The organism is uncultured Roseibium sp., from assembly GCF_947494555.1.
Classification (GTDB): Bacteria; Pseudomonadota; Alphaproteobacteria; order Rhizobiales; family Stappiaceae; genus Roseibium.
The window spans coordinates 567775-683117 of sequence record NZ_CANLVF010000004.1; the positions used below are offsets into that span (position 1 = coordinate 567775).

Below are 115343 nucleotides of genomic sequence, written 5' to 3' on the forward strand. Positions count from 1 at the left end.
AGGTTACGTTCGATGATCGTAATCGTCTGGTCGAATTTTCAGGGTTCGACCCTGAATATCTTGACCAAGCTGGACCATTGCTAAAGTAAAACTCGCGTTTGCGGAGTCTTAGTTTCAGATAGGCCAAATTCATTTGTAAGAAGTCCGAAAGAAAAACGCTCTTAATAAGCCGCTATTCTTTTGCGCTCGTTCGTAATCATTGTTGGCCTTAGCATCGGTCTTAATACAAGAAAATACGTTCGCATCTCTCCAATTTTGGTCGCGTCGGCACGGAAAAGACACCAACGACTAACCTCGATCAGGATGTGCCTGCAAGGCTCCATGTAGGATCACAAAACCGGTTGGCTTCTAGGTCAATTTCTTGAAACACGTTTTAATCCTTCAAAAAAGACAGGAAAGCGGCGTGAATTTCCACAAACGCGCTCGCGATGCTGTCCCCGAAAATAACTATCTCAAAACGGCCAAGCTGCGTTCAATTGGGTCGAACCTGATTCCGGTTATCTGCCTGATGAGACTTGCGCAATTAGGCTTTGAACAATCCGGCCATATGCTTGCAAAAGGAGCGCTCAGGCCATGGAGACAAAAACGAATAAAGATGGACCCAAACCAGATTCCTCAGATCTTGAGAGGCGGGTTCTTGCGCATGAGAGAATTCTCCAATCCGTCATTGCGTATATGTCCCGCTCTGAGCCCCGGTTTGTTGAGCACCTCAAGGCACGTTTCGTCGATACCATGTCGATGGCGCGCCGGGAACAGGATTACAGAGGCGTTGATGACTATGCTGAAGAATTCATACACGCGGCTATGCAACAGGGAGACATTTGCACGGGCCTTAAACTAAAGAATATGAAACCGGAAAAAGCGTCTAAGCCTTCATTGGCAAAACTGGCGCCTGAAACCATGCAAGTGCCTCCCGAGAATATTGGACCGGAACGTGTTCGGGTCCATGAAAGAAACGGAATTTGGGAGGTCCGTGTAGATGGCGCTTTTCTCGGCAACTATCATAAATCGGAACATGCCCGGGCGGCCGCCGCGGTGGCCAGATTCACGCTCAAATGAGCAAAAACTTTCCTTCTCAAGCCCGTTTGGGATGTTTCGCCAAGTCAGGACTAAGTTACCTCCGTATCAGTTTGGGTTGTCGCTTTGATTTCGAATTTCCGAAATCGACACCGATGATTGCGATGCTCAACGTTGATGCAACACGTTATTGCGACCTCGAGCAACTGGATTATTTGACGACAACTCCTTGCGTGCCGATCGAGAGCTATCTGGACGCTTTCGGGAATTGGTGTTCCAGGCTGACAGCACCTGCCGGCGCTTTTACAATGGCGACGCATGGCATCTTTTTTGACACCGGCAAGACGGACCCGGCTTTTCCTGCCGCCTATCAGCATGCCGTCCAGGATTTACCAGCTGAATCCCTCGTGTATCTGGTGGGGAGCCGCTATTGCGATACTGATGTGCTTTCAGAGGAAGCCTGGCGTTTGTTCGGAGAAACAAAGACAGGCTGGGCCAGGGTTCAAGCGATCTGTGACTATGTGCATCAGCAGGTGACCTTCGGCTATGAGCATGCACGAGCAACCCGAACGGCGTCCGAAACCCTGACCGAAGGGCGGGGTGTTTGCCGTGACTTCACCCACCTTGCGATCAGCTTCTGTCGATGCATGAACATACCGGCCCGCTATTGCACGGGATATCTGAGCGATATCGGCGAGTCGGAACCGCATCCCCCGTGTGATTTCGCAGCCTGGATGGAAGTCTTCCTGGCAAACCGATGGTGGATCTTCGATCCGTGCAACAACCAACGCCGCATCGGAAGGTTTCTGATTGGCCACGGTCGGGATGCTGCCGATGTCCCGCATACACAGACTTTTGGCGAAAATACTTTAAGAAGTTTTGAAGTTTGGAGCGAGATTTCTAGCTGAAACTAACTTAGATCAGCTCACAACCTGCCGAGATCATCTAAATTCTTTGAAACAGTTTCACCTCCGAATGAATTCATCGAAAAAACCTATTGTGGATCTTGATTGAAGCACAATCAACGGAGAACGGTGGACGATACCATGAACACCCGATCGACCAAATCGACAGTGAAGTTCTTCCACCCGTTCACTTTAAGGGAACAATCAGAAGTGCTGCCTGCCGGAGACTATGAAATCGTTGTCGAAGAAGAACTTCTCAGGGACACGAGTTTCGTCGGATACCGAAAGACGGCAACGTATCTGATCGTCGCCGGCAACGGCAGGACTGAGATGCGCCAGATCTCCGGAAAGGACTTGGAAACGATGCTCAACCGCGACAAAGCCGCCAACGATGACAAATAAAACAGCAAGGCTGTGCCTGCTCCACCGGAGGACTTGAAATGAACATTCCCGAATGGCTGAAACCTGTCACTCTTGGAATCGTGATTGGCGCAGTTGCCGTGAGCACGTTGGGATTTTCCTGGGGTGGCTGGTTAACAGGTGGAAACGCGACACAGATGGCGAACAGGCTGTCACAAGACAAAGTAATTGCAGCGCTCGTGCCGGTTTGCGTCAACCTATCCCGCACCGACGCAGAACGCGCCACGAAGCTGGCGAAGATTCGTAAAACCTCTGCATACCAGCGAAGGAATGCGCTCATGGAAACTGGATGGGCGACGGTTCCTGGTTCGGATAGCTCCGACCGAGATTTGGCGCAAGCCTGCCTGGCCGCACTTGAACTCGACAAATCGTGACCAGGAGCTTGGGACGCTGTGGCACGTCAGCGAACTGGGCCAACGATCACAACGTCCCGTGACAGTGGGTCAGAACTGAGCTTGCTTCTCACCGATGCGGGGCAATTCACGCAAGTTTCGGGTTGAGGCATTTGCGAACCGGGTAGCCGGGCGAACCTGCTTTGCAGTTGTGCCGAGTTCGCCAAGGCTCTCCAGCCATGACAAGAATGCGCCCGGTTCCCTGGCGGGCCAGATGTGATCTGCGTATGGGATTCTATGACCTGAAATGTTTGTCACGCTGGCGGCGGATTCGCTCGGAATTGTCCAAACCTTTCCAGATTTTCCGCCCCATGCCACATGAACCGGAACGGATAAATTCGCCAAGTCCTGCACTGTTACGGAAGCGAAGCGATGCTTTGAATTCAGGAGAGGGATCAGGGTGTGTGCGTTTTCTACGCAGATCCTGCGCAATTCGGGTGGCAGTTTCTTGAAGGTCCCCGGCCCGCTAACCGCATCAATGAATGCGCTCAGAACTCCAAACCCGTTTCCTGAAGAGGCCGCCGCGGTTACAGGCGAAAACGTCTCGCGCATACTGGTCTGATGCGCCTCAATTGAGGAGCTGTCGCTGACGAGACTTGTCGAACTTGGTTCATAGGCAACGACGCGCGAGACAAGGTCCGGCCTGTCGACGGTCAGACGCAAGGCGACATTTGCGCCATACGACCAGCCGATAATGAAGACCGGGCCGCACTCAAGGCTTTCGATGATTGCAGCAAGATCTTCCGCGTGGGTTGCCTCTCCGAACTCTGCAGAATTTGCGGGCCAGTCTGTCGGTCCGAACCAACGCAGGGTCGGGGCGATGCACCGGTAATGCTGCGCGAGATGCGGAACATGAGGCGTCCAGATCCGATGATCGCAGGCCGCACCATGAACGAACAAAATGGGGGCACCTTCCCCGAGATCCAAACATGGAAACATGCCGGTGTGTGTGTGAACAACCATGAGGTCCGCTCCTGAAAGGGTGTTAAATTGAAAGCCGAGCGTCGGGGCCGGCCAGGCTGCGATCCTGGGGCTCGTTCTGTTTCAAGAGCCTCGCATTTCCGACTGTTTGCCATGCGATGGGCAGCGGCACGCCCTTGAGCCGGGAGGTATTCGCATCGACGCGAAAATTCGCTCCGCGCAACGCGGTGGCAGCGCGACGATCGAGCTGGCAGCCTCCCAGCAGAAATGACCAGGGCCGGCTTACAATTTTCTGAAGTCTTGCAATCCAGGGCGTTGGAGCGCTGACATGTTCGCAAAACAGAACTTTGCCACCGGGCCGGAGCACACGTCGCACTTCACGAAGAACCGCATCAACGTCCTGAACCGTGCAAAGCGTGTAAGTCAGGACCACCGTGTCGACGGATCCATCCTCAAGCGGGATGTCCTCTCCGAAAACCTGAAGGAATTCGCAGGCGATGTCTGAGCGGCCGGCCACTTTTCGCGCCATGGCGAGGCTGCTCCCGCAGGGGTCCAGGCCGATGATCCTGGTAACCTGGGCTGCATCGTAGAGCGGTAGGTTCAGGCCCGTTCCAACGCCAAGATCAAGCACCACGCCTTTCGCCTTGGGTACGATGCGTCTGCGTTGTTCTTCAAACATTTGCCCGCCGCAACCGCAATCGACAATCCTGGGGAGAATATGCTTACTGTAAAAAGACACGGTCTGGTTTCCTTCGTTGATTTGACGGGGAAACCATGTCCGGGTTTGACGTTTTGCACTTGGCGGGCTTCTGGAGAAACGATGAAGAAACGCTGGATATTGAGGGTGCCAAGGCGACCCGTTCGGTTCACCCGGCGCACGCCTGACCGGAACCCGTACGAGGCACGGACACCGTGATCTATAAATTTTCAGATTGCATTCTGGATCTCGGCCGCCGCACGCTTTCCCGCGATGGGGGACAACAGCATATCGAACCGCAGGTCTTCGATCTGCTGGCATTTCTTGTCCAGTCATCGGGACGAACCATCACCAAGGAAGACCTTGTGACGGCCATATGGGGCGGCCGCGCAATTTCCGATGATGCCATTACCAGCCGCATCAAATCCGCAAGAAAAGCCATTGGGGACGACGGCCGCGCGCAGCGTCTTATCCGCACGCTTCCAAGGGTCGGCTATCGTTTTGACGGTTCTGTTGAGGCCATCGCGCGGGCCGAAACCCCTGAACAGGCTACAATTTCGGCAACGTCCTAGGCCGGCCTTCAACGGGATGATCCGCAAACCGGACGTCTGGCACCAACAGATGAAACAGCGGCTCCCGAAATAGGGTTCGTTACCGATCGCAAGGGCCGGTCCATCGGCTACGCCGCTCACGGCCAGGGGCCGCTTGTGATCCTTCCGCCGTTTTGGGTCACAGCCTCCGACCTGTGGCACAACCACCCGGAGATCCAGGAGTTTTACGTCACGCTTGGAAAAGGCGTGCGCATACTTCGTTACGATCGTCCGGGGTCGGGCCTTAGTCGGGACGTGACGCCAAACGAGACGCTGGAAGACGAGGTTGCGCTGCTTGAAGACATGGTCGCCGCGTTCAGTTCGGAGCCGGTCATGCTCTTCGCCATTTCCGCTGCCGGTGCCGTTTCAATCCGGTATGCCGTCCGTTATCCGGAAAAGGTCGGGCGCATCTGTTTTTATGGTGCCTATGGCTCCGGCAAGGATCTCGCGCCGCCGGAGTCCCAGACCATGCTTCTGGGGTTGATCCGTCAGCACTGGGGCGTGGGGTCCCGGGCACTTGCGGATATCTTTGTTCCCTCGGCGGACGCCGACGCAAGGCGACGTTTTGCGGAGCAACAGCGCGCCGCGGCCGACCCGGAGCAGGCTGCTTCAATGCTTCAACTGAGTTGGACAGTTGACGCCAGGGCGGATGCAGACAAGCTTCGTGTTCCGACGCTTGTCCTGCATCGTCAGGATGACCGTGCTGTGCCGGTCGAACATGGGCAATGGTTGGCGCGTACAATTCCAGGCGCTCGGTTGCAAATACTGCCCGGTGATGCACATGCGCCCTGGTTCGGGCCATTGGATATTGCAACCAAAGCCAATGCATTCTTTAGCGAATAGCCTTCAAACCGGTCCGCCTCTCTTTCGCAGAATCCCGATTGTCAAAAGCTGTGACCGGCTGCCAAGGTGCGCGCTGCCGCCGTTGCGCCCCATGCGCGAGAACCCTATGCTCCGGGCGCCATGACAAGACAAGATTCAGATCCGCCAGCGCTCTATTTTGCGCCCGATACGTGCGCGCTTGCCTCGTTGATTGCCTGCTACGATGCCGGCGTTGAGCCGGAGGTGATCCATGTCGATTTTTTGTCGGCTCAGCAAAAGTCCGATGCGTATCTGTCTCTCAATCCGAAAGCGCGCGTGCCGGCCTTGCAAGTTGGCGGAACCGTTCTGACGGAGACCCCTGCGATCCTTGCTTACCTGTCGCAGGCGCATCCCGATGCCGGTCTCGCGCCTTCTGACCCGGTCGGGTTCGCGCAAGTGCAATCCTTCAATGCGTATCTTTGCTCGACATTGCATGTTGCACATGCCCATCGAATGCGAGGATACCGCTGGGTCGATGGCGAAGAGCATGAAGAAGCCATGCGCCGCAAGGTGCCGGAAGCGATGACCGACTGCTACGACTATATTGAACTGCATGTTTTCGAAGGGCCGTTCGTATTCGGTGAAACCTATACGATCTGTGACCCGTATCTGTTTACGATCGCTCAGTGGATGAAGTCGGATGGTGTTGATCCGGACCGGTTCCCCAAACTCTCTGCACATCAGGAACTGATGGTGAAACGGCCCAATGTTGAGCGGGCGCTCACGGTCGAACGCGGATTTATGGCTTCGCAGTCATGATTGAACCGCAAAATTGCTGCCGGAAATGGCCGGTCTCAGTGCAACGCAGACACACACCAAGCTTCAATCAAGCGGCAGATTTCAGCCTGAATATCGCTAATCGACAGACTGCGGTTTGCTACATCTCTTGCTGGGATTGAACATCTCGAACAGGTCCAACCGACATTACGCTTTTGAGTGTGCAATCCGATTCACTTGGGCAGAGTGATCAATGACCCAGAGGCACGTTAAAAAGGGTCGCGCTGCCAGCCAGTCTCAACTCAGCTTCGCGCTCTACCTATGCATCCAGGCAAGAGATCGCGTTGAAAAGCCAAATGTAAGCAAATTGTTGCGGTGACACGCTTAGTGACAGGATTGCGCGCGCAATTCGGACATAGAGCGGTTTTCAGTTTACCCCCGAAATCAGCCAATTGAAACGATATTGGGTTGTCTTGCCATTACGCAGCGGTGAGCCAGCCTTTGGATTTGAGCGTTTCAAATGCGATGGCAACCTGCCTCTCGGTGAATACCTTCTTGCGCTCATTCCATCCGTAAACTCTAGCGAGCACCTTCTCCGAAGTGTCGGCACCCTCTCGGGTCGCCACCCAATGGACCGTCGCAAGTAATTCCAGCCCGTAAGGTGTTTCGAAACCATCCACAAGATCAGCAACCTTGTTGAAGTTGACGTGAGTCGCCTCCTCATGCGCCAACGCTGACTCTGCCTCTAGGATCGCACCGGGCACGATGGTCAGTTCCTTATCCGGCTGATCACCACCGTCCTGGTAACCCGCAACGAAATGGCCCTCTACCTTGTTGAGAACATGCGAGAGGTTTGTAGCATAGGGACCGTAGTGATGCTTAGTGTATTTGAGTTTCAGCGGCTGCCCTGCCTCCTGCATGAAATACATTAGCTTCTGAACCTCGATGAGGGTCACGAACGGGTCCATCAGCCCTTGCAAATAGCGATTCATAAGCACGACAAGCGCAGCGCGGCCCGGTGTCATGTTTGGTACGTCACGGGATTTGACCACCTCAGGCGCGCCCTTGGGCTCGTAGATCAATACGTCGAGTTCGGGCAGGTCGCGTAACGCAGCTTCGATGCGCGGATGAACGTCGTTCCAGTCCAACCCGCCAAGGCCTGCACCGAGCGGCGGAATGGCGACGGACTTGATTCCACGCTCGTTGATTTCCCGTGCCAACGCAGCCAGCCCGCTATCAATGTCTGCTATTCGGCTCTTGCCTTTCCAATGCCTCTTCGTAGGGAAGTTGATGATGTAGCGGGGGTTAGTAAAGGTGCCCGTATCATAAACGAACATCTTGCCCGGCTGCACCTCACCCTCCTCGCAGGCGAGCGCATATGCGCGGAAGTTTGCCGGAAACGCTTTCTTAAACTGGAGCGCGATACCGCGGCCCATGACTCCGACGCAATTCACCGTATTGACGATTGCCTCAGCATCCGCCTTCAAGATGTCGCCCGTTCTAATTTCTATTTGTGCCATGGTTATTCGCTCTTAGTAATACCACGCTGGCAGTACGTTGACCGTTGGACGATGCGCAGCACCTGCGATGGCCTGTCCGGCCTGCAGACCTGTCGCCTGATTGTAGGCACCAATCTGTTCGATGAGGTGCCTAGGAAAATCGCGATCGAGCAGGAACTCTGCCTGCTTTTGCTCCTTGGTCGGAGAACCGGACCATCGGTTTGTTTGCACTGCGTTCCAGTTGATCTCGCTGAGTTGACCGAGATCGCACCGATCTTCGAAATAGTAGGAGCCTGCGTTAGACAGCGTAAATGCCCAACGCCGCTGGTTCGCGTGCGCCCAAGTGACGACTGCGTTCAGGTCAGCAACCAGATGCACGATCGGGTCCTGTCCGCCTTGATAGGCGAGTTCCGGGTTTCGCCGATAAATCAGGTAGAGCATTACTGAGCGGGGGCAGAAATAGAACGGAACGCACTGACCGACATAAAGCCCTGGATGGCTGTCGAGCGTCAACTCGTTCATCCGTCTCGCTTTAATGTTGTTCATGCCGATGACCGTTCCCTTGGGCGGATGCTGCGCCATAATTGCGTCGGAAAACAAGAAACCGTCCGCTGCAATCGCCGCCAGCTTGTCGACGTGGACGATATGATAGATTTTAGGTTTGGCAGGTGCAGGCATCATCAGGCGGGTTCGTCCGAATCAATTAGCTCATCAATATCCACCAAAACGTCAGCGTTGGTCAAATGGCTTACCCAACCAGCCTAGAAAGCCTCAGACCAATCCTTTGCCAAATTACGCACATTGAGTTGGCCCTTAATCTTAGTTCACATCTCCGATGTCTGCTTTCAGTTAATAATATTTGATAGCAGACATTCCGCTCTCGGCCCCCAATTCGGACATTCGTGGAAATCGCGGCATCGGGCAATTTGAGCTCAAAAGAGTCATGCGCCACAGTAAGTACTAGCGACAGATTTGCGCCTGAACATCGCCATTCGACAGACTGTGGTTTGCTTCATCTTTTTACCGGGATCGAACCCCTCGAACAGGTCCAACCGGCTTTGTGCTTTTGAGTGTGCAGTCCGGTTCACGTGAGCAGTGCGACTACTGGCCCATAGGCACGTTGAACAGGGTCGCGCCTTCCTGATCCACGTTCTTTGTGGTGTGTTCACGCAGCAGTCGGCATGCGGCTTCCATGTCGCCGTCAATCGCAAGGTTTTTCAGCTGCACGTGTTCTTCCGCGCTCTTCAAAAGCCAGTCGCGGTGATTTTTGTGAGCGATCGAATAGGCCATGAGCCGGTAGCGCCTGGTCAGATCATAAAGATTGGCAACCGTGTCCATCAGGCGCGGCGAGTTGCAGTTGCTGATCAGTGTCTTGTGAAACTGGAAATTCCGCTCGTCCCATTCGATGACAAATCCCTTGGGGTCATCGATCATGTCTTCTTCTACTTCGCTGAGCATGTGATGTGCGGCCACGACATTGGCACGCCACTCCGGCGTGGAGTTTGCCGCCGACCATTGCAGGCCCAAACATTCCAGCTCGGCGCGAAGGCGTGTCGCATCGCTCAGATCCTCGAAGGAGGAGTCCAGGACGCGGTATCCCTTGTTGCCTTCGGATGAAACGTACCCTTCGCCGGCCAGCAGAGCCAAGGCTTCACGAATGGAGGGATGGGATACCTTGTGTTCGCGTTTCAGTGCTTCGATATTCAGCCGCGCGCCCGGCAACAGGGTTCCGAGCGCGATATCCCGGCGTAATTTGGCCGCCAGTTCATTGACGACTGAGCTTGAAGAGCGCGTTTTCAAAACCATTGTCCCGTAAAGACCACCTGCTTCAAAGCCTACGAGTATGATCGCAGATTGCTGACGCCACCATCAACGGCAATTGTCTGTCCGCTGATAAAGCTCGCCTGATCTGACACCAGAAGGGTTGCGACTTGCGCAACTTCTTCCACTTCTGCCACCCGTCCGGCGGGCGTTTCCTTGCACCAGTATCCGCGCGATCTCGGATCGGGGTTCATTCCAGCATTGACCGCACCTGATGCCAGCACATTCACCCTGATTTTGTATTGAGATAACTCAACCGCCATCGCCCTTGCCAGCGCGCCCAGGGCAGCTTTCGACATCGCATAGGCGCCGCGATCCGGTATGCCGATTTGTCCATGGATGGACGAAATGAAGACAATCCTGCCGCCGTCTTCCAGCATCAGATTGACGACTTCCTGGGCTATGTTGAAAGCGCCAAACAGGTTGACCTTCAAATGATCTTCGATATCTTGATTTTCCAGGTTCAGAAAGGCGCAAGGGGAAAGATATCCTGCTGAAAAGATTAGCGCTTGGGGCGTGCCCGTTTTTTTCAATCCTTCGCTGATGGCAGTGGAAATGGACTCTGGTCTTGTCAGATCCACGTACTGATAAGCACAGCTTTGATCTGCAGGTTCTTTAAGATCCAAGACGAGAACGCGGTTGTTCTCCTTCAGCAGTCTGTCGACAATTGCCGATCCGATACCACCGGCACCGCCGACCACATAAATCGTCTTGGCAGCAGTTTTTTCGCCCATTTCCGAAATCCGATCCATCAACGATCCCAATTTTCACTTTTCAGACAAATCATATTATGATTTATTAAATTGTCATATATAATCGAGAGCAAAAAATCATGCTGAAAAAGTTGAAATCTGCAGTGCTCGCATTTGCGGCCTGCGCAGTGCTCGCCACGCCGGCGCTCGCGCAAGAGATTAAATTCTTCACAATCGGCACGGGAGGAACGGCCTTCACCTACTATCCGGTCGGGGGAGTGATCGCGAATGCCATTTCCAAGCCGCCCGGATCCCGTGAATGCGGCGAGGGTGGCAGCTGCGGCGTTGATGGCCTGATCGCTTCCGCCGTGTCTTCACGCGGTTCGGTCGACAACGTCAATGCCATCACCTCCGGTCTGCGCAATTCCGGTTTCGCCCAATCCGATGTTGCCTACTGGGCCTACACCGGCACAGGCACGATGGAAGGCCAGGATCCGGCAACCGATTTGCGCACGATCGCTGCCCTCTTCGAAGAGCACATCCATCTGGTGACTTTGGAAGACAGCGGGATCAACTCCGTTGCAGACCTGAAAGGCAAACGCGTTTCGGTCGATGAGCCCGGCTCAGGCACATATGTCGACGCGGGTCTGATCCTGGAAGCCAACGGATTGTCGCTGTCCGACATTCAGGAAGAAAACCTGAAAGGCGCTGCGGCAACAGAGGCCTTGCGGAACGGCAAGGTCGACGCTCTCTTCATCGTCGCGGGATATCCGACCGGCGCTCTGGTCGAACTGGCGTCCGCTGCGGACATGAAACTCGTGCCGATTGACGGAGACGGTGCAAAGGCACTTACCGACAAGTACGGTTTCTTCGCTGCCTCCGATATTCCGGCCGAGACCTATGAAGGTGTGGACGGCGTGACAACCGTTGCCGTTGGTGCACAGTGGTACACATCCGCGAAGGAAGATGACGACCTGATCTACGAGATCACCAAGGCATTGTGGAACAAGGAAAGCCGCAAGCTGCTTGATGTCGGTCATGCCAAAGGCAAGACGATCACACCGGATACGGCGTTGAACGGTATCGGCGTTCCACTCCATCCAGGTGCTGAGCGGTTCTACAAAGAAGCCGGCCCGATCAAATAACAGACTTGAGCTATCAAAATGGCCCGGATGTCATGGTGCTTCCAAGACGTCCGGGCCAATGCGTGAGGGGACAAAGGGCGCATGGCGGATCATTCCAGGGCGGAGCTGACGGAAGCTCAGCTGCTTGAGCTAGAACGAAAATACGATTCTGAAAGCGCCTTTCGCCCGATGGGCAAGAAGATGGGCTTCATTGTCGCGTCCATTCTGGTTGCGATGTCTGTCTACCACTTCTCGGTCGCGGGTTTCCTGCTTGTTCGCGAACTTCTTCAGTTTGGAATTCACCTTGCCTTTGTGCTTGGGCTGACGTTCCTCCTCTTTTCGTGGCGGAAGGATCTCTCGGTCACGTCGCCGCCCAAAGGCTGGATGTATTTTGACGGGGTCAACATCCTCGATATCGTGCTGGCAACACTTGCTGTCGCCGCCGCCCTCTATCTGCCCTTGCTGCCGCCAGCCGAAGCTGCTGCAAGAGCCGGTAACCCCAGTCTGACCGACACGTTCATGGGATCGGTCGTGCTGCTCTTTACGTTGGAAGCCGCGCGCCGTTCGATCGGATACACGCTGCCGCTGATTGCGGGCATTTTCGTGCTCTACGCCCTGTTCGGTCAATCGGCCCCGGGGCTTTTGCGCCATGGCGGCGTGCCGTGGGCCGGTTTCATCGACGGGATTTACGGCACGCAGGGCATCTATGGCATCGCAATCGGGGCCATGGCGAAATATGTCTTCCTGTTCATCCTGTTTGGCGTCCTGGCCTCCCGCATCGGTCTTGGCCAGCTGTTCATCGATCTGGCGACCATCGCCGCCGGGCGCTACTCCGGCGGCCCGGCGAAAGTCGCGATCTGCGCCTCCGCGTTCATGGGGTCCATTTCCGGTTCTTCGATTGCCAATACTGTCACAACAGGCGCCCTCACCATTCCGGCCATGAAGAAAGTGGGATATCCGCCCCATTTTGCCGGTGCCACTGAGGCGACGTCCTCCACCGGCGGGCAAATCACGCCGCCCGTCATGGGCGCGGCAGCCTTTATCATGGTCGACTTTCTCGGGATCCCCCTGCGCGACGTTCTGGCCGCGGCCCTGTTCCCGGCCTTCCTGCATTATTTCGGTATTTTCGTCATGGTTCACCTGGAGGCGAAGAAGCTGGGCCTGCGCGGTCTGTCCGCCGAGGAAATGCCGAAGCTGGCCGCGGTCCTGCGCGTCAACTGGCTGGCGGCTGCACCGCTTATCATTCTTGTCTACATGATCCTGTCAGGCCGAACGCCGGACTATGCCGCCGTTTATGCGATCATTGCCTGCGTCGTTGTCGGCTTCATCAAGCCGCGAGAGCGCATGACATTGCACGGTCTATGGGACGCCCTTGCCGCCGGTGCCCGCAGCACCATTGCCATCGGTTCGGCGGCAGCCTGCGTCGGTATCATCGTCGGTGTCATCACGCTGACGGGAACAGGCTTTCGGGTGGGGGCCATCGTCATTCAAACGGCGAATGATTTTGCGGCGGTCGTTTCCAGCCTGTGGCCATTCAGCTTTTTCGATCTGCAGCAATGGGCCCTGTTTTTCTCGCTGGTGCTCGTTGCGCTCGCCTGTATCGTCATGGGGGCAGGTGTGCCGACAACGGCGACCTATATCATTCTGGTCTCGGTAACCGCCGGAGCGTTCCAGATCCTGAATGTCGAACCGCTGGTCGCACACTTCTTCGTATTTTACTACGGCGTTCTGGCAGACATCACACCCCCGGTCGCGCTTGCAGCCTATGCTGCCGCGGGGATAGCCGGTTCGAACCCCTTCAAGACCGGAAATACCGCCTTCCGCCTGGGCATCGCAAAGGCGCTGGTTCCGTTTGTCTTTGTCTATTCACCTGCCTTGCTGCTTGTTGCGGACGGATTTACCTGGTGGGCATTCACATACACCCTGGCTGGAGCAATGCTGGGTATTGCGTCGCTCGGCATTGCATTTTCCGGGTTTCTCTTTGTGCCACTCCATCAGATCGAGCGGTGGTATGTAGCCGCTGTTGCGCTTCTTTTCATTGCGCCAGGCGTCATCACCCTATCCATCGGGCTCGCGTTGCTTTTGCCGATCCTGCTGCTTCAACTGCATCGCTTGAAACAGGCGTGAGGTCTTGTTTTGTCGGCCGTAGGGCACCGTTTGCAGTCAAGTCCGTACAGGAACATAAGTCCGGTTCACCGTTAAGGTTCCCGGCACCTGTGTTGCAAGCAGCTTAAAAACAAACGAGCCCGGAGCGCTGTCCGGGCATCAGGTTGATTTGCCGGCGGTTCTTGGAAGAACGAGGCAAAAAAACCTTTCTGACCAACCCGTGAGCGGACGATCCTGCCGATGCATCAAGGCAGTTCCATGCGCGCGAGAAGGCCAAGATGATCTGAACCCATGTAAGGACGCGTTTCGACCGACCCTACTGTGCCTTTGGGGACAAGAATATTGTCCAAAGGCAACGGCAACAGCCAACGCCCGAACTTGAACGAATTACGTGTCTGCCCCAGGATCTCGTTTCCCGCGGTTCTGCTTATTTTCCGAACACTCTCGCCCCAGGGCACCATGTTGAAGTCACCAGCGATAATGACCGGGCCATCCAGCTTGCTGATCCGATTGGAAACCTGCGCGCTCTGCTGAAACTGGCGGTAAGGAAATGGCCATTCCAGGTGAAGCGAAACGATCCAGATCTGGCGACTGTCCGGCAGAATTGCCTTGACGCCGGCAAGTCCCTCCTCTGGCAGGCAGAACTCGGTGTCAGAAACTGTCGGCAATGATGTAAGGATGGCGACATCCTGTCTGGGCCTGAACTGACACGACAGGAAGAAGGGATAGTGATCGAACAGCTTCGCCATGAAGCGTCGATTGTGTTCCGATACTTCTTGAAGGGTCACAACCTGAGCAGAGGACAGGATAATGTCATCCGCCAGGTCGTAACGCGGCCAAGCCTTCGAAAGCAGGTTCTTTTGATAAAGCGTCAGGCAATGACTGCCGCAGGAAACTTCCGCGCGAAAGTAACCTGACATGAAAGACGCAATCGCGGCGGCCGCTATGATCAGAGATACGATCGCTGTGCGTCGGAAGGTAAGTGCCCAAAGAACAATTGCAGTCGGGATAAGCAACCCGGCCAAAAGCGGACGGATCACCGCCAGAGAATCGCCCGGTGGGAACACGCGTCCCGTGAAGCCAAGCAAAACTGTTACCGCGATGACTGTTGCCCAAGTCCGCGCGGCATATCTGACAGTTTTCTTGCCAACCATTCCATACCTGCAGTTTCCACCCGACTTCGGCTCTTACCCTAGATGTGTTTGTCGGCAACAAAAACCCGCTACATTCACCACGAGAATCCTGTCGGGCACTTGCCTGATCAATAACCATTGATGGCTGTCGGCTTCATCCCCTCAGACAGGCAATGCGAAAGTGCGCCTTGAAGGCATGCTGTGTGGCGCGTCGAACCGAAAACCAGGTCAATCATTCTAACGTGGGCATCGGGGAGGCAGGCCATACGCTCCTCTGTAGGACGCAGAGGAGTTTGGTGACAATGGACGCTGGACATTGATCCGGCTGGATTAGGCAGGGTCAGCGGTTAACAACGCCGAGATGCTTAACCGCGCATTCGCGAGCGGAAAATTTCTTCCTCTAGTATCTCGATTGCCAAATCAGCTTCCCGGGATGCCTGTTCAAGAGCGGCATGAAGATCACGCGACACTTCTTCGTCACGGGGACACACACCGGCGACGTCGCCATCGACTCCTGGACGAAGTGTCCAGGTGACGCCGGATATCGCCAACGTTGCCGAGCACCAATCGTCCGACATCAAGGCGTGAAGTTGTTTGCTTGTTATTTCAATTGGCGTGCCATCAGGAGGCATACCGATGATAACCTGCCCCTGATACCACCAAGGTGCCTCTGGGTCGTCAAAGGCGTTTCTGACCATTCGCGGATCGCGGGTTATAATGCGTTGCGGTGTGGTCCGGCGATGAAGACGGGAACGCAAACGGTCAATCAATCCATTTGCTGAAATGGAGTCAGCGCCTTTCGTTCCAGCGTTACGTGTCCCGCCAAGAAAGGTAACCGCGGAATTACTTGTAAGGGCTTCCGCCAAAACCGACTTCACGGTTTCAGGGACACCTGCTTCGCGCGAGGGGAAACCGCTCCACCCGATCAAAAAGCCTCCGGGTTGCCAGGATCCGAGTTGCCAGATTTCGCTGCGTGGATGAGAGCCGATAAGTAACCTTCTCTCATTCATGGCACAATCCGGTCCAGCTGGGTGAAAATGGTCCCTTCGGCCCAGTCATAAACAACTTCTCCGACGCGCTCACCGCCATAATAACCGCCGATACCGCCGACAATACAGCCCGCTACACCACCCGCTGCGGTGCCCAAACCGGGTTGTATGGCTGTTCCGCCGGCAGCGCCGAGGTATCCGACACTCTTGCAACCGGCTGCTGCCAATGCCCAAGCCGTGACCTTTGCTGTCGCGGTGCGCAGCGGATTGCTCGATTGAACCACGTGAACCACATCTATCGCGGCACCGAGAACGACCAGTGCGCGGCCTGCGTATCGGAAATATTTTGCGCCTTTGTAGATTATCTGACCGGCTTTCCCGACGGTGGTGTGATCCGCGATGCCAAACTTGGCGTGTGTGCCCTTTTGGTTCCAGTGATAGTCGACGGTACCTGTAGTCTTGTTAAAGCCGTAGTCGAGACGCAGCGTCTTGTTGCCCTTCATGTTTTGAATGAAGAGCGTCGAGGTTGACTTGCCTTTGAAATTTCGAGGGAAAAACTCGATCGCCAGATTCCCGCTGCCGGGAACCGGAATGCGCACGACGCTTGGCAAACCTGCGCCCAGGGGGATTGCGCCCGACATTGGTACTTCAACGGCATCTATTGCATCGAGGACACTGTCGCCAACCGGCGCCAGCCAACTCAACGGAATTGGAGGATGTTCGACGCAGATCCGGGACGCAGGCTCCATGGCGGCCCAGGCGTTTTGGTCCAGGATGCCGTTGGGATTCGGCAGCGCATTTGCGGTTTCCCAATCATAGACGGCGTCAGCAAAGACATCGAGCGAGGGGGACGTTCCTCCCAGCCCAAGGACAGTCAGCACCGCACCAAGCCTCTGCCCCCAAGGCGGAGAGGTATTGCGAGCAAAAAAGGGATTTAGGCTCCGCGCATCATCATAATCAACAGACATACCGCGGCTCCCAAGCTTACAATACCGTTACTGTTCAATACGTTATGTGAATACTGACGAGTAATTCCAAATATAGAGAGCAATCTGAAACAACCAGTGAAAAGGCGAACGGGTCCCGCCGATACAGAAAACATGACTGTCAGCATTTGAACAGGCACGGCTGTTCTTCCGAGCGACAGATCGCACCCGATTTTTTCTAACGGTAAAGTTGTGATCGTCAAGTACCTTGCTCCACAGACCACGATGCCAGGTGCAAAGGGCTCGAACCCGGCCGGTAATACAAGCGGGACAAAAGAAAGCTTCGGCTCTCAACTCGATCGGCCGGTTGATTTTGTGCCTGTGAACTCGCGACTGATTGAAGGCCGTGATCTGCGCTCAAGTCTTTCAACAAAGACAAAATGCAGACCTGCTCCTCAACCTAAGGAGAATTCTCTGCGAGCTTGTCATCAGCGGTGCCTCAACGCGCCGTGATACCTTCTTTCAACGTCGCTAAGACCCTTTGGGCAGAGCCGTTTCCGCCAAAGCCAGCCACATGCGGACACCAACAGGAAAGAGGTTATTGTTGAATACAAATTGATCGCCGTGAAGCCCGGCTCTCCCGCCGACCTCGCCTGCGCCAAGCCAAATGTAAGCGCCACCCCCAACCGCATTAAGAAGATAGGAGAAATCCTCGCATCCCAGGGAAGGGGGCTCATCCGTGATCACAAGCTCATTTGACAGGAAACTGTCGGCAGCACGTTTCACGATGGCAGCGCCTTCGAAAGAATTGACCACAGCGGGATATCCCTTGCGGTAGTCCAGTTTGTATCCGATCCCGCTTGCCTGCGCGATTCCTTCGGCGATCCGCATGATCTGCGCTTCAACATGATCAGACAGTGCCGGATCGAAGTAACGCGCCGTGCCTTGGACCTCCATATCCGCTGGAACGATATTGTTGATCCGTCCACCGTGAAGCTGTGTGAAGGAAAGAACCAAGGCTGTCCGGGGATTGACCGTGCGGCTGACAATGCGTTGTGCGGACGTGACAAACTCGGCCGCTGCCACCAGCGGATCGTCTCCAAGCTCCGGCATAGCCGCGTGCGCGCCCGTCCCCTTGAATGTGAGAGTAAAATCATCAACGCCCGCCATGATTGGCCCTTCGGTGACAATCACAGCACCTTCTTTCACACCGGGCCAACTGTGTTGAGAGAAGACGCTTTCAGCCGGAAAGCGATCAAGCAATCCATCTGCCACCATCTTTTTCCCACCGCCGTGAACTTCTTCGGCAGGCTGGAACACGAAATAGACCGTTCCATCAAAATTCGGGTTTTCGCTTAGAAGCTTTGCAGCTCCGAGCAGCATCGCAGTGTGGGCGTCGTGGCCACAAGCGTGCATCGCGCCATCGACATGAGAGCTGTGGGGAAGGCCTGTGGCTTCGGTCACTGGAAGTGCGTCCAACTCGGCACGGAACATGATGCACCGGTCACTGTTGCCTGCAGTCAAGACGCCGACAACGGCGGTCTCTGACACGTCGCGATGCACATGGAGACCGAAACTCTCGAGCTTTCCTGCGACGAAGTCGGCAGTTTCCGTTTCCCGGAATCCCAGCTCAGGATTGCGATGGATGTGTTGCTGCCATTCGATGACATCCGGCAAGACAGCATCTACAAAATCATTCGGGGTCATCCCGCCACCTCTCTCGATATCGGAACAGGCGAAGCGCTCCATTCCGTTTCGAAAGGTGAGGTAATGCGGACCCGGGGAGCAGGTCTTGTACGAAGTTGCTCTAAGCTGCGCGGACTGCCTGGTAGTTCCCGGGCGTGAAGCCGTAGGCACGCAAGAAATGACGCGTCAGATGGCTTTGGTCCGTAAAACCTGCGGCGGTAGAAGCCATTGCCAGCGGTTCACCGGCATCGATCAGGTTTTTGGCGTGGCGCAACCGGCAGTCCAGAAGAAAGGCGTGCGGCGAGATACCTTTGGCGCGGGTGAAGGACCTCACCAGATGCCATTGAGACCATCCAACCTGTGCTGCTACCCCCGCCAAAGAGATACCGTCCACGGCATGCGCACGCAGTATCTCCTCGATCATCCCAATGCGTTTGGCGTCCTGACGATCGTAGCATTCAGTCGGCCTGGTCTCTGAATGACGGTCCACCAGATCAAAAAGGATATCCGGCCACAAAAGCTGTGTGCTGCTCGGGTTTGACCTCGTTTCAGCTGCAATGTGGAAGTCAGCAATCCGTGACGCAAGTTCAGGATCATGAACGACAGAGTGGCGGAAACGCGGGGGGATGGCCGAATGTGCCACGCTCATGAAATGGTCTTCGCGCGGATAGATCACGCGATAAGCCCACCCCAGTTCTGTTGCCGCTTCTCCGTCGTGTTGCGATTGAGGATTTACCAGGATTATATCGCCCGCTCTGGCGGTGTGAACTTCTCCTCGGCAGAAGAACGCTTCCGCGCCATCGGTAACCACGCCAACAACATAACCGACATGGCTGTGACGGCGGTATTTGTGCTTCCGAAATCGGGCCGCGAAAAGTTCCAGGTCGGAGATTTCGGGATCAGTCCAAAAGCATTTGTTGGGACGGCCTTGCTTTATACCTTGTTCCTTTATGGTGAGGGGTTCGCGGTCGGTCACTGTCCAGTTTCTCTGCCAAGCTGATTTTTCACTGCATCGTGGCATCGGTCAACATTGGCTTACGCGGGCAGCCAGCTGCGCCGGTCACCAGTGGCAGACGCTTGTCGGCTATGCCCCCAAACCGCTCTGGCCGGTTCAGGCAATCACCCGGCTATCGTCAGTTGCCAGAGTGCGTCCGGCGAAGATACCTGCGCCGCACACAAGCCAAGAACACAAAAGCCCGGGACGCTGCCCGGGCTCTAGGTTGTCTTAGCGAAACAAGCCTTATGCGCTTTGCTTGTTGGCAGCGCGTTCGGCACGTTTGCGCTCGTGCGGGTCGAGGACCGCCTTGCGCAGACGGATCGAGGACGGAGTGACCTCGACGAGCTCGTCGTCGGAGATATAGGAGAGCGCTGCTTCCAGCGTCAGTTTCATCGGCGTTGTCAGCTTGACGGCGTCGTCCTTGCCGGCAGACCGGATGTTGGTGAGCTGCTTACCCTTGAGGACATTGACCTCAAGGTCGTTGCCGCGGGTATGTTCGCCGACGATCATGCCCGGATAAACCTTGGTGCCCGGGTCGATCATCATCGGGCCGCGATCTTCCAGGTTGAACAGCGCATAGGCAACGGCCTCGCCGGTTCCGTTGGACAGAAGAACGCCGGTGTGGCGGCCCTGGATCGGGCCCTTGTAAGGCTCGTAGCCGTGGAAGATGCGGTTGAAAATGGCTGTACCGCGCGTGTCGGACAGAAGCTCGGCCTGATAGCCGATCAGACCGCGGGTCGGTGCATTGAACACCAGCCGGGTGCGACCGCCTCCGGACGGTTTCATTTCAAGCAGATCGGCCTTGCGTTCCTGCAGTTTCTGGACCACGACGCCGGAGTGTTCGTCATCAACGTCGATGATGACTTCCTCGATCGGTTCCTGACGATTGCCGGCTTCGTCGAACTGATAAACCACGCGCGGTCTGCCGACGCCGAGCTCAAATCCTTCGCGGCGCATATTTTCGATCAGGATGGCCAGCAGCAATTCACCGCGCCCGGAAACGATAAAGGCGTCCGGCTCGTCCGTGTCTTCCACCTTCAGGGCAACGTTGCCCTCGGCTTCCTTCATCAGGCGTTCGCGGATGACGCGCGACTGGACCTTCGAGCCTTCGGTGCCGGCCAGCGGGCTGTCGTTGACGCGGAACGTCATTGAGAGTGTCGGCGGGTCGATCGGCTGTGCCTGAAGCGGATCGGTTACTGCGGGCGCACACAATGTGTCGGCGACCGTTGCCTTGGCCATGCCGGCGATCGCGACAATGTCGCCCGCCTCGCCCTGTTCGATCGGCTGACGTTCCAGGCCGCGGAAGGCAAGGATCTTGGAAACGCGCCCTGATTCCACCTGACTGCCGTCACGTGCCAGTGCCCTGATCGGCATGTTCGGAACGGCGGTGCCGGAAACGATACGGCCCGTGAGGATACGTCCGAGGAAGGGATCGGATTCAATCGTGGTGGCGAGCATGCGGAATTCGCCCGGGTCCGCTTCAGGCGGCGCAACCTTGTCCAGCACCATGTCAAATAGCGGATCCATGTTGTCCTGGGGCCCGTCGGTCTCCTGGGCCATCCATTCCTGTTTCGCGGAGCCGTAGAGAACCGGGAAGTCCAGCTGTTCCTCGTTGGCGTCCAGCGCAGCGAACAGATCGAACACTTCGTCCAGGACTTCGTCCGCACGCTGCTCGGGCTTGTCGATCTTGTTGATGGCGACAATCGGTTTCAGGCCGAGTTTCAGGGCCTTGCCGAGCACGAATTTCGTTTGCGGCATCGGACCCTCGGCTGCGTCGACCAGAAGGATGACGCCATCGACCATGTGCAGGATACGCTCGACCTCACCGCCGAAATCGGCGTGACCCGGTGTGTCGACGATGTTGATGCGCGTGTCCTTCCAGACGAGGGAGGTTACCTTCGCCAGGATTGTGATGCCGCGTTCGCGTTCGATGTCATTGGAATCCATCATCCGCTCTTCCGTGCGCTGGTTGTCGCGGAATGCGCCGGATTGTTTCAGCAGGACGTCGATGAGCGTTGTTTTACCATGGTCAACGTGCGCGATGATTGCGATATTGCGAAGATTCATGCGTGGCTCCAAAAGACAGAACGGGCCCGATTGGGACCCGCTTCCTGTCTGGAATTGTAAAATAAGGGATCGGCGCACTCGCCGAATTTGGCGCCTTTATACGTGGACTGCGGCAATTGTGCAATGCGGGGGCGTGCGGATCTGTCTCGCAAGGCCCGGGCGTCGACTTTCGGTCCATTGACATGTCCGCTTTCAAACCCTAATTCGTAAGGGAACCTTACTAAAAGGCCGCTCATGAACATTGCCTATCCGAATGTCAGCGTAACAATGCTGGTCGTCGATCTTGCGCGCCTGCTGCGAAGACGATTTGAAGCAGCGCTGACCGACGTGGAAACCGGGCTCACCGTCGGTGAAGCACGCACGCTGTTTTATGTCTGGCGCAACCCTGGCCACCGCCAGGCCATGCTCGCGGATATCATGTTCGTCGAACCCATGACGCTCGTCGGGTATCTGGACTCGCTGGAAGGGGCTGGGCTGATCAAAAGATGTCCGGATCCGAAGGACAAGCGTGCGAAGCTGGTTGAACTGACGCCGGAAGCCGATCCGCTCCTGGAACGTATCGGCACGGCTCTGCAGAGCGTTCGGGCCAAGGCGCTCGAAGATATTCCCGAAAAAGACCGGACCGTTCTGGAAACGCTGCTTCAGAACATGAAGGACAATCTGATCTCCGAGGAAGGTGCCGGCAAACGCAAATGACCTCCGATAACGGCATCATGAGCGCGCGGCGCACGTCGCTGCTTGGCGCGGGACTGGTCGCCATCGGACCTATTTCGATGGCGCTCTATACCCCTGCCATGCCGACGCTCGTCGAGGTGTTTGGAACGACGGATGCCGCTGTCAAGCTGACGCTGACCGCCTACTTTGCCGGATTTGCCGTCGCGCAGCTCATCTGCGGTCCTTTTTCCGATGCCTTCGGCCGCAAGCCGGTCACCCTGGCATTCTTGAGCCTCTACCTGCTTTCGAGCATTCTCGCGACCTTTGCGCCGACCGTGGAATTTATGGTCGTGGCCAGGACGCTTCAGGGCATTGGAGCGGCGGTCGGAATTTCCGTCTCCCGCGCTATCGTGCGCGACCAATTCACCGGTCAGGCATCTGCACACATCATGAATGCGATTGCGATGATGCTTGCCTTGGGGCCGGCTATATCGCCGACAATCGGCGGGTTCGTTCTGGAGCTCTTCGGCTGGCGTGAAGTGTTCTGGTGCATGGTCATCTATGGGCTTGTACTGATGATTGCGGTTGCCTGTTTCCAGGTGGAAACCAATCCGAACCCGGGCGGACATCACCTCAATCCGGGACGGCTTGTTGCCAACTACCTGACGCTGCTGAAGGATCCGCGCTTTCTCGCGCCGAGTGTTCTGATCGGCTGCGGACTTGGCGGGCTCTACGCGCTTGCAACCGTGCTGCCTTTTGTCCTGATTTACGAGGTGGGGCTGACACCGTCGCAATTCGGTCTCGCCATGATCATTCAGTCGGGCTCGTTTATCGTTGGAACTATTGTCACGGGGCGGCTGCTCAAAATCTTTGAAGCGCGCAAACTGGTCCCGGTCGGTATGGCTTTGTGGATCGTGTCGTCGTCCCTCATGTGCATCTTGACACTGACTCAGGTGCCATCAGTCACAACTGTCATGGGACCTGTTGCGCTGTTCGTCTTTGGCCTTGCCTTTGTGCTGCCGGCAAGTTTCACAGACTCCATGGCTCCCTTTCCCCAAATTGCAGGGGCGGCCTCGGCCATGACCGGCTTCATGCAATTCGGGGGCGGTATTGCCGGGAGCCTGATTGTCGCAGCGCTGGGCGATCCGCTTATCGGGCTGGCCACGGTGCTGCCCATGATGCCGATCATCGGCACGCTTATCTACCTGGTTCTCAAGAGCAGGGCGGCTCGGCCGGCCGCTGCCGAATAGGCCACCGTTTTCGATCTCCAACCCGGCGCTCAGCGCTTGACCCCGTGCAAGTGAACGGGCATCTGTCGGTGACGACGAGAAAGGGATCACCGAATGGCGAAAGCCGCTGCCTATACCCTGCCGACAAGCCGTGCTCACGTCATGGGTATCTTGAATGTGACGCCAGATTCGTTTTCCGATGGGGGCCGGCACAATGAAGCCGAAGCTGCCCTGGCACATGCAAAGGCAATGATCGCGCAAAGGGCCGATATTCTCGATATCGGCGCCGAAAGCACGCGGCCGGGCTCGGCGCAGATTGCCCTGGAGGATGAATGGACGCGGCTCGCGCCAATACTGGAACCCGTCTGCGATCTCGGAATTCCTGTCTCCATCGACACCTACAAGGCGGAAATCGCCCGGCGGGCCTGCCAGGCAGGTGCCGTAATCGTCAACGACGTGTGGGGTCTGCAGCGCGATCCGGATATGGCAGAGACGGTTGCCGAAGCCGGTGTTCACGTTGTGATGATGCACAACCGGGAGAAGGCCGACGCCAGCATCGATATTCTCAGCGATATCGACCGCTTCTTTGAAAAATCGCTCCGGCTTGCAGAGTCCGCTGGAATTGCAAAGGAAAAGCAGGTTCTTGACCCCGGCTTCGGCTTCGGAAAGACCGTAGACCAGAATTTCGTCATCTTGAACAGGTTCGAGCAGCTCAAGAAACAGGGATTTCCAATCCTGGCCGGCGCTTCCCGCAAGCGCATGATCGGTGCGGTGCTGAATGTGGAGACCGATGGCCGTCTCTACGGCTCACTTGCCGTTCATATGACGGCGCTGCTCAAGGGCGCGGACATCGTGCGGGCGCATGATGTCGGTCCACATGCCGATTGCGTGCGTATGCTGGAAGCAACTTCTCTGGAACGGACCCCCGCCTGACATGACACTTTCTCACCAGACACCCGACGCTCCGACCCGTTGCGCGCTCGGGCTCGGCTCAAATCTGGGCGATCCGAAAGCCAATCTCGACAAGGCCGTTCGGCTATTGGAACAGACTGACGGCATTACCCTGGTCGCCAGGTCGTCTGACTACCGGACACCGCCGTGGGGTCCGGTGCCGCAAGGCGACTACATCAATATTTGCGTGGTCATCGACACCATGCTCAGCCCGCGAGACCTTCTGAAGCGATGTCTCGATGTCGAAATCGAACTCGGCCGCGTGAGAGATGTTCGTTGGGGACCGCGCGTCATTGATGTCGATGTTCTTATCTACGGCGTTCGCGAAATCCGTGAGGAGACGCTTGAGATTCCGCATCCCCGCATGGGGGATCGAGCTTTCGTTTTGATCCCTCTGGCCGAGATCTGGCCGGACGCTCCGTTGGGTGACGGCCGGACTGCCGCTGATGCGCTCAAGACCTGTCCGGATCAGGAAGGCGTCGTGAAGCTTGAACCCGTGGGCTAGGTTGGTGAGCGATAAAGCGGCTTCAGCGCGCTAAACCGACAAAACTTTCCATATGAAATCTGGCGGTGTCCGGGTGCGGCTTGTGGCTGCTGCCGAATGGGCAGGCATGGCGGGCGAGGCAACCGGACCAACACTTCATATCGCTGCCGGTTTCAAGGTGCGCCTTGCAGGCCGGGACGTTGTATCCGGTCTCAACCGAGATCGCATTGACCGGACAGGCGCTCAGGCAGGGTTTGTCGAGGCAGGTTTCGCACGGACCAGCTGTGGTGTTTTGGTCGAGGCCCGCGATCGGCTGTGAAGACAGAAATGCGGCCCGAAAGCCGGTCCAGGGTCCGAAATCCTGATGGGCCAGTACGCCGAGCGGACTTTGAGAGAATCCGCCGCATTTCAGCGCCCATTGCTGGAAGGGATAATAAGGAGGCCCTTCGAAGGGAAACAGCGGTGCACAGCCGTGGCTGGCCGCGATCCGGGAAAGTTCGCGCTTGGTGTACCGGTCCAACGGATGGGGATTGCCGTCCGAGAATTCATCGCTGTTGCTGAACGCGGGCCATAAAGAAGGGCCGGTGCTGCCGATCAACAGGAGCACCTTGGTCGTCTTCCCTGCTCCGAGATCGGGCAGGTTGTCCGCGGTGTCCGGTTCAAAGGCGCCCAATGCCAAAAAACCGGCGGCTGAAAGATCTTCCCTCAGTGTCATTGCCGCCGATCCCGTTATGTGGTTGAGCTTCAGCCTATCCGGTCACGCTTGGCAAGCGTGCGCAGGCGGAGCGCATTCAGCTTGATGAAGCCTGCAGCGTCTTTCTGATCGTAAGCGCCCTGGTCGTCCTCAAACGTCACCAGTTCCTCGGAGTAAAGCGAATAGGGCGACGAGCGGCCAACCAGAATGACGTTCCCCTTATAGAGTTTCAGACGAACGGAGCCGGTGACGTGCTCCTGGCTCTTGTCGATCAGGGCCTGCAGCATTTCGCGCTCGGGAGAGAACCAGAAGCCGTTATAGATCAGCTCCGCGTAGCGAGGCATCAGCTCGTCCTTGAGGTGCGCAGCACCGCGATCAAGCGTGAGCGACTCCATGGCCCGGTGAGCGGTCAACAGGATTGTGCCTCCCGGGGTCTCGTAAATGCCGCGGCTCTTCATGCCGACGAACCGGTTTTCGACCATGTCGAGGCGGCCGATGCCATTGTCACGGCCATAGTCGTTCAGCTTCGCAAAGAGCGTCGCCGCCGACATTTTTTCGCCGTTGATGGAAACCGCGTCACCTTTTTCAAAGCCTATTTCGATTTCTGTGACAACGTCCGGAGCCTCGGTCGGGTCGACAGTCCGCTGGAAGACGTAGTTGGGTGCTTCCTCCGCCGGATCTTCGAGTACTTTGCCTTCCGAAGAAGAGTGCAGCATGTTCGCGTCTACGGAGAACGGGGCTTCGCCGCGCTTGTCTTTGGGAACCGGGATCTGATGCTTTTCGGCAAAATCGAGAAGATCGGTCCGGGACTTGAAGGACCAGTCGCGCCAGGGCGCGATTACCTTGATGTCCGGGTTGAGGGCGTAAGCGGACAATTCGAACCGAACCTGATCGTTGCCCTTGCCCGTTGCGCCATGCGCGACCGCGTCGGCCCCGGTTTCTTCGGCAATTTCGATGAGACGCTTGGAGATCAGCGGGCGCGCGATGGATGTGCCCAGCAGATAGACACCCTCATAGACCGTGTTGGCGCGGAACATCGGGAACACGAAATCGCTGATGAACTCCTCGCGCAGGTCATCGACATAGATTTCCTTGATGCCGAGCATCTCGGCTTTCTTGCGCGCCGGCTCCAGCTCTTCACCCTGGCCGAGATCGGCGGTGAAGGTGACGACTTCGCAGTCGAATTCGGTCTGCAACCATTTCAAAATGATGGAAGTGTCGAGGCCGCCGGAATAGGCCAGCACGACTTTTTTGATGTCACCATGCGCCATCTTGGGGAAAGTCCAGTTCGAAGTTTTCGGCGGATTGACCGCGCTGTTGAAAATTTGCGGCAATTTAGCCGGTTCGCGACGCGGCGCAAGCCCTTCTGTTCGGCCAATTGGTCGCTGAACCTGTTGCTTTCGCGCGACAGGTGGTGATCAGCCTGCGAAGACTTGCCACTTGCAATTGACCCCCCACCGGTCGAGGGTGATAACAAGAAGAATACAGGCGGACTGGTCCTGTGCCGGCCTGGGAGGCGAAATGGATCTGATCGATTTCAAACTCGACTACTACGACTACGCGACCTTTCTGATCCTGCTTCTGGTCGTCATCGCTTTCTTTTACGCCATGGTCACACTCGGCGGGTTGCCCGGGAAACTTGCCGAGAAGCGCAAGCATCCGCATGCCGAATCCGTCAAGCTCGGTGGCTGGATCGGGCTCTTCACGGTGTTTCCCTGGATCCACGCGCTCATCTGGGCCTATCACGACAGCCTGACCATCGACATTCGCAGGTTGCCAAAGGATATGCGCGACAAGCTTGACGAAGATCACGATGGCGAGGAAGCGACGCAGCCGGGTGCGATCCAGACGACAGTGTCGGAAATCGAAGCTGCAGACGTGCCGCCACAGGCTCCCAAAACCGGACCTGCCTCATGACGATTGCGCTTCTGATTCTGGCGTTTTACGCCCTCTTCATGTGGCTGGTTTTCTACAAGTTCAGGCTCTTGAAATTCAATATTGCCTGGGGCGTCGTCAGCTTCTGGGTGGGTTTTCATGTCCTGTTCCTGCTGATTGTCTTTTTGCGGTTCTACACCCCCTACACAATCGACGGTCACGTGATCCGGCAGACGATCCAGATTGCACCGCGGCTGCCGCATCCGACTCTCCTCCAGGAAGTCTATGTCTCGCAAAACCAGAAGGTGAAAAAGGGCGACAGGCTCTATCAGTTCGATCCGACGCTCTATGCGGCGCAGCTGGCAGAAGCGGAGGCAAATCTCGCCGATGCGCAGCAGAACGCCCTCATTCTGGACGAGAATGTCGTGCTTGCGCAGGATTCGCTCAATCAGGCGCGCGCGAACGAGCAATTCGCCAACGAACAGGTCAACCGCTACTCCAATCTGGTGCCGCGCGGCGGGGCCAAGCAGGAAACGCTGGACCAGTGGAACGCGCAACTCGCCGGTGCGGAAGCGCAGGTCGCAGAGGCCGAGGCTAACGTGAAGAAGGCGCAACTGGCCGTCGATGCCAAGATCGATGGCGTCAATGCGCAGGTTGCCGCCGCGCAGGCCCAGGTGGAGCAGGCGCAGTATTATCTAGACCAGACCGTCATTTATGCGCCCGCAGACGGTGTGATCATCAGCCAGCAGGCGCGGCCGGGACTGGTCGTCGGCGGGTTTCGGGTCGGGTCGATTGCAGCCTTTGTCGCTGATGAAGATCCTTATTTCCTGGCGACGTTCTATCAGGAACATCTGAAATTCGTTGAGCCGGGTCAGCCTGTCGAAGTGGCACTCGATATCTATCCGGGCCAGATCTTCACCGGCAAGGTGCGCGCGATCTGGGACGGAACCGGGCAGGGCCAGATCATTCCGCGTGGGCGCGTTCCGGAGTTTCTTTTCATGAGCCCGCAAGGACGCTTTGCCGTTGAAATCGTTCTGGACGACGATCCGGCCCTGAAGCGCTACCCGGCCGGCGCCCATGGAGCGGCAGCGATCTATACCGGTGCCGGGGGCAACTGGGTTGCCGTCCTTCGGCGTGTGAACATGCGCCTTTATTCCTGGGTCAACTTCATCATTCCGTTTGATGTTTAATGTAGGCGGGGCGGGCATGCGGCGAACATCGGCACCTGGATTTGGACTGGCTCTTTGCGGCGCGCTTCTTCTGGGTGGCTGCATGGTCGGCCCCGATTTCGAACGGCCCGAAGCGCCTCGTTTGGACAGTTGGAGTTCGGGTGCCAACCTCCCGGTCGACAGCCGGACGGGATTTACCACTCGTAGCGCGAATTCTGTTCCCTGGTGGCACGTCTTCGGGGACGAGACGCTCAACAGCCTGATCGCCCAGGCCTACCGGCAGAACGTGGAACTGCAGGCAGCAGGCGTGCGGGTCTATCAGGCGCGCGCGCAGCTCGGTATCGCCCGTGGCGAGCTGTTTCCGCAGGTGCAGGAAATCAATGGCGGGTCGAAGAGCATCCGCTTCAGCGCGGAAGATCCCTTCATCCGGGATCTGGAGCGGGTCGGCCTGGTCAACGATCACATTACCCGGGTGTCCGCCGGGTTCGACGCCGGATGGGAAATCGATGTCTGGGGCAAGATCCGCCGGGACGTGCAATCGGCCGATGCCAATCTGAAGGCCAATATTGCTTCTTATGACGATGCCCTTGTCACCCTCACGGGCGATATTGCCGCGACTTATGTAACGGTCCGCGAACTTCAGCAGCTGGTTGCCGCGGCCCGGAAGAATGCCACACTTCAAAGAAAGTCGCTTGATCTCACCAAGCTGCGGCTGGAAAACGGAGCCGCCACCAAACTCGATGTGGACGAGGCCACCGTTCTTTACAACAACACGCTTGCCAGCATTCCCGGCTACGAAGCGGAACTGGCGCAGGCCTATAACGCGCTCAGCCTGCTGTTGAGCGAGCCGCCCGGCAAAATGAAATCGCGGTTGGGATCGAGGGCGCGCTATCCACGTGTTCCGGCGGAAGTCGCCATTGGCGTTCCCGCCGACCTTCTGCGCAGACGCCCGGATATTCGCTATGCGGAATATGTGGCCGCGGCGCAGTCGGCTCAGATCGGCGTTGCCAAGGCGGACCTTTATCCGGCGTTTTCGATATCCGGTGCGATTGGCGTCAGCGCGGACAACTTTTCTAATCTCTTCGGCAACGGGACGATGACCGGGTTTTTCAATCCGGCGTTTTCGTGGAATTTCCTGAACTACGGACGCATCCAGAACAATGTCCGCGTTCAGGACGCAAAATTCCAGGAAACTCTGCTGAACTACAAGAATACGGTGCTGACTGCCTATTCGGAGGTTGAAAACGCGCTCACAGCGTTTCTGCGCTCCAAGCAGGAGGCCGTTTATCTGCGCCGAAGTGTGGTTGCCGCGCGCAGTTCCGTCTCCGAGGTTGAGGCCCAGTATGAGGATGGCACGGCATCCTACAACCGGGTCGTCGACGCCCAGAAAAGCCTGTTGGTTGCCGAGGAGCGGCTTATTGCGGCGCAAGCAAATGTGCTCACCAACCTGATTGCTGTCTACAAGGGGCTCGGCGGGGGCTGGGTGCCGGAAAATGTCGACGGGCTGATCTCTGAAGAAACACGCCAGCAGATGGCGGAACGGACCCGCTGGGGCAAGCTTTTGGAAAAGCCGGTTGACGATGCCGGGTGACTAAGGCTTGGAACAACGTCCGGCTGCCCTTTTCTTTCAATCCTCATCCTGAGGAGGGTTGCAAACCCCACTCGAAGGATGGGTTACAAGTTCAGAGCGAGCGGCCCATCCTAATCTGTTTGCATTTTCGTATTGTTGTCTTGGGAGGGCTTATGGGCCCTCCTCAGGATGAGGTGGTGGTTTGGTAGGACATGTGTTTGCTGGCTTCGCCGCTAAGCCGCCAACCGTGGATTTTGTCATCCCGGACAGAGCGCATCGGAGATCCGGGAACCAGTACACCGCAGCCGCTATGACCTGTTTCTGCGGCCTGTGACTACTGGATCCCTGCCTTCGCAGGGATGACAAAAGGGGATGTGCGCAGTATCTCATACGAAGTTCATCTCGATGATTTCTGAAGGACTGGGCGGGGATTGATTGCCGGACGATGCGAGCCAGTCAGCTTGTCAGGCTGGACCTGAGTGAGCGTGCAAGTTCAGACAGTTTCTTGGTTTCCGTTTGAATGATTGGTGTCGGGATTGCTGCAATTTCAAGGTTTAGCGCAAAGTCTCTCCAGGCATTGAGCGTGTTTGCAAAATCCGGTGCGGACTTGCAGGCAGCCTCCTGTTCCTCAGTTCGTCCGGAAAAGCGGTGATGCGTAATGTACATGTCTATCGGGATCAGCAGATCCGCATCTGCTTCGTCAGTTGGGTTGTCCGGCTTTTCGTCTAATGACGACAGGAAACTTGCAGACAGGTAGTGTGAGTGTACGTGAAGTTCACCGTGTTCATCCCGCGACATGTTTTCCAACAGGGTAATGCGTGAAAGATTCCGCCAAGCGTGAAAACTTGTGCCACCAAAGAGCGTCAAGGTCAGACCCTCTCGGGAAAGTTCCAGACAGCTTTCTTGTGGCATGCCGCGCAGAAGACGGAAACAAATCCAATAAATGGCTGCGCCGATTGCCAAGTAAAACAGGAAGCCGAACTGGATATTGTCAAAAATGGCAAGAAGCAGAAAGCCTAGCAAAAAATACACAGCTGTTGGCAAACCCAGCGCCAAAAATCGCTGCTTTATGGGATCAGGTTTGAGGATGAGTGTTTCGGGAGTAAATTGAGAATCCATGCCGGTCCGGTCTTATTGGCGAGTTGCGAAGGCTGATTAACATGCAAAAGTGCGGGTTACCATCGCACATTGCGCCGGTGGTTAAGCTGGTCCGCGGTTGGGGGCAGTCTATTGGGGATCGCGTGGTCTTTTCAGGTCAATCAGCAGTCGTGTGTTCTCCTCATCTTGAGGAGGGTTGTAAGCCCGTCTCGAAGGACGCGTGGCAATTTCCAACATTGTAGCCCATCCTTCGAGACAGCACTGCGTGCCTCCTCAGGATGAGGTGGTGGGTGTTGCGGGACATGAGTTTGTTGGCTTCGCCACCAAGCCGCCGAATGTCAATTTTGCCGTCCCGGACGCAGCGCAGCGAAGATCCGGGATCCGGTACGCCGCCGCCGCTATGACCTGTTTCTGTGGCTTGCAATTACTGGATCCCCGCCTGTGCAGGGATGACAAGGGGGAGGTGCGCAGTCTCTCAATCGAATTGTTATCTCGTTTCTTTCTGAGGGAATGATCGCCGGACGATGCGCTGTCATTGGCCGGGGCTCAGGCCAGCTTTTGGATTTGACGATCGAGGATGCAGGGTGATTTCATCGTGTGGCAGCATTTAGCTGCCCTTTTCTTTCCCTCCTCCTCAGGATGAGGTGATAGGTGTCGCGGGACATGAGTTTGTTGGCTTCGCCGCTAAGCCGCCAACCGTGGATTTTGTCATCCCGGACGCAGCGAAGCGCAGATCCGGGAACCAGTACGCCGCAGCCGCTATGACCTGTTTCTGCGGCCTGTAATTACTGGATCCCTGCCTGCGCAGGGATGACAAGGGGGCAGTGTCTGCGAAGCAAAGGTGTTCGGATATTTCCGTTGGCCGTCTGTGGCAGCTGCCTGACCGACAGGAAATCGCGATTGGTCAGGAGTGCCGGGGGCTATTCTGATGCCGATGCAACACCGTATCTCGCCAGAAAAAGATCGACGCTTTCCTCGATGATTGTGCCGACTTCCTCGCGGCCAGGGACGCGGGCGGCGTAGATGTTGGGAAAGAATGCGCGGGACTTGATCAGGCCGAGGAACTGTTCTGCGGCGACCGACGGGTCGCCTGCCTTCAGCTTGCCTTCGCTAGTGGCGCGCTCGATGAATTCGGCAAAAACGACCAGCTTGGTCATACGCGCGTTCATGTCGGCGGCCAGTTCCGGGTCGCGAATGGTTTCGCTCATGATCATGCGCGCGAGGCTCATGAAACAGGGGTTGATCATCAGCTCGCCTTCTGCCCAACCCAGCCGGACGAGTGCGTCCCGAATGGGCAGTTCGGCGTCATACGGGAGTTCGAGTGCCGAGTTGATCTGGTCCGCAAGGCACTGGTTTATCGCCCGGAAAAGAACGTCCTTGCTTTCGAAGTGATTGTAGACTGTCCGCTTGGAAACCTGCGCGCGCTCGGAGATGCGGTCCATGCTCGCGCCAGCATAGCCTTTCTCCTGAAATTCCGCGATTGCAGCTTCTACTATCTGCTTTCTCTTCTGATCGGATACGGACATTTTCTGCTCAATTCGGCCCCTGTTGCATGTTGCGTTTCTTTTGCGTCCCCCAGTTCTTTTTTCCCAAAAAATACGCCCTATGTAAACTATGGCGTTTACAGACGCGGAAGTCGGTATTACACTGCACAGTGTAGTTTACACCCTTTAGCCAGTTAAGGCCAGCCAAGGGAGACGCCCTTCATGTCAATAACACTCAAAATCAACGGGGAAACGCGCACGCTTGATGCCGACCCCGAAAGCCCGCTGCTATGGGCCCTGCGCGACGAACTCGGAATGACGGGAACGAAGTTCGGTTGTGGCATAGCCTCCTGCGGCGCCTGTACGGTCCATTGGGACGGTGTCCCGATCCGATCCTGCCAGACATTCGTCGGAGACCTCGAAGGTGCTGAAATCACCACGATCGAAGGTGTCGACGGCAAGGCGGCAACAGCTGTTCAGGCCGCCTGGAACGAATTGGATGTGCCGCAATGCGGTTATTGCCAGTCCGGACAGATCATGGCGGCGACGGCTCTGCTCAGCGAAACGCCAAAACCGACTGACGAAGATATCGACGCAGCCATGGACGGAAACGTTTGCCGGTGTGCAACTTACGCCCGTATCCGCAAGGCAATCCACCTTGCTGCCGACAAGATGGAGGGTTGATCATGTTGCATCTGCTGCAAAAGCCGCTTGAGGCGGCCAAACCGACCCGCCGTACCTTCCTGAAGATATCCGCGGGTACCGTCGGCGGGCTTGTGCTCGCGATGAACCTGCCGCGCGGCGCAGAAGCTGCCGCAGGCGACGGCGAGCTGATCCAGCCGTTCGTGCATATCCGCCCCGACAATACGGTTGTGGTGCTGTCAAAGCATCTGGACAAGGGACAGGGGACGGCAACGGGTCTCACGACGCTGGTTGCCGATGAACTCGACGCGTCCTGGGAGCAGGTATCTGCCGAACACGCCCCATCCAACCCGCAGGTTTATGCCAATACCCTGTTCGGTGTTCAGGGTACCGGTGGCTCCACTGCCATGGCCAACTCCTTCATGCAGTACCGGCAGGCCGGCGCTGCCGCGAAGGCGATGATCGTTGCCGCGGCCGCTCAGGAATGGGGCGTACCGGCGGAAGAGATCACGGTCTCGAACGGCGTTGTCAGCCACTCATCCGGTCAATCGGCAACTCTTGGCGACCTGGCCGGCCTCGCCGCTCAGCAGGATGTTCCGGCAGAACCGACGCTGAAAACGCCCGATCAGTGGGTCTATATCGGCAAGTCGTTCCCCCGTGTTGACGTCAAGAACAAGACCGTCGGTGCACCCGGCACCTACACGATGGATTTCCAGAGAGACGATCTCCTGGTTGCCGTCGTTGCCCGCTCACCGCGTTTCGGCGGCAAGCTGAAATCCTTCGATGCCGCAGAAGCAATGAAGGTGCCTGGTGTCGTCAACGTGCTGCAGATCCCGAACGGTGTCGCGGTCGTCGCCGCCTCCACCTGGCCGGCGATCAAGGCGCGGGATCTTCTTGAAATCGAATGGGACGACAGCGAAGCGGAAACCCGGTCCAGCGATGCCATGATGGCCGAGCTCAAAGACATGACCGGCAAACCGGGCGTTAAGGTTCGCGAAGACGGCGATGTCGACGCGGCGCTTGAAGCCTCCGATCGTGTCATCGAGGCCGATTTCGAGTTTCCGTTCCTGGCCCATGGTGCCATGGAACCGCTCGATGCGGCTCTGCTCTACGATGGCGAAACGGCTGAGCTCTGGCTCGGTTCGCAGATCCAGACGATCGATCACAACGTCGCTGCGACGATCCTCGAGGTTCCCTTCGAGAAGGTCAAGATCAACACGATGTGGGCCGGCGGATCCTTCGGCAGGCGGGCACAAGCGGACAGTCATCCGGTCGCTGAAGTTGCTTTCCTGGCGAAGGCGATGCTGGCGGCGGGGATGGATCCTGCGCCGATAAAGATCGTGTGGACCCGCGAAGACGACATGGCCGGCGGTTACTACCGTCCGATGTCGGCGCACAAGATCAAGGTTGGTCTTGATGCCGACAACAGTGTCACCGCGTTCAAGTACAACATTGCGGCCAAGTCGATCGTCAAGGGCACGCCTTTTGAAGCCATGCTTATGAAGGACGGTGTCGATCACAACATGACGGAAGGCGCCCACGACACGACATATGCGTTCCCGCTCATGAACATGGACCAGTCCTTCCAGGAAACGAAGGTACCGGTTCTGTGGTGGCGTTCGGTGGGACACACCCACACGGCGTATGTGATGGAGACCATGGTCGACCGCATCGCCAAGGAAGCCGGCAAGGATCCGGTCGCCTATCGTCTTGAGATGATCAAGGACGACCCGAGAAAGGTCGAGGTGCTGAAACTGGCGGCTGAAAAGGCCGGCTGGGACACGCCAGCACCTGAAGGACGGCATCGCGGTGTTGCCGTACACAAGTCCTTCGGTTCCTACGTTGCAGAGGTTGCGGAAATCTCCTTCCGCGACGATGGCACTGTGAAGGTCGAGAAAGTGGTTGCTGCCGTCGATTGCGGCACACCGATCAACCCGGACAACATCCGGGCCCAGGTCGAAGGCGGCATCGGGTACGGTCTCGGTGCAATCCTGCGCAACCAGGTGACACTTGCAGATGGTGTCGTTGAAGAGACCAACTTCGATACCTACGAGCCGATCCGCATATCGGACATGCCGGAAATCGAGGTCCATATCGTTGCTTCGAACGAAGCACCGACAGGTATCGGCGAGCCTGGTACACCTCCGATCGGTCCGGCAGTCGCCAATGCCATCGCGGCAGCGAAAGACGATTGGGTCACCAACCTGCCGCTAACCAAGGCAGGTCTTGTCTGATCGGCCCGGATCTGAAAACGAAAGGCCGCCTCCGGGCGGCCTTTTTTCTGGTGCGAACCGTGCTCATGGTGTTCGCACTATTGTCGCGTCGACACAGTCGGAGATTACTCCTGAACCCGGTACCCTTCCGGAACATAGAAGGTAAAATCCCGATCCTCGACCGCAAGATGACATTCGTGGCAATAGGTCATGAGCTGCGGATTGTCGCCTGTTGTATCACCCACGATGGAGCCATCCGGGATCACCATGAAATAGCGCCAGTCGGCGGTCTCCGGACTTGTTCCTTCGGCGAGCTTTTCCATTCCGAACATGGCACCCGGGAAGATGCGGCCGTCTCCCGTCACCGTAATGCTGTCCTTAGCAAGCACGGATCCGACCGGTAATTTCTCGCCTGCCTTCAGGATCGCGTAATTGACTGCAATCGCGTTGGCATAGTTGTTGACGTAGCGCTGGCCGTGAGTGGCCGAAACATAAGGCGCGTCATTGAACAGCTTCCAGGACTGATATCCCTCGATCTCCGGCAGATCCGCGATGGCGTAAAGGTCGCCCATTCTGCTCTTGAGATCGTCGTAGATCTTCCGGGCGTCTTCCTTGCTGAGGTCCGCTGGATCTTCAATCGCAATGTGACTGTCGAACGATTGGGTCTGTGCAAAGGCGTCCACGAGAACGCCTGAAAGGATAAGCAGGACAATGAGTATCAAAATCTGTTTGCTCATAATGCACTGTCTCCCAAAGTTACGCTTTGGCGAGCCCCTCCCCAGAAACGTGTCCATTCCTTAAAATAATACAACCCCTGCCTCTTTCCATGACGAACTGTTTCAGCTTCACCCGGTTGTGTGCAGGCTTGATCGCCGCGCCCGGGAAAGCCGGCGTTTTCACAGTCAATTTCCGTGACGCCAGCGGGCAAATGCAAAAATCATTCGATTGAAACTGCAAAGCGCAAAAAAGTGAGGTCAGGAAGCGGCTATTGCCTCGCGGTCCTTCTTGCGCATGCGCTCGGACGCCGACTTGAGCTGGCCGCAAGCGGCAAAAATGTCTCGTCCGCGGGGCGTGCGGATGGGCGAGGCATATCCGGCGCGATTGACGATGTCGGCAAATTCCTCAATCCGTTCCCAGTCGGAGCACTCATATTGCGATCCCGGCCAGGGATTGAACGGGATCAGGTTGATCTTGGCGGGAATGCCCTTGAGCAGACGCACAAGATCCAGCGCATCCTGATTGCTGTCGTTCACGTCCTTCAGCATCACATATTCGAATGTAATCCGTTTGGCGTTGGAAAGGCCCGGATACTGACGGCATGCGGCAAGAAGCGCCTCTGTGTTCCATTTCTTGTTGATCGGAACCAGCACGTCCCGCAGATCGTCACGGACCGCATGCAGCGAGATTGCGAGCATGCAACCGATTTCGTCACCTGTGCGGAATATTTCGGGCACGACACCCGATGTCGACAGGGTTATGCGTCGCTTGGAAAGCGAGAGGCCGTCTCCATCGGAGGCGATCAGAAGTGCTTTTTTGACATTCTCGAAGTTGTAGAGCGGCTCTCCCATGCCCATCATCACGATGTTGGAGACAAGGCGCCCTTCGGACGGAACGATCGCGCCTTGGGGGGTCGCGGCGTCGGGAAAATCGCCCAGCCTGTCACGTGCCATGAGAATCTGGGACAGAATTTCTTCGGCTGTGAGGTTCCGCACCAGCTTTTGCGTGCCGGTGTGGCAGAAGGTGCAGGTCAGTGTGCACCCGACCTGCGAAGATACACAGAGTGTTCCTCGGCCTTCCTCGGGAATGTAGACCGTTTCGACTTCAACGGGACGACCGGCTCCGCGCGGCGGAAAGCGGAACAGCCATTTTCGCGTGCCGTCGACCGAAATCTGTTCGGACACGATTTCCGGCCGGGCGATTGTGAAGGCTTCATCGAGCTTTGCGCGCAGATCCTTGGCGATATTGGTCATCTGCGAGAAATCTGAAACGCCGCGCACATAGAGCCAGTGCCAGAGCTGCGAGGCACGCATACGCCACTGTTTCTCGGGAACACCGATCGTTCCGAGCGCTTCGCCCAGTTCCTGGCGGGAAAATCCGACCAGCGTCGGCTTGTCATCTGCGGAAAGGGATGCAGCCGCAGCGGCTGTAACTGTTGGCGCGTTGGGATTGTCCCGCGCGATGTCGAGTGTTGTCGCCATGTCGTGATCCGTCTCGTGTCCGGCTCTCGTCAACGTGTCGATATCTGGTGACACGGCTGCCGGATCGCCCACCGCGGCAGGCTTAAACTCAAGCGGTTCCAAAACCACAGATTGGCTGAAAAATCAAGCTATGGCGCGCATTGGAGGCATGCCTGTGCAGCATGGGACGGACATACGACAAGACACCCGGCCAGGAAATACCTGGCCGGGCAATTCAGTCCGCTTAACAAAACCCGTTAGCGGCAGGCCTGCAGAGCCGTGTCGATGGCAGCCGTGACGCCGGACAGCGAGAACTTGTAGGTCGTCCGGGTGCCGCGGCTGGATTCGCCATTGACCGTCATTTCCCGGCCGGCCTTCATGGCGGCAACCAGTTGTGCCTCGGTCGCCGCGTTTTCGACCCACGCTCCGTCATTGTTCGTGAAAAGCGCAAAGTCCTTGCCGTCCACGTTGACCGATACGGAAGACTTGTCCTTGAACGGATACCCGACCTGAAGGCTCGGTTCGGACGAGACGTTTTCAGCAGGCCGGGACGTCACGAAAAAGAACACGTCCCCATGATTCCGGTCTCCCGGCAACATTGTCGTGGGTTTCGTCAGAGCATAGCAGACCTTGCCGCCACCGCTCGGGGAAGTATACGCCGCCCAATCCTTGTGCTGCTTCAGAAGCGTCGGGGTTTGTGCGAAAGCTGCTGCACTCGAAACGGCTAGACCTGCGAGGGCCAGTACCAGCGATTTTGCTTTCATCATCTCCACACCATTTGGCTATGAGTTTTCGTCAAATTTGATGCAATTGCCGTCTGTCTTATAAACCTTGCTTTAATGATAACTTAAAGCGGGTTACGAAAGGGTTGAAGCCTTGACGAGGCAATTCCGGGTTTCTGACGTTTCTGCTGATTAATCTTTTTTGTGTTCCTGTATTGGCTCTTGCGGTTAATCGCGGCGACAGTGTGGCAGAAAGTCTTGAACCCTCTTTCGAAATGTTTCGAACCTGCTAAAGAATAGGGTCGGACAGGGAGTAAGACGGCTTTTGGTGCAGGCGCAGTATTTTTCAGATCTGATCGTCAGGGTCGCGGTTGACCGCGACAAGGCTGCATTTGTTGAATTGTTTGATCATTTTGCTCCACGGCTGAAGGGGTACTTGATGAAACAGGGTGCCGATGCAGCCATTGCGGAGGAAATCGCGCAGGATGTCATGGTGACGCTCTGGCGCAAGGCAGACCTTTTCGATCCCAAAAAGTCCTCGGCAAGCACATGGCTCTTCCGAGTCGCCCGCAACCGGCGTATCGACCGCCTGCGGCGACAAAAGACCGCAGAGCTGGATCCGGAAGAACCGGCCCTGCAGCCGTCGGCTCTGCCCGACGTCTCGGAGGAAATGGATGCGCGGCTTCGCGAGGAACGCGTGCGTGTTGCGCTTGCCAAGCTTCCCGACGAACAGATGGAAGTGGTCCGGCTGGCTTTCTTTCTGGGGCAGTCTCACAGTGAAATCTCCGAGGCTACCGGACTGCCGCTTGGAACCGTGAAATCCCGGATCCGCCTTGCCTTTGGCCGGCTTCGCCAGTTGATCGAAGCTGACGAGGCGGTCGACGTCGACTAGCCAAGGCTACGATCTGGCCGATTTCCGCACGAGGGCTATGTCTCCAGTCCGCGCGGTGATGCCCGAAAAAAAAGTTTTCGACACCGGATTGACCTCAACTTAGGTTGAGGCCGTACAAGGCGCGACGTTGAATTTCACCAACGTCGAACCGTGGAGACAAACACGCATGACAGCAACGTTCGAACGGCCCGAAGACGCCCGCTGGAGCGATATTCTCTGGGGAGCGCACGCGCCGGTATCTGCTGTATTGGCAGGCGGCATCATCCTGCACGCGATCAATATCAACATCTCGGCGACGATGCTGCCGTCCATCGTTTCGGAAATCGGTGGCCAGGGACTTTACGCCTGGAACGCAACCCTGTTTACGCTGGCGGCCATTTTGAGCGCTGCCGTCACGGGCAAGATCCTGAACAGGCTGGGTGCGAAGATTTCTTTTGCTGTCTCAGGCTTGGTCTTTGCGCTTGGCAGCCTGATCACCGCAGCCGCGCCGGACATGCCGATAATGCTCGTCGGCAGATCCGTTCAGGGTACGGGCGGCGGAATGATGTTTACGCTGTGCTATGCGATGATTGTGTTCGCCTATCCGGAAAGGCTCTGGTCGCGTGCGGTGGCCCTGTTGTCGGGCACATGGGGCATTGCAATGCTGTTCGGGCCGGCGGTCGGCGGGGTTTTTGCCGAATACGACATCTGGCGGGGGGGATTTGCCTCACTCATTCCCGTGACTGCGGTTTATACGCTGATTGCCTGGAGACTCCTGCCTGCCGCCGGTGACGCGTTGCCACCGGCAGCACCGATTGCCATTGTCCAGCTATTGCTGCTTGCGGGCGCTGTTCTTGCGGTCTCCATCGGTTCGCTGTCGGCATCTCCGTTGGGTGCAGGCAGCGGTGTGGTTGTGTCCGTCATCTTCATTCTGATTCTGATGCACCGGGAAAATACAGCACGGCTGCGCCTGTTTCCCAAAGGCGCAATGCTGCCCGGATCGACGCTCTTCCTGTCTTTCGCGGTGATGTCTCTCCTGATCTTTTGCGTCAATGCGGAGTTTTTCATGCCGTTTTATCTGCAGCGGCTCCACGGACTGTCGCCGCTGCTTGCGGGCTATATTGCGGCCCTGGTGTCTATCGGCTGGTCCTCGGCCGAGGTCTACTCGGCGCAATTCACGGGGCGTGTCATGCACCGGGTTGTTCTCGCGGGTCCGTTCGTCATGCTCGCTGGGACCCTTGTTCTGGCGATAACAACGCCGATGTATGGAGCTGCGGGGCCACTGCTTTCGACTGTTCTGTCGCTGGCACTCATTCTGCTCGGAGCCGGCATCGGTCTGAGCTGGCCTCATCTCAACACGTTTGCCCTGCAATTCACCGACATGTCGGAAAAGGAAAACGCGGCATCCGCTCTTTCCACAATCCAGATGTTTGCCGTCTCATTCGGAACGGCGGTCGCAGGCCTCGTTGCCAATATGACCGGTTTCAACACGATCAACGACCCTGAAGCCACCGCGAATTCTTCGGTCTGGTTGTTCGCAACCTTCGCTGCGATGGCCGTCATGGCGATTTTCACAAGCCGGTTGCTTGTCAACGTGCTGAAAAAGACTGCGCCCTGATCGGAGCAGTCTCGTCATTTCAAAGGTATATGTGCCGGCTCGGGAGGTGCGGACTGCAGCTGTCAGGTGCCCGGAACCTTCCGCCCCGTGCGCATGACAGGGCCGCCACTGACATGTTTTGCCGGCTCTGTTTTCGGGGCGCCTGCGGTGATCGACCGGTCTGCATACCGGCCAATGGCGCGGTGCCTGTCATACATGACGATTGCACCGGCCATGGCCACGTTGATGCAGAATTTTGTGGGGATCTTGACCACATGATCGCACCGTTCCAGCATCTGCGGTGACAACGAACCACGCTCCGGTCCGAGCACATATGCGGCCTGAAGCGGGTGGCCGAAACTCGGCAGGTCAATCGAGTCGTCCGTCAGTTCGATGCCGACCAGCTGGCAGCCGCGTGGGAGATCCATGGTATCAACGCTGTCCCAGGTAAAGACCGGCAGGTGGCCCGGGCTTTTTGACGTATCGGAGGGCGGTGCCTTGCGGATTTTATGATCCGCATCGACGGTAAAGAAAAAACTCGCTCCGAAAGCGTGTGCCGAGCGCATGAGCGTCCCGAGATTCATACGTTTCGAAAGACCTTCCGCTCCGACTGCAAAATATCCACGCATTGTCAATTCCGTTATGTTGTACCGGCCGCGTCATACCCCAAACCTTCCGGTATTTGAACCTGCCGGTCTTGTTTGCATTTGAGCGGGACTTATCCGGAAAGCGTATATGTGGGACCAGGGAGACTTGATATCGTGTGCCTGTTTCCGGTGTGGCCGACCACGCGGGGCTTCCGTTTTTAGCGCAAGTATGAGGTTCCTTTGAAAGCCTGTCTTTGCAAGTCCTTCGGGCCGCCGTCAGATCTGGTGATCGAGCATATCGAAGAGCCGACTGCCGGCCCGGGTGAAGCGGTCGTCCGGGTTGAAGCCTGCGCGCTCAATTTTTTCGACACGCTGATCATTCAGGGAAAATATCAGTTCAAGCCCGATTTTCCGTTTTCGCCGAGCGCTGAATTTGCAGGGGTCGTTGAAACGGTCGGAACCGGTGTCGGCGACGTGGCTGTCGGTGACAGGGTCATGGGCTACATGAAATGGGGGGCAGCGCGCCAGAAAGTTCTGAGCCGTTCGGAAGATCTTGTCAGGATCCCGGACGGGGTTTCTTTCGATGTGGCGGCCGGGCTGGCGGTCACCTATGGGACGACTTTACATGCCTATCAGGACCGGGCGGCTCTGAGGGCGGGTGAAACTGTTGCGGTTCTGGGAGCATCCGGAGGCGTCGGGCAGGCCGCGGTCGAGATTGCCTCGATCATGGGAGCTAAGGTGATCGCCTGCGCATCCTCTGAGGACAAACTCGAGTTTGCCCGTTCGCTAGGGGCCGAGCTGACGATCGATTATTCGAAGGAAGCTCTCAAGCAACGGCTCAAGGAACTGACCGGTGGCACGGGAGTGGATGTCGTTTACGATCCAGTCGGCGGAGATCACAGTGAGCAGGCGCTGCGTGCCACGAGCTGGGAAGGACGCTTTCTGGTGATCGGTTTTGCCGCCGGTGACATCCCGAAGATCCCCCTTAATATCGTCATGCTCAAAGGATGCGATGTTTTGGGTGTCTTCTGGGGAGCTGCGGTCGAGCGCGATCCGGCCGGTCACCGGCGGAACATGGCGCAGCTTCTCAACTGGGTGGAAGAAGGCAAGCTGAAACCGCATATTCACGCGGTCTATCCGCTTGAAGAAATCGCAGTGGCACTGGAGGAAATCGCCGCGCGCAAGGTGCGGGGGAAAGTGATCCTTCGGCCTTGAAAACCCGCGGTGCAGCCGGGTCAAACCTAAGCTGGTGACAAAATGACACAGTCAAACGAAGACGTTGCCGACAGCCGGCATTCTGACCTGGCGTCGGGTGCGGCCTGGATGCGGGGCGAGATCATGCCGATCACGCAAGCGTCGATCCCGGTGAATGACTGGGGGTTGATCCACTCTGACATCACCTATGACGTGGTTCCTGTCTGGGAAGGGGCGTTCTTCAGGCTAAAGCACTATCTGAGCCGTTTTTTTCGTTCCATGAACACGCTGCACCTCGATCCCGGGGTGACTGAGAGTGATGTCGAATCGGTACTTCATGAACTCGTTTCGGCAACCGGGCTGAGACGAGCCTATGTTGCTATGGTGACGAGCCGAGGGGTCAATATGGTTCCGGGATCGCGCGATCCGCGGGATTGCCGGAACCACTTCTTTGCGTGGTGCGTTCCCTACATTCATGTCATCCGGCCTGATCTTGCGAGGTCCGGTGCGTCGATCCACGTTGCAAGGACCGTCACGCGCATACCTGAGGCGAGTGTCGACCCCAGGGTGAAGAACTACCATTGGGGCGATTTCACGAAGGGCCTCTTTGAAGCGAAAGATGCCGGTGCGGAGACAGTCATGCTGCTCGACAGCGATGGCAACGTGACAGAGGGCCCGGGTTTCAATGTTTTTGCCGTGAAGGACAATCGCCTCATTACACCCGATGCCGGTGTGCTTGAGGGCATCAGCCGTCAAACGGTTCTTGAGATCGGCCGCGAGCTTGGTTTGACAACCGACATCAGGTCACTGCCGCTCGAAGAGTTGTTTCAAAGCGACGAAGTTCTGATCACGACCTCCGGTGGAGGCGTTGCGCCGATCACGAAAGTCGACGACCGGGTCTTTTCCAACGGGGCGCCCGGTGAAGTCACGATGTCGATTCAAAAACGGTATTTTGAATGGGCAACCATGCCGGAACACCGGATTGAAATCGACTACGATTTGTAAGTGGCCGCGGTGATCACGCTTCGAAAACGGCAACCACAGGCGCATGATCGGAGGGTTTCTCCCATCCGCGCGCTTCACGCAGGACCGTTGTGCTCTTGACGCAAGGCGCTAACGGCTCGGAAACCCAGACATGGTCCAGACGGCGGCCTTTGTCGGCCTTCGACCAGTCTTTCGCGCGGTAGCTCCACCACGTATACAGTTTTTCGTCCATCGGCGTGAATTGGCGCATGGCGTCGAGCCAGCCTCCGCTTTCGCGAAGGTTTTCGAACAGTTCAGTCTCGACCGGCGTGTGTGAAACGACTTTCAATAGCTGTTTGTGTGACCAGACATCGTGTTCATAAGGAGCAACGTTGAGGTCACCGACCAGGACAGCCGGACGTTCTGTTTCCGAACCCTTCAGCCAATCCTGCATCTCCTTCAAAAAGTCGAGCTTGTGACCGAATTTTGGGTTCACCTCGCGATCCGGCTCGTCGCCTCCTGCGGGAACGTAGAAGTTATGTATGCGTATGCTGGACCCGTTGAAAGGGATGTCGACGGCCACATGACGGCTGTCGCCGACGTTGCAGAAGTCGCGTTTTTCAACGTTGGTCAGGGGCAAGCGGGACAAGGTCGCGACACCGTGATAGCCCTTTTGTCCGTTGACGGCGATCTGATCGTATCCTGCCTTGCGGAAGGCATTTTCCGGGAAATTCGCGTCCGGGCATTTGGTCTCCTGCAAGCAGATGACGTCCGGAGAAATCTCGTCTATGAGTTGCTCGACGATCGGCATGCGCAGACGCACGGAATTGATGTTCCAGGTTACAAGCTTCAGCCGATTGTTCATTTATGCCTTGCCGGAAAAATTGCAGTCCGGACAGTCATATAGATTCGACTGTCAAGCGCAACACGTTTCAATTGCGTCACCGCTGCGCAAACGCGTGCACTGTCTTGGAAGGGCGAGGGACACCGTTCTGGTGATTGCTGATCCGCTGCTTGCCTGATCGCGCATAAGTGAAGTTTGTACAAATAGACGAAATGACAATTTGACATTTTTGTTATTTGAGTCCATTTTGCATTTGCGAGATGATGCGCTCCTGAGGTTGTGGTGGATCACGCCTCCAAAAACACACCAAGATAAATTCAAAAACAGAATAGATTTTGAAAAGTAAAACTCTGCACCAAGAAATTGGTTCGGAGTTTCTTGTGTTGACGTAAAAACTCAAATTAATCCTTTGTTATCAATGTGTTGCAAAAATACGACGCGCTAACGCAATCTGATTTTCGGTGATCGTTTGGACTTGAGATGCGGAATGAAAAGTGGTTGTTCAGAGTTAAGCAAGTGCGGTAGGCGACTCGGCTCTTGACGTGCGGGGGCATCGACGTGAACTTTTGTTTCTCGCTCGGGATGCGTCACATTTGCTTATTTGCTTGCGACTGAAATAACTTGGAGATTACTATGAAACTTAAAGGCTTGATGCTCGGCGTGGCAGCTGCTGCTACCGCTACCACCGCTCAGGCAGCCGATCTTCCGGTTGCTCCGGAGCCGGTTGACTACGTTCGCGTCTGTGACGCTTACGGCTCTCGCTTCTACTACATCCCGGGCACAGAAACCTGCCTGCGCGTTGGTGGCCGTCTGCGTACGCAGTTCATCGTCAACAACGTTCTGGACGATGGCCCCTGGGGCAACCGTGATCAGGATGGCTACTCCTGGCTGACACGCGGCTACGCTTACCTCGATGCGCGTACGGCAACCGAATTCGGCACCCTGCGTGCTTATGTTGCTCTGCGCATGGACATCACCAACGGTGAATCTGGCCAGAAGCTTGATGCCGGTTACATCCAGTGGGGCGGCCTGACAGCTGGTTACCTCGGATCTAACTTCAACATCTACACCGGTCAGGCATTTGTCGGTGTTGTCACTCGTGACTGGTCCGATGTAACCACGAACCAGATCGCTTACACCGCTGCTTTCGGCAACGGCTTCTCCGCAACTCTTGCTCTTGAAGACCGTTCCGACCGTGAAGTCGGCGCATATGGCGGCACACGTGCTCCTGACGTCGTTGCTGCTCTCGGCCTGTCCCAGGGCTGGGGTTCTGCACAGCTCTCCGGTGCTCTGCACCAGGTCTACCCGGACGTTGCCAACAACAACGCTACCGGCGGTGAAGACAACTACGGTTGGGCAATCGGCGCTGGTGTGAACGTCAACCTGCCGTTCGCCAACTCCGGTTCGAACCTCTACTTCCAGGGCTTCTACGCTGACGGCGCTCTGTCCTACATCGGTAACGGCATCACCGACGTAGCAGGTGTGTCCGACTACACCGGCGACGACACCAACAGCGGTTTCTCCGTATCTGCTGGTGTGTACATCCAGGCTACTCCGACCATCGGTCTGGCAGCTGACGGATCCTACGCACAGGTTGACATGGACCAGAATGCAGCCATCGGTGATGTTGACCGCTGGGCAATCGACGGTTCGGTACAGTGGGAGCCGGTCTCCGGCTTCGTCATGGGTGCTGACGTTGGTTACGCCAACACCAATGTTGACGGTATCAACGGTAACTCCGGCACCGATACCGACGAACTCCTCTTCGGTGTTCGTATGCAGCGCACTTTCTAACCGAAAGGTTAGTTAGCTGACTGAGAAGTAATGACCTCCACTCAGTCAAGCGGCCCGGCAGGCTCCAATCTGCCGGGCCTCCCCTTTTTTGGGGCAAGGCAATCTCCAGAGTCTCTTGTCAAACGAAGCGAGGCCGGACGCTAGGCCTGCACGCTGTTTTCTAGCAATTTTCTGAGCGGAGCGTATGAGCGGTCAATCTGCTCTTTTTCTTCGGTCTTTGTCCTGATCTGGTCGAATGACATCCTGATGAACTCGCACAGGTCATCGAAGTCGACACTTCCCAAGGCCAGCCTGTCCCGGAAGGGTTCCAGCACGCTCCCGATCGCTTGATTGCAAATGCGAACGATGTTTCTCTTCTTGTTCTTGTCGATGCCCTCCACAATCTGGAGGATCTCTTCGCCGTGCGGCATCTGCAACATCATTTCGCATGGCTTTGCGCTCAGGTGCCGGAATGCGACGTCCAGGCGTGCGCCCAGATCGTCCAGTTCCGAACATTCCTTGGATATGAGTCTCGCTGATTTACGCACGTGGTGCTCAACGGCGTCATAGATTAACTGCTCTTTACAATCATAGGCGTTGTAGAGAGTTTGCCGCGCCACCCCCGCGGCTGTTGCGATTTCGCTCATCGTCGTCTTTTTCACACCGTAGTGAGAGAAAAGTTGAAGAGCGGTCTCAACAATCTTTATTTCTCGTTCGTTCATAAATGCCCCTGGACTTTTTCGTCTCTTATGGCGTTTGTAGAATCCCGTACGATTTTAGTCTACATGAATGATAGTTAACTATCGTCGTTATTACCAAGGTCGCAAGAATTTCAACAACTTGAACTGTGCGCCGCCTGATAGGAAATGTGTACTACTAGGTGTAAGTCTATTGGGTGCACGCTCAGAATCGTCCGACACTTCAGAAGGACAGGCAAAACGAAACCGGTACTTGATCAAGAGTTACGTGCGAATCAGAAGGTCTTGCGGCGACCGACATTCGGAGAGACTGTAAGGTGGTGAGCTGAGAGGCTCTGTTCGGCGCAACGGTGCCAAGCAATCATCTTGGGTAAGAATTGAAGTTCACTTTTGCGTAAAAAGCGATTGGTCGTCCACGATCCGTTAGGGAATTGCGACCATTTTGAACATTGGCAGAAAGTGTTTGTTAACCTGTCGAGGACGCACCGTGCTTAAGCAGTTCAAGTCGTTTTGTACCGTTGCCGGACTGATCATTCTGAGCGCCTGCTCCGCGTATGATTTTCCGGACCCGACACCGGAGGACTACGCCGTTCACGGTATCGACATCTCCAGGTGGCAAGGCGATATCGACTGGAACGAGGTCAAACGGTCTGGCGTCGCGTTTGCGTGGATCAAGGCGACGGAGGGCGGCGATCACGTCGATCCGAGATTTGCGCAAAACTGGATAGCGGCACGCAAGGCAGGTGTGCCGCGCGGGGCGTATCATTTCTATTATTTCTGCCGCCCGGTCGAGGAGCAGATCTCCTGGGTCAAGGAAGTGGTTCCGCAGGATCCGGAAGCTATTCCGCTGGTATTGGATATGGAGTGGAATGCCCATTCCAAGACCTGCCAGCTTCGGCCTGAACGGTCGCAGATCGTGCGCGACATGAAAATATTCCTCGACGAAATGGAAAAGCACTACGGCAAACGACCGGTCATCTACTCTTCGGTGGATTTTCACCGGGACCGGCTGGTCGGCGCCCTGAAAGGTGAGCAATTCTGGCTTCGATCGGTGGCGACGCACCCCAAGAACATCTATGATCAGCGGGACGACTGGGTGTTCTGGCAGTATACGGCGGAAGGACGCATTCCCGGGATCAAGGGCGACGTCGATCGCAACGCATTTTTCGGAACACGGTCGCAATACCGCAGCTGGCTGAACGGTAATCTGAGGCGTTAACGCGGATCCTCTGGCCGAGGCCGCAGCGCAAGCCTGTAGCCTTGTTCCGCGAACAGACCTACTGAATCTTGATCTGGTGTGCGACGTCCTTGCCGTTGCTCACGGTGACCTGTTTGAAGCCGATCAGCTTGCAAAAATCGAGAAAATTCAATTCGTGCGGATGATTTGAGCGGGCGAAGAGTTCGGTTGACCTTGCAAGCGAAGTCAGAGACGCCAGCAGCGCCCGCATTCGGTACAGCGTGTCATACTGCCCATCGCCAGTGGCGACGATAATCAGCTTTTCAAGTTCTCCGCCTTTTGCAAACAGATGATACCCGGCGGAATGGTTTTGTTTGGTATGCTGACTTGCCAGGCCGATCACGAAGGCTGCGCGCGACCTCTTCCTGGCGTCGCGTGAAACGGGGAGCTCCGAAATGTAGACTTCCCTTGTCTGGGGTTCGGGATAGTAATAGCCGGCGTGCGCGTCGAACGCTCTTGCCGCCGGCAAAGACGCCAATAGCATGGCGGTGGACACCGCGAGTGCGAATGCAAGCTTTTGAAAATACGCCATTTTGAGCTCCCCCCGCTTTGTCACTCGCTCATAGTGAAGCCGATAGAGACGTGCAAGGGCAAGGAGAAACTGATCCCGCTGCCACGAAGAACGCTTACTTCGGATGGAAGCGCTATATTTTCGCCATCTTGTCTACCCACATCTAAAGCGTGTGTGGGCTTGGCGCCCGGATACCTTGAAGATCCGGGCACAGGTTATTCGGAGATAAAATATGATAATCCGCTTGCCGCTGGCGCTGGCCGCCGTGGCTATGATGGCGATTCCGGCCGCTGCTCAATCCGGCCCCGCAATCGCTTATACGACAGCAAACCTGAATATGCGCGCTGGTCCGGGAACGAACTATCCCGTGATTACGACGGTGCCACAGGGTGGTGGCGTTACGGTGTTTGGATGTACGGCGAATTTTTCGTGGTGCGATGCTGCATTTGCCAACGTAAAGGGCTGGGTGTCTGGAAAATACCTGAGCTACGGCGTTCAGGGGAACTATTACGGCCGTCCGCTTCCGAGTGCCGGTGTCTATATCGGCGTACCGCGCTACCAAAACAACTATCCGATCTACAGGCGCCCGCCACCGGTTGTCCGGCCGGTACAGCCAATCTACCCCCGCTATCCTCGCCGCTATTGACGGCGCAGACTTAGCTTCCTGGTTTTGGAGCCGCCAAAACCAGCGACCAGAACACCTTATGCTTGGCATTGGGCGAATATGCCGTGGCGATGCCAAGCCGGGTGGCGTCACCCGTCAAAAGCACTTCATTGTGTTTAGGGGATTCCCGCCAGCCGGAAAAAGCTTCAGCAAATGTCCGGTACCCTGCACTCACATTTTCCGCTGCCGCGGTCTTGGGTTCGCCGATCGCTGACATGCGTGTTGCCAATTGCTGGTCGGGTGCAAGTGAGGCCTGTACGCTGCCCGCCTTTGCCATCGCATCTGCCTGCGATTTTGCAATGCCGGTGAGCTGCGCGTCGGGTGTAACAGCGGAAAGGCCGTTGTTGATCCGGTACTGTGAGATCATCTGGGCGGCTGTTGTCGCATCGACCTCACCGTCAACCCGTGCAAGATCCTTGTAGAAGGGCGGTGTTTGAAAGCGTTCGCTCTGGCAAGCGACAATGAAAAGCACCGCCATTGCGGCAAGCGCGTGTTTTGCGGCTTTAAAACCAGACTGGGTAGCGATCGACAGGGGAACTACTCCAAAGCGCGTGATTCGAATTTGATCCTTCGGTAATGCGGTCACATCGAAGCAGAATTGGGGCAGACGTAAACTGATCTGTGGTCAACGAAATTGGCCAGTCCCCTATCGGGACTGGCCAGGCTGCACAAGACGTCGGGCTCGTTGGACCGCGCCTTTCGGGGAGCTCTTTGCTAGCGCTTTCCGGCGTCGAGAACGTCCTCAAGCGTGCGCAAACCGGTTGTGGGTGCGGAGACCAGAACCGACATGTTTCCAGGCGCGTGCTGGTTCTTCCACATCTTCGTATGGGCCTTGGGGATCTGGTCCCAGGGAAAGACTTCGGACATGTAAGGGTCGATACGGCGCTCGATCATCAGCTTGTTGGCGGACGCAGCCTGTTTCAGGTGGGCGAAGTGCGAGCCCTGAAGACGCTTCTGGTGCATCCACATGTAGCGGACGTCGAACGTGCAATTGAACCCGGATGTTCCTGCGCAGATCACCACCATGCCGCCCTTCTTGCAGACAAAGGTCGAGATCGGGAACGTCGCCTCACCGGGATGTTCAAAGACGATATCGACGTTGTTGCCCTTGCCGGTGAACTCCCAGATCGCCTTGCCGAACTTGCGGGCTTCCTTGAACCATTCGCCGTATTCCGGTGAACCGACCTTCGGCAGCTGCCCCCAGCAATTGAAATCCTTGCGGTTGATGACGCCTTTCGCGCCAAGTTCCAGAACAAACTGCCGCTTGTCTTCGTCGGAGATGACGCCGATTGCGTTCGCGCCGGCCGCCGTGATCAGCTGGATCGCGTAGGAGCCGAGACCGCCCGAGGCACCCCAGACCAACACGTTCTGTCCGGGCTTGAGTTCGTGAGGATGGTGGCCGAATAACATCCGGTAGGCTGTTGCGAGCGTGAGCGTATAACAGGCGCTTTCTTCCCAGGTAAGGTGTTTCGGCCGCGGCATAAGCTGCTGCGCCTGCGCACGGGTGAACTGGGCGAAGGAGCCGTCCGGTGTTTCGTAGCCCCAGATACGCTGGGTGTTGGAGAACATCGGGTCGCCGCCGTTGCACTCCTCGTCGTCGCCGTCGTCCTGATTGCAGTGGATGACGACCTCGTCGCCCACCTTCCAGCGCTTGACCTTGTCTCCGACCGCCCAGACGATCCCGGAAGCGTCCGAGCCGGCAATATGGTACGGCGCGCCATGGCCGTCGAAAGGACTGATCGGTTCCCCGAGGCCGGCCCAGATGCCGTTGTAGTTGACCCCGGCTGCCATCACCAGGACCAGAACCTCATGGCTATCGAGTTCCCAGGTCGGTACGACCTCCAACTGCATTGCATCTTCAGGAGCTCCGTGACGCTCACGGCGGATCGCCCACGCGTACATGTTTTTCGGGACATGACCGAGTGGTGGGATTTCACCGATTTCATAAAGATCTTTCACCGGAGCATCCTCACGCGTTCGGTTGTCATTGGCTTCGGCTGTAGCTGTCATTCATCCCCTCCCAGGGCTTAAGGAGTGCGCGCTTAACTTCGCAACTGCACAAGGCTCGAACGTCTCGAAACCCTGTTTCACGCAACTATTGTTCAAAAACGAGCTTCGATCTATACGACTATTGCTTAACTTGCGTTTTAATGCCAAGCATATTTTGCATTGCACAGAAGGATTTCGCATGCGCGTAATCTCAGGCACACTATTGCCGGACCGGGAGATCCGGCTGTTTCTGGACCTGCGAATACGAATAAGGCAGGCAGAATAAGGTCTTAGGAGGAGTATCGGTATGAGCCATGCAGGTGAGAAGCAAACGGAACGGGATCGGGCCTGGATTTTCCGCACCTATGCAGGACATTCCACAGCCGCGGAATCAAACAAGCTTTACCGTGGAAATCTCGCCAAAGGGCAGACCGGACTGTCCGTCGCCTTCGATCTGCCGACCCAGACCGGATACGATCCGGATGACATGCTTTCGCGCGGCGAAGTTGGCAAGGTGGGCGTTCCGGTTACCCATCTGGGAGACATGCACACGCTTTTCAACGAGATCCCCCTGGAACGCATGAACACGTCGATGACGATCAATGCGACGGCGCCATGGCTTCTCTCGCTTTACATTGCAGCCGCCGATGAACAGGGCGCCGACCGTAAACTTCTCTCCGGAACGACCCAGAACGACATCATCAAGGAATACCTGTCCCGAGGGACCTACGTGTTCCCTCCGGCGCCGTCCCTGAAACTGACAACGGATGTCATCGCCTGGACCTATTCCAACATGCCCAAGTGGAATCCGATGAACGTCTGCTCCTACCATTTGCAGGAAGCGGGTGCGACACCAGTCCAGGAACTATCCTTCGCACTGGCAACGGCGGTCGCGATCCTGGACTCGATGAAAGCAAGCGGTGCCATCCCGGAAGAGGACTTTCCGAAGGCCGTCGGCCGGATTTCTTTTTTCGTCAACGCCGGCATGCGTTTCGTCACCGAAATGTGCAAGATGCGCGCGTTCACCGAGCTTTGGGACGAAATCTGCCGGGAGCGCTACGGTGTCGAGGACGAGCGCTACCGGCGCTTCCGGTACGGTGTTCAGGTCAATTCTCTCGGCTTGACGGAGCAGCAGCCGGAAAACAATGTCTACCGGATACTTGTTGAAATGCTCGCCGTGGTGTTGTCGAAAAACGCGCGTGCGCGGGCGGTTCAGCTCCCGGCCTGGAACGAAGCTCTCGGTTTGCCGCGCCCTTTCGATCAGCAATGGTCCCTCAGGATGCAGCAGATCATGGCATACGAGACAGATCTTCTCGAATATGCCGACATCTTCGACGGTTCCGCGGAAATCACGAAAAAAGTCGATGCCCTCAAGGCTGAGGCACGGGAAGAACTGGCCCGGATCGATGCCATGGGTGGCGCTGTGGCGGCGGTCGATTCCAGTTACATGAAACGTCAGCTTGTCGAAGCCAACTCAGCGCGCCTTGCCGCGATTGAGGCAGGCGACCAGGTTGTCGTCGGCGTCAACAAGTGGACGGACAGTGAACCGTCTCCGCTCGCGACAGGAGAGGATGGCGCGATCCTGACCGTGCCGGAGCACGTGGAAGAAGAGGCGATCGAAAAGGTCAAGGCCTGGCGCGAAACGCGTGATGATGCGGCGGTGGCGGCAGCGCTGTCGGATCTCAAGGCAGCCGCTCAGGAAGGCCGCAATGTGATGGAGCCATCGATCGCCGCTGCAAAGGCCGGTGTCACCACTGGCGAATGGGGGCGAACCCTTCGGGACGTGTTCGGGGAATACAGGGCACCCACTGGTGTCGGGCAAGCAGTCCGCGACGATGCCGGTGACCTTGCGACGGTGCGCAATCATGTCGACGCCGTCTCGGAGAAACTTGGCCGCCGGCTGAAGTTTCTTGTCGGGAAGCCAGGCCTGGACGGTCACTCAAACGGCGCGGAGCAGATTGCCGTGCGCGCGCGCGATTGTGGCATGGAGGTCGTTTACGAGGGCATCCGGTTAACGCCGGCTCAGATCGTCAATGCGGCGGTTGAGGAAGACGTTCACGTGATCGGCCTGTCGATCCTTTCGGGCTCTCATCTCGCACTTGTCCGCGACGTCATGGACCGCTTGCGTGCATCCGGTTCGGATGACATTCCGGTCGTCGTTGGCGGCATTATTCCCGACGAGGATGCAGCGCAACTGAAGGCAATGGGTGTTGCCGCGGTCTATACGCCCAAGGATTTCCAGCTGACCGATATCATGGCGGATGTCGTCAAGATCGTCGGAAATGCAGGAGAAAAAGCCGCCTGAGGTTCGACACCCGAAACAGTTGAAGCGCTATTCTCGCAGATGAGACAATGGGTTAACCTTACGTAAAGAATTGTTAACGCTTTGTTGAGACACTGTTCCAATTCCGCCAGAAGGCGGAGTTCTCTGACGGCCAGGAGGCCACAATGGCGACGACGATCGACAGGCCGCAATCGGCCCAGGTCGTGGCGCATGCGACAGAGTATCCTGCGGACAGGGACGGCGATGGGACCGGCTATGACCGCAGAGGCAAGCGTAACAGTGCGCAGCGACACGAAACCGACACCGGCAGCTCCTCAGACGGACCTGCGGTTCTAATAGATGCCCACCAGAGCGACGATCACACCCTGGACGGCGTGGCTGCCTACCGCGCTGCAGCCTTGCAGGCAATGGAACCTGGCATCGATCACGGTCCGGTTCATCCGATGCGGAGTTCGCTGGAGGGCATTGCTCCCTCTGACATCCGTCATGCCTATGAAGATCATGCAGAGGCTGACAAGCCGCACGCGGTGAACGTAGCGACCTGACTGCCGGCCGGTTGAAGTTCAGGCTGCGGTCGGCGAAACCGTCTCCACGCGAGGGTTGAGACCTTCCGATTTTAAGGCTTTCGGGTTCCTGGCCCGCTTACCTCGTTTTGCCTAAGGCCTGCGGTAGCGATTTCGCTTGAAGTGCCTGACAAAACCCACCATATCCGCTCAAATACGTATTCTTACGTATCGCGCTTTCTGGCACACAAAAGTGCGATGCGAGTGGGTTAAGGGCACGACGGATCTTGATAGAGACAATACTTTCATTGGCGGCGGAGAATCTGCTGTCGCCGATCATCCTCTTCTTTGCGCTTGGGCTCGGGGCTGCACTCGTGCGATCGGACCTGTCGGTTCCGGAGGCGGCGGCCAAAGCGATTTCGATCTATCTGCTCTTTGCCATCGGTTTCAAAGGAGGGGTCAGCGTCAGCGCGCATGGTGTCGATTCGACACTGTTGCTCGCTCTGATGGCGGGTTTGATCCTGTCCTTTGCTATTCCGTTCACCGCCTTCGGGCTCTTGCGGGTCATGACGCGGCTCAGTGCCGTCGACGCTGCAGCGGTGGCTGGTCACTATGGTTCGATATCGATCGTGACATTCGTGGCCGCAACATCCGTGTTGCAAAGTCAGGGCATCGCCAGCGAAGGCTATCTTGTTGCCGTGGCCGCCGCCATGGAAGCGCCTGCCATCCTGTCGGCCCTGTGGCTCGCTGCACGGTTTTCCACCGCCGATGCAAATGCCGAGCGCGCAAAGGGAAGCAAGGGGCTTGTCAGGGAAATTCTTCTCAATGGTTCGATCGTGCTCCTGGTCGGCTCCTTCTTCATCGGGTTTCTGTCCGGTCCGAAGGGGCTTACGGAAATTGAAAGTTTCATAGTCTCTCCGTTCAAGGGCGTTCTTTGCCTCTTCCTGCTCGACATGGGGCTGGTCGCGGGGCGCGGACTGCGCAGCAGTGCGGGTCTGCTGCGTCCGGGACTGATCCTGTTCGGTGTCCTGATGCCGGTCATCGGAGCTGTTGCGGGTTTGGTTGCCGGAAGTTTGATTGACCTTTCGGTCGGCGGAACGATGCTGCTCATGACGCTGAGCGCGTCCGCCTCCTACATCGCGGTTCCGGCGGCAATGCGCGTTGCGCTGCCCGAGGCCAATCCGTCAATCTATCTGACCATGTCGCTGGGGGTTACGTTCCCCTTCAACCTCACAATCGGAATTCCGCTTTACTTGAGCATCGCCCAGGCAACGGGAGGATAAGTCTATGGAGATGAAAGACGCTAAACGGGTGGAGATCATCATCGAAGCCCCGATGGAAAACCGGCTCACCGATGCCTTGGATGAGGCAGGCGTAACCGGCTACACCATTCTCCCGGTCATGGGAGGCAGCGGACGCTCGGGGCGGTGGAGCCGTGAAGGGCAGGTCTCGCGCGCCGGCGGCATGGTTGCGATCATCTGCATCATCCGGCCCGAGCGCCTTGATGAGTTGCTGGAAGCGGCATTCGCCGTCGTTGAACGGCACATTGGCGTCGTGACTGTTTCGGACTGTTCGGTGTTGCGCGCAGAACGATTTTAGGCGCGGGCAGACCGCGTTCTCCCGCAGACGGCGCGTCGGCTAACCCCGTTGGCCGATTTGCAATCGTCCGGGCAGGTGATTAAGAAGCTCCTCATGAGGCTGCGCGCGTCTTGGGTTGCCAAGGAGGACTTTCGTTGACATTTCCTGCCCCTCTTCTGGAAGGCTATGGCCGGTATCTGAACAAGGGTTTCGTGCGTTACAAGGAAACCCATGAGCGTCTCGCGGTTTACGGTCAAAAGCCGGATGTCCTGGTAATTTCATGTTGCGACAGCCGGGTCACGCCGGAAGGGATCTTTCATGCCGGGCCGGGTGAACTGTTCGTGGTTCGCAATGTTGCCAATCTCGTGCCGCCTTACGAGGACAGCCAGGGGCAGCACGGTACCAGCGCCGCCATCGAATTCGCGGTGAACGGGTTGAAGGTAAAACACATTGTTGTCATGGGGCACGGCCAGTGCGGCGGTGTGAAAGCGTTTCGCGAGAACGCGAATGATCCCATGGCAACAGGGGAATTCATCGGACGGTGGATCAAGCTGCTGGAGCCGGCCGCGATCGCCATGGCGTGCATGCCGGTGGACAAGTCGGACGACCCGCAGCTTGCCATGGAGTATGCCGGTATCCGGCAGTCACTGAAAAACCTGATGACCTTTCCCTTCATCGTGAGGGCGGTCCAAGGCGAGGCGCTCACGCTGCATGGCGCCTGGTTTGATATCGGGTCTGGCGAATTGCGGCTGATGGATCCGGAGAACGAGCGCTTCGAACAGGCCTTGCCCGGCGATCTGAAGGCCGGTGCCTGAGGCGCGAGCAGGACCAATCCCATGTCATATGACCCCGCTCTTTTTCAACGCATGGCAAAATACAACGCGTGGATGACCGAAAAGGCCTATGCGGCGGCAGGCAAGATGAGCGATGCCGAGCGCAAGGCAGATCGGGGCGCGTTCTTCAAATCCGTTCACTCAACGCTCAATCACATTCTCTTTGCCGACCGGGTCTGGATGAGCCGGTTTTCCGAGGTGCCCTACGCGACCAACGGCATGGGCGTTGATATCTATGATGTGTTTTCCGAATTGCGGTCGGCGCATCTGGAGATGAGCCGGGACATCAGTGTCTTCACTAATCAGCTCTCACCGGACTGGCTTGCCCAGACCATGACCTGGACCAGAAGCACTGATGGCGTTTCCCGCCAGCGTCCCCGCTGGCTGCTTGTGCTGCACATGTTCAACCACCAGACTCATCATCGCGGACAGCTTTCGACGCTCCTGATGCAAAAGGGAATCGATATCGGTGTGACGGACCTGCCGTTCATGCCCGATCTGATCGATGATTTCGGCGGCTGAAGCCTGTCTTTTCCAGTGCATCGAAGCGTGTACATTCGGCTCATACCGATCTAACGGGTCTGGAGTGGATCAAATCCTTTGCGGCGCGCCACAAGAACCAAGCCGCCTGAATTCCGCGACACGTGCCCTCAACCGGACCTTCTGGCCTTAGACACCGCATAAGCGTTGCTACGAAGCGGAAACACGAGATCATCTGGTGCACCGACCATTTGAGGAAGATGCGCCGGATCGAAGACACGGGAGAGGCTGTCTTCGCTCTTGTCCAATTTGTCGATACGGATTGTCCCAAGAGAGATCTCCTGATTTTCACCCGTCCATGGGGCCGTGGGGTCGCTGAGTTCATCTGCCACATTCGCAATGACCAGTTTTAGCGTCCAGCTAGCCGGCCTGGCTTCCAGGGTGGTCTGCAAGGCATGTCCGAGAAAGTCATCGGGAAGCTCGGCCATCTCGTTCTCCGTAAGACCGACGCGACCAGCCGCCGGCTCAAGGAGAACGCGAGCAGCGACCGGGTCGTCAGCAACCGAAAACCGGTAGGCATGCGCCGAGTGAAATCGCTCTGTCGAATAACAACGGCATGGAGATGTGGACTTGAGGTATTCCTGATGCGGGAGCGTATTCGGATTGGCGATATTGAAGGCTTTCACCTTCTCCGGATTGGGAGCACCTGTTTTGGGATCAGGTACGCGCGCCGCGAGAAAGTCGACGAATTGCTGCGCAGAGCTGGCGAAAAAAACCGGCGCTGAAATCAGGGCAAGTGTCCAGAGATCCGGACCCGAGCCGATTGTCAGTCCGATGCCGCGCACCGTCGGGCTTTTGTCGCTTATGCCAGGCTTGCCGCCGCCAATGGAGAATCGGGCAACAACAGGCTGTTCAGCGTGCAGCAGGGGAATATTTGCTGCAGGTTCCGCAGGGGCCGGCAGAAAGCGCCCTGCGACCGCAAATCCCTTGGCATGGGACGCACGGCAACCTTTGTGGCGCCCGAATGTGGTGTTGAGTGCATCAATCAGTTGGGCGGCCTCGGTCATGACAGGGTTCCTTCAATTCAAGATTTCTGATTGGGTGAGGGCGGCACGAGGTGATGTGTCCTGGGGCTCAGTCTTTTTCCGAGAGCCGCTTGCCGGCGCCAATCGCGTAAATCAGCGACCGGGCTTCCAGCATCCTGTCTTCCGAGGGCTCAAAGCCTTCGCTTAAGATGGTCGGGTCATAGTTGATTCCATCGCACCGGCCATCTGTTTCGGCCATTGCGGACGTCACGACAAATTTGGCCGCAGTGATTTGAGTATGCTCGCCCCGCCAGAGGCTCGCAGGATTGTTCACGGGATCTTCCGGATTGGCCAGTGTGATCACCATGTTCCAGGCGACTTCGCCCTTCAGGAGATTTTTCTGAATGTTTTCGAGGAAGAAATCCTGTTGTGGCTCAAGTTCAAGCCCATGTTGTCCTGCAGGAACGAAGGAAAACCTCACCGCCGATTTCTTTCCCGATGCATCGACGAGATAAAAGGCATTGATGCTGTTGTAGGTCGCACCCTCGTAGGGGCGCAGAGACTTGTCGAGCGCTGCGTGATATGCCGTGTGGGCTTTCAGCTCAGGGCTCTTTGCCGCGAACTTCGCCACAGCCTCCTTGCCAATCGCCTTGGCGCGCATCAGTTCGGTAAAGGCCTCGGGGGTCGATACCGGGAAAAAATGCTCCGTGTTCATGTTGATGATGTGAAGGTCGCCACCGGGTGTCGTGATTTCCATCGCCAGTCCGTAGTGACCGAATTTGTTATCCGGGGCCGCGTTGTTCCCACCCTTGTGCGAGAGCCGTCCAACCACTTTCGAGCGCGCCGTAAATAACGGACTGACAGAATAGTCCCTGATGTCCGACGCTGCAGGGACGAAATCACCTTCGATACAATAGCCCTTGGTATGATTTCGACGCTTTCCCTTCGTAGTGCCGAAAACTTCCTCGAATGCGGTGAACGCTTTTTCGGCATTTTCAAGGGGGCTTTCGGCGGAGGACGGTAGTGCTGCCAGAGATGCGGCGGCGACCAGCAAAGCTTGCTTCAACATTGAGAGTTCCTCCACATATAATTAGAATGCATAATATTCGTGCACTAACATTATGTGGAAGGACAATCAAGTGCTATATGCACGTGACCCCGTGGATCCCGGCCGACGAAGGAATCAAAACTTGGAAGATTTACCGGCACCGGCGTCGCAAGACGTCACCCTGGAAGCTCAACTGTGTTTTGCTCTCTATTCGGCATCCAACACGATTGACCAGTACTACCGTCCCTTGTTGGAAGCTCATGATCTCACCTACGCCCAGTACATCGTTCTGATGGCGCTGGCGGAAAAGGACAACGTGTCGATTACCAGTCTGGCAAACCGTCTTGGTCTGTCGAAAGCGACCATGACGCCCCTGCTCCGACGTCTTGAGGGGCGAGATTTGCTTCGGCGCGAGATGGTAGAGGGCGACGAGCGGCAAAAATTCATCCAGATCACTTTGGCGGGAAGGGCGCTTTTTGAGAAAAGCTGCGGTGTAACGGAGAAGGTTTTTGAAAAATCAAAGTTGACGCCCGAACAAGCAAACACATTGGTTGCCTTGTGCAAACGCATTACACAGGACTGACTATTGCTGAAGCGGGAAAGATGGTCTCCGGCTTCTTGTGCTCCTAAGAACGGTCAGTTCGCCGGCGCTGGCCAGTCGACCGCCGTTTCTTGGTCTGACGCACTGGTCGAGCCAATACTGCCATTTTTGGTCCGGTTCGCCGAACCGGCGTGTTTCAAGGAAGCTCGAAGTCGCCAGCCGAATAGACCGAGCCGTCAGCGAATTCATAGCGTTCAACCTGGTTTCCGAGATCATTGATGGTGACCTGACCGGTTCCGTTGTCCCAGGTCAGCAGCAAGTCTGTTCCGTTGACGATCGAAGCGTCGATCTCTGCAGGCGTAAGGTCGTCGAAGACAAGGTTGTCGGCACCTTCAGCGAGTAGTTCCTCGACATAAGTCCGGCCATTGTCGGAGGAAATCCGGTAGGTGTCATTACCTTCACCGCCAAATAGCAGCTGCTCGCCAACCGTGGATGCACCGGGGTCGAGCACATCGTCACCTGCTTTGCCGAAAAGAATGTCGGTCCCATCGCGGCCGAAAAGCTGATCGTCGCCACCACTTCCGCGCAGATCGTCATTGCCGCCGCCGCCATCCAGGCGATAGTCGACCGTCGCATCGTTTCCATATACGCGATCGTTCTTTTCGGCACCGACGAACGCCTCGAAGCCGTACCAGGACAGGCCAACCGTGTTGAATTTCGAACCGTCCTCAATCAATAGCGTGTCGAAACCCGCACCGCCGATGTCGCGCGGTTTGTGATCGTCCCAAAAAACCTTTCCGCTGGCATAGTAGATCGTATCGTCGCCTTCCTGGCCGAAGAGCTGGTCATAGCCCCAGATGCCGCCTCGCACCAGGTCGTTGCCAGCGCCACCTGTCAGGATATCGTGACCGGTTCCTCCAAGAAGTGTGTCATCACCGTCGCTGCCGGTTAGAACGTCGTTGCCGTACCGGCCTTCCAGTATGTAGTTGACCGAGGGGTCGTCCCCGATCGCCTTGTCGTCCCCGCCGCCACCCCAAAAGTGTTCAATACCGAACTGAGACAGGCTGTCGGTTTGGAAGCTGGAATCGAGCGAGATGATAAGCCTGTCGTATCCTGATCCGCCAAGGTCGACCGGAACGCCGTTCTGGAAGAAGATGTCACCGCTCTCGCCGAGAATCGTGTCGTCGCCTGGTCCGCCCAGCATAAGATCCGCGCCGGTCCGTCCGCTCAGGAAATCATCGCCCTCACCGCCGATCAGGATGTCGTCTCCGCCATAGCCACCCAAGTGGTTGTCGGCTGAGTTGCCTAAAATTACATCGTCTCCATTGCCGCCGTAAGCTCGCTCGATAACGGTGCCCCGGGCGATCGTCAGATTGCCCTTGCCACCGGCAAAATCCGATGTGGCCTCTTCATTGAGATCGATGCGCTGGTCGCCCTCATAGCCGAGAAAGCGAATAAGATCGTTGCCTTGAGAATCATAGATGGTCGCCGTTGCCTCCGGGCTAATTTCGACAAACCCCTGTTCGTTGTAGTCACCGTATATGTTGGCACCAAAGATGGTGTATTCGAGGTAGGTGTCATCAGGTGCGCCATAGAGGTTCTGCGCAGCCAATATGTCTGCGATCATCGGTGTAACCGGGTAGGCGAAACTGGCATCTATTGATGTGTTGTCCGTCTGGCTGAAGGCGGACATGACAGAGGATTGCCAGGAGTCGTTGGCGTAGTGATTGTCTTGTCCATAGGCCGCTGCATCGCCGTAGTTTCCTGCATGTCCAAGTCCGAGTGCCTGTCCGATCTGCTGCAGAAAGGTGAAATAGCCGAAGCCAGGGATCTCCGTGCCATGCGTTTCCAGAAAGGACTGCGGAATGTTGATTTCGGACGACAGAATTTTTCCGCCGTTGACCTCGGATGTGGTCGAAACATCGTTGCTTTCATTGCTGAAAGTGATTTGAGCGCCGCCTGAAACGAACGCAAAATCCAGATCGGCAACATTCGACCATTCTGTAAGCGCCCGTTGAGCCAGCGCCTGTCCATCTTCAGTCAGGCCGGAGATGTCAACGGTCAGCAGATTGCTATTTTCCGTGTCGAACGCGCGCCGCGTATCGCCTTTGAACTCCCAGTAGTCGTCAGTCAGCTGCGCCGCAATCTGGTCAAGGGTGAAAGTCGGTAGCGACATAGCACCGTCACTTTGCTGAATGACCGGCTGGTGCAGCTGGTCGAAGGCTGATCCAGTTTCGGAATTCCGGTCAGGCCCATTTGAGAGTGTTGACATGGTGCGGGTGGTCCTGTGGTCGCGCGACGCTCATTCGTGCGAAGACTGAGCCAATATCAGTGCGATGATAGATTTCGTGCCGCGGAAGGAGCGTCGATTATCTGCATGTTTATTTATTTTCTATTTTTTTTCATAATCAAGCGGAAGTTTTCAAAACCGCCAAATAATGTTTTCGTTGCAATAAATCTCTAAAATAGAAGTAATTTTGAATCTTGCTGTGCGATTCTATTTGTTTACTGTTTTTCCTTTGTAACCACTTTCAAATGCTCGCTGCTACCGAAGCCATATGTCAATTCCAACTTATGACCGGGTCTTTCAGTTCGGCGCGGTCAACAATCACACCAAGACCGGGTGCATCCGGCGTCAAGACACCACCATTTTCAATCGGTGCATCGAATTCCGCCATCTGGCGTGTCACCATCGCTCGGCAATCAAGAATACAGCGCAGATTCTTTTCCGGTACCGTTTGCCCAAGATGCGCAATTGCCGCGAAGGCGATTGCTGACCCGACAGTGTCCTGCACGCTGATCGTCATCCCCGCCGCCCGCGCCATGTCCCTGTGGCGCCGACCGGGGGTCAGGCCACCTGCCTTCGTGATTTTCAATCCGATACCATCGCAGAGATCCAACGAGACCGCTTGAATGATATCTGCGTCGGTCTGCGCGAGTTCATCAAGGATGATCGGAACCCGGCACCGCGAACGAAGCGACTGCGTTTCACGCCAGCTCGCGCAGGGAGCTTCCAACACAAAATCCAGTCCCACCGGCAAAAGATGAAGCATCCGCAAGGCGGATTCGGGTGTCAGGCCGCCATTGGCATCGACGAGAAAGAATTCGCCCGGCTGCCTGTCCGCAAGAGCGGCTTCGATCCGGGCGGCATCCAGTGGGGGCCCGCCGTCGACATCGGCCGCACCGATCTTTATCGAGTGCCCCACAAACCCTTTGGACCGATGTTCGGCGACATGCTCCCGCATGTCTTCCGGCAACGCGGCCGGAATTGACGATATCACGGGCATGCGCCGCGCCGTGGATCCTCCCAGCAGCATCCAGCACGGCATTCCCGTTGCCTTTCCCAGAATATCCCAGGCAGCGACATCGAGTGCGGCCTTGGCATGTGCATGGCCCGCCAACGCGCCGTCCATCACATCGTAAAGACGATCGACCTGGCGGCAGTCGCGTCCAATCAGATGCGGGGCGATTTCGGTTATGCCGGCGCGCGCTCCCAAGGCGTGTGCCGCAATGTAAGTCGAGCCGAATGGGGTCGTCTCTCCCCAGCCTTCCAGCCCGCAATCGGTTTCCATCCGGACGATGGTCGCATCAAAGACCTCATATTCCCGGCCAGCAGACAAACGATAGGTGCCGCCCGAATAAGGGAGATCGGCCTGAAACACATCGATGCGTTTGATCTTCATCGCTCATCCCAACTGGCGCGAAACGGTTTTGTTCCGGGTGCTTTCAAATCTTACGCGGGGATCTTCTGGAGGTGCGGATAGCTTTGGACGAAGCGTCCGAACTTGTGAGCACCGCAGGTCACGGCCTGGTATCGGGCGGGACTGTCTTGGGATATGCACGACGGCAACGGTGCGAACTCGGCGTCATAGTCCGCGTCTATGAAGAACGGAATAGAGTATCTCTCGCGTCCGCTCGTGTTGACCACCCGGTGCAGGTTGGCAAGATATCTGTCGTTGGTCAGCCGCTGCAACAGATCGCCGATATTGATGACGAATGTTCCGGGGATCGGTGTGCCTTCAACCCATTGTCCGTCGCGGTTCATCACCTGAAGTCCGCCGACGTCGTCCTGAGCCAGTATGGTGAGGCTGCCGTAATCCGTGTGGGCTCCGATGCCGATTATGCTCTCGTCAACGATCCCTGTCTGGGGTGGATAGTGCAGCAGACGCTGAATACTGATCGGCCGCCGCATCTTTGCCTCGAAGAAATCCGGTGCAAGGTCGAGACTGCGCGCAATGCCGGACAAGATGACCATCGACAGGCGCTTCATTTCCTCATGATAGAGATACACCGCGTCGCGAAAACCTGGCGCCAGGGCTTCATCGGGCCATGGATTGGCTCCGAAGAAAGGGCAATCGGGTTCCGATTCCGGCCCGATATCAAAACACTCCTTGAGGTCTTTCGTCTTTTCAGGGTCGGTGTTTTCGCCAAAGGGTTCGATATAGCCCCGCAGTGTCTGACCTGACCTGGAGACGTGCAGCTTCTTCTTTTCGGTTTCGGGTAGGTTGAAAAACGCCTTGGTCTTCAAGAACGCATTCTCAACCACTGCCTCAGCGATGCCGTGATTCTTGACATACATGAAGCCCGCGTTTGCAAGGGCCCAGCCAATCTCACCGGCCACCTTGTTGGGATCGCTGCCATCCAAGAGCGGCGCAATGTCAACGACCGGGATCTTGTCGAAGGACTGACGCTTGGCGCGCAATGCGTCATCAAGCATTGCTATTTCTGATGTCGACATTCCGCTTCCCGCCTGTTTCCGGTTCATTCCTGCCTTCATTACTCCGTTTTCCGGAGCGGCTGGCAATGACAAAAAAATTTTTGATGACTTAAAAAAAATAAGCCAAACTTCTGGAAACTCACTTGAGTTTTCGAACATCTGAAAAGAGTGGAGTGAGTTGAATTTGCCCCAGCGACCATATGAACTCCCCCCGTTAAATGCACTCGTGAGTTTCGAGGCTGCGGCACGCCATGTCAGTTTCAAATCGGCGGCAACAGAATTGAATGTCACGCCGGCAGCCGTCAGCCATCAGGTGAAAGCACTTGAGCGGGAATTGAACTGTATGTTGTTTCGCCGTCACCATCGCGGCGTTGAGCTGACTGAAACCGGCGCCTATCTGTTCGTTTCCCTGCAGCGCGGCTTTGAAGAGATCAGTGGTGCGTTGGATCAGCTAAGGGCGCAGACGGCGAAAACATCGGTCACGGTCCGGGCAACCACGGCAATGAGCGCGCTCTGGCTGACGCCCAGGCTCGCGCAATTCTGGAAATCGCATCCGCGCATTTCCGTTTCTCAGATCGTCAGCGACACGGGCATCGACACGACCGACTGCGATATCAGCATTCACTACGGCGAAATGTCCGGGGAAACGGGTGTTTGCCGTTCGCTCTTCCATGACCGGATTTCCGCGTTGGGAAGTCCGCGCTTTGCCAGGCAAAACAAAATTGACAGCATCGAAGATCTGGCAGGTCTGCCTTTGATCCATCTGGATTCCGCCGGTACAGACTGGACCGACTGGCAGGACTGGTTTTCAGCGCTTGGATTTCACGGTTCCCTGCGGAATTCGCATCGGGTCAACAACTACGTGATAGCGCTTCAGGCCGCTCAGGACGACATGGGAGCCGTGCTGGGCTGGGATGGGCTGACCCACTCGTTTGTGGAAAGCGGTAGACTGGTGAAGCTTTTGCCCGATGCGGTGCCGTCGCCAAGGGACTACTTTGTCAAACTGCACCCTCGGGCATCGGAACAGGCCAAGCTGGTATTCGACTGGCTTGCCGGCGCATCCACGTCCGGGAACCGGAAAATGCGCGACCACCGGTTCTCATAGGCCGTTGATTGGGTGCCTTGACAAAGAGGTTTTCAATGCGCGGAAGCCAACCGCTTCCGCGCATAAAGAGGCTCATTCGATACAGTCCGTCAGGCGGCCGCCACATTGCGCAGGAATGTCTCGACTTCCTGCTTCAGCTCGTCGGTGCGCGACGACAGCAACTCGGATGCATCCAGTACCGATTGAGAAGACTCCGACGTTTCGTTCACGGTGCCCGACAGGTCGGACATTCTGGAAGACACGAATGTCGTGCCTTCGGCTGCCTTCTGCGCGTTTTGTGAAATCTCACCCGTCGCGGATCCCTGTTCACCGACGGCCGAAGCGATCGTGCTGGTGTAGGAATTCACTTCTTCCATGATCGTCGTGATCTCCGCGATCGCGCTGACCGACTCCTTCGTTGCATCCTGAATGGCCGTGATCTGGGCTCCGATTTCTTCGGTGGCCTTTGAGGTCTGGGTCGCAAGCTCCTTGACTTCAGCAGCCACAACCGCAAAGCCTTTACCGGCTTCGCCCGCTCTTGCGGCCTCAATCGTCGCATTGAGGGCAAGCAGGTTGGTCTGCTCAGCGATTGCCTGAATCAGCGTGACGACCTCTCCGATTTTCGACGCAGACGAGGCAAGGCCCTCGACTTTCTCGTTGGTGACGCGTGTCCCTTCCGTCGCGCGGCTGACAACTTCGGTTGTCTGAGCGACCTGACGGGAGATTTCACCAATGGATGCGGACAGTTCCTCAGCGGCGCTGGCGACCGTCTGAACGCTGGACGTCGCATCATCGGCCGAGTTGAGGGTTTCAACCGCACTGGAGGCGCTTTGACCTGACAAGTCGGACAGGCGGCCGGCGGTGCTGCCCAGGCTCTGGACAGTGTCATCGACCGAATTCAGCACATTCGATACGTTGCTGCGGAAGGTTTCAATGAGTGACTGAACAGCGTTTTGTCTGTCGACAGTCGCCGTTTCCGTGTCGCGTTGCTGCTCCGCAAGGGTCAGTCTTTCAACCGCCCTGCTTTTCAGGGCATTCACGGCCTGAGCCAGTGTGCCGATCTGATCGGAGCGGTCCTTGAATGGTACTTCTCCCTCAAGGTTGTCCTTTGCGACCTGCGCGGTGATCTCGGCAAGTTCGGTGACAGGACGCAGCTGGCGGCGGATGGCGAAAATCAGCAACAGGACCGAAACGACGACGACAGGGAGCGCCAGCATTGCGTATCCGCTCATCAGCTCCCATACATTCGCCTGAACCGCGGCTTTTTCGACGCCTGCATAGAGTATGCCTGTGATTTCGCCCGTGTTGGAGAAGATCGGCTGGTAGACGGTGAAGTAGTCCTTGCCAAGGATCGTTGCCTGACCGTGAAATGTCTTTCCGCTGGTTACGACCGGATAAACCGCACCGTTCTTGCCGAGCGGTGTTCCAACAGCGCGTTTTCCGTCACCCTTGATGATGTTCGTGGTCTTGCGCCAGAAGTCCTTGTTCTCCGGGTCCCACTGGAAAACAGTCGCGGTTTCCCCGGTCATCCGCCCGATTGAGTCGATCATGGTATGATCGTCGTTGAATTCCGGGAATTCTGAAAGCTGGATCCGCGTCACGTTGCCGGAGTTCGTCCAGACTACGCTTGCACCCTCAACGCGATCCTGAAAGATCGTTGCGGCTACCCTCAGATTCACATCCTGCTTCTTGATGGCAGCCGTCTGGGCCTGGCCCAGGGCGACCTGATAGAGGATGAAGCCGACGACGACCATGGAGACCGTCAGCACGCCACCTGACACTATTGCCAGTGTGGACGTCACGCTCAAGCGAGCAAAAAGATTATTCATGAAGTACCCCTATTGCCTCTCGTAGGGGTTTTTGCTGATTCGTGTAAATTTTGAACAAACTGCTTCTACTAAAAAGTGTGTTTTCGCGATTTACACGTTTTGGATCAGTTGTCTGATTTTCCGACTGGAATTCGTCCTGCGTTTATTATCAAGTTCCGTTGCGGTGCGTGTCTCATACCAAGCTCAAGAAATATGGACCTATCTGATGGCGCTGTTCCGGTTTGCCGGCAAGGCGCTTTGTGCAGGACGGCCTGGTTGGCCGTTCAAACAAGGCAACGCCGTCCGGAGAGCCGGAAAAGGCCACCAAAGGCCATGTTTGAAGGCTGTTCTGCCGCGTCGCAGGTTTTGGACGATAAACCATATCGCCCTGCAACCTGCTTCTTGCCGAACAGCCTTCAAACCCGGTCAGATCGGTTCTTATTTCTTGAGCTTGGTATAAGTCCTCTTCCTCGAACCTAGACAATGAACAAAAGTGCGCTGCCGGACACGACAAGCGCTGCCCCGACCCATGCCCCGGCTGCCGGGACTTCCTTTGTGCGCCACCACATCATCGGCAACATCACTGCCGGGGTCGTTGCAGACAGTGTCGCCACAATACCGACTTCACCACCGGACAAGGCGAAAAGGATTAATGTCATGCCAATCCCCATGCCGAGCAGACCGGAAATCGCGATGATGCCAACGACCTGATAGCTAAAATGTCCTGCAGGTTTGACCCAGCTAACGGGTAGTCTTGTCAACAGGACAAGGCAGAATGCCGCCACTCCGACGCGAATGCTCGACGCGGCGACAGGATCAGCGCCAGTTTCCATCACCGGACGTGCGATCAGGGAGCCGATCGATTGCGAAAGTGCCGCGGCCAATCCGAGGAGCACACCGATCCAAAGTGGTCCCTTGATGCTCTCCCACTTGTGCAACTGGGATTTGCGCTTGCCGAAACGAATGGCAAGCAACACGCCCAGAAAGATCAGCAGGATGCCGACTGTCTGAAGGCCGGTCAGGTCTTCATCCAGGATGATCCATCCCAAAATGGCGGACATGGGGGCATTCAGTGAAAAGAGCATCGCGGTCCGGCGCGGACCCATCCGGTTCAGCGTCAGAAAGAGGGCGGTGTCTCCCATGAAGATGCCAATGACGCCTGAAAGGATCAAAGGGGACACATGCGCGCTGCCAATTGTGTCCCAGCCGCTGGCAAAAACCACCCAGGCGCAGAGCATGATCGTGACCATGACCATGCGCGTGCAGTTGAAGGCGATTGCACCGAGGTGCTGTGCGGGAGCGGCCGACAGGAGGCCGGTCAAAGCCCAGAGCGTGGCAGCTGCAAGCGCAGCGGCTTCATAGACGTACACGCCCTAGGTCCGCGGCAACTTGCCGGTGATCTCCGGTGGGATACCCGTCCAGGCCGCTTCGAAAAATGCGTCTTCCAGGATACACATCTGACGGAAAAGGCTGGCGAGCGTTTGCTGCTTCTCCGGGGAGAGGGCCGGGCCGATTTCGTCCAATTCGGAGCGGATCCAGTTCACAAAGGCTTCGAAGCCAGGAACAGCGTGAAGATCGATCCATTCTGTGAGGTAGAATTTCTCCGAACGGGGTTTTTCAGCCTCGCGTCTGCCCCATGTGAGATAGCACCATTCCGCACAGAGCAGGCAGGTCAGACCTTCGGCATAGGAGCCTTCACCTGAGGTCTTCAACAGGAGATCCGCGAACGCCCTGGTGACCGGTCCCTGTGCCGCCTGTTCGTACACGTCTGCAGACACGCCAAGTGCATCGAAAGAACGCAGGAAATAGTCGTTTTCTTCCGACGTCAGCAGCGCCAGAAAGGCTGACAGCCGTGACTTCGACCGCATGCTGGGCGCCTTGGCAACAAGATACCCCAGCGTAGAGGCCAGATCCGTGATGAAGGTGTAGTCTTCGATCAGGTATCGGGCATAGGCGTCATCCGGCATGGAGCCGTCGCCGATGGCGTGGGTGAAGGCATGACCTGTCGCGCTGGACCAATAGGGCTCAGCACTTGCTGCCAACCAGTCGGTGAAGGACGTTTCCGGCGAAGACGTCAGGAAGTCCTGATAGGACCCTTTGAATGGCGAGGGCATAGCGGAGCCATGCTTTCTTGGAGAGGAAGAGAAGGTGCGGACGCCGGACGGCGCCCGCTGAAAGGGATCACGCGGCGGCTTTTTTCGGAGTGATCAGGCCGCGGTTCACGAGGACTTCGGCAATCTGGATGGTGTTCAGTGCCGCGCCCTTGCGCAGGTTGTCGGAGACGACCCAGATGTTCAGGCCATTGTCGACGGTCGCGTCTTCGCGGATGCGCGAGATATAGGTCGCGTCTTCGCCGGCAGCTTCGTACGGTGTCATGTATCCGCCGTCTTCATGCTTGTCGATGACAAGGCAACCCGGCGCTTCGCGCAGGATGCTGCGCGCATCGTCTGCGGTGATTTCGTTTTCAAACTCGATGTTGACGCTTTCGGAGTGACCGATGAATACGGGAACGCGCACGGCCGTGCAGGTGACCTTGATGCTCGGGTCGAGCATTTTCTTGGTTTCCGCCAGCACCTTCCATTCCTCCTTGGTGTAACCGTCTTCCATGAAGACATCACAGTGGGGAATGACGTTGAAGGCGATCCGCTTCGGATATTTGTTCGGCTCGATCGGGTCGTTGACAAAGACGGCGCGGGTCTGGTTGAACAGCTCTTCCATCGCCTCTTTGCCGGTTCCGGACACAGCCTGGTAGGTCGACACGACGATGCGCTTGATTTTGGCGTGCTCGTGAAGCGGCTTCAGTGCCACGACCAGTTGCGCCGTTGAGCAGTTCGGATTGGCAATGATGTTCTTCTTGGTAAAGCCGGTGATGGCATCTGCATTCACTTCCGGAACGATCAGCGGCACTTCCGCGTCGTAGCGCCACGCCGAGGAATTGTCGATCACGACGCAACCCTTGGCGGCGATCCGGGGCGCCCATTCCTTGGAAACGGTGCCGCCTGCGGACATCAGGCAGATGTCTGTATCGGAGAAGTCGAAATGCTCCATCGCCTGAACCTTCAGCGTCTTGTCGCCGAAGGATACTTCCGTACCCTGGGAACGGCGGGAGGCGAGTGCGATGACGTCATCGGCCGGAAAGCCGCGTTCGTCCAGAATGTCCAGCAGTTCACGGCCGACATTGCCCGTGGCGCCTGCAATTGCGATCTTGAAACCCATTTTCGGTCTGGTCCTTGTCCGTCTCCCCGCTTCACCGGCTGCCCGGAAGAAGGCTTGCCGGCTCTGGGCGCCTCCCATCCCCGGGGAGGCGGGATGAGCGGCACCGTCAAGCGGTGGTCTTGGTTGTCTTTGTAGTGCGTTTGAAAGCGATTACGGCAGCCGAACGGGTCTCGCCGCGCAGAAATGTTGCGCTGGCAAGAGCCTTGGACATCATATCCAGAATGTCGGCGCTGAGCCGGTTCATCGGGTGCTCGCAATCGTCAAAACTTGAGACGGCGGTGTTTTTGCCCGGAATTCCTTGGAAGTCAACAAGGAATGCGGTGAAAATCTGATTTGGTGCATCTGCCGCCAAACGCTGGCTTCGCTCTGCAATCATGTTTCACGGTTGAAGAGCCGTCCGGGTGCCTTGCCGCGGGTGTCGATGCCGGCCAGCGTCATCATGTGCCAGGCCAACGCAAGGTTCGAACTGACAACCGGTTTGTTCAGCGCACGTTCACATGCCTCGATAACGGGAAATGTGCGCAAGTTGGTACAGGAGGCGAAGACGGCATCCACTTTCGGATCGTCGCCAATCGCGCAGATTGCCTCTTGTACGGATCGCGCTTCGATACGTGCAACCACAGCCTCCTCGGACTGGCCGAATGAACCGATCTTTGCCGTATCAAGTCCTTCCTGCCTTAGCAATCCGCACACGGCCTCAGTGACGTCGGCGATATAGGGTGAGACAACGCCGATCCGTTTGGCTCCAAATGCCTTCAAAGCGGCAACGACAGCAACGGCCGGGTTTGTCACGGATGCGCCCGGATGAGCTTTCCGGATTGCGGCTTCCACAGCCCCGGACCCGATCACTGTCGAGGCGGATGTGCAGGCATATCCGATAACGTCCAGTGGGCGATGACCGGGCAAAAGTGCCGCTGCGCCCGTCAGGTTTTCCTTCATTCGCATCAGGGTTTCTTCTGTGACTTCCGGATCGCTGGCAATTCGGGAATGGTAGAGAACCACCCCGTCCTGATCGAAGAGCGGGCGGAATTCCTTTTCGATCGTTTCGTCGGCCTGCAAGACGATCAGACCCAGAGCGGCCTTTTCTCCCAGACCCGTGTCACAGTCGAAATCCAGCCGCACGTCACTCTCCTTCAATCCGCGATCACAGGAATTTCTGCCGAAGCGGGCGTGCTCAAGAACTCGGGTGCACCGGCTCGAATGACAATATTTTCCTCGTGCACCATCATCTTGCCATCGCGAAGGCCAATGCCCGGTTCCAGCGTAAGAACCATGTCCTCCCGCAATTCCGTATTGTCAAACGCAGTGATCGACGGCGTCTCAGTCAGCTGCATTCCGAGCCCGTGCCCCAGGCGCCCGACGTTGCCGGGATCCTGAGCGAGGACATCCGTCATTGCCTTGAAAAGATCCGCGCAGGTCTTCCCGGGACGCGCGATTGCGGTGGCGGCAGCGACGGCCTGAACCAGTTTTTCATGCGCTGTTCGAACATCGTCGGTGGCATGGCCGATTGCGAAGTTCCGGTCGAAGTCGCAGAAATACCCATCCTTGGTCGCGCCGGTATCGAGCATCAAGACGTCACCGTCCGCCAGGGGACGGTCGGTTGGAGGTGAAATGACGTCGTAATATCCTCCCGGACCGGCCCCGCCCACCAGATAGGGTACATCGTCGGCTCCCTGCTGCAGGAGCTCGATTTTGAACTTTCGAAAAGCTTCCTTGAGCGGTTGCCCTTCATGAAACAGGTTGGCGGCGTTGGCGAATGCGGCCGAACCGATCTTGCAGATCCGGCGCAGGAGATCGATCTCCTTGTCTGATTTGACCATGCGCAGTTGCATCATCAGCGGGGATGCATCTGCAAATGACTTTTCGGCAAGTTTGGACTTCAACTTTTCAAAGTCCTGCATCGGCATGCGCAGCGAACTTTCCCGTCCCATCGGCATGCCGATGCGCTGGTAAGTTTTAAGACTGCTCACCAGAACCGAAATGCCTTCGTCAACAGGATGAGGTGCTGAAAACGTCCGGATGTCGTCAATCCAGGTGGAAGCCATCAAAGGGGCCCCGATCTCGGGGATGATTGCAATCGGCTTTCCGTCTTGCGGAACAATCAGGAACCATGGCCGGGTCGGGCTTTGCCAGAACAGGGTCCTGAAGCCGGTGAAATAACGCATTTCAGGCTCAGTCGTGAAAAAGAGCGCGTCAAGACCCTCTTTTCGCATCGCCTGCTGCGCGCGATCCAGCCGTCGTTCATATTCGCTTTCTGGAAAGTCCGGTTCAGCCATCTTCCGGTCCTTCCGAGAGATAGCAGAGCACCCTGGAGTTCGGTGTCAGGCCGAGCTCTTCAACATGACCGCGTGCGTGATGGACGGCGCAGAGACCGGCGGCGCCAGACGGGGTCGTCTTCAGACCGTTGCCGTCAAGCCAGGCGACAGTCTCCACCGCTTCGGCGTCTGTGACCGTCGCGAACAAGTTCGCCTCCAGCGCGAGGTAGCGCAACGCCAGATGAGAGGGTTCCTTGCAATCCAACCGGCCCATGTTTGAAACAGGACCCGGTGCCAGGACCGGCTTGCCCGCGGATATGCTCGCCAGCAAGGCAGGAGCTGCTTCCGGTTCGACAACAACGATCGTCACGCCCTCGCCCCAGCTTGTGCGTGCGCTCGACGCACAGGCAGCAGCAAGCCCTCCGACGCCGGCCTGGAGAAAGACGTGGGTTGGTGGTTCGGGGATCTGGCGCGCGATTTCTTCGCCCATTTTCAGATACCCTTCCATGACATCGCGTCCCGGTTGCGTCATGCCGGTCCATGTACTGTCGGAAAGCAAGTGCCAACCGTTTTCGGATGCGTGGCGCTCGGCTTCCGCCATGCTCTCTTCATAAATCTCGCCAGCACGGACGACCCTTGCACCCTTGTCCTTCAGTCGTGCCGCAAAGGCCTCGGGAACGCTCTGGGCGACAAAGACAACGGCATTGGCGCCGAATATGCGGGCGCCTTCGGCAAGCGACAGACCGTGGTTGCCGGCGCTGGCGCAAACGAATGTGACGCCCTTAAGCGCGGTCGCCGGATCGGTCGCTTTGCCGGAGCGGATCCTGGCAAACGCCTGTTTGGCAATCGCGTAGGCAGCGCCAAGCGCCTTGAAACTGCCAAGGCCAAGCCGCTCGCGTTCATCCTTGATAAAGAGTGCGCCTATGCCGAGCTCATCCGCGAGTTCGGGGCGGTTCAGAAGTGGAGAGGTTTGAAGGCCGGTGACCTCGGCAAAGAACCCGGATTGCGGTCCAAGCGATTGCGAGATGTCTCCGGAAGCGAACTCAGGTCGATCTTCAAGGCCTGTTCCGAGCCATTCATTTTTGATTGTTTTCATAGCGTCCCCTTCACCGTCTCACGCCGCAGATCAACAGGTTGGAACAAGGAACACAAGGGCGGTTTTACAAATGCCGCATCTGCGCAAAAGGAGTTCGCGCAGGGCCTTCTTCAGGCGGGTGCCTTGGCCCGTGGTTCAGGACGCAGCGTCAGGAGTGCGAGGACAAAGGCGATCAAGGCACAAGCTGCCACGGCACCGACCAGCGGCAGCGCTGTCCGGTCGAAAAAAGGGCTGCAAATGAGGATCATCAGCCCGCCTGCAACCATTTGCAATGTGCCGCCGAGGGAGGACGCCATGCCGGCATGTTCTCCATGCTCTTCAAGCGCCATCACCATGGTTGGAGCGATCACAAGGCCGAGGCACGAGTTGCCAAGAAAAAACAGTGCCATCAGGACCGGCAAGTCGTCAAACCCGAGCCAGACCAGTCCGAAGAGTGATGACGTGGCCAGCGCAAACCCGCAAACGGCCCAGAAGGCGACGCGGCCCATGCCGTATTTCTGGCCGAGACCGGCAGCAAATTGGGAGGCTGCGAAAAAGCCCACGGCATTGATTGCAAACACCAGCGAGAACCCGGTCGGTGAGAGCGCATACTGGGTCATGTAGACCATCGGTGCCGAGGCGATGAAGACGAAGAAACTCGCAAGCGCAAAGCCGCCAATCATTGTCAGACCCATGAACCTTGCGTCCTTGATGAGGTAGATTGAGCTGCGGAGAAGCGCTGCCGCGTTGATGCGGCTGCGCCGGTCGGCGGGCAGCGTTTCCGGCAGCCGCAGCGCTGTCAGGATCATTGCAAGCAGTGCGATCAGGGCCAGGGCCCCGAATATCATGCGCCAGCTTGCAAGGGATATGATAGCGCTTCCCGTAATTGGTGCCAGCAGGGGCGAAATGCTGATCACGAGCATGACAAGGGCCATCAGCCGCGTCGCTTGAGTGCCGGTGTGCAGGTCCCTGACGACGGCCCGCACAATCACCATTGGGGCCGCGGCACCGAGTGCCTGCACAAAACGGCCGAGCATCATCATTGTGATATCCGTCGCAAAAGCGCAGATCAGCGAACCGGCGATAAAGACCAGAAGTCCCATAAAAATCGGAGGCCTGCGTCCAAGCCAGTCGGCAATGGGGCCATATATGAGCTGCGCAACTCCGAACGCGATGAAGTAGACCGTGAAAGTCATGTGGGCGCCGGCATCATCCGTTCTCAAATCCTCAACGATCTGAGGTGTCGCCGGAAGATATAGATCGATAGCGAATGGGCCAACGGCAGCCAGCAGTCCAAGGACCAGGGCCGCGCGAACGAATCCGATCTGCATGAGTACATCCAAGAGTGAGGGACGCGCGGTGCGCGCAAGCAATCTGAGCCTGCAACCTGAGAGGAATCACCGATGTTGTCCAGTGTTTTTTGGCGAACCCGCCTGATATCCGGCCGCATTATTTATTCGTGAGGGTGTCGTACAAGCTTCATGGAAATGTCACCGTTCTTGTAATGAGGCCCACTAGCTTGCGCGCACCTCAACCCAAAAAACTGTGGGAGCTAGTGCAATGTCAGACCTTCGCGGACGTTTCTTAAAAAGCGTCAGCCTTGCCGTTCTGGTCGGTCTTGGAGCCGTTTCAGCGGCACAGGCGGACTATTTTGAACGCATCAACACCTACCCCGTCTACAAGACCCTTCCGGAAGGTGCGGACAAGGCAACCGAAACCGTCGCCGAAATCATATATGCCTCCAAAGACGGCCGGACGCTTGCATTCACGGACAGCCCCGGCGATTCGATCGTTTTCGTCAACGCCGCCAATCCGCTTAACATTCAACCGACGGCTCGCGTTGACCTCGGCGGCGAACCGACATCGGTTGCTGTTGGCGAAAAGGCGGCCTATGCCGGTGTGAACACCAGCGAAGACTTCATCAATGCGTCGGGTCATCTTGCGGTCATCGCCCTGAACGAAATGGGCGTAACGGCAAAGTGCGACGCGAAAGGCCAGCCGGACAGCGTTGCTATCTCGCCAGACGGGAAATTCGTTGCGATCGCGATCGAAAATGAGCGCGACGAAGACCTGAACGACGGCGTCATACCGCAAATGCCTGCCGGTCATCTCGCCGTTTTCGATCTTGACGAAAATGGCGTGCCGACCAACTGCGACGCCGTGCGCATCGTTGATCTGACCGGCTTCGCGGACGTCGCACCGACCGATCCGGAGCCTGAGTTCGTTTCAATCAATTCCCAGAACCAGGCCGTTGTCACGCTTCAGGAAAACAATCACATCGCCATCGTCGACCTTGCGAGCGGTGACGTCGTCGCGAACTTTTCAGCCGGTGCGGCAACCGCCGAAAATGTTCCGGTGAAAAAGGCACGTATGAGCGACGCTTCCGGAAGCAGCGAGAATGTGCTTCGCGAGCCGGATGCTGTTGCCTGGATTGACGACGAGCGCTTCGTTACTGCCAACGAAGGTGACTACGAAGGTGGTTCGCGCGGTTTCACCATCTGGAGTGCGAAGGGCGACGTCCTTTTCGACAGCGGCAACCAGATGGAACATCTGGGCATGTCCCACGGCCACTACCCCGCCAAACGTGCGCACAAGAAGGGCACCGAACCTGAAGGTGTTGCTGTCGGCACTTTCGGCGGCGAGACGCTGATTTTCGTCAATTCCGAGCGCGGCAACTTTGTTGCTGTCTACAAGGACACCGGTGGCGCGCCTGAATTCGTACAGTTCCTGCCGACTCATGTCGGTCCGGAAGGTCTGCTGGCAATCCCGAGCCGCGATCTCTTCGTCGTAGCCAACGAAGTCGACAGTGCCGAGGATAATGTCCGCTCGCACATTTCTCTCTACAAGTTCGGTGCCGATGCACCTTCCTATCCGTCTGTTGTTTCCGACAGGGACCCGGAAAAGGGCGCACCAATCGGCTGGGGTGCTATTTCTGCGTTGGCGGCCGACCCGTCCGATGCAAACAAGCTCTTTGCGGTCAGCGACAGCTTTTATGACGATGCCCGGATCTACACGATGGATATCTCGTCAAAACCGGCAATGATCACGTCCTATGTGACGGTCACCGGCTTTGATCAGGAGAGGCTCGACCTTGAAGGGATCGCTATTGCCAAGGACGGCGGCTTCTGGCTGGCTTCCGAAGGCCACCCCAAAAACGAGCGCGAGCATCTGCTTTTGAAAGTCGGAACGGATGGTGTCATCTCGGAACAGATCACGCTTCCGCAGAGCCTGATCGATCAGGCGAAGCGCTTTTCCTTCGAAGGTGTGACCGAGTTTGAGATGAACGGTCAGACCCTGGTGGCTGTTGCCGTTCAGCGCGAGTGGAACGACGATCCGAAGGGGCACACCAAAATCGCGATATACAACCCTGCTGACAAGTCCTGGGGCTTTGTTCACTATCCGCTCGACGCTCCCAAGAGCGCTGCTGGCGGCTGGGTAGGTCTTTCCGAAATCGTTTCGCTGGGTGAAGGTGACTTTGCCGTTCTGGAGCGTGACAACAAGGGCGGCGAAGATGCGGCGATCAAGCAGATCACCGTGATTTCGCTCAAAGACGTTGTTCCGGCAGCGCATGGTGAGACGCTTCCGGTTCTGAAGAAGCGCTATGCGATGGATATCCTTCCGGCAATGGCCGAAGGCAAAGGCTGGGTCCTGGACAAGCCGGAAGGGCTTGCCATAACGGCGGACGGCCACCTTATCCTCGTGACCGACAATGACGGTGTTGACGATGCACCGGGCGAAACCCAGCTGATCAATCTCGGCCCGGCATCGCGTCTGAACTAAGCCGGTTTCCGGCTCACGGAACTATAACGGAGACCCGGCAGCAATATTCTGCCGGGTCTTTTTGCCTCTTGGAAAGCCAAGCCTCTCAATTGGAGTTTTGGCGGTTGTCTTTTCTGACAAAGCGCAGAAATGCTTGAATTTTCGCGGTCCGGTGAAGATCGACATGCGTGACGATCCAGACATTTGCAGTCCACCTTGTCCTGGGTGGCAGGATTTCGACGAGCTCGGACCGGCCCTGAGCTTCGTGTTCAGGCAGAAAACCGAGGCCAAGACCCGCGCACACAGCCTCAAACTGCACCGGTACTTCGCTCGTTTGCAATGACAGCGAAGTTTGCGGAACGTGCGTGCGCATCCATTTCGAATAGGGGTGTGCCGTCGGACGGCTGACTGCTCCGACGAACTCATGGCCCTCGAATGCCCCGTTCTCCGGATATCCGAAGCGTTCGATATAGTCGCGGCTCGCGTAAAGACCGAAACGGATCTGATAAAACGGGAGAACGACATAATCGGCGACATCAGGCTTCGGGCCGATCCGGAACGCGACATGCGCTTCACCGTGTTCGAGCTTTGCAAGCCGTTCTTCCGCGACGAATTCCACGGCTATCTTCGGGTAGGCAATGTGAAATTCCTTGATGGCCGGAATGATCAGTGACGCAATGCCGCCGAGAGCGGTAATGGTCAATTCGCCTGACAGGAGGCTGGCGCGGTTCCGGTTACGTCCCTCAAGATCTTTGAACATGTCTTCGGCCCGGCTCGTCACTTCAAGCATGTCCCGGCCAGCATCTGTGAGGGCATAGCCGCGGGCATGCCGGTGGAAGAGCGTTGTCCCGAGCGTGTGTTCCAGCACCTCGATATGACGGTTTACAGTCGCGCGATGGACCCCGAGCGCGCTTGCCGCGGCGCTGACGGTGCCTGTTTGGGCAACAAGCATTGCCGTTCGAAGTTCGGTCCAGTGCTTCATCGTCGCAGCCTTTTGCTTATGCGCGCTAATCGCTCACCCAGTGCGCGAAACCCGCTATTGTGCGCGGCAATGCAGCATAACACCTTGTCGCATGGGACAGAACAAGAGCGCGTCTTGAGACGTCGCTCGAGGGCGATGAGGTCTAGAAATGCGATTGCTGGCATTTGCAGCGACGAACAGCCGCCGGTCGATTAACCGGCAGCTCGTCGAACTGGCTGCTTATCAATTCAAGCGGGACGTGCGCACTGATGCGCAGATCGAGTTTCTCGACCTGAACGATTTCGAGATACCGATCTACTCCATCGATCGGGAGAATGAGAGCGGCTTGCCTCCGCAGGCGCACGCATTCTTCGAAAAGATCGGTGCTGCGGATGCGTTGTTGATCTCATTCGCGGAACACAATGGATTTGTAACGGCTGCCTGGAAAAACCTCTTCGACTGGATGAGCCGGATAGACACAAAGCTATGGCAGGGCAAGCCCATGGTCATCCTGGCTGCAACGCCGGGACCGAGAGCCGGTGCCGGCGTCTTGCAAAGCCAGGAACTGCTGGCTCCCCATTTCGGCGGCTCCGTTCGCGGATCTGCCGGAATTGGCCGTTGGAAGGAGGCCTACGATCCGGAAAAGGCCGCGCTCATCAGAATTGAGGATCAGGTTGCGCTCAGCTCCGCTCTTGCTGCTCTGGCGCCGGAACACGCGCAAGGGACTGCACCACAATGAAAACGGAACACAAAATTGCGCTGAAAGTCGCTTCCATCCTCTGGGTGATTTGGGGTCTGGTCCACGTCCTTGCGGCTCTTTTGATCATTCCCGTGGATCCGCAGACAGCGATCGGAAACATCGCGGATGCCGTCGACAAGGCGACGCTGGTTGGAGAGTATCCGGAGCCCCTGTCCGGCATCCTGTCGCAACACGGCTGGAACCTGGGGTGGTTTGGCGTAACCACAATCGTCGGTGCCGTGTTCATCTGGCGCGGTAACATGACGGCCATCTGGGTGACCGGGCTTGTCGGCGGCCTGGCGGATGTCGGTTATTTCGTCTTCATCGATTTGCCCGGTTATGCCAATTTCATTCCCGGAACCCTCATGACACTTGTCTCCGGGTCCGCCGTCATCCTGAGCTTTTGGGTCTGGTTGGCCAACCGGGCTTCCCGCAGTCTTTCGTAGCATTCCTTGAATTCGACGATGGACAAATGCCGTGGAATTTGCCTGTAATGAACCTCTCGCCGGCAGACCGGAGCCAGTTCATGCATATATCGCTGGCTTTTGAAATTCAGGTGGACCGAAAACGACCGGGCACCATGCGCCATGGTGTCTGGTCTCTTCAGGTTCTTTTCTGATTTCAGAAACACTCCCAATGAAATGGGGCGGCCTGCCCTTAAGGAGGTGGTCGTTTCGAATTTATTGGTAATTTCAGCTTAGCTTTTCTCTCAATGCGTCCCATGGCGATTCGGGAGACTTCCATTGACCATCCGTAAAAGACTGTTTCTGCTGGTTATTGTCCTGACCTTGCCGATCGTTGCATGTGCCGGATGGATTATTTTATCGGCCTATAACGACCTGGCACGGGACAGCGCCAAGCTTGCCGGGCTTCCAGCGCTGGAAACGGTCTGGACATCTTCGGTGATGAAGAACAACAACGGATTGCCGGACAGTGTTCTCTCAAGCTATCCGCTCTGTGCTCCCGAGGAGTTGCCGACCAAAGCGGCCCAAACCCTGTCGGCGGCAAATCGGCTGATTGTGTGTATCGGTGAAAAGTCGGGTATACGCGCAAACCGTTCGCCGGAGGCGAACCTTCTTGCCGAGCTGGTTGCGGGACAACTCTCCGATCTCGTAGTGCGCACCAGCGCTCTTGTGCGGAACGGCGAAATGGTTGGCGGGAAATCGAAACTCAGTCATGCCGACACCATGTCGGTGTTGGTCGGAGCCGGGCAGTTCAAGGTGCTTGCGGATGCGATCAGTGCCGCGACACGAGCGGACTTAGGCGCACTGACCTCGAGCGAGGAGACGCCGTTCAACAAGGCGGCGAAGGCCTATCGGCAGGCAAACGGCAAGTTCCAGGGAGAAATGGCGCGTGTGGCCAAACAGGTCGGCCAGGGTGCTGATGGAACGCAAATCGATCTCGTGCCGCTGCGTGAGCGTTATGGGGCGTTGCTTGCCGCAATCGACGGTTTGCAGGTTGTGAGCGCCGGTGAACTCGAAACAAGGCTCCAGGCGATGGTTTCCGGGTCAAAAACCCGGATGTTGGCGGTGGCTGCCGCCCTGGCTGTCGTGTTCGTCATTGCGTTTGGTGTGGCGTGGCGCTTCAGCAGTTCCATCCTTTATTGCATCCACTCCCTCAACAGTGGCATCCGCAATCTCGCCGATTCCGACGGATTGGAATCAGAACTGCCCTTCTCGTATGGACACACCGAAATCTCGGAAATTGCCCGGGCCGTGGGTTACTACCGCGACCGCACGATCGAGCTTACGAAGGAGCGGCAGCGCCTTGAAGGCCAGGCCGCCGCGGAGCGTCAGGAGCGCATCGAAAAACTCATTGAGGATTTCCGTTGCCGCGTGACGGATCTACTGACCGAAGTGGATGATGCGCTCGGGCATATGAAAAACACATCCTTCACGCTTGAAGATGTTGCCCAGAACGCCGACCGCAGCGCGCAGGCGACGGCAGCGGCCTCCTCCGGTGCTTCGGAAAATGTCGACGCGGTCGCAGAAGCGGCTGAGGTCCTGGCCAACGACATCGCCGCTATCAGCAGGCGCGCCCAGGATGCGACAGGTATCGCGCGCGCTGCAAATCAGAACGCGGCGGCCGCAAATGCCGAAATCGAAAGCCTGGTCGAAATCTCCAAATCGATTGGTGAAATCGTCTCGCTTATCAGCGCGATCGCAGATCAGACCAACCTGCTGGCACTCAACGCAACGATCGAAGCGGCGCGTGCGGGGGATGCCGGCAAGGGGTTTGAGGTTGTTGCCGGAGAAGTCAAGACACTGGCTGGCCAGACTGCATCGGCAACGGAGCAGATCACCGGGCAAGTCGCCCAGGTTCAGGGCCGGACGGATCGCGTTGTTGAAGCCATTGAGAAAATCATCACGGACATTGGCGAGGTCACGGGTTGTACCACTCAGATCGCAGATGACCTGGAAGCGCGGCGGCAGTCGACCGATGCCATTAAAGGCAACGTCCTGGAAGCGGCGGATCAGACACGTTCTGTTGTCGGCGACATGGCCCAGGTGGAAGAAATCGCGCAGCAGTCAAGCAACGCAGCCGCCGATATGGGCAGCCGGACAAGCGATGTGGTCGGCCGCACCGAGGAGTTGCGCACGGAGATCCGTGAGTTTTTGAACGACGTGGCAGCGGCGTAGCCTGGTTTACGCTTCACCCATTTCGGATCGCAAAATGAAATCGGCGCATTCGCTCGTCAGATCCCTGAAGCGCGTGCGTTGCCGGACATAGAGCCAGACCTCGCGTTTATCGGGCAGATCGGGGATCGGTCTGAAAGCGGTCGATTCCGGAATGAAACGGGCAACGGTTTCGGGCAGCACGGTGACCCAGTCCCCGGTCCTGACCATCGTGATCAGCGAATGGGTGTTGTGGATCGTGACTTCGGTGTTTTGAATCGCGTCCACGAGGCTCGGCGTTTTGATCAGGTCACACAAGGCATTGCGGATGAAAGGGGCCTTGGCGACATCTGCAATCCGGGGCGGGGCGCTCCGGGTCATCAACGGATGATCGGCGGCGCAAACGAGACCAAACCTGTCTTCGAACATCGGTGTTGACGTGACCCCATTGAGCGGATGATGCCCCGACGCGATGCCGACATCGGCTTTGCCCTGGGCAAGCGCGTCGAGTACCTGCTGTGTGTCCGTGTCACGCAATTCCACCTTAATGCCCGGAAACATCCGCGTCATGTGTTCCAGAACGGACGGGAACAGGATTGCCGCGACCGAGGGAACGGAGACGATGCGGATCAGCCCCTGCGAGGCGTCCGCCGCAGCTTCAATGCTGCGAACTGTCTGCTCGAACTGGCGCACCTGTCTGAGGGAAAGTTCAAACACCTGCTCGCCCAGGGGAGACAGGCGGTTCTTCCGTTCGCCCTCGAACAGTCTCTTGCCCAGATGGTCTTCCAGCTGCTTCAGCGTCATCGATATTGCGGATTGCGTGCGGCCGAGTCGGTCGGCTGCTTCGGCGAGACTGCCGGTCTGGGCCACGGTGCAAAAGCAACGCAGCATTTCGATCTTGATGGACACGTTTCAATTTTTCTAAAGTTAAATTAAGTTTATTGAGTTTGACTGATGTCACGCCAGATGTCCATGCTGTTAACCAACGGAATTTCTGGACCTGGAACCCTAAGTGACACACCTCAACCTGATTGCCGGCACCTGGCAGGCCGGGACAAGCGTAATCGAGAACCGAAACCCGTCCGATCTGAGCGACCTGATCGGATTGTTCGCGCAGGCAGGTCCGGATCAGCTGGATCTCACGCTGGAGCGCGCCCGCACCGCGCAAGCCGAATGGGCGTCCTACGGCCTGGAGCGCAAGCAGTCGGTCCTGATGAAAATCGGCACCGAATTGATGGCTCGAGCCGAAGAACTCGGGAGGCTGCTCTCACGCGAGGAGGGTAAGCCGCTTGCCGAAGGCAGGGGAGAAGTCTACCGGGCCGGGCAGTTTTTTACATACTATGCAGCCGAATGCCTGCGCCAGACCGGCGAAAATGCCGACAGTGTGCGCGGCGGCGTCGAAATCGATGTGCGGCGCGAGCCCGTGGGTGTCGTGGCGATCATTTCCCCCTGGAATTTCCCGACCGCGACAGCGTCCTGGAAAATCGCTCCGGCACTCTGCTACGGCAATGCGGTTGTCTGGAAACCGGCGAATATCACGCCCGCATCCGCAGTTGCGCTGACGGAGATCATCGAAAAGCAGGACATCCCGAAGGGACTGTTCAGCCTTGTGATGGGGTCCGGCCGTTCTATTGGTCAGCGGCTCGTGGAGAGCCCGCAGGTGAATGCGATCTCGTTCACCGGGTCGGTCGCGGTCGGCAAGGGAATCGCGTCTTCGGCTATCCAGAACCTGACCAAGGTGCAGATGGAGATGGGCTCGAAGAACGCTCTGGCCGTGATGGATGACGCGGATCTCGATCTTGCCGTTACGCTCGCGCTTGGCGGTGCTTTTGGTGGAACCGGGCAAAAATGTACCGCGTCTTCGAGACTGGTCGTCCACGAGCGCGTCCACGATGCCTTTGTCGACAAGCTTGTGGCAGGCGCCGAGGCGATGACCGTCGGCCATGCGCTTGAAGAGGGAACCCAGATGGGACCTGTCGTGAGCGGTGAGCAGCTTCAGGAGAATCTCGACTATGTGGAGCTGGGCAAGTCGGAGGGGGCCGAGCTCGCGTGTGGCGGTGCGCGCCTGGAGCGCGCGCACGAAGGCTATTACATGTCTCCGGGCGTTTTCCTGAACACCAACAACACCATGCGCATCAACCGCGAAGAAATGTTCGCGCCGCTGACAAGCGTAATCAGGGTCGGCAGTTACGACGAGGCTTTGGCGACGGTGAACGACACGAATTTTGGGCTCACCTCCGGGATCGTCACGAAGAGCCTCGCCAGGGCTACCGACTTCCGCCGCAACGCGCGCACCGGTGTGGTGACCGTCAATCTGCCGACGGCCGGTACCGATTACCACGTCCCGTTCGGCGGCCGGGGCGACAGTTCGTATGGCCCGAGAGAACAGGGCAAGGCCGCAGCGGAATTCTACACGACGGTCAAGACCGCCTATATCAGCGCGGGGAGCCCGGACTGATGCGGATCGATGCGCTGCAATACGCCAACTGGTCGGAGAAGATCTTCCGGCAACTGCGCGAAGGCGGCGTCGACGCGATCCATGTGACGGTCGCCTACCATGAAAATTTCAGGGAAACCGTGCTCAACTTCGAGAAGTGGAACCGCTGGTTCGAGCAGTTTCCAGATCTCATCATGAAGGGTGAATGGACCTCGGATATCGATGAGGCGCGGCGGACCGGGCGAACGGCGGTCTTTTTCGGCTTCCAGAACCCGTCGCCGATCGAGGACGATATCGGACTGGTCGAGATCGTGCACACGCTGGGTGCCCGGTTCATGCAGCTCACCTACAACAACCAGTCGCTGCTCGCGACGGGATGCTACGAGAGCGAAGACACCGGCATCACGCGCATGGGGCGTCAGGTCATCAAGGAGATGAACCGGGTCGGCCTGGTCGTCGACATGAGCCATTCGGCCGACCGTTCGACCATTGAGGCCGCGGAGATTTCCGAGAGGCCGATCGCGATCACCCACGCCAATCCGTATGACTGGGCACCGGCACTCAGGAACAAGCGCGACGATGTCATCCGCGCCGTGACCGAGCACGGCGGGATGCTGGGGTTCTCCATTTACCCGCACCACCTGAAAGACAAGTCTGCCTGCAGCCTCGACAGCTTCTGCGAGATGATCGCCCGCACGGCCGACAAATACGGCGTTGAGCATCTCGGCCTCGGCACGGACCTGTGCCAGGACCAGCCCGACAGCGTGGTCGAATGGATGCGGGTGGGACGCTGGACCAGGGAAATCGACTATGGCGAAGGCTCGGCAGCGACGCCCGGATTTCCAGACATGCCAAACTGGTTCCGCGACAACAGGGACTTCGGCAATATCGAAGACGGGCTTCGCACGGTCGGAATGAACGATGCCGAGATTTCCGGGATCATGGGGGGCAACTGGTACAGGTTCTTCGCTGACGGTTTCGGGAGGAAGTCCCGGTGACGCCGGCTCAGCCGCATATTCCCCGGCGGGACCCGGCAAAGATGATGCGACTCAGCCGCCTGGGGTCTTTGCATCAGTGCCGCCTCAGCTTCATGCGGATCCTGATGCGCCGCATGGCACAGGAGAACTGGCAGTTTTCACGCCCCGTGTTCGACATCGACCGCAAAGGTGTTGGCCGGGCGGTCTATACGGCGATGGGACCGGAGCGTGCCTATTCACTCGTCGCCTTTGCCCATGATCTACCGGCCGAAAAACGGTCGGACCGGGTCATTGCCGATGCCTGGGACACAACCTTTGCACTCTTTGACGGGATCCCGGACGAGAGCGATATCGAGCGTCTGGCCGAGAATGTTCCGTTGCAGGAGGCGGGACGGGTCAGCCAGCGCGAATTGTCGCTGTCGCGGGCAAACCGGTCGGCCCGGCTCTGGACCCATGTGGTTGACCGGCTGGCGTCGGGACAGCAACCGGACCTCCAGCAGATTGAAGCCGTCGGCTACCTGATGCGGACGACCGCGGTCTACGGGTCAGGCAAATTCGGCGCTGCCGACCGGGATGTGATTTCTGATCGGGCGGAAATGCAGCCGCCATTTCAGGCCGAAATGCTGTCCGTCTATCTGACAAGGACCTTCGTCCGCGATCTCGTGAATCACATTGCCGCAAGCCGTGGCGGCACGCAGGCGGTCTCGCTGGACCCGGCAATCGCGCGGGGGCTGGGAATTGGCAATTCCACCGGCCTCGGCATGGCGCCCTTTATCGTCAATCACCCGATCCTCTTCAACAACTGGATGATGGTGCGCGAGGAGGCGATATCCCGCGTGCGCGCCGTGGCGCGGGCGGCTCCCGAGGACGTGAAAACCTTCGGGCAACTCGTCAAACAAAGCATTTTGTCCGTGGAGCACTGGCGATCCGAACACCCGGTGCAGCTCGACAAGCTGGTGCGGCTGAAGGCCGACCTCAAAACCCTGGCGCAGCATCTCTCCAGTTGGGATGCGACTGTGGAATGTCCCTGGAACACCCTGATCGAATGGTCGGAGAGATCCTTGAGCGAAGAAGGGCAGGAACTCGTCGCCTCGCTCATTCTGGAACCCTATGGCGCACTCGTCGACGGATTGGCGGGTTGCATGGCCGACGGCAATCCCGATGCATTCCGCATCGATGGTTCGATGCCGGTGAGCGCGGTCAGGGCACTCTTGCAAGAGTGCTTCGGGTGGGCGTTGGACCTCGACTGGAGCGATCCCGCCAATTGCGCACGCGCCTGGTACGTTTCTGAGGAAAAGCTGGAGCCGCGCATGGGCGAACGGTTCGAGGAACCGATTGCCGCTTATGAACAACCCCTTGCGCCTGCGCGCGATGCTGCTGCCGCGTTTTCCGCGCTGGAGGCATGGGACCCGGCAGATACGGTTGCCCGGTTTCTCCTGCAACATCCGGAGCACCGGCACACCGTCAGGCGGGCGCAGATGGGGCGTGTCGCACCTTATGGCGAAATCCGCGACAACACGATCAGCACGTCGGTCATGCCTGTCGACATGCTGCGTGCGAAGCTGTCGTTTTTCGGAGCAACGCATTTCGATCCCCGCTCCGACCGGTGGGTGCGGATCTGCATGTATGCAGGTGCGCCTTATCCCGAAGAGCTGACACCCGGCAATGCCGACCTCTGGGTCTATCCGGAGACGGCCACATGAACCGGTCGCTGAACGAGATCGAGGCCACGGCGAAACGCGCAACGCGCGGTGCCGGATATTCGTGGGGCCTTGCGGAGGAAGCGTCCAAGGCAACGCGCTGGCTCTCAAGACAAGGGCAAGATGGTGTGGCCGCACTGGCCGCGCTTCTGGACAAGGGGCTCGCCCAACCGGCGGACCATCGACCCTGCGCCGCCGACGAAGTCTGGCGTAACGATGGGGATCTGTGTCCCCTCGCGACGGGTGCATTCCTTTCCGACTGCGCGCAGGGCCTGCGTTCGGGACCGGTCACCATGCAGCGGGTGGCAGTGCCGCTGTTCATTCTGCCATTTGCCGCCAATGCGGCGTCGGAGCTGAGGTGCTGCGTAAGGGTCGAGATGGACGGCCAGGTTGCGATGACCGACGGCGGCAATCTTCAGTGCCCTGACGTGCTGCCGGAGCTGGCTGAGCGGATAACGGTTCAAACAAGCGAAACGGCACCGCCCTGGCGGCCGCGCGGCGCGCAGATGTGCCCCGATCCGGACAGCTGGGATCGGCTTGCAGTGCTTGCGCATCGCACCTACGCGCCGGCCACCGAGGAATCGCGCCTGCGTGGCGCAGGTGCAGGCCTCTCCGACAATGACTGACAAGGTGCAATCATGACCGAAACCCGGACCCTCTCGCTTGCTGAAATCGAAGATCTCTCGTTTCGGGCGCTTGTGGCGGCAGGCACATCGGAAAAGAGCGCCCGCGCTCTTGCGCTTGCCACGGCGGCAACGGAAGCGGACGGGGTTGCCAGTCACGGACTGGCCTATATCCCGATCTATTGCGAACATGTCCGCTGCGGCAAGGTCGACGGCAAGGCGGAACCTATCCTCGCTCGCCCAAGACCCGGCGTGGTTGCCGTCGATGCCGCGACGGGTTTTGCGCATGCTGCGATCGACCTTGGATTTGAGACGCTTGTCCCCGCGGCACGCGAGCAGGGCATTGCCGTCCTGACGATCCGAAACAGCTACAATTGCGGGGTTCTCGGCTATCACACCTTCCGGCTGGCTCAGGAGGGCCTGGTCGGGCTCGGGTTCACGAACGCACCGGCATCCATCGCACCTTCGGGTGGCGCAAAGCCTGTCGTCGGCACGAACCCGTTTTCCGTTGCCGTTCCGGGGACTGACGGTCAGCCCGCCCTGCTGATCGACCAGAGCGCCAGCACGATTGCCAAGAGCGAAGTCATGAAGCATGCGCGCGAGGGCAAACCGATCCCGATCGGCTGGGCGCTGGACGGTGACGGAAATCCGACCACCGACCCGGAAGTCGGGCTCAAGGGATCGATGGCACCGTCGGGCGGATACAAGGGTGTCGGGGTCGCGCTTTTGACGGAAGTCATGGCCGCTGCGCTCACCGGAGCGACGCTCGGAATAAACGCCTCGCCATTTTCGGGCACCGCAGGCGGTCCGCCGCGGACGGGACAATGCTTCATTGCAATCGACCCGGGTGTCACATCAGGGGGCGGTTTCAACGCCATTGTTTCCGAGCTGGTTGAAGCGATCCGGTTTCAAGAGGGGGCGCATCTACCCGGTGACGGGCGGCGTTCCAGGCGATTGGCGGCACGGGGAGATGGTGTTGCCGTGAATGCCGCGACGCTGGCCAGAATAGACGCTCTTCTTACCTGAACGGCCGGGCAGCCAACCGGGGAGCTGCCGGCACCAATCCACCCGGAAAGACAGGGCACATGTGAACAGGAGGTCACACATGTCAATCAAACAACCTTTCACCGATCTTCAGATCAAGAAATCTGCCGGTGGGTTTTACGAGGGTCACAGCGTCGAGATCGCCATCTTGAGCAAGGCGATCATGGTGGCGCTGGTCATCTGGGCACTGGTTTGGCCCGCGAACGCTAATGGCGTTCTGGGGAGCCTGAACTGGCGCTTGCTGGAGGACTTCAACGGATTTTACATCGTCATCGTCGGGCTGTTCTCTTTCTTTCTGCTGGTGATCGCCATTTTGCCGCGTACGGGCAGCCGGGTCATGGGGGTGCCGGGTGAAGCCCCCGAATTCTCGACATTCTCCTGGTTTTCCATGATGTTCGGCGCGGGGCTCGGAGTCGGTCTCATGGTCTTCGCCACAGCGGAACCGCTTGGTCTCTGGGGGTCGAATCCGCTCGTGCTGGCCGGTGACGTTGTCGCCAACAGCGAGGACGCGGTCCAGTCCGGGTACCGGTACACGTTCCTGCACTATGGCTTTCACGCCTGGGCAATTTATGTCGTGACGGGGCTTTCGCTGGCTTACTATGCCTATACGCGTGGGATGCCCCTGACCATCCGGACCGCGCTGACACCTTTGTTCGGCCGGCTGATGAACGGCTTTCTTGGCCATGTCGTCGATGTGCTCGGCGTTGTCGCCACTATCCTCGGCGTCTCGGTGACCATCGGCTTCGGCGTGTCGCAGTTCATTGACGGTCTTTACGCCATCACCGGCATGCAGTGGATGATGGATACGTCCGGCGATGCACCCGCACCGGGCACGGTCGGTTTGATCACCGGTCTCGTCGTGATCATGGGACTGTCGATCATCTCGGCGGTTTCCGGGGTCGGGCGCGGTGTCAAATACCTGTCCAATCTCAATCTGGTGCTGTCGATCATCCTGCTCCTGACCTTCGTGGTCTTCGGTTCGTTCCTGTTCGCGATGACGACCTATGCATCCGCATTCGCCGACTACATTCTTCACTATGTTTCGCTGAGTTTCGGTGCGTTCGGCCCGCAGTCCCCGGCTGAGTTTGCCGCAGCGCTGCCACCGGAGGCCGCTCCCTTTGCGGACGCCCTGAGAACGGGCGCGACGAATGCCTGGGGATCGTTCGACGCGTTCAAGTCAGGGCTCGAAGGTGACGCCGCAGCGTTGCCGGAGAACGTTCTTGCCGCTGCCTATGCAGCCGGTGAACCCGGACGGCAGTTCGGCTGGCAGGCCGGTTGGACCACATTCTACTGGGCCTGGTGGATCGCGTTTTCTCCCTTCGTGGGACTGTTCCTCGCACGCATTTCCAAGGGCCGCTCGGTGCGCGAATTCATCATTGGATGCGTCATCGCACCTGCGCTCGTCTGTTTCGCCTGGATGACGATCCTCGGTGGAACGGCAATCGATCTGGAACTGACGGGCGGTGCGGATGGCGCGATCATCGGGGCGTCCAACACGGCGAAACTTTTTGTCACGCTCGGGCAGATGCTGTCCGGAGGGTTCCTGTCAGCCATCACCGTGATGTGCGTTGTCCTGATCCTGACATTCCTGGTTACGTCCGCGGATTCCGGCATCCTTGTGATGAACACGATCATGTCCGGCGGAGCGCAGCAGACAGGCATCAAGCACCGGATCGTCTGGGGCGTCATCCTGACACTGGTGATCGGGACATTGCTGATTGCCGGCAAGACCAATGGCGGCGCAGACCCGATGGAAGCTCTGAAAAGCGCCATGATCATCGGTGCCCTTCCGTTTACGATGGTTATGGGTCTGATGTGTATCGCGCTGGGCAAGGCGCTCTACCGCGATGGCCTGCGCGAAAGAGCCGTGGTTCCGGCAGAATAGTCTGAAACGGTATCGGGCGGGCGGTACGAGCCGCCTGCCCGGGGCACACCCTCTTTGCCGAGTTTCAAAGTCTGCCGATCAGGAATGCTCGCGCAAGCCTGCCTTGCGCAGGCCTTTGACATAGGTTTCGATCTGTTCCTCCTTTTTGAGATAGAACAGATGTTTTCTGGCGAAATCGACCGAGAACTCGGGTTTCGACCTTGTCAGATCAGCAACGGCGCGCGCCGCCTGTGTCTCTTCTCCCAGCAACCCAAGAGCGGCGACACGGTGGGCCTGGGCCCAGTATTGCGCGTTCGGTGTCTGCACAGATTTGCGTGCCCAGGTGACCGCGTCTTCAAATTCTCGGCGGAAGAGATGTGCCAGCGACCGGTAGGAATAGAATGCCCACCGGAAGGGATCGTGCGGGCTGAGCCGTATCGCGATTTCGAACTGTTCTATCGCCTCGTCTAGACGCCCTTCGTAAGCGAGTGAATCGCCAAGCCCGCAATAGGTCACTGCGAGATAGGGGTTCAGCTCGACAGCATGTTCAAGCGCGTCAATTGCCAGCTCGTATTCGCAACGCGCCAGATAGACCCGCCCGATCGTGAAGAAGCTGTTTGCGTCCTGATCGTCCAGTTCCAGCGCACGTTTGGCGGCCGCCAGGGCTTCGTCCATGCGCTCACTGTCGGGAGCGGCGTCAAAGTAGACCATGCTCAGAACGATAGCGTATGCCAGTCTCGAGTGAGCGCTCGCGAACTCCGGGTCGAGCTCAATGGCGCGGCGAAGCAGGTCCTGACATTTCTGATTGGCATCGCTTGTGAACTTGTAGAATTCGGCCACACCGAGTTGATAGAGGTCCCATGCCCCCAGGTTTTTGCGGGGACGCCTTTCCGCCTTTCGCTGTTCGGTTATGCCGAGCTCGGCTTCGATACGCGAGGCGACCAGCTCGGTGATCTCGTCCTGCAGGTCGAAGATGTCCGTCATGTCGCGGTCAAAGCGTTCCGACCAAACGTTATTCTCGGTATCCGCGTCCACCAGCTGAACGGTGATACGAACCCTCTGGCCTGCCTTTCTGACGCTGCCGGTTACAATGTAGTCGGCGCCAAGCTTTTCGCCGATGACCCTGATGCCGTCCGATGAATTGCGGAAAGAAAAGCTTGAATTGCGCGCAATCACGGTCAACCAGCGGTTCTTGGAAAGTGCTGTCGTGATGTCCTCGGTGATACCGTCCGCGAGATAGTCTTCGGAAGGTTCCGTGTTTTGGTTGGCAAACGGCAATATGGCGACCGACGGCTGCATCCGCGCCTGTTGGTATGCGTCCGGCTCGGGCAGCGGCGTGTCGTTGTTGACCGGGACATCGTCCGTAGGAGCCAGCGGGGCAACGAATCGGAACCCGCGGCCATGGATCGTGCGGATGGTGTGCTGTGACGTCCCGTCGTCCCCCAAAACTTTCCGGGCCATTTTGATCTGGCTGCTCAGCGCTGAATCTGAAACGAACCGTTCTCCCCAGAGTTTTGAAAAAATTTCGTCCTTTGTGACGGTTCGCTCGCAATTCTGGGCAAGATAGGAAACCAGATCGAATACCTGCGGTTCCACCGCGACCGCCTCGCCCCGGCAGCGCAATTCAAACAGGTCCGGATCGAGCTCAAAGTCGCCGAACCTGACCCGGCCGGATGCAGGCTTCTTTGAACTGACATCGACGCTATAGGCTTCAATGGGCCGGCTGATGTTCTTCACCTGTTGCTCGCCCAATGGGGTGAAATGCACGGGAACCCTGCCGCCAACATGGTCGAATACCTGTTTCGAAAGGACAATCGATCCCGGTTGCGCGATGGCCTCGAGACGTGCCGCGACGTTGACGCCATCGCCATAGATGTCGTTGCCTTCCACGATGACGTCACCCAAGTGCATGCCAATTCGAAGGCTCAATGGCGGCGCGTTGCCATTGTGGCCATTCGTGCCGGTCAGGTTACGCTGGATTTCAATTGCTGCCTGGAGCGCGCCGACAACGCTGGTAAACTCCGCCAGCGCGCCATCGCCCATCAGTTTGACGATGCGGCCCGAGTAGCGCTCAATCGCGGGTTCGATCGTGCTGGATCGGGTGTCGTTAAGCTATCTGAGCGTGCGCTCTTCGTCGCGCTCCATCATCCGGCTGTAGCCAACCACGTCCATCGCAACGATTGTTAAAAGTTTTCGTTCCATTTCCGTGCTCTCGATGAATTGGCTGAATGAAATGAGGTATATTATTTCCTATAGTATTCGCTGAAGTGCTGCTTAGTCCGAATCCTATACTTCGGCAATCCTGATGCCGGGTTTCTGGCGCAAGATTTTCGCTTTATCTGACGTAATGTCAAACCGGCAATCAGGACTTCATTGCTTATTCTTTGATCTTTTTTGTTAATCTTCCAGACCGTCAAACAGCGCCGTCGACAGATAACGTTCGGCAAAACTCGGCAGAATGGTCACCACCGTTCGGCCTTTCATGTGGTCCCGTCGCGCAACGCGGAGAGCGCAGCAAAGCGCGGCGCCGGAAGAAATCCCTCCCGGAATTCCTTCTTGAATCGCCAAGGTCCGCGCCGTTTCCATGGCATCCTCGTTGCTGACCGTCATGACCTCGTCGATGAGGTCCGTGCGCAGGACGTCCGGAACAAACCCGGCGCCTATGCCCTGGATCATGTGCGGAGAATGCGTTCCGCCGGAAAGTACCGGGCTGTTTTCCGGTTCGACCGCCACGATCCTGACCTCGGGGTTTCGCGTCTTCAGCACCTCGCCGACACCAGTCAATGTGCCGCCGGTACCGACGCCGAGAACAACGGTGTCGACCACGCCGTCGGTGTCGCACCAAATTTCTTCCGCCGTCGTCTTACGGTGAACATTCGGGTTTGCCGGGTGTCCGAATTGCCAGGGCATCACGGCCTTGTCTGTCTTGGAAATGATTTCCTTTGCCTTTTCGATGGCGGCACTGATCCCCTTTTCACGAGGCGTCAAGACAAGCTCTGCACCAAAGAACTTCATCATTTTCCGCCTCTCGACGGAGAAGCTGTCAGGCATGGTCAAAATGCAGCGGTATCCCTTTGCGGCACAGGCGAATGCCAGGCCGATGCCGGTATTGCCTGAAGTGGGTTCTACGATCACGCTGCCCGGGCCGATTGTTCCGTCGGCTTCCATGGCTTCGAGCATCGCGACCGCTATCCTGTCCTTGACGCTCGAAACGGGATTGAAGAACTCCAGTTTTGCGAGGACCTCGGCCTTGCAGCCCGTTTCGCTTGCCATGCGGCCAATGCGCACGAGTGGCGTGTTCCCGATCGTTTCGAGCAAACTGTTATAGACGCGGCCCCTGCCGGGCCGGTCGAATGTCAGTCGGGATCCAGGTTGATGCTGCATGTTTCTATCCTTCACTTGACTGGACTGGGTGCCATGCAAATCAAATAGCCGAGTGGCGGGTACAGCGCTTGGACCTCTCCTGGAGAGAGTGTGGGGATTTCATGAAGAGATGCTGGATTCGCACATTCACGGCCGATTTTAAGCGCTTAAGATGGCTCAAGGCAGCAATCGGTTGCATTCGGGCCGAATGGCTTTATTGAAGTGTCAGGTCTCTTTTTCCTGCGCCGTCAGGCTCGGTGTTCACCGTTTCTCGCGGAAAAATTCTCACAATTGCAGTGCATGTTCATAAGGTGGACAGTGATTTGAAAAGTCAGTCCGCGTTCGTTCCGAACCGCAACCTCGGAATTGCGAGCGCCATAGGTGTTCTTTTCATCTGGTCCGGATTCATCGTCTTTTCGCGAGCGGGCGTGACGACCAGCCTGACACCGGCCGACATGACAGGGCTCAGGTTTCTGGTCGCCGGATCCATCACGCTGCCCTTTCTCCTGAAATGGTGGCCACGGCATCTGCCCTTTCATGCCGTTTGTCTCATGTGTCTGTGCGGGCCCGGCGCTTTCTATTCAATGCTGATGTACTGGGGGCTGAACGAAGCGTCGGCGGCCTATGCCGGCGTTTTTTCAAACGGCGCATTGCCGATATTCACCGTAATTCTGGTCGCGGTTTTTGCGGCAACCCTGCCGGACAAGAGGCAAATCGTCGGGATCGTCGTGATTGTCGCGGGAGCATTGCTTCTCGGAAGTGCGGGTTTCCTCACCGGCGGCAAGAATGTGGCCGTCGGGATAGGTTTGTTCCTGAGCGCGTCCGCGGTGCTTTCGATCTATATTTTCGGGGTACGGCAATGGCAGGTGACACCGCGTCAGGCGCTTGTACTCGTTAACGTTCCGAACGCCATCCTGTTCCTGCCGGTCTGGCTGTTCATGCTTCCCTCCGGCCTGGAGGATACCAGTATGGCAACGATTGCGTTTCAGGCGGCCTATCAGGGTCTGGGACCCGGTTTTGTGGCCGTTATTCTCTTTGCCCTGGCCGCAACGCATCTTGGTCCAACGGCAACTGCCGGTTTCTCAGCTGCCGTTCCGGCGTCGGCCGCCGTTCTTGCGATCCCGGTCCTTGGGGAGACCCCTGATGTCAGGGAATGGATCGGAATTTTCATCGTTACGGTTGGGCTGTCGCTGCTCGTGATGAAGCGCAGCTAAAACGGGTTTGCTCCGGTGTGTTTTGCCGCCGGTCAGTAGTGTTCGATCAGATCCCATTTATTGCCGAACGGGTCCTTGAAAACGGCCACTTTGCCGTACTCTTCTACGCGTGGGGATTCGAGAAAAGAAACACCTTCTGAGACCATGGCGGCATGGTCGCGGTCAAAATCATCGGTATTGAGAAAGAGGAGCACGCGTCCACCGGCCTGGTTGCCGATGGCGGCGGACTGTTCGTCATTGTCGGCCCTTGCCAACAACAGGCGCGCCTCAGTGCTGCCTCTGGGTGCAACGCGCACCCAGCGTTTGGTCTCGCTAAGGTGTGTGTCTTCAACAAGGTCGAAGCCAAGTTGCCCGACATAGAAGGCTATCGCCGCGTCATAGTCCGGTACGAGGAGCGCGACGGCACCGATCATCTGTTTCATGTTGCTCACTGTGCCTTGCGATAAACGGATGTGTTGGTGAAGCTGGCGACGTCGACCAGGTGAACGGTCTGGGTGACCGTCAACGTCCGGCCATCCTCGGAAAGTTCCCGCTCCGCTTTCATGATCGTCAGGCCACCACGCCGGGCCTCGGACACCAGGTTCCTGTCACCCTTGAACACCAGCCGCATGGCGTCGACGAGGCCGCTTTTGCCGAGCTTGACTTCCGGGCCGTCCGGGACAGCTTCGAACGTATCGCTGCTGTCTTCACCCTCGGCCGAGATCTGGCTCATGGAGAAACTCACCATGCCGAAATTGTCTTCGATCCGAAGTGTCGCGCTTTGCGGTGGGTCTCCCTGTTCGAACTCGCTCTCGTCCGCGTCAAGGATCCAGGTGCCGAGAAAGGGAGTGATTTTGTCATCGATCATGTGAGCGGCCTTGGCTCGGTGTGAATGAGTGCCGGCGATGGTACGGCCGGCAACAAACTTACCATCGTCTTCCCGGACGCAGCATAGCGGAGATCCTGGAGCGGTGAGTCGAAGGTGACGGGCGCCCCGATCCCGGCTCGCGTTCCACTTGGCCGGGATGGCGAAGAAAAGCGTTTCCAGCAGTTCAACCGCCCCCGGGAATACCCGCGGGCGGTCCGATTTGCAATCAATGCCGGGATCAGGCGCTCAGTGCATTCAATTCAGCGAGAATGACGTCGCCCATTTCGGCGGTGGTGACAATCTTGTCGCCGTCCTTGGCGATGTCCTTGGTCCGGAGGCCTTTTTCCAGCGCCGCCTCGATTGCCTTTTCAACCTTGTCGGCTGCCTCGATCTCCTCGAAGGAGTACCGCAGTGCCATGGCGAAACTTGCGATCATTGCGATCGGGTTGGCAGCGCCCGTTCCCGCGATATCCGGAGCGGAACCGTGAACCGGCTCATAAAGTGCTTTCCGCTTTCCGGTAACCGGATCCGGTGCGCCCAGGGAAGCGGACGGAAGCATGCCGAGGGAACCGGTGAGCATGGCAGCGACGTCGGACAGCATGTCCCCAAAGAGGTTGTCGGTAACGATCACGTCGAACTGCTTCGGCCAGCGCACGAGCTGCATGCCACCGGCGTCGGCGAGCATGTGTTCCAGTTCAACGTCGTCATACCCTGCCTGATGAGTATCAGTGACGACCTCGTTCCACAGCACGCCGGACTTCATCACGTTCCGTTTTTCCATGGACGTGACCTTGTTGTTGCGCGTGCGGGCCAGTTCGAATGCCACCTTGGAAATGCGCTCGATTTCGTAGGTGTCGTAGACCTGGGTGTCGATGCCGCGCTTCTGGCCGTTGCCAAGATCGGTGATTTCCTTCGGTTCACCGAAATAGACACCGCCGGTCAGCTCGCGGACGATCAGGATATCGAGGCCTTCGACCACCTCAGGCTTGAGAGAAGACGCGTCCGCAAGAGCCGGATAGCAAATTGCCGGGCGCAGGTTTGCAAAGAGCTGCATTTCCTTGCGCAGGCGCAGAAGTCCGGCCTCCGGGCGGACATCATAGGGAACCTTGTCCCACTTGGGCCCTCCGACGGCGCCGAAAATCACGGCGTCGACGTCCAGTGCCTTGGCCATGTCCTCGTCGGAAATGGCCTGTCCATGCTTGTCATAGGCCGCGCCGCCGACATGACCTTCAGTGGTTTCAAAGGACATATCGCTGTTCTCGTTGAACCAGTCGATTACCTTTTCCACTTCCTTCATGATTTCAGCGCCAATGCCGTCGCCCGGCAGAAGCAGAAGACTGTGAGAAGCCATGGGCGTTCCATCCTGCATTATTGAAAACTGTTCGCGCTGAGTTACCGCGCCTTGCCCTGTCTTTCAAGGCAAAGCCAGTTGCGATTTACTCAAGAAACGCTGCCGGATCGGTCAAGCATGGGCCGGATTGACGGTATCTGTCACATCAGGCTTCGCCCGGCCTGCCACAGAAGGTTGAGCGCCAAAGCCGTCATCACCCATTTGAACCCGGTTTTGAATGTCGCCTCATTCATTTTTCCAAGCAGCTTCGACCCGGCAAGCGTTCCGAGAAATCCGCTGAAGATCATCAACAGGATCAGTCCGGCCCAAGGTGCGAACGCGAAGCCGAGAGCGCCGAATGCGATGATCTTGAAGACATGCATGACGAGGGCCGTGACCGCCTGGTTGGCGACGAAACCGTGACGGGTGAGACCAAGGGTCGACAGAACAGCACCGCCAATCGGACCCGCAGCGCCAAAGAACATGGAAAGAAATGTGGACGCAAAACCGGCGGCTGCCATCGCGCGTTTCTGAACTTTGCCGAACTTTGGCGCCCTGCCCCAGACGACCCACAAGACGAACACGCCGATCCCGGCTCTGAGCGCAGCGGCTGGCAGTTCCACCGCGATCGCACCGCCGAGCCCGGCGCCGAAAATCGCGCCTGCGGTGAACCATGCGACGATGAGCCAGTCGACATGTTTCAGCTGAACCAGCGCCCGCCCGCCGTTCGACCCGATTTGGACGACGCCGTGAACAGGGACGAGGGCGCTTGTCGGCATCAGTGTGGCCATGACCGCTATCAAGGCAATTCCGCCGCCCAGTCCGACGGCGGCAGTGAGGGCGGATGTGAAGAAACTGGCGATGACGAGAACACAGGTGGCAAGGAAGCCGAGCTGTTCGGGAATGATCGTTGTCAGAAAATCCATCAAGGTCAGGTCCAGCGGGATCTGGCGTAGTTCAATGCCTCGCGGACATCGAGCTGTCGGGTTGAGTTTCCGCTTCTAACGTAAAAGACGGATGACCTGCCTTCTTCCATATAGACGGCGCGGGGCGCCGGCCGGATGATGATCATCGCGACATCCTTTTCGTCGACCTTCGCGAAGACCGTGTGAATGGAAGGACAAAGATCACCGCCGAGATTTTTGGACACAATGTCGTTGATGGTGCGCTCGAAGGAATCGAGGTCGGGGCTTTTCAGTGTCGAGAGATCCTTGTCGAGACCGAGCGGCTTGCCGTCGTCGTCGACACCGACCAGCAGGTGGCCGCCGTCTGTGTTGAAGAAACCTGCTATCGTCTTGGCGATGACTTTTTCCAGGCCCCTGTTGATGCGATCTTCCTTCACGTCCCAGCGGAGCGTCGATTTGAACTCGACGGTGTCTGTTTCCCCGCGTTTCATAAGATCGGGGATCACGTTGGTCTGTTCGTCACGCAGAGACTGATAGGCCTGTGAGGCTCGCAGGTAGTTTCTCGTAAAAATTCCGAAGGCCAGCCCGACGACCGCGCCGACGAGCGTATAGGCGATCGCGACGTCCAGGTGCCGCGGCAGCAGAACGAGCCACAGGCGGGCGGACAGAAACTCCAGGAGACCGGGGGCCGTATCGGAGAAGCGGGACAGTTCCCACCAGACCACAACAAGGTTCAGCGGGTGGATGACCAACACACCGACAAACGCACCGACCAACACGTATGTGGCCAGGAAGGAGAGTTTGAAGGGGGAAAGTGTCATCGCGAAACACCCAATGAAAAACGCCGGTCGGAACCGGCGTCTTCATATCACAGAATTTTTCAAGCTGCCGTTGGCAGGGCTGTTTCCACGAGTTTCACCCAATATGAACAGCCGACCGGGATCAGCTCGTCATTGAAGTCATATTCGGGGTGATGCAGACCGGCGCTGTCGCCGTTGCCGGCAAAAATGAAAGCGCCAGGCCGTTCCTCAAGCATGTAGGAGAAGTCTTCCCCGCCCATCATCGGTTCAATGTGCCGGTTGACCTTGCCATCGCCTGCAATACCTTCGGCGATCGCGGCGGCGAAATCGGTCTGCTCGTCGTGATTTGCTGTCACCGGGTATCCCCGCCGGAATTCGAGCTCGGCACTTGCATCAAACGCCTCGGCGATCGACTTGACGATGTTGCCCATGCGCTGCTCGGCGAGATCCCGCATTTCCGGTTTCAGGCTTCTGACGGTGCCACGCAGAACGGCTTCCTGCGGGATCACGTTGAACGCATTGCCGGCGTTGAACACTGTTACGGAGACGACAACGGAACCGAGTGGATCTGCGTTGCGGCTTGCAATTGTCTGCAGAACGGACACCATCTTTGCACCGACAACAACCGGGTCGATGGTCTGGTGCGGCTTGGCAGCGTGCCCGCCCTTGCCGGTAATGGTGATGCGGAACTCGTCGGTTGCGGCCATGATCGGCCCCTTCCGGATCGCGAATTCACCGACTGGCATGCCCGGATAATTGTGCATCCCGTAGACTTCATCCATCGGCCATCGGGTCATCAGGCCGTCGTCGATCATGGCCTTTGCACCGGCGCCGCCTTCTTCAGCCGGCTGGAAGATCACAATGACGGCGCCGTCGAAATTACGTGTTTCGGAAAGATATTTGGCCGCACCCAGCAACATGGCCGTGTGACCGTCATGACCGCAGGCATGCATTTTCCCGGGCACCTTGGACGCGTAGGGCTTGTTGGTTTCCTCTTCGATCGGAAGCGCATCCATGTCGGCACGCAGGCCGACTGTTTTGCCCGCGCCGCCGTTGCGGCCCTTGATCACACCCACAACACCGGTTTTGCCGATCCCGGTCGTGACTTCGTCCACTCCAAAACTCTCCAGCAACTCAGCGACTTTTTCGGCCGTCCTGACCGTTTCATAGAGAATTTCCGGATTTTCGTGGAAATCGCGGCGCCAGACGGTGATCTCGTCAGCCAGATCAGCAAGGCGGTTAACGATGGGCATGAAGGACTCCTGGAAATACGGCGAGTTGAATTTGAGCGGCTAACCTATCGCAAGAACAGCAAAGGGGAAGGCCCGGCAGGTGAAACTTTTGCTTTTTTCCGCATTTTGCAAAATTACTGCGTGAAATTGTCCAAAACAGGATCAGGTTTCCCGGACACGATAGATGTGCGTTCTTTTGATCTCATTGTCTTCCAGCGCGCCGACGACCTTGACCGAATAGTCTGCTAGCTCCACAAGCCGTTCGCGCGGAAGGTACGACCGGCCGGGATCGCCAACAAGCACCGTGATGTCTGCTGCCAAAAGCCGGTCAATGAAGGCAAGAATCTTGTCCGCCATGGGTTTGTCGTAGAAAACGTCGCCACACAGGACAATATCGACGTCGGGCAAGCGATCAGACGTGATATCGGCCGCCTGCCTCAGAAGTTCGACGCCGTTCAGCTCGGCATTAAGGCGTGCCGCCTCAAGCGCAAACGGATCAATGTCGACGGCGTGGCATGCGCGCGCACCTGCCTTCATTGCAGCGATGCCGACAAGTCCTGATCCACAAGCGAAATCCAGAACCGTCTTGCCGGCAACAAGCTCAGGCGTGTCCAAAATGTAGCGGGCAAGCCCCTGACCGCCCGCCCAGGCGAACGCCCAGAACGGAGGCGGGAGGCCAAGTTCTCCCAGCTCTTCTTCAGTTTTCTGCCAGAGCGCCATCGCCTCGTCGGCAACGTGAAGTCTTATCTCCTCGGCATGTGGCACCGGTTTGACCCGTGTTTCCCGCAGGATGAATTCGCAAGGGTCTTCGACAACCGGCATGGCCTTCACCGAGCCGCCTTATCAGGCGGGCTCCTTCAGTCCGCCCATCTCGCAGACGATCTTCCATTCATCTTCGGTGACCGGCTGGACGGAAAGGCGCGTGTTGGCAACCAGCGCCATCTTTTCCAGGCGCGGTTCAGCCTTGACGCCGGCAAGGGTTACCGGCTTGGGCACGTCGCGGACGGCTTTGAAATCCACACACTCCCAACGTGGATCTTCCGTCGTGGTGTCTTGATGAATTTCACTGCACACCTCAACGATGCCGACGACTTCCTTGCCGATATTGGAATGATAGAAGAAAGCCTTGTCGCCGATCTCCATGGCGCGCATGTTGTTTCGGGCCTGGTAGTTCCTGATGCCGTCCCATTGTTCTCCGGCATCACCCTTGGCCTTTTGCTGCTCCCAGGACCATTTGTCCGGCTCGGATTTGATCAGCCAGTACTGCACTTAGGAAACCTCCGGATTCTTGATCACCCAATTCCATGGACGGATCTCAACGCTTTCGAACAGGTCGGCCTTGGCGTAGGGGTCCTCCTGCGAGATGGCAAGAGCTTCGTCCCGGTTAGCAGCTTCGATGACCACCAGCGACCCCGTCATGTTGCCGTCGTCATCCAAGAACGGTCCGGCAGCTTTGAGCCCGTTGCCGAGGCCTTTCAGAAACGCGATATGGTCGTCGCGATTGTCGAGTCGCGTTTGCAATGCACCGGGTTTGTCGGTGCAGATCAAGGCATAGAGCATGTGTAAGATCCCTGGTTAAAGACGTTTGCCCGAACCTAGGGCCGAGTTGTCACAAACTCAATGGCGGAAAAGGTCCTTCAAGGGCTTTCCGTTTCCGACTTCAGCGGACGGGCCATCAAAGTATTGAGAGCGTCGTCAATAGACAGATCCTCGTCGATCATACGAGCGACTGTTTCGCAGATCGGGACATCAATCTCGTGTTTTTGCGCCAGTTTGACGGCGACCCTTGCAGAATAAGCGCCTTCCGCGAGCTTGCCGCCGGCAGCGATCAATTCCGAGGCCTTGAAGCCTTCTCCAAGTCGCAGGCCGAACGAGAAGTTTCTGGATTGAACAGACGAGCAGGTCAGCACGAGGTCGCCAAGGCCCGAAAGACCGGTCAGGGTTTCGCCCTGTGCTCCCATGGCTGTTCCAAGGCGGGTGAGTTCCGCGAACCCGCGCGCCGTCAGGGCCGCCTGGGCGCTGGCGCCGAGTTTTCTGCCGACAACGGCACCGCAGGCAATTGCAAGCACATTCTTCAGCGATCCGCCGATCTGCGCGCCGAGAAGGTCAATCGATGCGTAAGGCCGAAAACACGCGGACTGGAGCGCCTCACACAGGCTGAGTGCCGTTTTTGCCGAGTTCGCCGCAACGGTGACAGCGGTCGGAAGCCCACGGGCGACGTCGTCGGCAAAACTCGGGCCGGAAAGAACGCTGGGTTCGACGCCCGGGAGTTCTTCACTCAAGACCCGCGACAGGAGCTTGCCCGAAGTCTGTTCAATACCCTTTGCGCACAGCACAACCGGGCCACGGACGGCTCCGGTCTTCTTCAACGCGGCCAGCACGGCGCGTGTGGTCTGGGCGGGTGTTACCAGAAGGATCGCGTCCGCTCCCGCGACATCCTCAAGGGATGTTGTTGCGTTCAGTTCCTCGTCGAAAGTTATACCGGGCAGGTACTGCTGGTTCTGCCGTCTCGCACGGATATTCGAGACTGTATCCGCATCCCGCGCCCACAGCCTGACATTTCGTCCTGCACGGGCGGCCGTCAGCGCCAGCGCCGTTCCCCAGGCACCGCCGCCGACAACACCAACTGTCTTAATGGCGCCCATTGATCTGCCCTTCCATGCGCGTCCGTAGTATTTCAAGCTGCTCTCCAAACCCGTGAAAAAATCGGGTCTCGGCGGGAGCATCGACAGCGAACAAATCGATCCAAAACAGACGGAACCGGATAGGCGGGCCACCTGCGCTGGGTGAATTTTCGAAATGTTCCCATTCTGCGGACGGCTTTTCCCGGATCTTCCCATGAAAATGCCGCCGACGATGCAATCCATCGAGACAATCGGGAATACCTTCGAAGATCCTGTCCTCGTCCGCGAACGATTCGAGCGCGATATCCAATGAAAGTCCTGTTTCTTCGGAAAATTCACGCCGGGCTGCCTGCAGATAGCTTTCACCGGGGTCAAGCGTGCCGCCGGGTACCTGCAATCCGACATGCGGAAAGTCGGGTTCGGAAAACACCAGGAGATCCCTGCCACAGGTCAGGTAGACATAAGCCTTGTGATAGACATGCATGCGGCCAGGATCCTTTGCTGAAGGGCTCTGCTTCCTAGCAGGCTCCCTGCATGCGCAAAAGGGCAAGTTTGCGATTGGGGCACGAAATCACCGCTGAACTTGAAAGGTGCACTTCGATCGAGCCGAAACGATAGGCCTCTTTCAGGCTTTCGCACCCTTCTTGCCGGCACCGAGGATCCCCGCCCGCTCCTGATCGAGCGGCCAGCGCGGGCGTGGGGACAGGTTCATGTCGTCTACCGGTCCGAGCTGCAAGCGTTCGATGCCGGCCCAGGCAATCATGGCCGCGTTGTCGGTGCAAAGCTGCATCGGCGGGGCAACGAAGCGCGCGCCTGCCTCCTCCGCCGCGCCGGTCAGAGCGGCGCGGATTTCCTGGTTCGCGGCGACGCCACCTGCAACGACGATGACGGGCTCCGCCTGCGGATGACTGTCCCGGAATAGCTGAAGCGCGGATTTTGTGCGGTAAGACAACACATCGGAAACTGCGCGCTGAAAACCAGCGCACAGATCCGCGACAGTCTGTTCATCCACCGGCTCGAGTTTTTTTGCCTGTGTTCGAAGTGCCGTTTTCAAACCGGCAAATGACATGTCGAGGCCCGGACGGTCTAGGAGCGGCCGTGGCAGCTTGAAGCGCAAGGCATCGCCTTTGTGCGCCATTTTTTCCACATGCGGTCCTCCGGGATAGGGCAGGCCCAACAGCTTCGCGGTTTTGTCGAATGCTTCGCCAATGGCATCGTCGATGGTCGTGCCGAGACGTTCATAGTCGCCGACGCCGCGCACCAGCAGAAACTGGCTGTGGCCTCCCGATACAAGCAGCAAAAGAAACGGAAAGTTCAGATCATCGGTCAAACGCGCCGTAAGGGCGTGTCCTTCCAGATGGTTGACGCCGATCAAGGGCTTGCCAGCCGCCGTGGCGATTGCCTTTGCGGTCATGAAACCGACAATGACGCCGCCGATCAGTCCAGGTCCGGCGGTTGCCGCCACGGCGTCGATGTCATCCCAGCCGCAATTGGCCTCTTTCATCGCCTCGGCGACGACCCGGTCCAGGATTTCTATGTGCGCCCGCGCGGCGATTTCCGGGACGACGCCGCCAAATTCCGAGTGCTCGTCAATCTGTGCGCGTATGGTGTTGGACAGAATTTTCCGCTCGCCCGGCCCGCACACCACCGCTGCTGCCGTCTCATCGCAGCTGGTTTCAATGCCAAGCACGGTCAGATTGGTCGCATTGTCTTTTGAATTGACTGAAGTCATTGGTTTTGCGAGCGCGGCCTGTGATAGGACATGGGAGCGAATTCAAACAAGGCTCCGGCGAATTTTTGCCGGGCGTAACATCCGGACGGTAAACCTTGCAACCAAATCCTTTGCGCATCGGAACCAGAGGCAGTGCGCTTGCATTGGCGCAAGCCCACGAAACCCGCGATCGTTTGATGGCGGCGCACGGCCATTCCGACGAGGCGTTTGAAATTGTCGTCATCAAGACATCGGGCGACCGCATTCAGGACCGGCCGCTGTCGGAGGTCGGTGGAAAAGGATTGTTCACAAAGGAAATTGAAGAGGCGCTGCTCGACGGGCGGATCGATATTGCCGTCCATTCCTCGAAGGATATGCCGACCCACTTGCCTCGCGGGCTTGCCCTGACAGCGTTTCTGCCGCGCGAAGATGTCCGCGACGCTTTCTTGTCTCCGAAGGCCGCATCACTCAGCGACCTGCCCGAAGGCGCCGTCATTGGATCCAGTTCCCTGCGCCGCCAGGCCATGATCAAACGGATCAGGCCGGACATTGAAGTCGTCATGTATCGCGGCAACCTGCAGACGCGGCTCCGCAAGCTGGCCGAAGGAGAAGTCGACGCAACGCTGCTGGCAGCTGCCGGTCTCAATCGTCTGGGTCTTGAACGGGAGATTACGAGCCACCTCGATACCGGCGACTTTCTTCCCGCCGTCGGGCAGGGCGCAATTTGCATCGAAAGCCGCGAGAACGATGCCGCGACCCTTTCCATGCTGGCTGCTATCCATGACCCGGATACGCAAATCCGTCTCGATGCGGAGCGCGCATTTCTCGCCGTACTCGACGGGTCCTGCAGAACCCCGATCGGCGGGTTGGCGACACTGGAAGGTGAGCGGCTTCATTTCAAGGGCATCGTTTTGAAGCCGGACGGCAGCGAAGCGCATGAGGCGGAGGAAACCGGCGCGGTCAAAGATGCGGTCGAGATCGGCGTTTCTGTCGGCAACACGCTGAAAGAGCGTATGGGACCGTCCTTTCTTGCAGAAATCTGAACGGATGCGTTTACTTGTCACACGACCGCAGCCCGAGTGCAGGCGAACGGCCGACAGGATCCGGGCGAAAGGTTATCGCGCCGACGAGGCGCCGATGCTGGATTTTTGCCCGAAGCCGCCAGAGAAATTTGACCTGAGGAATGTGTCAGCGCTCGCGATCACGAGCCGGCGCGCAGTCGACGTTATTGCGAAGCACGTTCAGGTGCCGGAGTTCAGGCCGTTTCCGGTCTTTACGGTCGGAGATGCAACGGCGTCGGCTTGCAGGAATGCAGGGTTCGGACAGGTTTTTTCGGCAGGCGGTGATGTCACGTCGCTTGCGCAATTGATCGTCAGTAAGCAAATGCAGATTGGGGCGGGTACAATGCTCTACCCGGCTGCACAGGATCGGAGCGGTGATCTGGAAGGTGCTCTGGAGAAGGCCGGCATCGACTGCCGGATGGTTCCGGTCTACCGGATGAAAGAGGCGGCAGACGTCCCGCGCGAGGTGGAGGAAAAGCTTCGAGCGGGTTCTTATGATGGCATACTCATCTATTCGAGAAGGTCGGCGGCGGCATTGTTGCGTCTGCTCAAACGCCGAGGTCTGGATCACAATTTCTCCAATTTGCGAATTTACGCGATCTCGCAGCAGGCGGCAGAGCCTCTTTGCGACTATATGAAGGTGGAAGTGGCTGAAGACCCTTGTGAAAATGCGCTACTGGATCTGGTTTTAGGAGAGTGTTAACCAGATCCGGGGGAGTCCTTGTTTTGCAGCGCGCAAAAGACTGTGCCGCAGCGCTACCGCTTCGCATTGAGGTGTGTATAGTGAGTGACCGGAAGGTTCAGGAGGAGAGTAGATGACGACGGACAAGAAATCTTCTGGCGGAACATCCTCTTCTGGCGGAAGCGGATCCGGCCCAACCGACAAGCCGGGCAGCAGCGCGAAACCTTCGACCAGTGCAGGCGCCAAACGGCCGGTCACGATCGATCTGACGGCAGAAAAAGTGAATGAAAAGCCGGGCACATCCGGGGCGGGACCGGCATCCAGCAGCACTCCGAGAACGGGTAGCGCGGCTACGCCGGGCAAGAAGCCTTCCGATTTGAAGCCGGAGAGTGCAAAGACGGACCCGGCCAAACCAGAAGCCGCATCGACATCTTCTTCCGGGCTGAAAAGCAGCACGGCCCCGTCGTCTTCCTCGACCGCAAAATCGTCTCCGAGCAGTGCCCGTTCAACGACAGGAACCTCGTCGTCTTCCACCAGTCCGCGCTCTTCGACCTCAAGCACCAGTTCCAGTTCAACGGCGAAACCGGGGGCAGCAACGACGTCATCCTCTAAACCGGCGAGCTCAAGCAGTGCTTCCGGTTCCAAAACGCCGGCATCGTCCTCCAGGCCGACAGGATCTTCGACATTTTCCAATCCGCCTGCAGCTCAGGAGCGTGGCGGTGTAGGTGCATTCGGGGTTTTGATCGCTGCCGTTATCGGCGGAATTATCGTTCTTGGTGGCGGTTTCGGGCTTCATCAGGCCGGGATTCTCAAGTTGACGCCCGAGCAGGATCAGCAACTTGCCGGCGCTCTTTCCGCGGCAGAACGGAAAATTTCGGATCTTGAACAGAAACTCGAGGAGGTCGGCGCGTCAGCGACCAACCAGTCTGCCGGCCAGGCACTGACCGCCCTTGAAGCGAAGGTGTCGTCGCTGGAAAGTGACGTCCAAAGCGCGGTCTCCTCAGCATCCGCCGATGTCGCGCCTGCGATCGATGCCCTGAAGAAGGATATCGAAACCCTCCGCGGCGATGTCGCATCGGCAGGAGGAAGCGGCGGTGCTGCTGGCACGGTCAATCTCCAGCCTCTTGAAACGCGTATCGACGCGCTTGAAACCGCATCTTCGCAGCAGTCCGATGTCGATCTGAAACCCTTGGAAGACAGGCTTTCCAAGCTTGAAAGCGAAGCCACATCGACAACAAGTGCGGCAGACACGCTGTCCGGCTCCGTATCCGGTCTGGAAACCGCGATGAGCGGATTGAAGACACAGTTCGCCGACGTTGAAAACCGGCTGCAAAATACGGAAGCGACCGCCAAGGCGGCGCAAACCGCGGTGTCGACGTCTGACGTTTCACTGAAGACGCTGGCGGACAGCCAGGCCCGTGCGACGGAAACCCTGTCCAGTCTATCGTCCGATATCAATTCCGTGGGCGCGGCCAATACTGCCGCGCTCGAGACGATCCGTGCGGAACTCGATGCGATATCAAAGCGACTTCAGCATGTTGAAAGCACAATGGGCGACGCAACGGCCCGCGAAGTCGCAGCCCGTGCGTTGTCTGTCTCCGCGTTGAAATCGGCCGTCGATTCCGGCCGTCCATACGAAACGGAACTTGCTGCGGTCAAAGCGGGCCTGCCGTCCGACATTGATGTGAAAGCGCTGGAAGCACATGCCAAGACGGGTGTCGAGCCCGTTTCCGTACTGATTGCCCAGTTTCCACCCGTTGCGCGGAAGATCTATCAGACATTCTCGGAGCCCGACCATTCTGACGACGTTTTGAACAGTCTTCTTGCGAGCGCGCGGTCCATCGTTGCCGTCAGGGGGCCGGGCGATGCCGATGGCACAGGACCGGAAGCCTCCTTGCGGCGCATGGAAAATGCTGTTTCCAACGGCAATCTGGAAGGCGCGATTTCGGCTTATCAGGACCTGCCCGATGCGGCAAAGGCTGCCGGTAGCGAGTGGGTTGCCCGCGCGCAGGCGCGCGTCGAAGTAGATAGTCTCACCGACAAGGCTTCTCAGGAAGTGCTGAACGCGCTTGCTGCGAACGACAGTTAAGCGGCAACCGGTTTCATGGTGATCGCGCAGTTGATTTTTGAGCCGGATCCGCCCGGCGACGCTTGGGAGCAAGCTTCATGATCCGCGTCTTTTTCTTCTTTTTCCTGCTGTTTTTGCTGGCATTGGGTTTTGCCTGGATGGCGGACCTGCCGGGCACGATTTCCGTGAGCTGGAACGGGTATGTCTGGGAGCAGCCGCCGGTGATTTTCGCGCTGGTGGTCGGCGTCTTGCTTGCGGCGCTTCTGTTTGCGGTGTGGGTGATCCGGGTGATCTTGAAATCGCCGCAGATCGCGAACCGGTTCTTCAAGCGCCGGCGCAAGGACAAGGGTTACGAGGCGCTGTCCCATGGGCTGATCGCGCTTGGAACGGGAAATGCGAAACTGGCACGGCGCTACGGCCTGGATGCGGACCGGCTGCTGGCCGAAGAACCTGCGGCCAAACTTCTCCTGGCACAGACCGCGCAGCTTGCGGGCAAGGATGACGAAGCCCGCCAGCGGTTCGAAGCCATGTTGGACGACCCGGAAACCAAGGCGCTGGGGCTCCACGGTCTCTTTGTTGAGGCTGAGCGCCAAAGGGAACCTGTTGCCGCAAGACACTATGCCGAAGAGGCTGCCAAAACGTCGCCCGGGCTAGAATGGGCGGGAAAGGCGGTTCTCGGCTACCAGGCGGTTGCCCATCATTGGGATGAAGCCCTCAAGACGCTGGAGCGCAATTACGCTGCCAAGCTCCTGGACAAGAAGGCCTATCGTCGGCAGCGCGCCGTGATATTGACGGCCCTTGCCCAAAAGCTCGAGGGCGGCGAACCGGAGCGTGCCTTTTCGTTGGCCAAGGAAGCGCATGGACTGGCGCTCGACCTGGTTCCTGCCGCCGTTTTGACATCGCGTCTTGCCACACGCAGAGGCGACGTCCGCAAGGCGGCAAAAGTGCTTGAAGCGACCTGGCGGCTTTCGCCCCATCCCGAACTTGCCGAAACTTACGCGCATGTTCGCACGGGCGATTCCGCTGTCGACCGGCTGAAACGCGTCAAGTCGTTGTCCGCACAACGCGCCGGCACACCTGAAGGGGCGATTGCGATTGCCAGGGCCGCGCTCGAGGCACGCGAATTTGACGAGGCGCGCGCCCAATTGAAAAAGCTGCTGCAGTCCGAGCCGACGCGTGGTGCTTTCCTCCTGATGGCAGAAGTGGAAGAAGCCGAGCACGGCGACAGGGGCCGTATGCGCGACTGGTTGGCCAGGGCTCTGAAAGCGCCACAGGACAAGGCCTGGGTCGCGGACGGCATTGTCTCTGCCGAATGGCAGCCCGTGTCACCCGTGACAGGAAGACTGGACGCGTTCCAGTGGAGCATTCCAGCCGCCGGTCTGGACGAGGAAGGAGAGCTTGTCGAGGACAGTCTGTTCGACGCACCGGCCTTGCCCGCTGCGGTTCCAACTGCAGAGCCGGTGAAAACGGAGCCTGTACAGCCGGCCGCAAGTGCCGGTGTCGACGAAGCAAAGACCGTAGAGCTGAAAGCCGAACCTGCCGACGCCGACGCCAAGCCAGCGTCATCGGCTTCGCACGATCCAAAGCCGGTCACCAGCACGCCGGCCAGCAGCGCACCCGCCAGGGGCACGAACGCAAAGCACGGCTTTGAAGGGACAACTGACGATGTGCGTTTCAGTCCCGCACTGAACGATCTTCCAGACGGGTCGTCCGCGGCCACTGATGGCGAACCGACAAAGGAAGAGGCAAAGGCGGACGCGCCAAAGGCGGCGGAACCGGAAAAGCCAGCTGTTGCCGGCGATGAAGAACCGGACGTAACTGCCGATGCGGCCAGCGCGGGAGATGCCGATACGAAGAAGGGATCATCGGAGGCTGAGGCCGCCAGTGCAGAGCCGTCTGAGGAAAAGACCGGCGAAAAGAAAGCAGAGAATGGCAAGGCCGAAGCGGTCGACGATCCTGACGGACCGATCCAGTTTCCACTCAAGCGCATGCCGGATGATCCTGGCACGGACGACGATGAAAAAGACAAGGCCGCGAAGTCCTCTCGTCCCCGCTTCTTCAACTGAGGCAGAGGCACCGATTTTCGAGCCGTTGCCGGTACTTTGCAAGGGACGCCGGATTGCGCCACGCGCAAGATGTGTTCTTCAGCAAGGAAGCTGCTTGTTGCCCCTTGCATCTGAAGCCAAGCTCCGGTAATTAGCGGCCCACTCGATGCACTTTCGAGCGGGCGCGCACCTCGCACGCCAACCTGATTTTCAGGATAGGCCGCTGTAGCTCAGTTGGTAGAGCACGTCATTCGTAATGATGGGGTCGTAGGTTCGAGTCCTATCAGCGGCACCAGTTTTAGACATTGAATTAATTGTCTATTTTACTCTTCCAGCATCATAGAATTCCGATTTGACAAAGCTGCTTGGCACACTCTTGGCACAGCAGGTTTCATCATGGCATCGATCAGGAAGCGCTCTGGCAAATATCACGTTCAAGTCAGGCGGCAAGGATTTCCGACAAGGACAAAGAGCTTTCTCCAGCATAAGGACACGAAGGAGTGGGCTCGACAACGGGAGCTTGAAGCAGACCGGGGAGATCTGAAAAGCTCAAAGTCAGACCTAAAGAAATATACCTTAGGTGATATTGTTTCTCGGTATCTGGATGAGGTGGTCCCACTCAAGAAGCAGTCGGTTGAGACCCATTTCTTGAATGCGTTTCTGAGACATTCGATCTGTTCCAAACGTCTTGATCAGCTGACTACAGCAGACTTTGCTGCCTACCGTGACGAACGGTTGAAGACCATTGCTCCCATAAGTCTGAAACGGCAACTGGCCCCCATTAGTCACGCCTTCGAGATCGCTAAAACAGAGTGGGGAATTCCGATCCAAGAGAACCCTGTCGAAAAGCTGAGACTGAAGGCTCGGGACAACCGTGGTGAGCGCAGGCTGAAGGTCGGGGAACAGGAAGAGCTCCTCGAAGCAGCTAGAACACGTCAGAATCCCCTAATCGAAAAGGTCGTTATTTTCGCTATAGAAACAGGCATGCGAAGGGGTGAGATCCTTGGGCTACGCTGGGGACCAAGTAGACCTCAAACGACGCTCAGTGACCGTCCTAGAGTCAAAGAGCGGCTATTCACGCACCATTCCACTGACACCGGGAGCTCTTGCACTCTTGCACGGTATGAAAAGGGAGGTAGAGAGAGTTTTTCCTCTTACTGCCAATGCTTTACGGATGGCATGGGAGCGAATGTTGGCGAGGACCGATATCGAAGACCTTCACTTCCATGACCTGAGACATGAGGCGATTAGCGGGTTCTTTGAGATGGGCTTGACAGTTCCGGAAGTGGCTTCGATTTCAGGTCACCGGGACATGAAAATGCTGATGAGATATGCCCACGCTGACGCGACAAGGTTGGCAAAGAAGCTGGAAGCAGCAGAGTGATAGGCACTCAGGACGGTTTGTACAGCTTCGCAGGTCTAACTGGTGGGCTGTCCCTCCTTTAAGAGAGCTCGTTCTACATGCAAATTGCAGTCACGCCTTTTGTCTTCTGCCTTCAAAAAAAAGGACCTTTTCGATTGCCCTTGTTTTGCAGACCGGATTCAGATTTGGGCAGGCTCCGATGATGACTTTGTTAACCGCGTGTTGAGCTTGGTCCTTAAGCTGAGTTGGGCACTTCGCGATGTAAGTGAGGTAATCGATATACGTGGATTTCTGATTTACCTTATGACTTGATTTAATTGAAAAAACTCTCGCAACTCGGCTGTCCCAGATCGGAAACCAATCGGGATTGACGAAGTGTAGCACCTTGCTTGTACCAACCCAGCTTTTGTTAACGGGTGCCATCTTCCCCATAACATCAACGAACTCTAGGGCACCTTCAAAGCCATTGACGTTGCGAAGCTTCCAAAACACCTCGTCAGTTGGTTGATGATGCCATCTGGCCGGAGATATTTCTCTCAATATTGTTGGCATCCATGAGTAGGCCAACCGGCAAATCATGTTGAGTTCGAGTATGCCCGCATCTTCTCGAATTGAGTCAACGAACTGTATGATCTCGTAGTAGTCCTTGTCGTACTGCTCGATGGACGCATTGTTTTTGTAATTTTCAATCATGTTTGCCAATTCCACCCTCACATGCATGTCCAGCCTCCAGATCATCACGTTGCCATAGCGAAACTAGACTTCCAAAAATGGCTTCGCAAAGAGCTCCTTAAAGTTGATTACTGCCAACATCAAACGTCTCGCCAGATCGGCGCTGAACTGGGTGCAAAACTTTCGATCAAGTAGCGCTAAAGCTCAAAATCATAAAATTACGGAGTAACAAAATAGAATTGTCTAGTTATTTTTAAGGATGATTGCGTAACTTGAAATTTTATTTTATTTTCCCTCTCAACTATAAGTATTTAATCTCATAAACGTGCCACATATCACAATTTCATACAAAAAACTCTGCTAATAACTTGAACTAGACACACGTAGATTGAGTTCCGCTTGCTGTTTACTGCGCAAAACGACAAATCAAATCGGCTAGTAGAGCTCCGCTGTTACAAATAGTTTGGGGAGGCTGTAATGACCCAAAATAACGCAAAAGAGATCGCTAAGAATACTGCACACCTACTCATTAGCGATTGGGCAAATTCCGCTCATAGAGGTGTTGGGGATGCAATCACAGTCTCAATTTTGAACGACCTTGAAAAGTTGAATGCAGTCAGCGCCCTAGATTATGTGCTTCAACCACTTGCCGTGGTGACACCATTTTTTGCTCCAGCGATGGTCGCTGTCTTTAAAGCTGGGTCACCAGCGATCAACCCTGATCAGTATCGAAAGCTGATAAAGAACATAGACAACTTTACAGCGGTTGACAAAAACAAAATCCTCAGTGAGTTGAGTATGACAAATGCCACTCTTAGCACTGTTGGTGCTGCGAAGAGTGTGTCGATTTTCGGAGGAGTGGACTACAATAGAACGGATATTTTGGCCGAGGCTCGCACACATTTGGACAAGATGAAAGCCAAGCTGATAATCGCGGCATTTACGCTGATTGACAAAGAGTTTGACCAAAATCCAGAGTGGTTCGCTCGCGATAGGATGGCCGACAAGGTTCTAGCGTACAAATACGTCAACAGGGTTCGCAACTCGAAAGGAGAAATGGTCGGGCAATTGGATGAAGCGTTGGTCCGGCTTGATCTGCAAGCCAAAACAAGCATGGCTCTAATTGGCGGGTTTTCAAAATTTTCGTCGAGTTTTGTCGATGGAACTATGCAAGCTGGAGTTGTTGACAGTTTAAATCAGATTGTCCTCAAAGAATTTCATGAAAACTATCCTGGAGCACACATCACAGAGTGCGAACTCAAAAGCATTCATAAATATGGTGGTACATTGCGTATTTCGGAGCAAAAGGCGCGGACAGTGCACAAGAGCGAGACTGCATCGGGGTGGTCTCCGGCGACCTTTCCAGTCGTTTGGCACACCGAGACAAAAACTTACGCTAGACGGATCTCAAAAATCCACTTCAAAGAAAGCAACGCAAAGTCGAGCAGCATTGAAGTCCATTGGCACCCAAATATCCAAAACCGCTTCACCGACTTTGGATTCGGTTTCACTCCTGTCTGAGTTTATTGCAAATCATCGAGCCCTGATCGCATCAGGTCCATGGGAATAATCGTAACTTCATTGAGCGGTTCAACGACAAGCTGAGCTGTGGCCGCGCCTTTGCGAGAAGCGCTCTATTTATCTGCAACAGTGCAAGAGTTGGTGTGTGCCTCAAGAACGCGGCCGAATGTTGGCCTTCAACGGACGGTTCAGGGCGGAGTGCTTGAATGCACACTGGTTCCTGAGCCTTGCGGATGCAGCCGAAAAGTTAGAGGATTGGCGCAAGGACTATAACGAACACAGACCTCATGGTGCCATCGGCAACAAGGTGCCGGTGGACCTGATGAAATCAGAACACGCAGCCAGCCCGTGTTCCTGATTTGGTCCGGAAAACTCTAGCCCACCCCGAGGGCGCGTTGGGTAGCACCTCATCACAAAGCATCGGACGGCGAAAAGAAAAAGGCGGTCCTGAAGGACCGCCTCTCAATCTTTTTATCAGGTCAGTCTTAGGCGGTTTTTTGCCTGCGCCATCCCATGAAACCGAGAAGGCCGAGACCTCCAGCAAGCAGTGGAAGAGCCGCCGGTAGCGGGACCACTGTGGTATTGACACCCTGCGTAATCGTGAAGCTGCCGATGAAGTTCGTCCCGCCAGATGGAGCGGTCACAGCGTTCGAGCCGTTGAAGCTCGTGTCCAGGCGGTAGTTGTAAACACCGTTTGCCAATCCATTAATCGTGAGCGAAAAGGCACCACTTAATGAACCGAACGAAGCGGAGACCGTGTCCCAGTTCGACGCAGCGCCCAAAGGGTTAGTGCTCCCCAAATTGGTTGTGAACGCATATTGGTTGCCGGTCAACGGGCCGCCTGTCATCAAAATGCCCGCAACCGGGGACGAGCTACCGCCATGCCAATGGCCGAGAAAGACCGTCGCGTTGGCGCCTGAGACCATGTCACCAATCGCTACCGTGTGTGCTGAAGCCGCCCCTGAAGACAGCCCTGCTGCCAGGAGACCTGCAGCCATTACCTTTGAAAGTTTCATAGCAAAAATGCCCCTTTAACTCAAATTTAACACTTAAAACTCGCGAAATTTTGATCTAATGTCAAATTTTCTTTCAATCTAGTCAAAAATACTTCACATCCTGTCCAAATCCGGATCTTTCGCCACGGCATTTGACCAGCCGGGCGGCAGGTTCTAACCCGGTTAGCTGGACGAGCCCTGCCGGTAGAAAATGCTCAGTGGCGCTTGCGTTCGCATGAAAAGTCAAACGGCTGTGCCATGCCTTTTTTCGAGAAAACTCGAGTAACGGTGTTC

110 protein-coding genes and 1 tRNA gene (1 of these 111 running past the window's edge) are annotated in these 115343 nt (G+C 57.2%); 53 read left to right on the forward strand and 58 right to left on the reverse strand.

The genetic code is table 11. The features are described from left to right. The 5 genes from Q0915_RS21635 to Q0915_RS21655 all read left to right on the forward strand — a co-directional run. Positions 1–89 carry the final stretch of a Crp/Fnr family transcriptional regulator gene (locus tag Q0915_RS21635; RefSeq protein WP_299478639.1) on the forward strand. Its footprint begins 646 nt before the window's first position, so only the last 89 of its 735 coding nucleotides appear in the window; its start codon lies beyond the left edge, outside the window; it ends in the stop codon at positions 87–89. Between the two features lie 484 nt (positions 90–573). Next, entirely contained in the window at positions 574–1059 is a 486-nt protein-coding gene (locus tag Q0915_RS21640; protein ID WP_299478642.1) for a hypothetical protein, read from the forward strand. A 113-nt stretch (positions 1060–1172) separates the two neighbouring features. Next, on the forward strand, positions 1173–1925 hold the full coding sequence (locus Q0915_RS21645; protein WP_299479157.1) for a transglutaminase family protein: 753 nt from the start codon (positions 1173–1175) through the stop codon (positions 1923–1925). 138 nt (positions 1926–2063) lie between these two features. Further along, entirely contained in the window at positions 2064–2324 is a 261-nt protein-coding gene (locus tag Q0915_RS21650; RefSeq protein WP_299478645.1) for a hypothetical protein, read from the forward strand. Positions 2325–2362: 38 nt separating this feature from the next. Continuing rightward, a complete protein-coding gene (locus Q0915_RS21655) occupies positions 2363–2716 on the forward strand; it encodes a hypothetical protein (protein ID WP_299478648.1) in 354 nt (117 codons plus the stop codon). A 69-nt stretch (positions 2717–2785) separates the two neighbouring features. Here the strand turns inward: Q0915_RS21655 and Q0915_RS21660 are convergent, their stop codons facing one another. Then, a complete protein-coding gene (locus Q0915_RS21660; RefSeq protein WP_299478651.1) occupies positions 2786–3697 on the reverse strand; it encodes an alpha/beta hydrolase in 912 nt (303 codons plus the stop codon). Between the two features lie 22 nt (positions 3698–3719). After that, positions 3720–4394: a class I SAM-dependent methyltransferase gene (locus Q0915_RS21665; protein ID WP_299478655.1), complete on the reverse strand. Its 675-nt coding sequence runs from the start codon at positions 4392–4394 to the stop codon at positions 3720–3722. A 173-nt stretch (positions 4395–4567) separates the two neighbouring features. Here Q0915_RS21665 and Q0915_RS21670 point away from each other — a divergent pair, with 173 nt between their 5' ends. The 3 genes from Q0915_RS21670 to Q0915_RS21680 all read left to right on the forward strand — a co-directional run bounded on the left by Q0915_RS21670 (position 4568) and on the right by Q0915_RS21680 (position 6562). Further along, complete coding sequence (locus tag Q0915_RS21670) at positions 4568–4924, forward strand: transcriptional regulator (protein WP_299478658.1); 357 nt, start codon at positions 4568–4570, stop codon at positions 4922–4924. 135 nt (positions 4925–5059) lie between these two features. Beyond that, a complete protein-coding gene (locus Q0915_RS21675) occupies positions 5060–5785 on the forward strand; it encodes an alpha/beta hydrolase (protein ID WP_299478661.1) in 726 nt (241 codons plus the stop codon). A 120-nt stretch (positions 5786–5905) separates the two neighbouring features. Further along, positions 5906–6562, forward strand: coding sequence for a glutathione S-transferase (locus tag Q0915_RS21680; protein ID WP_299479160.1), 657 nt, complete (start codon positions 5906–5908; stop codon positions 6560–6562). A 437-nt stretch (positions 6563–6999) separates the two neighbouring features. On the opposite strand, the gene Q0915_RS21685 is transcribed toward Q0915_RS21680, so the two are convergent. From Q0915_RS21685 to Q0915_RS21700, 4 genes are all read right to left on the reverse strand, one after another. Beyond that, positions 7000–8040, reverse strand: a complete 1041-nt coding sequence (locus Q0915_RS21685) for a macro domain-containing protein (protein ID WP_299478664.1) — start codon at positions 8038–8040, stop codon at positions 7000–7002. Between the two features lie 12 nt (positions 8041–8052). Continuing rightward, positions 8053–8700, reverse strand: a complete 648-nt coding sequence (locus Q0915_RS21690) for a DUF4433 domain-containing protein (protein ID WP_299478667.1) — start codon at positions 8698–8700, stop codon at positions 8053–8055. A gap of 420 nt (positions 8701–9120) precedes the next feature. Beyond that, on the reverse strand, positions 9121–9819 hold the full coding sequence (locus tag Q0915_RS21695) for a GntR family transcriptional regulator (RefSeq protein WP_299478670.1): 699 nt from the start codon (positions 9817–9819) through the stop codon (positions 9121–9123). Between the two features lie 35 nt (positions 9820–9854). After that, on the reverse strand, positions 9855–10592 hold the full coding sequence (locus tag Q0915_RS21700; RefSeq protein ID WP_299478673.1) for an SDR family oxidoreductase: 738 nt from the start codon (positions 10590–10592) through the stop codon (positions 9855–9857). An 80-nt stretch (positions 10593–10672) separates the two neighbouring features. Between Q0915_RS21700 and Q0915_RS21705 the strand changes: the two genes are divergently transcribed. Beyond that, the gene (locus Q0915_RS21705; protein ID WP_299478676.1) at positions 10673–11677 is read left to right on the forward strand and encodes a TAXI family TRAP transporter solute-binding subunit; all 1005 of its coding nucleotides are present in this window, start codon (positions 10673–10675) and stop codon (positions 11675–11677) included. A gap of 81 nt (positions 11678–11758) precedes the next feature. Then, complete coding sequence (locus tag Q0915_RS21710; RefSeq protein ID WP_299478679.1) at positions 11759–13783, forward strand: TRAP transporter fused permease subunit; 2025 nt, start codon at positions 11759–11761, stop codon at positions 13781–13783. A gap of 224 nt (positions 13784–14007) precedes the next feature. Here Q0915_RS21710 and Q0915_RS21715 read toward each other — a convergent pair whose 3' ends face one another. The 6 genes from Q0915_RS21715 to typA all read right to left on the reverse strand — a co-directional run bounded on the left by Q0915_RS21715 (position 14008) and on the right by typA (position 21560). Next, positions 14008–14916, reverse strand: coding sequence for an endonuclease/exonuclease/phosphatase family protein (locus tag Q0915_RS21715; protein WP_299478682.1), 909 nt, complete (start codon positions 14914–14916; stop codon positions 14008–14010). 344 nt (positions 14917–15260) lie between these two features. After that, the gene (locus tag Q0915_RS21720; protein WP_299478685.1) at positions 15261–15905 is read right to left on the reverse strand and encodes a hypothetical protein; all 645 of its coding nucleotides are present in this window, start codon (positions 15903–15905) and stop codon (positions 15261–15263) included. Beyond that, positions 15902–16852 carry a hypothetical protein gene (locus tag Q0915_RS21725; protein ID WP_299478687.1) on the reverse strand — a complete coding sequence of 317 codons (951 nt, stop codon included), beginning with the start codon at positions 16850–16852 and terminating at the stop codon, positions 15902–15904. Before Q0915_RS21725 ends, Q0915_RS21720 begins: the two co-directional genes overlap by 4 nt. A 489-nt stretch (positions 16853–17341) precedes the next feature. Next, the gene (locus tag Q0915_RS21730) at positions 17342–18517 is read right to left on the reverse strand and encodes an amidohydrolase (RefSeq protein WP_299478689.1); all 1176 of its coding nucleotides are present in this window, start codon (positions 18515–18517) and stop codon (positions 17342–17344) included. A 100-nt stretch (positions 18518–18617) separates the two neighbouring features. Continuing rightward, entirely contained in the window at positions 18618–19517 is a 900-nt protein-coding gene (locus Q0915_RS21735; protein ID WP_299478691.1) for an AraC family transcriptional regulator, read from the reverse strand. Between the two features lie 219 nt (positions 19518–19736). Continuing rightward, on the reverse strand, positions 19737–21560 hold the full coding sequence (typA, locus tag Q0915_RS21740; protein WP_299478693.1) for a translational GTPase TypA: 1824 nt from the start codon (positions 21558–21560) through the stop codon (positions 19737–19739). Between the two features lie 234 nt (positions 21561–21794). Here typA and Q0915_RS21745 point away from each other — a divergent pair, with 234 nt between their 5' ends. The 4 genes from Q0915_RS21745 (at position 21795) to folK (ending at position 24899) form a co-directional block, all read left to right on the forward strand. Beyond that, positions 21795–22256: a MarR family winged helix-turn-helix transcriptional regulator gene (locus tag Q0915_RS21745; RefSeq protein ID WP_299478696.1), complete on the forward strand. Its 462-nt coding sequence runs from the start codon at positions 21795–21797 to the stop codon at positions 22254–22256. Beyond that, on the forward strand, positions 22253–23464 hold the full coding sequence (locus Q0915_RS21750) for a multidrug effflux MFS transporter (RefSeq protein WP_299478699.1): 1212 nt from the start codon (positions 22253–22255) through the stop codon (positions 23462–23464). Before Q0915_RS21745 ends, Q0915_RS21750 begins: the two co-directional genes overlap by 4 nt. 93 nt (positions 23465–23557) lie before the next feature. Further along, positions 23558–24376, forward strand: a complete 819-nt coding sequence (gene folP / locus Q0915_RS21755) for a dihydropteroate synthase (RefSeq protein WP_299478701.1) — start codon at positions 23558–23560, stop codon at positions 24374–24376. Position 24377: 1 nt separating this feature from the next. After that, complete coding sequence (folK, locus tag Q0915_RS21760) at positions 24378–24899, forward strand: 2-amino-4-hydroxy-6-hydroxymethyldihydropteridine diphosphokinase (RefSeq protein ID WP_299478704.1); 522 nt, start codon at positions 24378–24380, stop codon at positions 24897–24899. A 22-nt stretch (positions 24900–24921) separates the two neighbouring features. Here folK and Q0915_RS21765 read toward each other — a convergent pair whose 3' ends face one another. Together Q0915_RS21765 and Q0915_RS21770 are read right to left on the reverse strand one after the other, a co-directional pair. Next, entirely contained in the window at positions 24922–25593 is a 672-nt protein-coding gene (locus Q0915_RS21765) for a hypothetical protein (RefSeq protein WP_299478707.1), read from the reverse strand. Positions 25594–25622: 29 nt separating this feature from the next. Then, the gene (locus Q0915_RS21770; protein ID WP_299478710.1) at positions 25623–26843 is read right to left on the reverse strand and encodes an argininosuccinate synthase; all 1221 of its coding nucleotides are present in this window, start codon (positions 26841–26843) and stop codon (positions 25623–25625) included. A 250-nt stretch (positions 26844–27093) separates the two neighbouring features. Here Q0915_RS21770 and Q0915_RS21775 point away from each other — a divergent pair, with 250 nt between their 5' ends. Genes Q0915_RS21775 through Q0915_RS21785 form a run of 3 tightly spaced genes read left to right on the forward strand, consistent with a single transcriptional unit; the run spans position 27094 to position 30207 of the window. Further along, on the forward strand, positions 27094–27489 hold the full coding sequence (locus Q0915_RS21775) for a DUF3302 domain-containing protein (protein ID WP_299478713.1): 396 nt from the start codon (positions 27094–27096) through the stop codon (positions 27487–27489). After that, a complete protein-coding gene (locus Q0915_RS21780) occupies positions 27486–28637 on the forward strand; it encodes an efflux RND transporter periplasmic adaptor subunit (RefSeq protein WP_299478716.1) in 1152 nt (383 codons plus the stop codon). Before Q0915_RS21775 ends, Q0915_RS21780 begins: the two co-directional genes overlap by 4 nt. 16 nt (positions 28638–28653) lie before the next feature. Then, complete coding sequence (locus tag Q0915_RS21785) at positions 28654–30207, forward strand: efflux transporter outer membrane subunit (protein WP_299478719.1); 1554 nt, start codon at positions 28654–28656, stop codon at positions 30205–30207. A gap of 435 nt (positions 30208–30642) precedes the next feature. Here the strand turns inward: Q0915_RS21785 and Q0915_RS21790 are convergent, their stop codons facing one another. Both Q0915_RS21790 and Q0915_RS21795 read right to left on the reverse strand, forming a co-directional pair. Beyond that, positions 30643–30984 carry a hypothetical protein gene (locus Q0915_RS21790; protein WP_299478722.1) on the reverse strand — a complete coding sequence of 114 codons (342 nt, stop codon included), beginning with the start codon at positions 30982–30984 and terminating at the stop codon, positions 30643–30645. Between the two features lie 1220 nt (positions 30985–32204). After that, entirely contained in the window at positions 32205–32810 is a 606-nt protein-coding gene (locus Q0915_RS21795) for a TetR/AcrR family transcriptional regulator (protein WP_299478725.1), read from the reverse strand. Positions 32811–32990: 180 nt separating this feature from the next. Here Q0915_RS21795 and Q0915_RS21800 point away from each other — a divergent pair, with 180 nt between their 5' ends. Continuing rightward, positions 32991–33452, forward strand: coding sequence for a (2Fe-2S)-binding protein (locus Q0915_RS21800; protein ID WP_299478728.1), 462 nt, complete (start codon positions 32991–32993; stop codon positions 33450–33452). A 2-nt stretch (positions 33453–33454) separates the two neighbouring features. Beyond that, positions 33455–35644, forward strand: a complete 2190-nt coding sequence (locus Q0915_RS21805) for a molybdopterin cofactor-binding domain-containing protein (protein WP_299478731.1) — start codon at positions 33455–33457, stop codon at positions 35642–35644. A gap of 104 nt (positions 35645–35748) precedes the next feature. On the opposite strand, the gene Q0915_RS21810 is transcribed toward Q0915_RS21805, so the two are convergent. The 3 genes from Q0915_RS21810 to Q0915_RS21820 form a co-directional block, all read right to left on the reverse strand. Further along, positions 35749–36360 (reverse strand): cytochrome P460 family protein, encoded by a 612-nt coding sequence (locus tag Q0915_RS21810; protein WP_299478734.1) that lies wholly within the window; start codon positions 36358–36360, stop codon positions 35749–35751. 237 nt (positions 36361–36597) lie between these two features. Beyond that, positions 36598–37821 carry a 23S rRNA (adenine(2503)-C(2))-methyltransferase RlmN gene (gene rlmN, locus Q0915_RS21815; protein ID WP_299479163.1) on the reverse strand — a complete coding sequence of 408 codons (1224 nt, stop codon included), beginning with the start codon at positions 37819–37821 and terminating at the stop codon, positions 36598–36600. Positions 37822–38057: 236 nt separating this feature from the next. After that, on the reverse strand, positions 38058–38567 hold the full coding sequence (locus Q0915_RS21820) for an invasion associated locus B family protein (RefSeq protein ID WP_299478737.1): 510 nt from the start codon (positions 38565–38567) through the stop codon (positions 38058–38060). 280 nt (positions 38568–38847) lie between these two features. Between Q0915_RS21820 and Q0915_RS21825 the strand changes: the two genes are divergently transcribed. Both Q0915_RS21825 and Q0915_RS21830 read left to right on the forward strand, forming a co-directional pair. Then, a complete protein-coding gene (locus Q0915_RS21825) occupies positions 38848–39414 on the forward strand; it encodes a sigma-70 family RNA polymerase sigma factor (protein ID WP_299478740.1) in 567 nt (188 codons plus the stop codon). Positions 39415–39580: 166 nt separating this feature from the next. Further along, positions 39581–41011 (forward strand): MFS transporter, encoded by a 1431-nt coding sequence (locus Q0915_RS21830; RefSeq protein ID WP_299478743.1) that lies wholly within the window; start codon positions 39581–39583, stop codon positions 41009–41011. Positions 41012–41073: 62 nt separating this feature from the next. Here the strand turns inward: Q0915_RS21830 and Q0915_RS21835 are convergent, their stop codons facing one another. Continuing rightward, positions 41074–41619 (reverse strand): RNA methyltransferase, encoded by a 546-nt coding sequence (locus tag Q0915_RS21835; protein WP_299478746.1) that lies wholly within the window; start codon positions 41617–41619, stop codon positions 41074–41076. A gap of 198 nt (positions 41620–41817) precedes the next feature. Between Q0915_RS21835 and Q0915_RS21840 the strand changes: the two genes are divergently transcribed. Beyond that, the gene (locus Q0915_RS21840) at positions 41818–42792 is read left to right on the forward strand and encodes an NADPH:quinone oxidoreductase family protein (protein ID WP_299478748.1); all 975 of its coding nucleotides are present in this window, start codon (positions 41818–41820) and stop codon (positions 42790–42792) included. A 42-nt stretch (positions 42793–42834) separates the two neighbouring features. Then, positions 42835–43776 carry an aminotransferase class IV gene (locus Q0915_RS21845; RefSeq protein ID WP_299478751.1) on the forward strand — a complete coding sequence of 314 codons (942 nt, stop codon included), beginning with the start codon at positions 42835–42837 and terminating at the stop codon, positions 43774–43776. 13 nt (positions 43777–43789) lie between these two features. On the opposite strand, the gene xth is transcribed toward Q0915_RS21845, so the two are convergent. Continuing rightward, the gene (gene xth, locus Q0915_RS21850; protein WP_299478754.1) at positions 43790–44599 is read right to left on the reverse strand and encodes an exodeoxyribonuclease III; all 810 of its coding nucleotides are present in this window, start codon (positions 44597–44599) and stop codon (positions 43790–43792) included. Positions 44600–45211: 612 nt separating this feature from the next. Here xth and Q0915_RS21855 point away from each other — a divergent pair. Next, positions 45212–46372 (forward strand): porin, encoded by a 1161-nt coding sequence (locus Q0915_RS21855; protein WP_299478757.1) that lies wholly within the window; start codon positions 45212–45214, stop codon positions 46370–46372. Between the two features lie 140 nt (positions 46373–46512). Here the strand turns inward: Q0915_RS21855 and Q0915_RS21860 are convergent, their stop codons facing one another. Further along, positions 46513–47073 (reverse strand): TetR/AcrR family transcriptional regulator, encoded by a 561-nt coding sequence (locus Q0915_RS21860; protein ID WP_299478760.1) that lies wholly within the window; start codon positions 47071–47073, stop codon positions 46513–46515. Positions 47074–47536: 463 nt separating this feature from the next. On the opposite strand from Q0915_RS21860, the gene Q0915_RS21865 reads away from it, so the two are divergent. Next, the gene (locus Q0915_RS21865) at positions 47537–48268 is read left to right on the forward strand and encodes a GH25 family lysozyme (RefSeq protein ID WP_299478763.1); all 732 of its coding nucleotides are present in this window, start codon (positions 47537–47539) and stop codon (positions 48266–48268) included. Positions 48269–48326: 58 nt separating this feature from the next. Here Q0915_RS21865 and Q0915_RS21870 read toward each other — a convergent pair whose 3' ends face one another. Next, positions 48327–48818, reverse strand: a complete 492-nt coding sequence (locus tag Q0915_RS21870; protein ID WP_299478766.1) for a hypothetical protein — start codon at positions 48816–48818, stop codon at positions 48327–48329. Positions 48819–49029: 211 nt separating this feature from the next. Here Q0915_RS21870 and Q0915_RS21875 point away from each other — a divergent pair, with 211 nt between their 5' ends. Continuing rightward, positions 49030–49443, forward strand: coding sequence for an SH3 domain-containing protein (locus Q0915_RS21875; RefSeq protein ID WP_299478769.1), 414 nt, complete (start codon positions 49030–49032; stop codon positions 49441–49443). Positions 49444–49453: 10 nt separating this feature from the next. Here Q0915_RS21875 and Q0915_RS21880 read toward each other — a convergent pair whose 3' ends face one another. Next, a complete protein-coding gene (locus tag Q0915_RS21880) occupies positions 49454–49939 on the reverse strand; it encodes a CAP domain-containing protein (RefSeq protein WP_299478772.1) in 486 nt (161 codons plus the stop codon). A 236-nt stretch (positions 49940–50175) separates the two neighbouring features. Further along, the gene (gene ccrA, locus Q0915_RS21885; protein WP_299478775.1) at positions 50176–51471 is read right to left on the reverse strand and encodes a crotonyl-CoA carboxylase/reductase; all 1296 of its coding nucleotides are present in this window, start codon (positions 51469–51471) and stop codon (positions 50176–50178) included. Between the two features lie 286 nt (positions 51472–51757). Here ccrA and Q0915_RS21890 point away from each other — a divergent pair, with 286 nt between their 5' ends. The 6 genes from Q0915_RS21890 to Q0915_RS21915 all read left to right on the forward strand — a co-directional run bounded on the left by Q0915_RS21890 (position 51758) and on the right by Q0915_RS21915 (position 57170). After that, positions 51758–53755, forward strand: coding sequence for a protein meaA (locus tag Q0915_RS21890; protein WP_299478778.1), 1998 nt, complete (start codon positions 51758–51760; stop codon positions 53753–53755). A 143-nt stretch (positions 53756–53898) separates the two neighbouring features. Then, entirely contained in the window at positions 53899–54279 is a 381-nt protein-coding gene (locus Q0915_RS21895) for a hypothetical protein (protein ID WP_299478781.1), read from the forward strand. Between the two features lie 245 nt (positions 54280–54524). Next, positions 54525–55520, forward strand: coding sequence for a sodium-dependent bicarbonate transport family permease (locus Q0915_RS21900; RefSeq protein WP_366525314.1), 996 nt, complete (start codon positions 54525–54527; stop codon positions 55518–55520). 4 nt (positions 55521–55524) lie between these two features. After that, positions 55525–55836 (forward strand): DUF3240 family protein, encoded by a 312-nt coding sequence (locus Q0915_RS21905; protein ID WP_299478784.1) that lies wholly within the window; start codon positions 55525–55527, stop codon positions 55834–55836. Positions 55837–55970: 134 nt separating this feature from the next. Further along, complete coding sequence (locus Q0915_RS21910) at positions 55971–56630, forward strand: carbonic anhydrase (protein ID WP_299478786.1); 660 nt, start codon at positions 55971–55973, stop codon at positions 56628–56630. Positions 56631–56651: 21 nt separating this feature from the next. Then, on the forward strand, positions 56652–57170 hold the full coding sequence (locus Q0915_RS21915; protein WP_299478789.1) for a DinB family protein: 519 nt from the start codon (positions 56652–56654) through the stop codon (positions 57168–57170). A 128-nt stretch (positions 57171–57298) separates the two neighbouring features. Here the strand turns inward: Q0915_RS21915 and Q0915_RS21920 are convergent, their stop codons facing one another. Together Q0915_RS21920 and Q0915_RS21925 are read right to left on the reverse strand one after the other, a co-directional pair. Continuing rightward, positions 57299–58195 (reverse strand): catalase, encoded by an 897-nt coding sequence (locus Q0915_RS21920; protein ID WP_299478792.1) that lies wholly within the window; start codon positions 58193–58195, stop codon positions 57299–57301. A 67-nt stretch (positions 58196–58262) separates the two neighbouring features. Beyond that, entirely contained in the window at positions 58263–59222 is a 960-nt protein-coding gene (locus Q0915_RS21925; protein ID WP_299478795.1) for a catalase, read from the reverse strand. Between the two features lie 52 nt (positions 59223–59274). On the opposite strand from Q0915_RS21925, the gene Q0915_RS21930 reads away from it, so the two are divergent. Beyond that, positions 59275–59784, forward strand: a complete 510-nt coding sequence (locus Q0915_RS21930) for a MarR family transcriptional regulator (RefSeq protein WP_299478797.1) — start codon at positions 59275–59277, stop codon at positions 59782–59784. Positions 59785–59938: 154 nt separating this feature from the next. Here Q0915_RS21930 and Q0915_RS21935 read toward each other — a convergent pair whose 3' ends face one another. The 3 genes from Q0915_RS21935 to Q0915_RS21945 form a co-directional block, all read right to left on the reverse strand. Beyond that, complete coding sequence (locus tag Q0915_RS21935) at positions 59939–62014, reverse strand: M10 family metallopeptidase (protein ID WP_299478799.1); 2076 nt, start codon at positions 62012–62014, stop codon at positions 59939–59941. A 289-nt stretch (positions 62015–62303) separates the two neighbouring features. After that, positions 62304–63425, reverse strand: a complete 1122-nt coding sequence (locus tag Q0915_RS21940; RefSeq protein WP_299478801.1) for an enolase C-terminal domain-like protein — start codon at positions 63423–63425, stop codon at positions 62304–62306. A gap of 50 nt (positions 63426–63475) precedes the next feature. Further along, positions 63476–64480, reverse strand: a complete 1005-nt coding sequence (locus Q0915_RS21945) for a 2-oxoglutarate and iron-dependent oxygenase domain-containing protein (protein ID WP_299478804.1) — start codon at positions 64478–64480, stop codon at positions 63476–63478. Positions 64481–64643: 163 nt separating this feature from the next. Between Q0915_RS21945 and Q0915_RS21950 the strand changes: the two genes are divergently transcribed. Further along, positions 64644–65564, forward strand: a complete 921-nt coding sequence (locus Q0915_RS21950; RefSeq protein ID WP_299478807.1) for a LysR substrate-binding domain-containing protein — start codon at positions 64644–64646, stop codon at positions 65562–65564. 89 nt (positions 65565–65653) lie between these two features. Here the strand turns inward: Q0915_RS21950 and Q0915_RS21955 are convergent, their stop codons facing one another. From Q0915_RS21955 to Q0915_RS21995, 9 genes are all read right to left on the reverse strand, one after another. After that, the gene (locus tag Q0915_RS21955) at positions 65654–67372 is read right to left on the reverse strand and encodes a Cache 3/Cache 2 fusion domain-containing protein (RefSeq protein ID WP_299478810.1); all 1719 of its coding nucleotides are present in this window, start codon (positions 67370–67372) and stop codon (positions 65654–65656) included. A gap of 455 nt (positions 67373–67827) precedes the next feature. Next, entirely contained in the window at positions 67828–68721 is an 894-nt protein-coding gene (locus Q0915_RS21960) for a DMT family transporter (protein ID WP_299478814.1), read from the reverse strand. 3 nt (positions 68722–68724) lie between these two features. Further along, a complete protein-coding gene (locus Q0915_RS21965) occupies positions 68725–69465 on the reverse strand; it encodes a TenA family protein (protein ID WP_299478817.1) in 741 nt (246 codons plus the stop codon). A gap of 67 nt (positions 69466–69532) precedes the next feature. Then, the gene (locus tag Q0915_RS21970) at positions 69533–70567 is read right to left on the reverse strand and encodes an aspartate-semialdehyde dehydrogenase (protein WP_299478821.1); all 1035 of its coding nucleotides are present in this window, start codon (positions 70565–70567) and stop codon (positions 69533–69535) included. A 106-nt stretch (positions 70568–70673) separates the two neighbouring features. Beyond that, positions 70674–70811, reverse strand: coding sequence for a hypothetical protein (locus Q0915_RS21975; RefSeq protein WP_299478824.1), 138 nt, complete (start codon positions 70809–70811; stop codon positions 70674–70676). A gap of 128 nt (positions 70812–70939) precedes the next feature. After that, the gene (locus Q0915_RS21980; protein ID WP_299478827.1) at positions 70940–71689 is read right to left on the reverse strand and encodes an Asp/Glu racemase; all 750 of its coding nucleotides are present in this window, start codon (positions 71687–71689) and stop codon (positions 70940–70942) included. Between the two features lie 11 nt (positions 71690–71700). Then, positions 71701–72843 (reverse strand): Xaa-Pro peptidase family protein, encoded by a 1143-nt coding sequence (locus tag Q0915_RS21985; protein WP_299478830.1) that lies wholly within the window; start codon positions 72841–72843, stop codon positions 71701–71703. Continuing rightward, positions 72836–73918, reverse strand: coding sequence for a pyridoxal-phosphate dependent enzyme (locus Q0915_RS21990; protein ID WP_299478833.1), 1083 nt, complete (start codon positions 73916–73918; stop codon positions 72836–72838). The genes Q0915_RS21985 and Q0915_RS21990 overlap by 8 nt, the downstream gene beginning before the upstream one ends. A gap of 110 nt (positions 73919–74028) precedes the next feature. Beyond that, entirely contained in the window at positions 74029–75228 is a 1200-nt protein-coding gene (locus Q0915_RS21995) for a multidrug effflux MFS transporter (RefSeq protein WP_299478836.1), read from the reverse strand. A gap of 229 nt (positions 75229–75457) precedes the next feature. Here Q0915_RS21995 and Q0915_RS22000 point away from each other — a divergent pair, with 229 nt between their 5' ends. Then, complete coding sequence (locus Q0915_RS22000) at positions 75458–77677, forward strand: esterase-like activity of phytase family protein (RefSeq protein WP_299478839.1); 2220 nt, start codon at positions 75458–75460, stop codon at positions 77675–77677. Positions 77678–77762: 85 nt separating this feature from the next. Here Q0915_RS22000 and Q0915_RS22005 read toward each other — a convergent pair whose 3' ends face one another. After that, positions 77763–78638 carry a LysR family transcriptional regulator gene (locus Q0915_RS22005; protein WP_299478842.1) on the reverse strand — a complete coding sequence of 292 codons (876 nt, stop codon included), beginning with the start codon at positions 78636–78638 and terminating at the stop codon, positions 77763–77765. A 148-nt stretch (positions 78639–78786) separates the two neighbouring features. Here Q0915_RS22005 and Q0915_RS22010 point away from each other — a divergent pair, with 148 nt between their 5' ends. The 3 genes from Q0915_RS22010 to Q0915_RS22020 all read left to right on the forward strand — a co-directional run bounded on the left by Q0915_RS22010 (position 78787) and on the right by Q0915_RS22020 (position 81995). After that, entirely contained in the window at positions 78787–79356 is a 570-nt protein-coding gene (locus Q0915_RS22010) for an NAD(P)H-dependent oxidoreductase (protein ID WP_299478845.1), read from the forward strand. Beyond that, positions 79353–79802: a hypothetical protein gene (locus tag Q0915_RS22015; RefSeq protein WP_299478847.1), complete on the forward strand. Its 450-nt coding sequence runs from the start codon at positions 79353–79355 to the stop codon at positions 79800–79802. Before Q0915_RS22010 ends, Q0915_RS22015 begins: the two co-directional genes overlap by 4 nt. A 297-nt stretch (positions 79803–80099) precedes the next feature. Continuing rightward, positions 80100–81995, forward strand: coding sequence for a methyl-accepting chemotaxis protein (locus Q0915_RS22020; RefSeq protein WP_299478850.1), 1896 nt, complete (start codon positions 80100–80102; stop codon positions 81993–81995). Positions 81996–82001: 6 nt separating this feature from the next. Here the strand turns inward: Q0915_RS22020 and Q0915_RS22025 are convergent, their stop codons facing one another. After that, on the reverse strand, positions 82002–82880 hold the full coding sequence (locus tag Q0915_RS22025) for a LysR family transcriptional regulator (protein WP_299478853.1): 879 nt from the start codon (positions 82878–82880) through the stop codon (positions 82002–82004). Between the two features lie 103 nt (positions 82881–82983). Here Q0915_RS22025 and Q0915_RS22030 point away from each other — a divergent pair, with 103 nt between their 5' ends. The 6 genes from Q0915_RS22030 (at position 82984) to Q0915_RS22055 (ending at position 90637) form a co-directional block, all read left to right on the forward strand. Then, complete coding sequence (locus tag Q0915_RS22030) at positions 82984–84429, forward strand: aldehyde dehydrogenase family protein (RefSeq protein ID WP_299478856.1); 1446 nt, start codon at positions 82984–82986, stop codon at positions 84427–84429. Next, the gene (locus Q0915_RS22035; RefSeq protein ID WP_299478859.1) at positions 84429–85406 is read left to right on the forward strand and encodes a membrane dipeptidase; all 978 of its coding nucleotides are present in this window, start codon (positions 84429–84431) and stop codon (positions 85404–85406) included. The genes Q0915_RS22030 and Q0915_RS22035 overlap by 1 nt, the downstream gene beginning before the upstream one ends. Before the next feature lie 41 nt (positions 85407–85447). Next, positions 85448–87088, forward strand: coding sequence for a hypothetical protein (locus Q0915_RS22040; protein ID WP_299478862.1), 1641 nt, complete (start codon positions 85448–85450; stop codon positions 87086–87088). Then, positions 87085–87711 carry a DUF3726 domain-containing protein gene (locus Q0915_RS22045; RefSeq protein ID WP_299478865.1) on the forward strand — a complete coding sequence of 209 codons (627 nt, stop codon included), beginning with the start codon at positions 87085–87087 and terminating at the stop codon, positions 87709–87711. The genes Q0915_RS22040 and Q0915_RS22045 overlap by 4 nt, the downstream gene beginning before the upstream one ends. 12 nt (positions 87712–87723) lie before the next feature. Next, positions 87724–88734 (forward strand): Ldh family oxidoreductase, encoded by a 1011-nt coding sequence (locus Q0915_RS22050; protein WP_299478868.1) that lies wholly within the window; start codon positions 87724–87726, stop codon positions 88732–88734. 79 nt (positions 88735–88813) lie between these two features. Beyond that, a complete protein-coding gene (locus tag Q0915_RS22055; RefSeq protein WP_299478871.1) occupies positions 88814–90637 on the forward strand; it encodes a BCCT family transporter in 1824 nt (607 codons plus the stop codon). Between the two features lie 78 nt (positions 90638–90715). Here Q0915_RS22055 and Q0915_RS22060 read toward each other — a convergent pair whose 3' ends face one another. Together Q0915_RS22060 and cysK are read right to left on the reverse strand one after the other, a co-directional pair. Further along, on the reverse strand, positions 90716–92659 hold the full coding sequence (locus Q0915_RS22060) for a winged helix-turn-helix domain-containing protein (protein ID WP_366525316.1): 1944 nt from the start codon (positions 92657–92659) through the stop codon (positions 90716–90718). A gap of 354 nt (positions 92660–93013) precedes the next feature. Then, positions 93014–94000 (reverse strand): cysteine synthase A, encoded by a 987-nt coding sequence (gene cysK / locus Q0915_RS22065; RefSeq protein WP_299478874.1) that lies wholly within the window; start codon positions 93998–94000, stop codon positions 93014–93016. A gap of 302 nt (positions 94001–94302) precedes the next feature. Between cysK and Q0915_RS22070 the strand changes: the two genes are divergently transcribed. Next, positions 94303–95193 carry a DMT family transporter gene (locus Q0915_RS22070; RefSeq protein WP_299478877.1) on the forward strand — a complete coding sequence of 297 codons (891 nt, stop codon included), beginning with the start codon at positions 94303–94305 and terminating at the stop codon, positions 95191–95193. A 32-nt stretch (positions 95194–95225) separates the two neighbouring features. Here Q0915_RS22070 and Q0915_RS22075 read toward each other — a convergent pair whose 3' ends face one another. The 12 genes from Q0915_RS22075 to tsaD all read right to left on the reverse strand — a co-directional run bounded on the left by Q0915_RS22075 (position 95226) and on the right by tsaD (position 104627). Further along, entirely contained in the window at positions 95226–95615 is a 390-nt protein-coding gene (locus tag Q0915_RS22075; protein WP_299478880.1) for a VOC family protein, read from the reverse strand. Positions 95616–95620: 5 nt separating this feature from the next. Next, positions 95621–96040 (reverse strand): hypothetical protein, encoded by a 420-nt coding sequence (locus Q0915_RS22080; protein ID WP_299478883.1) that lies wholly within the window; start codon positions 96038–96040, stop codon positions 95621–95623. 238 nt (positions 96041–96278) lie between these two features. After that, on the reverse strand, positions 96279–97391 hold the full coding sequence (leuB, locus tag Q0915_RS22085) for a 3-isopropylmalate dehydrogenase (protein ID WP_299478886.1): 1113 nt from the start codon (positions 97389–97391) through the stop codon (positions 96279–96281). Positions 97392–97531: 140 nt separating this feature from the next. After that, positions 97532–98296 (reverse strand): sulfite exporter TauE/SafE family protein, encoded by a 765-nt coding sequence (locus Q0915_RS22090; protein WP_299478888.1) that lies wholly within the window; start codon positions 98294–98296, stop codon positions 97532–97534. A gap of 5 nt (positions 98297–98301) precedes the next feature. Next, positions 98302–99096, reverse strand: a complete 795-nt coding sequence (locus tag Q0915_RS22095; protein ID WP_299478891.1) for an ATP-binding protein — start codon at positions 99094–99096, stop codon at positions 98302–98304. A gap of 59 nt (positions 99097–99155) precedes the next feature. Continuing rightward, positions 99156–100328: a M20 aminoacylase family protein gene (locus Q0915_RS22100; protein WP_299478893.1), complete on the reverse strand. Its 1173-nt coding sequence runs from the start codon at positions 100326–100328 to the stop codon at positions 99156–99158. Between the two features lie 141 nt (positions 100329–100469). Continuing rightward, positions 100470–101129, reverse strand: coding sequence for a methyltransferase (locus Q0915_RS22105; protein ID WP_299478896.1), 660 nt, complete (start codon positions 101127–101129; stop codon positions 100470–100472). A 21-nt stretch (positions 101130–101150) separates the two neighbouring features. After that, positions 101151–101576 carry an EVE domain-containing protein gene (locus Q0915_RS22110; RefSeq protein WP_299478899.1) on the reverse strand — a complete coding sequence of 142 codons (426 nt, stop codon included), beginning with the start codon at positions 101574–101576 and terminating at the stop codon, positions 101151–101153. After that, on the reverse strand, positions 101577–101867 hold the full coding sequence (locus Q0915_RS22115) for a YciI-like protein (protein WP_299478902.1): 291 nt from the start codon (positions 101865–101867) through the stop codon (positions 101577–101579). It abuts the gene before it with no gap. A 77-nt stretch (positions 101868–101944) separates the two neighbouring features. Then, entirely contained in the window at positions 101945–102952 is a 1008-nt protein-coding gene (locus Q0915_RS22120) for an NAD(P)H-dependent glycerol-3-phosphate dehydrogenase (RefSeq protein ID WP_299478906.1), read from the reverse strand. Beyond that, entirely contained in the window at positions 102939–103415 is a 477-nt protein-coding gene (locus Q0915_RS22125) for an NUDIX domain-containing protein (RefSeq protein WP_299478909.1), read from the reverse strand. The genes Q0915_RS22120 and Q0915_RS22125 overlap by 14 nt, the downstream gene beginning before the upstream one ends. Before the next feature lie 141 nt (positions 103416–103556). Beyond that, complete coding sequence (tsaD, locus tag Q0915_RS22130) at positions 103557–104627, reverse strand: tRNA (adenosine(37)-N6)-threonylcarbamoyltransferase complex transferase subunit TsaD (protein ID WP_299479171.1); 1071 nt, start codon at positions 104625–104627, stop codon at positions 103557–103559. A 131-nt stretch (positions 104628–104758) separates the two neighbouring features. On the opposite strand from tsaD, the gene hemC reads away from it, so the two are divergent. Together hemC and Q0915_RS22140 are read left to right on the forward strand one after the other, a co-directional pair. Further along, entirely contained in the window at positions 104759–105685 is a 927-nt protein-coding gene (hemC, locus tag Q0915_RS22135) for a hydroxymethylbilane synthase (RefSeq protein ID WP_299478911.1), read from the forward strand. A gap of 4 nt (positions 105686–105689) precedes the next feature. Continuing rightward, entirely contained in the window at positions 105690–106406 is a 717-nt protein-coding gene (locus Q0915_RS22140) for a uroporphyrinogen-III synthase (RefSeq protein WP_299478914.1), read from the forward strand. On the opposite strand, the gene Q0915_RS22145 is transcribed toward Q0915_RS22140, so the two are convergent. Further along, positions 106392–107078 (reverse strand): hypothetical protein, encoded by a 687-nt coding sequence (locus tag Q0915_RS22145; protein ID WP_299478917.1) that lies wholly within the window; start codon positions 107076–107078, stop codon positions 106392–106394. The genes Q0915_RS22140 and Q0915_RS22145 overlap by 15 nt on opposite strands. Positions 107079–107124: 46 nt before the next feature. Here Q0915_RS22145 and Q0915_RS22150 point away from each other — a divergent pair, with 46 nt between their 5' ends. The 4 genes from Q0915_RS22150 (at position 107125) to Q0915_RS22165 (ending at position 111882) form a co-directional block, all read left to right on the forward strand. After that, a complete protein-coding gene (locus Q0915_RS22150) occupies positions 107125–108474 on the forward strand; it encodes a hypothetical protein (RefSeq protein WP_299478920.1) in 1350 nt (449 codons plus the stop codon). A gap of 77 nt (positions 108475–108551) precedes the next feature. Further along, complete coding sequence (locus tag Q0915_RS22155; protein ID WP_299478923.1) at positions 108552–110519, forward strand: heme biosynthesis HemY N-terminal domain-containing protein; 1968 nt, start codon at positions 108552–108554, stop codon at positions 110517–110519. A gap of 198 nt (positions 110520–110717) precedes the next feature. Beyond that, positions 110718–110793 (forward strand) — tRNA-Thr (locus Q0915_RS22160). A gap of 750 nt (positions 110794–111543) precedes the next feature. Then, positions 111544–111882 (forward strand): site-specific integrase, encoded by a 339-nt coding sequence (locus Q0915_RS22165; protein WP_299479174.1) that lies wholly within the window; start codon positions 111544–111546, stop codon positions 111880–111882. Between the two features lie 90 nt (positions 111883–111972). Here Q0915_RS22165 and Q0915_RS22170 read toward each other — a convergent pair whose 3' ends face one another. Further along, positions 111973–112581 carry a hypothetical protein gene (locus Q0915_RS22170; RefSeq protein ID WP_299478926.1) on the reverse strand — a complete coding sequence of 203 codons (609 nt, stop codon included), beginning with the start codon at positions 112579–112581 and terminating at the stop codon, positions 111973–111975. 429 nt (positions 112582–113010) lie between these two features. Between Q0915_RS22170 and Q0915_RS22175 the strand changes: the two genes are divergently transcribed. Both Q0915_RS22175 and Q0915_RS22180 read left to right on the forward strand, forming a co-directional pair. Beyond that, a complete protein-coding gene (locus Q0915_RS22175) occupies positions 113011–114054 on the forward strand; it encodes a hypothetical protein (protein WP_299478929.1) in 1044 nt (347 codons plus the stop codon). 85 nt (positions 114055–114139) lie between these two features. Then, on the forward strand, positions 114140–114412 hold the full coding sequence (locus Q0915_RS22180) for a transposase (RefSeq protein WP_299479177.1): 273 nt from the start codon (positions 114140–114142) through the stop codon (positions 114410–114412). Between the two features lie 127 nt (positions 114413–114539). On the opposite strand, the gene Q0915_RS22185 is transcribed toward Q0915_RS22180, so the two are convergent. After that, on the reverse strand, positions 114540–115070 hold the full coding sequence (locus Q0915_RS22185; protein WP_299478933.1) for a hypothetical protein: 531 nt from the start codon (positions 115068–115070) through the stop codon (positions 114540–114542). Between the last annotated feature and the right edge of the window lie 273 nt (positions 115071–115343).

Coding starts and splice junctions, on each gene's coding strand:
- Q0915_RS21640 (WP_299478642.1), top strand. CDS start 574: ATGGAGACAAAAACGAATAAAGATGGACCCAAACCAGATTCCTCAGAT.
- Q0915_RS21645 (WP_299479157.1), top strand. CDS start 1,173: ATGATTGCGATGCTCAACGTTGATGCAACACGTTATTGCGACCTCGAG.
- Q0915_RS21650 (WP_299478645.1), top strand. CDS start 2,064: ATGAACACCCGATCGACCAAATCGACAGTGAAGTTCTTCCACCCGTTC.
- Q0915_RS21655 (WP_299478648.1), top strand. CDS start 2,363: ATGAACATTCCCGAATGGCTGAAACCTGTCACTCTTGGAATCGTGATT.
- Q0915_RS21660 (WP_299478651.1), bottom strand. CDS start 3,697: ATGGTTGTTCACACACACACCGGCATGTTTCCATGTTTGGATCTCGGG.
- Q0915_RS21680 (WP_299479160.1), top strand. CDS start 5,906: ATGACAAGACAAGATTCAGATCCGCCAGCGCTCTATTTTGCGCCCGAT.
- Q0915_RS21685 (WP_299478664.1), bottom strand. CDS start 8,040: ATGGCACAAATAGAAATTAGAACGGGCGACATCTTGAAGGCGGATGCT.
- Q0915_RS21690 (WP_299478667.1), bottom strand. CDS start 8,700: ATGATGCCTGCACCTGCCAAACCTAAAATCTATCATATCGTCCACGTC.
- Q0915_RS21700 (WP_299478673.1), bottom strand. CDS start 10,592: ATGGATCGGATTTCGGAAATGGGCGAAAAAACTGCTGCCAAGACGATT.
- Q0915_RS21705 (WP_299478676.1), top strand. CDS start 10,673: ATGCTGAAAAAGTTGAAATCTGCAGTGCTCGCATTTGCGGCCTGCGCA.
- Q0915_RS21710 (WP_299478679.1), top strand. CDS start 11,759: ATGGCGGATCATTCCAGGGCGGAGCTGACGGAAGCTCAGCTGCTTGAG.
- Q0915_RS21715 (WP_299478682.1), bottom strand. CDS start 14,916: ATGGTTGGCAAGAAAACTGTCAGATATGCCGCGCGGACTTGGGCAACA.
- Q0915_RS21720 (WP_299478685.1), bottom strand. CDS start 15,905: ATGAATGAGAGAAGGTTACTTATCGGCTCTCATCCACGCAGCGAAATC.
- Q0915_RS21725 (WP_299478687.1), bottom strand. CDS start 16,852: ATGTCTGTTGATTATGATGATGCGCGGAGCCTAAATCCCTTTTTTGCT.
- Q0915_RS21730 (WP_299478689.1), bottom strand. CDS start 18,517: ATGACCCCGAATGATTTTGTAGATGCTGTCTTGCCGGATGTCATCGAA.
- Q0915_RS21735 (WP_299478691.1), bottom strand. CDS start 19,517: ATGCCACGATGCAGTGAAAAATCAGCTTGGCAGAGAAACTGGACAGTG.
- typA (WP_299478693.1), bottom strand. CDS start 21,560: ATGAATCTTCGCAATATCGCAATCATCGCGCACGTTGACCATGGTAAA.
- Q0915_RS21745 (WP_299478696.1), top strand. CDS start 21,795: ATGAACATTGCCTATCCGAATGTCAGCGTAACAATGCTGGTCGTCGAT.
- Q0915_RS21750 (WP_299478699.1), top strand. CDS start 22,253: ATGACCTCCGATAACGGCATCATGAGCGCGCGGCGCACGTCGCTGCTT.
- folP (WP_299478701.1), top strand. CDS start 23,558: ATGGCGAAAGCCGCTGCCTATACCCTGCCGACAAGCCGTGCTCACGTC.
- folK (WP_299478704.1), top strand. CDS start 24,378: ATGACACTTTCTCACCAGACACCCGACGCTCCGACCCGTTGCGCGCTC.
- Q0915_RS21765 (WP_299478707.1), bottom strand. CDS start 25,593: ATGACACTGAGGGAAGATCTTTCAGCCGCCGGTTTTTTGGCATTGGGC.
- Q0915_RS21770 (WP_299478710.1), bottom strand. CDS start 26,843: ATGGCGCATGGTGACATCAAAAAAGTCGTGCTGGCCTATTCCGGCGGC.
- Q0915_RS21775 (WP_299478713.1), top strand. CDS start 27,094: ATGGATCTGATCGATTTCAAACTCGACTACTACGACTACGCGACCTTT.
- Q0915_RS21780 (WP_299478716.1), top strand. CDS start 27,486: ATGACGATTGCGCTTCTGATTCTGGCGTTTTACGCCCTCTTCATGTGG.
- Q0915_RS21785 (WP_299478719.1), top strand. CDS start 28,654: ATGCGGCGAACATCGGCACCTGGATTTGGACTGGCTCTTTGCGGCGCG.
- Q0915_RS21790 (WP_299478722.1), bottom strand. CDS start 30,984: ATGTCGCGGGATGAACACGGTGAACTTCACGTACACTCACACTACCTG.
- Q0915_RS21795 (WP_299478725.1), bottom strand. CDS start 32,810: ATGTCCGTATCCGATCAGAAGAGAAAGCAGATAGTAGAAGCTGCAATC.
- Q0915_RS21800 (WP_299478728.1), top strand. CDS start 32,991: ATGTCAATAACACTCAAAATCAACGGGGAAACGCGCACGCTTGATGCC.
- Q0915_RS21805 (WP_299478731.1), top strand. CDS start 33,455: ATGTTGCATCTGCTGCAAAAGCCGCTTGAGGCGGCCAAACCGACCCGC.
- Q0915_RS21810 (WP_299478734.1), bottom strand. CDS start 36,360: ATGAGCAAACAGATTTTGATACTCATTGTCCTGCTTATCCTTTCAGGC.
- rlmN (WP_299479163.1), bottom strand. CDS start 37,821: ATGGCGACAACACTCGACATCGCGCGGGACAATCCCAACGCGCCAACA.
- Q0915_RS21820 (WP_299478737.1), bottom strand. CDS start 38,567: ATGATGAAAGCAAAATCGCTGGTACTGGCCCTCGCAGGTCTAGCCGTT.
- Q0915_RS21830 (WP_299478743.1), top strand. CDS start 39,581: ATGACAGCAACGTTCGAACGGCCCGAAGACGCCCGCTGGAGCGATATT.
- Q0915_RS21835 (WP_299478746.1), bottom strand. CDS start 41,619: ATGCGTGGATATTTTGCAGTCGGAGCGGAAGGTCTTTCGAAACGTATG.
- Q0915_RS21845 (WP_299478751.1), top strand. CDS start 42,835: ATGACACAGTCAAACGAAGACGTTGCCGACAGCCGGCATTCTGACCTG.
- xth (WP_299478754.1), bottom strand. CDS start 44,599: ATGAACAATCGGCTGAAGCTTGTAACCTGGAACATCAATTCCGTGCGT.
- Q0915_RS21855 (WP_299478757.1), top strand. CDS start 45,212: ATGAAACTTAAAGGCTTGATGCTCGGCGTGGCAGCTGCTGCTACCGCT.
- Q0915_RS21860 (WP_299478760.1), bottom strand. CDS start 47,073: ATGAACGAACGAGAAATAAAGATTGTTGAGACCGCTCTTCAACTTTTC.
- Q0915_RS21870 (WP_299478766.1), bottom strand. CDS start 48,818: ATGGCGTATTTTCAAAAGCTTGCATTCGCACTCGCGGTGTCCACCGCC.
- Q0915_RS21875 (WP_299478769.1), top strand. CDS start 49,030: ATGATAATCCGCTTGCCGCTGGCGCTGGCCGCCGTGGCTATGATGGCG.
- Q0915_RS21880 (WP_299478772.1), bottom strand. CDS start 49,939: ATGGCGGTGCTTTTCATTGTCGCTTGCCAGAGCGAACGCTTTCAAACA.
- ccrA (WP_299478775.1), bottom strand. CDS start 51,471: ATGACAGCTACAGCCGAAGCCAATGACAACCGAACGCGTGAGGATGCT.
- Q0915_RS21890 (WP_299478778.1), top strand. CDS start 51,758: ATGAGCCATGCAGGTGAGAAGCAAACGGAACGGGATCGGGCCTGGATT.
- Q0915_RS21895 (WP_299478781.1), top strand. CDS start 53,899: ATGGCGACGACGATCGACAGGCCGCAATCGGCCCAGGTCGTGGCGCAT.
- Q0915_RS21905 (WP_299478784.1), top strand. CDS start 55,525: ATGGAGATGAAAGACGCTAAACGGGTGGAGATCATCATCGAAGCCCCG.
- Q0915_RS21915 (WP_299478789.1), top strand. CDS start 56,652: ATGTCATATGACCCCGCTCTTTTTCAACGCATGGCAAAATACAACGCG.
- Q0915_RS21920 (WP_299478792.1), bottom strand. CDS start 58,195: ATGACCGAGGCCGCCCAACTGATTGATGCACTCAACACCACATTCGGG.
- Q0915_RS21925 (WP_299478795.1), bottom strand. CDS start 59,222: ATGTTGAAGCAAGCTTTGCTGGTCGCCGCCGCATCTCTGGCAGCACTA.
- Q0915_RS21930 (WP_299478797.1), top strand. CDS start 59,275: ATGTGGAAGGACAATCAAGTGCTATATGCACGTGACCCCGTGGATCCC.
- Q0915_RS21935 (WP_299478799.1), bottom strand. CDS start 62,014: ATGTCAACACTCTCAAATGGGCCTGACCGGAATTCCGAAACTGGATCA.
- Q0915_RS21940 (WP_299478801.1), bottom strand. CDS start 63,425: ATGAAGATCAAACGCATCGATGTGTTTCAGGCCGATCTCCCTTATTCG.
- Q0915_RS21945 (WP_299478804.1), bottom strand. CDS start 64,480: ATGTCGACATCAGAAATAGCAATGCTTGATGACGCATTGCGCGCCAAG.
- Q0915_RS21955 (WP_299478810.1), bottom strand. CDS start 67,372: ATGAATAATCTTTTTGCTCGCTTGAGCGTGACGTCCACACTGGCAATA.
- Q0915_RS21965 (WP_299478817.1), bottom strand. CDS start 69,465: ATGCCCTCGCCATTCAAAGGGTCCTATCAGGACTTCCTGACGTCTTCG.
- Q0915_RS21970 (WP_299478821.1), bottom strand. CDS start 70,567: ATGGGTTTCAAGATCGCAATTGCAGGCGCCACGGGCAATGTCGGCCGT.
- Q0915_RS21975 (WP_299478824.1), bottom strand. CDS start 70,811: ATGAACCGGCTCAGCGCCGACATTCTGGATATGATGTCCAAGGCTCTT.
- Q0915_RS21985 (WP_299478830.1), bottom strand. CDS start 72,843: ATGGCTGAACCGGACTTTCCAGAAAGCGAATATGAACGACGGCTGGAT.
- Q0915_RS21990 (WP_299478833.1), bottom strand. CDS start 73,918: ATGAAAACAATCAAAAATGAATGGCTCGGAACAGGCCTTGAAGATCGA.
- Q0915_RS21995 (WP_299478836.1), bottom strand. CDS start 75,228: ATGCAGATCGGATTCGTTCGCGCGGCCCTGGTCCTTGGACTGCTGGCT.
- Q0915_RS22000 (WP_299478839.1), top strand. CDS start 75,458: ATGTCAGACCTTCGCGGACGTTTCTTAAAAAGCGTCAGCCTTGCCGTT.
- Q0915_RS22005 (WP_299478842.1), bottom strand. CDS start 78,638: ATGAAGCACTGGACCGAACTTCGAACGGCAATGCTTGTTGCCCAAACA.
- Q0915_RS22010 (WP_299478845.1), top strand. CDS start 78,787: ATGCGATTGCTGGCATTTGCAGCGACGAACAGCCGCCGGTCGATTAAC.
- Q0915_RS22015 (WP_299478847.1), top strand. CDS start 79,353: ATGAAAACGGAACACAAAATTGCGCTGAAAGTCGCTTCCATCCTCTGG.
- Q0915_RS22035 (WP_299478859.1), top strand. CDS start 84,429: ATGCGGATCGATGCGCTGCAATACGCCAACTGGTCGGAGAAGATCTTC.
- Q0915_RS22040 (WP_299478862.1), top strand. CDS start 85,448: ATGATGCGACTCAGCCGCCTGGGGTCTTTGCATCAGTGCCGCCTCAGC.
- Q0915_RS22045 (WP_299478865.1), top strand. CDS start 87,085: ATGAACCGGTCGCTGAACGAGATCGAGGCCACGGCGAAACGCGCAACG.
- Q0915_RS22050 (WP_299478868.1), top strand. CDS start 87,724: ATGACCGAAACCCGGACCCTCTCGCTTGCTGAAATCGAAGATCTCTCG.
- Q0915_RS22055 (WP_299478871.1), top strand. CDS start 88,814: ATGTCAATCAAACAACCTTTCACCGATCTTCAGATCAAGAAATCTGCC.
- Q0915_RS22060 (WP_366525316.1), bottom strand. CDS start 92,659: ATGGGCGATGGCGCGCTGGCGGAGTTTACCAGCGTTGTCGGCGCGCTC.
- cysK (WP_299478874.1), bottom strand. CDS start 94,000: ATGCAGCATCAACCTGGATCCCGACTGACATTCGACCGGCCCGGCAGG.
- Q0915_RS22075 (WP_299478880.1), bottom strand. CDS start 95,615: ATGAAACAGATGATCGGTGCCGTCGCGCTCCTCGTACCGGACTATGAC.
- Q0915_RS22080 (WP_299478883.1), bottom strand. CDS start 96,040: ATGATCGATGACAAAATCACTCCCTTTCTCGGCACCTGGATCCTTGAC.
- leuB (WP_299478886.1), bottom strand. CDS start 97,391: ATGGCTTCTCACAGTCTTCTGCTTCTGCCGGGCGACGGCATTGGCGCT.
- Q0915_RS22090 (WP_299478888.1), bottom strand. CDS start 98,296: ATGGATTTTCTGACAACGATCATTCCCGAACAGCTCGGCTTCCTTGCC.
- Q0915_RS22095 (WP_299478891.1), bottom strand. CDS start 99,096: ATGACACTTTCCCCCTTCAAACTCTCCTTCCTGGCCACATACGTGTTG.
- Q0915_RS22100 (WP_299478893.1), bottom strand. CDS start 100,328: ATGCCCATCGTTAACCGCCTTGCTGATCTGGCTGACGAGATCACCGTC.
- Q0915_RS22105 (WP_299478896.1), bottom strand. CDS start 101,129: ATGCCGGTTGTCGAAGACCCTTGCGAATTCATCCTGCGGGAAACACGG.
- Q0915_RS22115 (WP_299478902.1), bottom strand. CDS start 101,867: ATGCTCTATGCCTTGATCTGCACCGACAAACCCGGTGCATTGCAAACG.
- Q0915_RS22120 (WP_299478906.1), bottom strand. CDS start 102,952: ATGGGCGCCATTAAGACAGTTGGTGTTGTCGGCGGCGGTGCCTGGGGA.
- Q0915_RS22125 (WP_299478909.1), bottom strand. CDS start 103,415: ATGCATGTCTATCACAAGGCTTATGTCTACCTGACCTGTGGCAGGGAT.
- Q0915_RS22140 (WP_299478914.1), top strand. CDS start 105,690: ATGCGTTTACTTGTCACACGACCGCAGCCCGAGTGCAGGCGAACGGCC.
- Q0915_RS22155 (WP_299478923.1), top strand. CDS start 108,552: ATGATCCGCGTCTTTTTCTTCTTTTTCCTGCTGTTTTTGCTGGCATTG.
- Q0915_RS22170 (WP_299478926.1), bottom strand. CDS start 112,581: ATGCATGTGAGGGTGGAATTGGCAAACATGATTGAAAATTACAAAAAC.
- Q0915_RS22175 (WP_299478929.1), top strand. CDS start 113,011: ATGACCCAAAATAACGCAAAAGAGATCGCTAAGAATACTGCACACCTA.
- Q0915_RS22185 (WP_299478933.1), bottom strand. CDS start 115,070: ATGAAACTTTCAAAGGTAATGGCTGCAGGTCTCCTGGCAGCAGGGCTG.